The organism is Cupriavidus sp. SK-3 (assembly GCF_000611145.1).
GTDB lineage: Bacteria > Pseudomonadota > Gammaproteobacteria > Burkholderiales > Burkholderiaceae > Cupriavidus.
Map to the genome: position 1 here is coordinate 1 of NZ_JFJV02000291.1, position 114,535 is coordinate 114,535.

A 114,535-nucleotide genomic window follows, 5' to 3' on the forward strand; every position below is an offset into this window, starting at 1 on the left:
GCGGCTTGGTCGGCGTGACCGAGATCTTGCCCGGCGTCGGAAACTCGTGATATTCCAGGGCAGCTTTGCGCAGCGCCTCACGCTGCTGCTGCTTCAGGTCTTCTGGGGGCGTGGGCTGCTGGGGACTGGTCATCGGCGCATCTTCCGGTCGGTGGAGCCGTTATTGACGTTACTGGAAACGAAATGGCGGGCCGGCTCCACGTACCCGCGGTCTCTTCCTCTGGAACCCCGCATTTTATATTGTGAAATATTATTTCACAATAAGCGTTTTGCGCGGAGCACCTTTGCGTTTCGGTACAATATGCCGCAAGCCGCCAGGGCTGACCAGCAGGGCGAAACCCGCCCCGGCGTGGTCCTGGAGCCGGGATGTGAGCCACACCGGCGAGCTGCCGCCCCGCATGACGCCAGCTTGCCACCGCAAGCCATTCGTGTGGCGGTATTACCCAGCCCTTCCCAGAATCTCCGCCGCCTCGAACCTCCCCATGCCCGAAACCTCCAGCGCCCAGCTCTCCGAGTTCGACCTGATCCGCCGTTTCTTTACCCGGCCCGCGCGCAAGGCCGTGCTGGGTGTGGGCGACGACTGCGCGCTGATCGAGGGGCGGCCCGGGCATCACCTGGCCATCAGCACCGACATGCTGGTCAGCGGACGCCACTTCTTCCCCGACGTGGCGCCGCGGACGCTGGGCCACAAGGCGCTGGCCGTCAACCTGTCCGACCTGGCGGCCATGGGCGCGGAACCCCGCGCGTTCACGCTGGCGCTGGCCTTGCCCGAAGCCGATCCCGAGTGGCTGGCCGAACTGGCCGCGGGCATGCTGGAACTGGCCGATGCCCACGGCTGCGAGCTGATCGGCGGCGACACCACGCGCGGCCCCCTCACGCTGAGCCTGACGGTGTTCGGCGACGTGCCCGCGCACAAGGCACTGCGACGCGATGCCGCCCGCCCTGGCGACGACATCTGGATCTCCGGCACACTCGGCGATGCCCGCCTCGCGCTGGGCGACTGCCGCGGCGAATGGCTGCTTCCCGAGCCCGATTTCACCGAGGTGCGCCCGCGCATGGAGACGCCGACGCCGCGCGTGGCGCTGGGCATGGCACTGCGCGGAGTGGCTCATGCCGCACTAGATATCTCCGACGGCCTGGTTGGCGACCTCGGCCATATCCTGGAACGCTCCCAGGTGGGCGCCCTGCTCAACGTCGATGCCCTGCCGCGCTCGGAGGTGATGGCCGCCCAACCCGAGGCGCGCCAGCTGGAATGCACGCTGGCCGGTGGCGATGACTACGAACTCTGCTTCACCGCGCCCGCCGGCACCCGCGATGCCGTCGCCGCCATCGGCGCGCGGCTGGGGCTGCCGCTGACGCGTGTCGGCGCCATCACCCCCGAACCCGGCTTGCGCCTGGTCAACGAGGACGGCAACCCGAGCGCTTACTCGGGCAGCAGCTTCGACCACTTCGCTTCCTCCTGACAAGCCAGTGTCCGCCGTGTCATGATGCAGCCATGCCGGGCGCCAGACCCTGCCCGGACCCGTTGTCCGGAAAAATCCCATCCGAACCATACGAGCCAATCCTTGATGTCCGCCTACCCGCCCGGGCCTTCCGCGCACGATCCCGCCCTGACCCTGGAAGCCGGCCAGGCCGCCAAGGTCCTGCGCCCCACGGCGCGCTTCATGCTCTCCCACCCCGCCCACCTGATCGCGCTGGGCTTCGGCTCCGGCCTGTCGCCGGTTGGCCCCGGCACGGTCGGCACCCTGTATGCGTGGCTGTCATACCTGGTGATCTCGATGTGGGTGCAGCCGGAAGCCTGGCTATGGCTGATCGCCGGCGGCTTCCTGCTAGGGCTCTGGGCCTGCGCCCGCACCGCGCGAGACATGGGCGTGCACGACCACGGCAGCATGGTCTGGGACGAAATCGTGGCGTTCTGGCTGGTCATGGCCTTTGTGATGCCGACCGGATTCTGGGGCCAGCTTGCGGCCTTCCTGTGGTTCCGCCTGTTCGATATCGCCAAGCCAGCGCCGATCGGGCATCTCGACCGCACGCTCAAGGGACCCGGCCTGCGCGGCGGTTTCGGCGTCATGTTCGACGATGTGATGGCCGCCTTTTACACGCTGCTGGTGTTCGCCCTGTGGCGTTCGCTGTAATCCGCACTTCCCGCAACCCTTACTGAATCCGCCATCATGTCCGTCAGCCGCTTGCTCGACCAGCTTGCTGTCCAGGTCGGTATTTCCCTGAACGAGAAGTCGCTGTTGCTCGCTACGGCGGAGTCCTGCACCGGCGGGCTCGTGGCCGCTGCCATAACGGATGTATCGGGTTCGTCAGGCTGGTTCGAGCGCGGCTTCGTCACCTACTCGAACGAGGCCAAGTCGACCATGCTGGGGGTGCCGGCCAAGCTGATCCGCGATCACGGCGCGGTCAGCGAAGAGGTGGCGCGCGCCATGGCCGAAGGCGCCCTGCTCAACAGCCGCGCCCAGGTGGCGCTGTCCATCACCGGCGTGGCCGGACCGACCGGCGGCACGCCGGAGAAGCCGGTTGGCATGGTTTGCTTCGGCTGGAGCAACCGCATCACCACCACGGTGGAAACGCAGCGCTTTCGCGGAGACCGCCAGCAGATCCGCCGCCAGGCCGCCGAGTACGCCATCCGCGGTCTGCTGGAACTGGTCCGCAACGAGGCCTGAGGCACGCAGCGGCCTGACGGCCGCCAACGATGCGGCGGTTCAGCCCTGGCGGTAGCGGTTGATGGTTTCGCGTGTCTGCAGCGCGACGTTGCGCGCGGCGCTGGCGAAATCCTTCTCGCGGCTGGCATAGAGGATGGCGCGCGAGGAATTGATCATCATGCCGGTACCAGCGGCAGTTCGCCCGGCGCGAACGGTAGCCTCGATATCACCGCCCTGGGCACCGATGCCCGGGATCAGTAGCGGCATGTCGCCCACGATCTCTCGCACCTTGGCAATCTCCGCGGGGAAGGTCGCCCCCACCACCAGCGACATCTGGCCGTTGGTATTCCAGCGCGTGGCGGCCGCTTCGGCAACCACCTGGTACACGGGCTTGCCGTCCACCGGCAGGAACTGCACATCCGAGCCGCCAGGATTGGAGGTGCGGCACAGCACGATCACGCCGCGATCGGGATACGCCAGGTAGGGCTCCATCGAATCCAGGCCCATGTACGGATTGACCGTGACCGCATCGGCACGGTAGCGCTCGAAGGCTTCGATGGCGTATTGCTGCGCGGTCGAGCCGATATCTCCGCGCTTGGCGTCCAGGATCACGGGAATTCCGGGGTGGGCGTCATGGATATAGGCGATCAGCTGCTCAAGCTGGTCTTCGGCCCGCTGCGCCGCAAAATAGGCAATCTGCGGCTTGAAGGCGCAGACCAGGTCGGCGGTGGCGTCAACGATCTCGCGGCAGAAGGAGAAAATGGCGCCGCCCGCGCCCGTCATCGACAGGGGCAGCTTGCCGGGATCGGGGTCGAGCCCGACGCATAGGAGGGAATCGTTGCGCTGCCAGGCTGCAGCCAACTGCTCGGTGAAAGTCATGGAATGCTCGCTAATCTGGGTCGGCCGCATCGGCTGCGCGCCGAGCCCTGTGGGCCGGGTCGGCGCTCCCCCGCGGCAACAGTCGTTCTGTGATTTTACCCGTTGCGTGCTATCTTCTGCCGTTCTTCCTCGATACAAAGAGCGGCGTCGCACACAGCCGCCACCCCGCCATGTCTCTCGACCGCCGCAGCCTGGCGCTGCTCGTCATCCTCACACTCGCCTGGGGCATCAACTGGCCCATCATGAAACTCGGCGTGGCGCAGTTCCCGGCGATGGGATTCCGCCTGCTCTGCATGGCCGGCGGCGTGCTGGCGCTGGGGCTGGCCTTGCGCCTGCGCGGCGAATCGCTGCGGGTCCCGGCGGGGCAGTGGCCGACCGTGATCAAGCTGGCGATACCCAACATGGTGTTCTGGCATCTGCTGGCGATCTGCGCCGTCAAGATGCTGTCCTCCGGGCGCGCCGCCATCCTAGGCTACACCATGCCGATCTGGGCCGTGGTCTGGGGCCTGGTGCTGTTCCGCGAACGCATTGGCGCCGCCGCCTGGATCGGCATCGCCTGCGCGCTGGCCGGCACCGCGCTGCTGCTGTCTGGCGAGATCGCGGCGCTGACCGGCAGCCCGGGCGGCACCCTGCTGATGCTGGGCGCCGCGGCCGGCTGGGGCCTGGGCACGCAGATGATGAAGCGCAGCAAGATCGAAATGCCGATCGGCGTGCTGACCTTCTGGATGCTGGTGGTCACGCTGCCCTTCCTGCTGCTCGGCACGCTGCTGCTCGAGCACGGCTGGCGCCTGCCCAATGCCGTGGAATGGGGGGCGATCGCCTATAACGCGGTAGTGGTGTTCGCCTACTGCCATCTCGTCTGGTTCATGCTGGCGCGCAGCCTGCCGCCGGTGGTGTCGAGCCTGTCGATGATGTTCATCCCGGTGGTCGGTGTGTTCTCGGGCATGTGGATGCTGGGCGAGCAGCCGCACTGGCAGGACTATGCCGCGATCGTGCTGATGTTCGCCGCCATGGCCTCGGTGCTGCTGGTGCCGCTGTTGCGCCGCTGGCGCCGAAGCGCGCGGGCGGCATGACGGCAACACTGTGCGCCGGGGCCTGCATTCACCCAGATTTCACTTAACAAGCCCCCCTCGTTGGGCTACACTCGCGGCCATCATAATCCCGGAGAAACTACGTGGGCAGTAGCATCGGGTGTTCGTGTTGCCGCAGCCAGATTGCGATCGCACCGAATGCCATGTCACTGCGGGCTGCGTAACGACGACCGCCGGAGCCGGACCATCCCGCTCCACCGCCTCGTCGGACTCGCCCGCAGCACATACTGCGGGTGAGTGTTCTTCCGTGCCCCTGACGGCCGCCGCCGCGCGCGCCGCCTCGTCCCGGACTTTCCCTCTCCCGGCTTGCCAGCCATGAACGGCAAACGCCATCGCCTTGCACGCTCGCAAAAGCGCGCAGCGCGATCACGCTTGCCAGCGGGCTTATGCTTCGCCATTGCGCGCGAAGCGTGGGCTCGCCCAGGGCCGGCCAAGCCTAGCCTGCGCGTTTCTTCGCCAAACGCAACAAGGAAGCCCTGGGATGATCAACCTGTTCGTCCTGCAGAAAGGCCGGCTCGCACAGGAGCAGGTCGACGATCGCAATGAACTTCTGCAGCACAAGCCGATCTGGATCGACGTCATCAGCCCCGATGAAGAAGAACTCGCCTGGATCAAGGAAGCGTACGGCGTAGCCCTGCCGGAACTGGAAGACCTGGGCGACCTGGAAGCCTCGGCCCGCTACTTCGAGGGCGAAGACGAGAACATCCATATCCGCACTGACTTCCTGCTCGACGAGGAAGAGATCTCGCGCAACGTGCGCGTGGCGTTCGTGCTGACCCGCGACGTGCTGTTTTCCATCCACGACGAAGACCTGCCGGTGTTCCGGCTGGTGCGGTTGCGCGCGCGCATGCGGCCGGGTTCGGTGCGCAACGCCAAGGATGTGCTGATGGATCTGTACGCCACCGATGCGGAATACTCGGCGGACTCCATCGAGGAAGTCTACGAACGGCTGGAGGAAGCCAGCAAGCGCGTGCTGGCCGAAAACGTGACCGATGCCGCCGCCGCCGACGTGCTGGAAACCATCGCCCGCGAGGAAGACCTGAACGGCCGCATCCGCCGCAACGTCATGGATACGCGCCGCGCGGTCTCCTTCCTGATGCGCAGCCAGTTGCTGTCGGCCGAGCAGCAGGACGAAGCCCGCCAGATCCTGCGCGATATCGACTCCATCGAGAACCACACCGCGTTCCTGTTCGACAAGATCAACTTCCTGATGGATGCCACGGTCGGCTTCATCAACATCAACCAGAACAAGATCATCAAGCTGTTCTCGGTGGTGTCGGTGGCGCTGATGCCGCCCACGCTGATCGCCAGCATCTACGGCATGAACTTCAAGCTGATGCCGGAACTGGACTGGTCTGCGGGCTATCCGTGGGCGATCGGGCTGATGGCGGTGTCGGCGGCGATTCCGCTGGTGTATTTCAAGCGCAAAGGCTGGCTGAGCTGAGTGGCGGCGCGGCTGCCGCCGCGCTCAGTCCGGCAGCGTGGCCGCGCCCATGCGGCGCGCGATGATATTGGCCTTGGCCTTGAAGTTCACGCGCACATTGGCGCAGTACTGCTTCTTGTCGAAGCACTTCGGCGCCGGCAGCGCGGCGGCCAGGCGCGCTGCCTGGCCCACGCTCAGCCTGGCCGCGCTGGTCTTGAAGTAGTGCTGGGCAGCAGCCTCGACCCCGAATACACCTTCGCCCCACTCCACTGAATTCAGGTAGATCTCGAAGATACGCTGCTTGTCGAGCCAGAACTCGAGCATCCAGGTAATGGCCAGCTCCTGCCCCTTGCGCAGGTAATGCTGCTCTGACGAGAGAAAAAGGTTCTTCGCCAGTTGCTGGGTAATGGTGGAGCCGCCGCGCACGATGTGGCCGCGCTTCTTGTTGCGCTCCCACGCTTCGAGCATGGCGTCGAGTTCGTAGCCGGGATGGTTGACGAAGTCGGCGTCCTCGCTGGCGATCACCGCGCGCTTGAGGCTGCGCGAGATATCGTCATAGCCGACCCAGCGGCGGTCCACCTGGCAGCTCCAGAAATGAAAGCCGCACAGCCGCCACTGCTCGGCCCGCATGAACGCCGTGGACGACGGGTTCACGTATTGCCAGGCAGCGATCTGCAGGAAGAAGTAGACCTGCATCGCCAGCACGCCGGCGATCAGCGTGCCGAGCAGGTAGGCGAGCCAGCGCAGCGGGTTCAGACCGCCGCCGCGCGTGGCAGGACCCGAACGGTCGGTGCGCTTGCGCTCAGCCATGTTGATGCCTGCAGGCCGCAGCGCCGCGCTCAACGCGCGGCTTCGGCCTGGAGTTCGGCGCGCAGCGCTGCCAGCACGGGGGCGGTGGCAGGCCGCACGCCGCGCCAGTTGTAGAAGGCTTCGGCGGCCTGCTCGACCAGCATGCCCAGCCCATCCGCGGTGCGCGCGCCGCATTGGGCGGCGAACTTCAGGAACACCGTGGGCTCGGCGCCGTACATCATGTCGTAGGCGAGCACATCCTTGCCCAGCAGTTCCGCCGGCACCGGCGGCAGTTCGCCCTGCAGGCTGCTGCTGGTGGCATTGATCACCACGTCGCAGGCGTCGTCCTCGGACAAACCCGCGAGCGCGTCGAAGCCGCCGCCCCACAATTCCACGCCGTACTCGTCGGCCTGCTGAGCCACGTTTTCCAGGATGTCGCTGGCGCGCTGGGGTGTGCGGTTGGCCACCACGATGCGATCGGGCCGGCAGGCAATCAGCGGCAGCATGGCGCCCATGGCCGCGCCGCCGGCGCCCAGCAACAGGATGCGCTTGCCTTCGAGCAAGGTATCGAGATTGATCTCGATGTCCCGCGTGAGGCCGACGCCGTCGGTGTTATCGCCGTGGATCACGCCGTCCTCGATCCACATGGTATTGACCGCGCCGGCGCTTTCGGCGCGCGGCGTCAGGCGCTCAGCCAGATCATAGGCTTCGAGCTTGAAGGGCACGGTCACGTTCAGGCCGTGGCCACCACCCTCGAAGAAGGCGCGCACGGTGGCAACGAATCCGTCCAGCGGCGCCAGCAGGCGCTCGTACTCGACGGCCTCGCCGGTCTGCTGCGCGAAGGCGGCATGGATGGCGGGCGAGCGGCTGTGTGCGATGGGATTGCCGATCACCACATAGCGGTCGGCCTGGGTCTGGGATTGCATAGTCGTAGTAGAGGACATCATCGGGCCTGTAAGCGAGTTTCCAGCCCACTGCGCGAAAACTTGAAGGTGGAGATGACTTCGAGAATATCCTGGCGCGCCTGCATCTGCGCGGAGAACTGGCCAAACGGCGCCGCGGCCCGCACGATCGCCACCGCCTGGCGGTCCAGCGCGGGATCGCCCGAGCTCTTGACCACGTCGATGGCATCGATGTTGTAGCCATCGCGGTTATAGCCGAGCTTGCCCTGCCGGTTGACGTTGATCACCAGGATCAGTTGCCCGTACAGCGGCTTGCCGTTGCGCTGGGGAAAATCGGTGGTGCCGCGCGCCTCGATCTTCTGGCGCAGGCGGTCGTAGTACTGCGCATATTCCACTTCCTGTGCGCTGGTGGCGGTGAGCTGATAGCGCTTGGGACGCTTGGCGTATTGCTCGAGGTTGCGGCCGATCTCGGCTTCAAGCTTGGCCATCTCATCGAGCGAGGTACGTTCGTCCTGCCCGCGCAGCGGATGCTCCATGCGCTGCTGGCCGGGCTTGAGCGGCTGGCTGTGCACGGACGGCGCGGCTTCGCGCGACTGCGTCATCAGGCGCTGCTGCTCCTGCTCCATCTGCGCCACGCGGCGCTGCATCTGGCGCACCAGGTCGCCGTCCTTGGTGACGGTCTGGGCCGGCAGTGGCGTGGTCGCGCGCTGCCGGTCCTGCTCGCCGCCACCGTCGAGATTGGCCTGGGCCAGCACGGTGGGATTCTGCGGACGCTGCGCCGACTTGGAATTGACCAGCACCACGTCGAGCGCGGCATCGGTGCGCTTGATCTCGAACGCCTCCGGCGCCACCACACGCACGGTCAGCAGCAGAACATGGGCAAGCACCGAGACGGCCAGCGCCTTGGCCATCGTGCTGCTGGCGTTCCACCACTGGCGGGGAGAAAAAGCGGCTTTCACGATGGGCGGGACGTTGGCTGGACGGCGTCGATGGGACAAGACCGGGGCCGGGGTCGGTCGGACCCCGGTTCAGACTGCGATTGTAAGGGAGCGCCTCGTTTTTTCCGAGAACCTCAGCCCGCGCCGCCGGCGCCGGTGTCGCGTGTCTCCGACGAAGCGCCTTCGCTTGTGGCACCTTCGGCACTCGCGGCGTCGCCCTCGGCGCTGCCTTCCGCGGCCGCGTCGGCGGCCACGCCCTCGGCGGCGGCTTCGGCTGCCTCCTCGGCGGCAGCTTCAGCGGCGGCTTCGGCCGACACTTCGCTGGCTTCGTCGTCGCCTTCCAGTTCTTCCGACGGCAATTCGCCTTCGCCGGCAAAGATCTCCAGGACCCGGCACGACACCTCCAGCGAGATTTCGTCGGTTGCGCCGATTTCCAGCAGCACCTGGGTTCCGCGCGAGGCCTGGACCAGTTCGGGCACGCGCGTGACCAGCGGGATCTCGGCAAAGCGCACCGCGCCTTCCTTGAGCACCGAGCCCATCAGGCGTTCGCGCTTTTCCTGTTGCAGCCAGCGCAGGCACCAGTAGCGTTCCATGGTCGACTGGTGATCGGCATAAGCGGCGTAGGTACCTTCGAAGTCGGCTACGGCAGCCAGCAGGTCGGAATCCTTGGGCTTGAACGGCGCCACCAGCTTGGCCGTGATGCCATGCTGGGCCACCGCCAGGATCTGCCACTGGTTGACCAGGTCGACATAGCGCCGCAGCGGCGAAGTGCTCCAGGCGTACTGCGCCACGCCCAGCCCTTCATGCGGGGCCGGATAGGTCTGCATGCGGGTGCGGTGCATGCCCCAGGCCTTCTGCGTGCGGTAGATGCCCGGCACGCCGTGGTCTGCGAGCAGCTTGCCCCAGGTGCTGTTGGCCAGGATCATCAGCTCGGCCACGATCTTGTCGAGCGGAGAGCCGCGCCGGCGCTGCTCGATGCGCACGCGCTCGCTGCCGTCGGCCAGTTCGTCGAGGTAGAAGTTGTAGTCGGCGCGGTTGTGCGACTCGGGCCGCAGCCCGCTCGCCAGGCGCGCCTTCTGGCGTTCGTCGTGCAACCACCCGGAGAAGTGCCACAACTGGGTCAGCGCCTCGCGGAACGGGTAGTCGCCGGTGCCTGCGGCAAGCGCTGCCTCGGTCACCACGTCCTCAAGCAGGTTGTGGCGCAGGTTGGCCGCGATCATGACCATTTCGGCACGAGTCTCGCTGCTGACGATGGCCTGCTGGGCCGGATCGTAGACCACGTACAGCGACAAGGCCGGGCACTCGCGCCCTTCCTGCAGCGTGTAGCGCTCCACCACGTCGTCGGGCAGCATGGTGATCTTGTCGCCGGGGAAATACACGGTCGACAAGCGCTGGCGCGCCACGGCATCGAGCGGCTCGCCACGGCGGATGCCGAGGCCGGGGGCCGCGATATGGATGCCCACGCGGATCTTGCCACCGTCGAGTGGCGTGACCGACAGCGCATCGTCGATTTCAGTGGTAGTGACGTCGTCGATGGAAAACGCCTCCACGTCAGCGCGCGGCAGGTCGCCGACGGGTTCCGGCACGGGCACGTCGGGAAAGCCCGTGCCCTTGGGAAAGCATTCGGAGAGGAATTTGGCCTCATGCAGCGCGCGCGGGCTGGCAATGCCGCCCACTGCCACCATCAGCCGCATCGGCGACATGCCAAGCGCCGTGCAGGCGGCGTCCATCGCCTTGTATTCGAGGCTGTTCTTGTCGGGCTTGAACAGCAGCTGCAGTGCCTTGCCGCGGAAGGCGTCGGGCAACGTCATGGCCTTGAGCTGGGCTTCGTATTCGGCCTGCACCAGGGCTTGCTGCTTCTTGCGTTCGAGTGCGGCGAGCGCTGCCTTGAGCTGGTCTTCCGGCGCGCGCTGGTAGCGCCCACGCCCCTTGCGGCGGAAATAGACCGGATTGCCGTGCAGCGCCTGCGCCAGCGCAGCTTGCTGCACCACGCTCGCCGCCGCGCCGAAATACTCGGCGGCCAGGTCGGTGAATCCGAATTCTTCCTCGGACGCGCATTCCCACAGGAACGGCAGGTCGATCTCGCCGGCCAGCTCGGCGGTCTGGCGCACCAGCTCGATCGCTGACGGCTGCGCGAACTGCAACAGTACGTCACGCGACTTGACCTTGGTGCGCTTGCCCGCGGGCAGCTCCACCTGGTACGACTCGCCCTGCTGGGTCAGCACGGTGCCGGCGCGAATCTCGCCGCCTTCTTCGAACAGCAACTGCATGGATCGGTACTTTCAGAAATGCCGGGAACCGTTCTGGAAAACAAGCGCCCTGGCGCTTTGTAACGCCTGTGGGAACGGCCCGGTGAGAGAAATGGTGCAAGGCCGCCCTCAGGCGAGACGGCAACCGGACCTGAGATGATACCGCACCGCGCCGGCCGCAAGCCCGGCGCGGGTCAAGCTGTTACAGCGACATGCCGCCGCTGGCCTCGATCGCCACGCCATTGACGTAGCTGGCGTCGTCGCTGGCCAGGAAGGTATAGATGCTGGCGATTTCCGCCGGTTCGGCCAGCCGGCGCAGCCAGCAGGACGATTTCATGCCGTCGAGCACCTTCTCCGGCACGGTCTGCAGGATCTCGGTCGCGACGAAGCCCGGGCAAACCGCGTTGACGCGCACGCCCTTGGGACCCAGCTCGCGCGCCCACGTCTTGGTAAAGCCGATCACGCCGAATTTGCTGGCCGCATAGTTGGTCTGGCCGAAGTTGCCGTACAGGCCCACCACACTGGATGCATTAAGGATCACACCACTGCCCTGCTCGGTCATGATCGAAGCCACCGCCTGCGCGCAATTGAATACGCCCTTGAGGTTGACGTCAATTACCGCGTCGAACTGAGCCTCGCTCATCTTGGCCAGCCGCGCATCCTTGGTGATGCCGGCGTTGTTGACGAGGATATCGATGCGGCCGTGCTTGGCGAGCGTGGCCGCGACCATGGCGTCTACTTCGTCGCGGCGCGTCACATCGACCTTGAAGGCACTGACGGTGGCACCCGTCGCGGCGAGGGTCGCGGCGGCGGCACGCACGCGCTCTTCCTGCACGTCGCAAAGCATCACCAGCGCGCCTTCTGCGGCAAAGCGCTGCGCGGTGGCAAAGCCGATGCCGGCGGCAGCGCCGGTGATGATGGCAACACGTCCCTGCAATTTCATGATGTCGGTCTCTTCTTCTTGGTAGTGGTCGTGGGATGTTCTTGCTTTGGATGGGTACTTGCGAGCTACTGGTCCGAACCGCCCTGATCGGACGCGGGCGCATTCGGGCTTTCCGGCGCGGGCCGCTCCCGCAGGTCCGGCAGGAATACCTCGGTCACCAGCATGACCCCGCCCCCGCGCCGGAAGACCGAGCGCCGCGCCGGCAACATGGAGGACGGCGGCAGTTCGCGCATCGCCGGCACCGCCTGCTCCAGCCGGCGCCTCAACGGGTGATGCGGCAACAAGCGCGCAAATGAAAACGGCTCACGCAGCACGCGGGGATCGACAAACAGCGCACCGCCCAGGGGGCGCTCGCCCAAGCCGCGCAGGAACGGCCAGTCGCGCCGGGCATGGTCGGGTTTCACCGCCGTATGGGCAAAGATGGCCGGGACGCCATCGCAGACCAGCAGTACCTCCCGCGCCAGCGCGCGATGGCGCGCGGGCAGGCCCAGCGCCTGCCATTCGTCGGCCAGGGCAAGCTCCATGCGCTGCGCCAGGCAACGCACCCGGAACCGGCTCGACGCCGCCACCAGCCGTGCAGTCAGCGAGCCGTCACCAGTGACCCAGCGGCGCAGGTTCGCGCCGATGGCGAGATCGTCGGGTAAGTGGGAGTGCCAACCGCTGCGGCGCACATGCGCCCCGCTCATACCGCGCTCATGCCTGCGGCTCCGGGTTGGCCGGGCTGATCTGTCCACCGGGACCATAGCCGCAGAAGGCCAGGACTTCGTCGACGTAGCCGGCGAATTCGCTGATGCCGTGGTCGCTGCCCTCGATAACGCGCGTATGCGCGCCGGGGAACGCCGCCAGCATCTCGCGATAGTCCAGCACCTCGTCGCCGGTGGCGGCCATGAGGAAATAGCGTTCCGGCCGGGTGATGGCCTCGACCCGCAACGCCAGCAGTTCGTCCAGGTGATGCCGTTCCACGCGCACCGAACCGCCGCCGTGCCAGAGCGGCTGGTCGCCCAGGTAACGCTCGAGGTCGGTCCACGGATGCACCGCCGGGTTAAGCAGCACCGCGCGGCAGCCGTGGCGCTCGGCCAGCCAGCGGGCATAGAAACCGCCCAGCGAAGACCCGATGATGGTGAGCTGCTGCGCGCCGCCCGCCTGGGATGCTGCGATCGCCGCTTCCGCCTGGGCGATGGCCGCCGCCGGCGACACATTCAGCACGGGGCAGGCGTAATAGCGCCCAACGCCCCATTCACGCATGCGCTCCTGGACCAGCCGCGCCTTGAACGACTGCGGCGAGGAGCGAAAACCGTGCAGGTACAACAACATGCCGGCCCCCGCTCAGGCTGTGGCGCCGGCGGCGAAGGCATCCAGCAGCTTCTGGTGCACGCCGCCGAAACCGCCGTTGCTCATCACCAGCACGTGGTCGCCAGGGCGTGCCGCGGCGCGCACCGCCCGCACCAGCGCGGGAAGATCGCTGAAGGCGGCAGCCCGCTCGCCCAGCGGCGCCAGTGATTCAGCCAGGTCCCAGCCCAGGGCATCCTTGCCGCTGGCCGCGCCGTAGCCGAACACGAGGTCGGCCGCCTCCAGGCTGGCCGGCAGTTGCGCCTTCATGACGCCCAGCTTCATGGTGTTCGAGCGCGGCTCCAGCACGGCCAGGATGCGCGCCCCGCCAACCCGCTTGCGCAGGCCGTCGAGCGTGGTCTGGATCGCGGTGGGATGGTGGGCAAAGTCGTCATAGACCGTGATGCCGTCGACCACGCCCCGCACTTCCATGCGGCGCTTGACGTTAGCAAAGCGCGACAGGGAATCGATCGCCTGGGCCGGCGGCACGCCCACATGCCTTGCCGCCGCGATCGCAGCCAGCGCGTTCAGGCGGTTATGCGTGCCCTGCAAGTCCCAGGTGAGCCGTCCCTGCAGCGCCTCGCCGAACCAGACATCGAAGCTGTCTTGCGCCGCGCCGCCAGTGGCGCCGGCAGGCTCCCCGGCACGCCAGTCGCCCATGCCGAACTGCTCCGTCTCGCTCCAGCAGCCCCGCTCCAGCACGCGCGCCAGACTCTCTTCCGCCCCGTTGACGATCAGGCGGCCCTGCTCCGGCACGGTTCGCACGAGGTGGTGGAACTGGGTCTCGATCGCGGCAAGATCCGGGAAGATGTCGGCGTGATCGTATTCCAGGTTATTCAGGATGGCCGTGCGCGGACGGTAGTGGACAAACTTGCTGCGCTTGTCGAAGAACGCCGTATCGTATTCATCGGCTTCGATCACGAAGAAATCGGACTCGGTCACGCGCGCCGACACCCCAAAGTTCTGGGGCACGCCGCCAACCAGGAAACCCGGGTTGTAGCCCGCATCCTCCAGGATCCAGGCCAGCATGGAAGTCGTTGTGGTCTTGCCGTGGGTTCCCGCCACCGCCAGCGTCCATTTGCCGCGCAGCACATGCTCGCCCAGCCACTGCGGGCCGGATGTATAGGGCAGGTTGCGGTTGAGGATGGCTTCCATCAGCGGATTACCGCGCGAGACCACATTGCCGATCACGAACAGATCCGGCGCCAGCGCCAGCTGGTTCGGATCGAAGCCCTCGATCAGTTCGATGCCCTGGGCCTCGAGCTGCGTGCTCATGGGCGGATAGACATTGGCATCGCAACCGGTCACGCGGTGGCCAGCCTGCTTGGCCAGTACGGCAAGGCCGCCCATGAATGTGCCGCAGATACCGAGGATGTGAATATGCATGGGATTTGGGATTCGGCGGGCCTGGGCGGCCGGGCCTGTGGCTTCTGAATGAGGGGGAATTGTACCTGAGGGGGGCAGGGGGAATCCCGAGGGATGCCTGCGGCACCGGGCGGAAATCCACTTCCGTAGGGTCCCCAGCGAGCCCCGGAAGCCGTTCGGTTCGAGCCGTGCAACCCGCCCCGGAAGGTCGCTCCCCGCAGGGGGAGCCGTCTTTGACTTTGAAGTTAAACCGCTAAAGCTGGCTTTAACGTGAAATCCGCCAGCCAACGGAATCTGAAGCCCCCCAACCCACTCTAAAAAACCAGACCCCGCCCGGGGCGCCTCCCCCAATCCCTCCGGTATCATCCCCACATGCCCCGCCGCCCCACCCTGGACCCCATCCGCCTGCGCGAAGAAATTGCGCAGGCCGCCGCCCGCATGATCGCGGAAGACGGTGCCGACTACGCCACCGCCAAGCGCAAGGCCGCGCGCCAGTTGCTGGGCGACATCCGCGTAACCGGCGAGTGGCTCCCCGACAACGAGATGGTCGAGGCCGAGGTCCGCGCCTATCAGGCGCTGTTCCATTCGGACAGCCAGCCGCGCGTGCTGGCGCTCCTGCGCCGCCTGGCCATACTGGCCATGAGTGACCTGGCCGCATTCCGCCCCTACCTGGCCGGGGCGGTACTCAACGGCACTGCCACCGAGCATTCGGACGTCTACCTCCAGTGCTTCTGCGACAGCCCCAAGGACCTCACCCTCCACCTGCTCAATGCCGGTGTCGATTTCGATACCAGCGAAAGCCGGCACTTTGCCGGCCGTGGCGAGGTCGAGACCTTGAGCTTCCTCTGGAAGGGCCAGTGGCCCGCCCAGAGGGAGGCGCGGCTGCTGGCGGGGGAAATCCGCGCCGAGCTTGGCCAGCCCGTTGGCATTCATATAGCGCTGTATGATGCGGATGATGAACGTGGCGCGGTCCGGGCAGATGCCGGCGGCCGTGTTGCCCGTGCCGACCTGAGCGCCGTGCAGGCACTCGCGGCGGCGGCCGCGTCCGACACACCCGACACCCCCGAAGCAGCCTGAGCACCCGAACGGCGCGGTGCCTTCCGTTCCGCCCCGGGCCATTTCTGTCATCTATCAGCCGCTAACTTCCTGCTGCCATGCCCCCTTCCAATAGCACTTCCGTCCGCCGCAGCCGCCTCTGGGTCTGGCTCGCCGTTGCTGTCGTCGCTGCCGCTGCCGGCGCACTGGCCGGTCATTATGTGTTCTCGCCCAAGCCTGCATCCGACGAGGCGGTGGAGGCGTTCCTGCGTACGCAACTGCCTGACCCGACCGGCGCGCAGGTCGATTTCGCCAAGTTGCGGGGCAAAACCGTAGTTGTGAACTTCTGGGCACCCTGGTGCGGCCCATGCGTCGAGGAGATGCCCGACCTGACCGCGCTGCACAAGGAGTACTCGGGGCGCAAGGTGGAATTTGTCGGCATCGGCATCGATTCGGCCGGCAATATCCAGCAGTTCATCCAGAAAGTGCCGGTCTCTTACCCGCTGGTGGTGGCGGGCTTTGCCGGTACGGAGTTGTCGCGTAATTTCGGCAATGCCGCCGGCGGGCTGCCCTATACAGTGATCATTGCGCCCGACGGCACGGTCAGCTACCGCAAAATGGGCAGGGTTTCCCCTGACGAACTGCGCGCCGCGCTGCCTCGCGGCTAGGTATAAGATTCTTGATTTGAGGCGATTTTCATCTAATCTTTATCGATCATCAGGCAAATTAACCGATTTCCGATAGCACGGATCGAAAGTGCCGGATCAGACCAAAAAACTCGCCTGCCTGGAAGCTGCTTATGTCTGCGCTGCTAGACAAATCACTCTAAGCTACGGTAATCTCCGCGCAATTTCGTTGAAATGGTCGAGCCGCCGTGATCGATACGCCTCCCGAACGCCGCTCCTCCCGCTACCGCAAGGTGCTGGTCCTGCATGGACCTAACCTGAACCTGCTGGGCACGCGCGAACCGGAAACCTATGGTCACACGAAACTGGTCGATATCGACCTTGCTCTTGCACAGCGTGCAAGGCAGGCCAATATCGCCCTGGCTACGTTCCAGTCCAACCACGAGGGGGCGCTGGTCGATCGTATCCATGCAGCGCGCGACGAGGGTGTTGACTTCATCATCATCAACCCGGCCGCCTACACGCATACCAGCGTGGCGTTGCGCGATGCGCTGGCCGGGGTGGCGATCCCTTTCGTGGAGGTCCACTTGTCGAACGTGCATCGGCGCGAGGACTTCCGTCACCACTCCTTTTTCTCGGATGTGGCGATCGGCGTGATCTGCGGACTTGGCTGGCAAGGCTACCTGCTGGCGCTGGACTATGCCCTCGGGCAGGAGCTGGAGCAGGCGCCCCTAAAGGCCTGACCCGGCCGCTTTATTTCATGACATTTACCGCGCCCCCGGCGCCTGTCACGTCCCCGCTGTCTCGCGCGGCGGACGTAGGCAGCCCGCCGGACGCATGAGTTTTTCCCGGACGAAGCCGCCAAAGCGGCAAGCCGGACAACCCGATTCAGGAGGATAGAAGATGGACCTGCGCAAGCTGAAGACGCTGATCGACCTGGTGGCCGAGTCCGGCATCTCCGAGCTGGAAGTCACCGAAGGCGAAGGCAAGGTGCGAATTGTCAAGGCACCGCCGCAGGTCATCGCCGCGCCGATGGCGATGCAACCGATGCAGGCACTGCCCCCGGCCGCCGGACCCGTCGCGGCGCCCGTTGCCGGCGCCGAGCCGACCGCACCGCAACTGCCGGTGGGCCATGTCGTGACCTCGCCGATGGTCGGCACCTTCTATCGCGCCCCCTCGCCGGGCGCCGCGGCCTTCGTCAACGTGGGCGATACCGTCAAGGAAGGCCAGACGGTCTGCATCATCGAAGCGATGAAGCTGCTCAACGAAATCGAGTCCGACAAGGCTGGCGTGATCAAGGAAATCCTGGTCGAGAATGGCCAGGCGGTGGAATACGGCCAGCCGCTCTTCATCATCGGCTGATACTGACCGGCATGCCGCGCCGCCCGCAGCCTGCGCCGGATGTTCCGGCCGGCCGCTCCGGCGCAGGCGCACCGGATGTGCCGCACGGGCCTCGTCCCGGTGCCAGCTCCCCCGCCCGCACTCCGGCCACCGCGCCGGGGGCGCCATGATCCGCCGCGGTGGGACCGCCTTTCTCCTCGCAGAGAGTGACTATGTTTGAAAAAATTCTGATCGCGAATCGCGGTGAAATCGCCCTTCGCATCCAGCGCGCCTGCCGCGAGCTTGGCATCAAGACCGTAGTGGTGTATTCGGAAGCCGACAAGGAAGCCAAATACGTCAAGCTGGCCGACGAAGCCGTCTGTATCGGCCCGGCGCCTTCGCCGCTGTCCTACCTCAATATGCCGGCCATCATCTCGGCCGCCGAGGTGACCGACTCGCAAGCCATCCACCCAGGCTACGGCTTCCTGTCGGAAAACGCCGATTTCGCCGAACGCGTGGAAAAATCCGGCTTCGTCTTTATCGGCCCGACCTCGGAAAGCATCCGCCTGATGGGCGACAAGGTCTCGGCCAAGCAAGCCATGATCAAGTCCGGCGTGCCGTGCGTGCCGGGCTCGGAAGGCGCGCTGCCCGAGGATCCCAAGGAAATCCTGGCGATCGCGCGCACCGTCGGCTACCCGGTCATCATCAAGGCGGCGGGCGGCGGCGGTGGCCGCGGCATGCGCGTGGTGCACACCGAAGCAGCCTTGGTCAATGCGGTCAACATGACGCGCGAGGAAGCGGGCCGTGCCTTCGGTAACCCGGAGGTCTACATGGAGAAATTCCTGGAGAACCCCCGGCACGTCGAAATCCAGATCCTGGCCGACCAGCATCGCCAGGCGATCTGGCTGGGCGAGCGCGACTGCTCGATGCAGCGCCGCCACCAGAAGGTGATCGAGGAAGCGCCAGCACCGCATATCCCGCGCCGCCTGATCGAGCGTATCGGCGACCGCTGCGCCGAGGCCTGCAAGAAGATCGGCTACCGTGGCGCCGGCACCTTCGAGTTCCTGTACGAGAACAACGAGTTCTACTTCATCGAGATGAACACGCGCGTGCAGGTGGAGCACCCCGTCACCGAGATGATCACCGGCATCGACATCGTGCAGGAGCAGATCCGCATCGCCTTTGGCGAGAAGCTGCGCTGGCGCCAGAAGGACGTGCAGTTGCGCGGCCACTCCATCGAATGCCGCATCAATGCCGAGGACCCGTTCAAGTTCACGCCGTCGCCCGGGCGCATCACCGCGTGGCACATGCCCGGCGGTCCCGGCGTGCGGGTCGACTCGCACGCGTATGATGGCTACTTCGTGCCGCCCAACTACGATTCGATGATTGGCAAGATCATCACCTACGGCGCTACCCGCGAGCAGGCCATTGCCCGCATGCGGATCGCGCTGTCGGAAATGGTGGTGGACGGCATCCAGACCAACGTACCGCTGCACCGCGAGCTGATGCTCGATGCCAACTTCGTCGAAGGCGGCACCAGCATTCACTATCTCGAGCACCGCCTGGCCCAGAAGAACGTGGCCAAGGGCGGCAAGATCTGAAGCCCCGGCGCGGCCAGCATTAACGGATCGACAAGGATCGCCTGTGGCATTTCAGGAATGTGTGATCGAAATCGCACAAGACCAGGCAGAAGCCTGGTCTGACGCACTGTTCGACCTCGGCGCGCTGTCGGTATCGGTGGAAGACGCCGATGCCGACACGCCCGACGAGCAGCCGCTGTTCGGCGAGCCCGGCATGGAGCCGACTCGCCTGGCATGGAACCGCTCGCGCGTGGTGGCGCTGTTCGACGACAGCACCGATCCCGTGCTGGTGGTGGCCGCTGCTGCCAATGCGCTGGGTATCGACCCGGTGCCGCCGTACCAGTTGCGGCCGGTCGAGGACCAGGACTGGGTGCGCCTGACGCAATCCCAGTTCGAGCCTATCCGCATCGGCGAGCGCATCTGGGTGGTGCCGTCGTGGCACGAAGCGCCCGAACCCGACGCGGTGGTGCTGGAACTCGATCCCGGCCTCGCCTTCGGTACCGGCAGCCATCCCACCACGCGGCTGTGCATGCAGTGGCTGGAACAGAACATCAAGGCGGGTGAAACCGTGCTCGACTACGGTTGCGGCTCGGGCATCCTCGCCATCGTGGCGCGCAAGCTCGGCGCGGGCGACACGCTCGGCATCGATATCGACCCCAACGCGGTGGAAGCCTCGCGGTACAACGCTGAGCGCAATCGCGTGGAAGCCACTTTCGCGCTGCCGGAAACCGTTTCCGCGGCCAGCTACGACCTCGTCGTCGCCAATATCCTGTCCAATCCGCTCAAGCTGATGGCGGCCATGCTGAGCGCCCGCGTGCGTCCCGGCGGCCGGCTGGTGCTGTCGGGCGTGCTGGAGCGGCAGGCGGAGGAAGTCGCCGCTGCCTACGCGCCCTGGCTGCCCATGTCAGTCTGGCGCAGCGAGGAAGGCTGGGTGTGCCTGCACGGCACCCGCGGTGAAGGCCCCGGCGTCCAGCCCTGAGCCCCGCCAATGGCCGCAGCCAAGCTCGTCACGCGTTGCCCGGCCTGCCGCACGGCGTTCCGGCTGGTTGCCGATCAGTTGCGGCTGCGGCAGGGCCTGGTCCGCTGCGGCCAGTGCGACACCGTTTTCGACGCGCGTGAACACCTGATCGAACTGCCGGCGCCCGAACCGGCCAGCGAGGCCGCGGTCGCCGCCGAGGCTGCCGCAAGCGTGGCTGCCCCAGCGCCGCCGCAGGAGACCGCCCCGGAAAAGCCCCACCGCCGCTCGCCGCGCACGCCGCACGAGAAGTCCCGCGAGAAGTCCCACGAGGAAGCGATCGAGGGTGCTCACGACACGGCACACGGCCGCGCGCCGCGAATCCCACGCAAACGGCACCATGCCGAGGCGCACCCTGAAACGGCAGCACCTGACGCGCCTGGCCCGCATGCTGCCGAGGCCCTCGTCGCGCCGCAGGAAGCGCCGCATGACGAGGCTGCCGAATCCGGTGAGGACCGCCCCTACATCCCTCCTTTCGATCCCGGCTTCGATCCCGGTTACGACGTGCCAGCGCTCGATGCGCCCACCGTGATGCTGTACCAGACGCAAGCGGAAGCCGATCGGGCTGTGCACGCCGCCAACCTGCAGGCGGAGCCGGAAACAGGCGCCGTGGAGGCTGGCGAGGAAGCGGAAGCGGCTTCCGCCGTGTTCGTGCCTGGCATTGTCGATGGCGAGGAGGCTGACGTTTCCGCCACGGACCAGGCAATCGAAGCATCTGGCGCAACTGAAGCAGTCGAACCAACCCAGGCAACCGAGTTAGCCGATGCAACCGAAGCATCCGACGCAACGCATACAGCCAGCGTAGCCGACATAGCCGGTGCCGCCGCCGACGCCTGGCACGAAGCCGGCGCCCCGGCAGCGGGCGACACACCCGCCGCCACGCCGCAAGCCACCCCCTGGCCACAACTGGACCCCGGGACGCTGGCCGACGACCTGCCGCCGCAAGCCGCGCCCCAGGCCATCGCCGGGACCACCGCCCTGGACGACGATGCGGAACGTGAAGCGCAGGCCGCCCATGGACATGCGGCGCAACTGCCGCCACTAGCGGCCGGCGACAACGATGCAACGCATGCCGCGGACACGGCGCAAGCCAGCGATGCGGTGGACGACGTAGCCGCCGCCGGCCACGCCCCCGCGAGTGCCCGCGCCGAAGCCGACGCCGCAGCGGTCCCGAGCGCGAGCGGCTACCTGCGCGCCGAAGCGCAAAGCGATTTTCCCGAGATTCCCGAGCCCGTGGCGCGCGAACAGGCGTCGCGCCTGCGGGCGGCGAGCGAGGAGCCCGCGGCACCGGCCTTCGCGCCAGACTTCCTGCGGCACGCACGCGAGCGCGGTCCGGGCCCGGCCCGGCGCAAGCGCACGCTGCAACGCCTGGCGATCGCCTTGCTGGTGCTGGCAGGACTGGTGCAAGCAACCTATCTGGCGCGCAGCCAGCTGTCGGGGCGCTTCCCGATGCTGCGCCCGGCCTTCGAGGCGGTCTGCGCACCGCTGGGATGCGAGGTGGCGCCGTGGCGCGACATCGACGCCCTGCGCATCGAAAGCTCGCTGCTGCAAAAGCAGGACGAGGACTCCGACGCATACCTGCTTGCCGTCACCTTGCGCAACCAGGGCCGGGCGACCGTGGCACTGCCGGCCATCGAGCTGGTCATGACCGACCTGCAGGACCAGTTGCTGTTGCGCAAGGTACTGCAGCCGGCCGATTATCTCGACGCCGGACAGCGGGCCTTTGCCACGCACGGCCTGCGCGCAGGCACGGAGCTTCCGGTTCGGGTACGATTCCGTTCGCAGCAGGCGGCGGCGAACTACCGCGTGCTGATCTTCTACCCCTGAATTCCACACGGGCCCGCCGCTCATCCCGGGCGCCCCCGAATCACGGGCCCGCATTTCACACAGGAGCACATATGAGCAACGTCACCCTCGGCGGCAACGCCATCGAAGTCGGCGGCAAGTTTCCGCAAGCCGGCGACAAGGCCCCCGCATTCTCGCTGGTCGGCAAGGACCTGAAGGACGTCACGCTGGGCGACTTCGCCGGCAAGCGCAAGGTGCTCAATATCGTCCCCAGCCTGGACACCCCGGTGTGCCAGGCCTCCGCGCGCAAGTTCAACGAAGCCGCCAGCGGCCTCGCCAACACCGTGGTGCTGACTATCTCGGCCGACCTGCCCTTCGCCATGGGCCGCTTCTGCACCGCTGAAGGCCTGGCCAACGTGGTGCCGCTGTCGCTCATGCGCGGCGCCGATTTCAAGGGCAACTACGGCGTGGACGTCAAGACCGGCCCGCTCGCCGGCGTGACCGCGCGCGCCGTGGTGGTGCTCGACGAAAACGACAACGTGAAGTACAGCGAACTGGTCTCGGAAATCAAGAACGAGCCGAACTACGACGCCGCACTGGCCGCGCTGAAGTAAGCGCGCCACCAGCCAGGCGCGGCCACCCGGATGACCGGGTGGCCGTTTTTACATTCAGTGGGCACCGCCACGAGCGGGCGCCCCCTTAGCAAGCACTGCAAGAATTGGAGAGAGCATGTCCAGCCTGATCTGTGGCTCCGTCGCCTACGACACCATCATGACGTTCGAGGGGCATTTCCGCGAACATATCCTGCCCGACCAGATCCACATGCTGAACGTGTCCTTCCTGGTCCCGTCCATGCGCCGCGAGTTCGGCGGCTGCGCAGGCAATATCGGCTACTCGCTGAAGCTGCTGGGCGGCGAGCCCGTGGTCATGGCCACCGTGGGCGCCGACGCCGAGCCTTACCTGCAGTACCTGCGCACGCTCGACATCAGCACCGAGCACATCCGTACCCTGCCCGATACCTATACGGCGCAGGCCATGATCACCACCGACCTGGACAACAACCAGATCACGGCATTTCACCCGGGCGCGATGAACCAGTCGCAGCTCTCCCAGGTGCAGGATGCGCTCGGCGGCAGCAACGCGCCTACCCTGGGCATCGTCGCGCCGGACAGCCGCGAAGGCATGCTGCACCACGCCCGTCAGTTCGCCGAGGCCGGCGTGCCCTTCATCTTCGACCTGGGCCAGGCCATGCCGCTGTTCAACGGCGACGACCTCCGCCAGTTCGTTGAACTCGCCAGCTACGTGACGGTCAATGACTACGAAGCGCAAGTGCTGTTGTCGCGTACCGGCTGGACCAGCGAGGAAGTTGCCGCGCAAGTCCAGGCCTTCATCGTGACCCACGGTGAGCAGGGCGCGAGCGTCTTCGCCAACAAGCAGAAGTACAATATCGCTTCCGTAAAAGCGGATCGGGTCATCGATCCCACGGGCTGCGGGGATGCGTTCCGCGGCGGCCTGCTTTACGGCATCGAACGGGGCTTCGACTGGGAAACAACAGGCCGCCTTGCCAGCCTGATGGGTTCCATCAAGATCGCGCACCAGGGTCCGCAAAACCACAAACCGTCGCGCGACGAAATCGGTGAACGCTTCCAGTCGGCTTTTGGTTATCGCTACGAGTAACACCTTTACGGGATGGATCCCATGCATACCCTGCTTCGCACCAGCGCCATCGCGCTCGCTGCAGCCGCCACCCTGGTGGCCGGCTGCGCTTCGCAGTCGAACTCCGCCAGCATCTATACGCCGGGCCAGGCTCAGCGCGAGCAGACCTTGCGCTACGGCGTGGTCGACACCGTGCGCGAGGTGCTGATCCAGGGTAACCAGACGGGCGCCGGCACCATCGCCGGCGGTGCCATCGGCGGCATCGCCGCCGGCAGCACCATCGGCAGCGGCGGCGGCTCGGTAGCCGCGGGCGTGCTGGGCGCGGTGCTCGGCGGTATCGCCGGCAGCATGGCAGAGAACAAGATCAACCAGCGCCGTGGCCTGGAGATCACCGTGCGACTGGACAACGGCGAGATGCGCGCCATTGTCCAGGACGCCGACGAAGCCTTCCACCCGGGCGAACGCGTGCGCCTGCTGTCTGCCGGCGGCACGACCCGCGTTACGCACTGAGCACGGCACCCGGGCTGCGCGCTGCGCGCCTGTCCGCTGCAGCGGGGGTGACGCTACACGGATACGAGAAAGCCGCCCAACGGCGCCTGCGACAGTTTAAGACGACCTCCGGCCGCGACCCCGACCCCGACCCTGATCTGCCAGAGCGCTGCCTCCTCTACGGAGGCAGCGCTTTTTTCTTGCCGCGACCCACGCCCGCCCGAACCTCGCCTGTGGAAGCGGGCCAACGGCCTGGCCGTCCGGATGCACTCATCTTCCTGTCGCCAGCAACGTCGCGGCCACCTCGTCGGGATCCCGCCCCGCGGCGGCCAGCACCAGGGTCTTGCGTCGTGAGGCCTGACCGCTCTTCAGCGTGACCGAACGGCGCGGCAGGCCCAGCGACGCGGCCAGCCACTGGCACAGGGCTTCGTTGGCCTTGCCGTCCACGGGCGGTGCCGCCAACCTGATCTTCAGCACACCGTCATACTCGCCCGCGGCCGCGGTCGTCCTGGCGCCAGGCTGCACGTGCACCGTCACCACGATCTCATCTTGCCCGGAGCCCTTGCCCTGGCGGCACCATGCGGCCATCTACGCCTCTCCTGCTTTCCGGATGTTCAAATGCGCAATCGCCAGGGTGATCCGGTGCCCGGGCGCGCATGAAAAAACCCGCCGGGCTTTCACCATCGGCGGGGTGGCGCGGCNCCATCGGCGGGTTGGCAAGACTGACGTCTTGCGGACCGGATACGCAGTATCCGGTCAGTGCGACACGCGATGCGTGCCCTGGCAATTCCCAGCGCTGGCCGTTACCGGCACGCTTACGGACGGGTGCCCGTCGGGAAAGGCCATGCCGCAGCCGGGTTCAGCGCGGTCTTGGCAGTTGTAGCGGGTGCGACAGCAGGCGCAGCGGCAGGCTTCGAAGCCGGCGCAGCCTTCTTGGCAGCAGCCTTCTTGGCCGGAGCCTTCTTGGCAGCAGCCTTCTTGGCCGGTGCGGCCTTCTTGGCAGCAGCAGCCTTCTTGGCCGGTGCAGCAGCCTTCTTGGCCGGTGCGGCCTTCTTGGCGGCTACCTTCTTGGCCGGTGCGGCCTTCTTGGCCACTACCTTCTTGGCTGCAACTTTCTTGGCCGGTGCGGCCTTCTTCGCTACGACCTTCTTCGCTACGACCTTCTTGGCGGCGGCCTTCTTGGCCGGCGCTGCCTTCTTGGCCGGCGCTGCCTTCTTCGCTACGACCTTCTTGGCGGCGGCCTTCTTGGCCGGTGCTGCAGCCTTCTTGGCCGGTGCAGCCTTCTTCGCCACTACTTTCTTGGCGGCGACCTTCTTCACAGCGGCCTTCTTGGCCGGGGCGGCTGCCTTCTTGGCGGCCGGCTTGGCGGCCTTCTTAGCCGCCGGTTTCTTCTTTGCAGTCGTTGCCATGGATAACTCCTTCACTAGAGAGTGAATATCGAATGACCTAAGTTGGCGACCCGACCGACCCGAGGCGCGTTACCGCGATGCGACCCCAATCGAGCGAGCGATTCATCGGCGCACGGAAACATTGCGACCCCACGCTAATGAATTCGGTGTCAGGGGCACCGCGGCGAGCGGTGCGATAGTGGCCAAGCGGAGCCCGCAGCCGGGCTTCTGACGCTTGCCGCGCCCTGGAGTATTCGATCTGCCCGCACCATCCGCCGGATCGGCACGCGGCATGAAAAGAAGAGATATCGGCCGGCATTTCCATGATGCGGGCAAAGCCACGCGCACCACGTACGGCATTCGTTTGGGGGTAGTTCGCCCATCCCGTTACTGGGCCAAAGGAGACTGCACGCGTTTTAGTAAACCAGTACGGCTTGGTCTGCGTCAAAGTTCTAGTGCTCCTGAGCTACCTGTTCCATTGCATCGAAGTGGGTGGCGCTCGTCGATCGGCATCACGTCCAACATCATCGTTCCATCTGCTGTCTTGCCTGCCTCGCAGCCATGCAATGAAGTGAGACTCTTGTCAAGGCGAATCATAATTCGTTTGTTGCGCGATGTTAAGAAAAAAGTGCAAAAAAACTTGCGCGCGAGCATGACAACTTCATCGTCTTCATGGCCGCGCTCCGCTCGCCTCGTCTTTGCATGCGCGCGACACGCTCTCACCGCGTCGGACGCGAATGCGCATCGCTCCTCGCGCACACGATCGACGCATCGCTGATGCCGCGTCGAGCGAATGAAAAACCATCGCCGGCGCGCTCCGTTTTATTTACGCGAGCATCGCTGCCGGTACGCACTCGACGCGCGGCGACGGCGCGCTTCACGACGTTTCACGAACGCCGGAAACCCGCATGAACAAAGGCTTTTCGGGAAACCAGGAATGCCCGACAGATAACTGCGCGCACGCGTCGCGCCATCGTCCTCTCACACTTCGCGCGAGTACGAACTGACGCCGCGCATGCAGCGACCGGGCCTTCGTGCAGCCGTGCATGGAAGACACGGCGCGATGCGCGGACGATGCGCGCATCGAAGTCCGGTTCGCACGCTCGCGTGCTGCTTGAACAGTGATGCGCCGACGCAACGGTCTGAGCATCTTCATTGCGACACACGCACTCAAGCGCGGTTCGGACACAGCGTCTTGCATGCATCGCGCGGCTCCATCGATGCACGCGAGACGACTGCGTGCCTTCCATCGGCCGGCATCCGCAATCGACAGCATCGACCTGTTCACCGGCGAGGTATCCCGGACCCTGCATGTAGTGTCGCGCGGAGTCGGGCACTCTCTGCCAGGCCGAACGCGGCGCGCGCAATGCGTGATGAAGAGGTTCGCCAGGCGTTCAATGCGATGCGCCCACTCGTCGCGCAAAGCAAAGCGAGACTCCGCGATGGCGACTACGATGCGTGGCCGGACAGGTGCCGCAGGCATGGCGGCACCACACGGAACATGCCGCCTAGAGGATTGCTTCAAGTGCCGCCAGCAGACAATTTTGCTGCATGACAGAATACGCCAGCAACCAGCAACCACGCCGGTTTCCGGCGAGCGGCCAGCTCGCTTTGATGCGTACGCAAACACGCCCGGGAGATTGCGGCGCGAGCCTATCACCAGTAGATTGGCGTACCCGCGCCGCCAGGCTCGCCGAATCCGGCCAGTGACGACCCTGGTAGCGCCACGGCACGCAGTCATGGCGCGCCCCAACCCAAACAGGAGATCCCGATGCACTTTACTGCCCCCCGCTCCGTCGCACGCGCCGCCGTCATGGCGGCACGCGTCACCGTGCTCGCCGGTGCGCTGCTGGGTAGCGCCGCGGCGTTGGCCCAGGCCACCCCGACTGGTTCATGGAAGACCATCGACGACGCCACCGGCAAGCCACGCGGCCTGGTGGAGATCAGCGAGCATAACGGCGTCTACAGCGGCAAGCTCGTCAAGAGCTTCGGCGAGAGTGACGGCAAGAGCGACGGCAAGCCCAAGGTATGCGACAAGTGCACCGACTCGCGCCGCGACCAGCCCATCATGGGCATGACCATCATCACGGGCTTGCGCAAGACCGGCGACAACGAGTGGAGCGGCGGCGAGATCCTGGATCCGGAAAGCGGCAAGCTCTACAAGACCAAGATGTCGCTGGCGGACGACGGCAACAAGCTCAAGGTGCGCGGCTTCATCGGCATCAGCCTGCTGGGACGCACCCAGACCTGGGAACGCGAACGCTAGCCTGCGTGCCAGGCGGTACCGGCACCGCCTGGCAACCCACGGCGCAGTCCTTGCGCCGTCCCTGCCTTCATCGTTGCATCGTCTCAGCGCCTCGCCTGCCTCTCCGTCCTTCGGCAACCCGTCCCGGCCAATCCGCCTTCGCGCCGCCTCCGGCGCTGCCGCCCCGCTTCCCGCACGACCACTCAGCCAGCCGATTGCCATGCGCTGCCCGCATGACGACATGCGCAGAATTCGTTTTCAGGGTGACGGCGCGGCTCCTAACATCGGCCTTACCTGCCGTGCGCCCATTCATCCCCCACCGCGCCGGGCGGCGCTGCCACGCCGACCCGGTACCGACGCGGTTCGCGCACCGGCTCCGCCAACCAGGAGGAAGTCATGCACGCAAGCGCCCGTCCAGAAGCGCCACCGAACGTCAGCGGCTCGCAGCGCCGCCGCGCCATCGTCGCCACCGTAATCGGCAACGGTCTCGAGTGGTTCGATTTCACCGTCTACAGCTTCTTCGCCGTCATCATCGCGAAGCTCTTCTTTCCCACCGGCAACGATCTGTCGTCGCTCCTGCTGGCGGTTGCCACCTTTGGCGTGGGATTCTTCATGCGGCCTGTCGGCGGCATCATCCTCGGGGTGTACGCCGACCGCGTCGGCCGCAAGGCAGCGCTGTCTCTGACCATCCTGCTGATGGCGCTGGGCACCACCATGATCGGCCTGGCGCCCACCTTTGATCAGATCGGCGTCTTCGCGCCGCTGCTGATCGTGGTGGCGCGCCTGCTGCAGGGTTTTTCCGCCGGCGGAGAGATGGGCGGCGCGACCGCCTTCCTGACCGAGTACGCACCGGTCGAACGGCGCGCCTACTATTCGAGCTGGATCCAGGCGAGCATCGGCGTGGCGGTGCTGCTGGGCGCTGCGGTCGGCACCTTCGTGACCTCCGCGCTGAGCACCGAAGCACTCAATAGCTGGGGCTGGCGCCTGCCCTTCCTGCTCGGCATCGTGATCGGTCCGGTGGGCTACTACATCCGCCATCACCTCGACGAGACGCCGACGTTCCGCGAGACCACCGACAAGTCCGACTCGCCGCTGGCCGAAGTGCTGCGCGACTACCCGCGCCAGACCGCAGCCAGCTTCTCGATGGTGATCCTGTGGACGGTCTGCACTTACGTGCTGCTGTTCTATATGCCGACGTACTCGGTCAAAGTGCTCCATGTGCCGCAGTCCACCGGCTTCATTGCCGGCATGGTCGGCGGCCTGGCGATCATGGTGTGCGCGCCGCTGGTCGGCATGCTGGCGGACCGCATCGGACGCCGCGTGCTGCTGTCCGGATCGGCGCTGCTGATCCTGGTGCTGGCCTATCCGATGTTCGTCTATATCAACCAGGCGCCGGGGCTGGCTTCGCTGGTGGTCTTCCAGCTGGTGTTCGGCGTGCTGATCGCCACCTACACCGGCCCCATCCTGGCCGCGTTCTCCGAACTGTTCCCGGCCAAGGTGCTGTCGACCGGATTGTCGGTGGCCTACAACCTGGCGGTCACCATCTTCGGCGGCTTCGCTTCCTTCATCATCACCTGGCTGATCGCCAGCACGGGCAGCACCATGGCGCCAGCCTTCTATGTGATGTTTGCCGCCGCCATCAGCCTGGCCGGCACGCGCCTGGTACGCGAGCCCGCTTACCTGCAATCCACGCAAGTGCAAGCCGCGCAACCCGTCTAGTCCCAGCGCTTGTTCATCTTGTTCATCTTGTATCTCGTATGAAACAGATCCTACTCAGGGGCGGCAACGTCCTCGACCCCGCCCACGGCGGTCTCCTGCAACGCCACGATGTACTGATCGAAGGCGAGCGCATCGCCGAAGTGTCGGCCACGCCGATCCACGCGCCTACCGCGCAGGTGATCGACCTAGCCGGCAAGACCGTCATGCCCGGGCTGATCGACTGCCACGTGCACGTGCTGGCGTCGCTGGCCAACCTCGGCCTGAACGCGGTGCAACCCAATGTGCTGGTGGCGTTCCGCGCCATGCCGATCATGAAGGCCATGCTGGAGCGCGGCTTCACCACCGTGCGCGATGCCGGCGGCGCCGACTGGGGCCTGTCGCAGGCGATCGAGACCGGCCTGGTGCCCGGCCCGCGCATCTTCCCGTCCGGCAAGGCGCTGTCCCAGACCGGCGGGCACGGCGATTTCCGCCCGCGCGCGGATGTGCTGGAGCCATGCTCGTGCGCTTTCCGCGCCGGCGCTATCGCCCGTGTGGCCGATGGCGTGGACGCAGTTCGCCTGGCGGTGCGCGAAGAAATCCAGAAAGGTGCCACGCAGATCAAGATCATGGCATCCGGCGGGGTGGCCTCGCCCACCGATCCGATCGGCAACACGCAGTACAGCGAGGACGAGATCCGCGCCATCGTGGCCGAGGCCGAGGCGGCCCAGACCTATGTCATGGCGCACGCCTACACCGGCCGCGCCATCGCGCGCGCGGTGCGCTGCGGGGTACGCACCATCGAGCACGGCAACCTGGTCGACCGCGCCGCCGCCCGCGTGATGCGCGAGCATGGCGCCTTCGTGGTGCCCACCCTTGTCACCTACGAGTCGCTTGCGCGCGACGGTGCGCGGCTGGGCCTGCCGGCGGAATCGGTGGCGAAGATCGAAACCGTGCGCCAGGCTGGGCGCGACTCGCTAGCCATCTATGCGGAAGCGGGCGTGCCGATGGGCTTTGGCTCCGACCTGCTGGGCGAGATGCACCAGGACCAGTCGGACGAGTTCCGCATCCGCGCGGAACTGCTCGGCAACCTGGAAGCGATCCGCAGCGCCACTTCGATTGCCGCCGCCATCCTGCAGCGCGAAGGCGAGCTGGGCACCGTGCGAGCAGGCGCGCTGGCCGACCTGATCGCGGTGGATGGCAATCCGCTGGCAGACATCGGGCTGCTCTGCGGCCAGGGCGAGCACCTGACGATGGTGATGCAGGCGGGGCGACTGCATCGCCAGCCTGGCTGAACCCCAGGGCTAGACTAAGCCGACAAGGATGCGCCAGAGCCGTCCGCAATGACGACGGCTGTCACTCCCTCTCCCCTCAGGGGGAGAGGGTTGGGGAGAGGGGTGGCTTGGCCGGGAGCCACCTGAAGCAAAGCCAACTGTTTTCTTCAGCACGACGGCATAACGAGCACCCGCCCCATCCCGCAAGCAGGAGGGGAGCAAAGCTGTAGCACCGAACCAAGCCCTCCGCGCACTATCATGGCGACTGAACCCTCCCACACGCCGCCATGCGCATCTCCCCCCTTCCTCCCCTGCCCTGCCTGGTCGCCTTCGAGTCCGCCATGCGCCACGGCAGCTTCACCCGCGCCGCCACCGAGCTGCATCTGACGCAAAGCGCCATCAGCCGGCAGGTTGCCCAGCTCGAGCACTTCCTGGGCAAGAAGCTGTTTATCCGCGAGCCGCGTGCGCTGCGCCTGACCGTGAGCGGCCAGGCCTATGCCGAGGAAGTGCAGCGCCTGCTGGCCGCATGCGCCGAAGCCACCGAGGAGGTGATGAAGCGCAAAGGCCATGGCGAGCTGACGGTGGCCTGTTCCTCCGGCGTGGCGGTGCTATGGCTCACGCCCAGGCTGCCGCGATTCCGTGCCGCGCATCCTGACATCCACCTGCGCCTGCTCATCAACGACAGCCTGGCATCGCTGTCGCCGGCGGAGTTCGACGTGGGCTTGTACTACCTGCGCGAAGGCCCGCCGCCGGGACTGGCTTCGCGCCGCCTCTACGACGAGGACGTGTTCCCCGTCTGCGCTCCGCAATACCTGGACGGCCGCCAACTCAAGCCTGCCGACCTCGCCGGCGAGACCTTGCTGATACTGGAAGACGGACAGCGCCAATGGATGTCGTGGCAGACATGGCTGGCCCATAACGGCGTGGCCGATGCGCGCCCGCCACACAAGCTGGTGGCCAACCAATATCCCATCCTGCTGCAACTCGCGATCGAGGGCCAGGGCATCGCGCTCGGGTGGCGGCACATGATCGACCGCTGCCTGCACGAGGGACTGCTGGTGCGCGCCTGCGAAGCAAGCGCAAGCCTGGGCGGCGGCTACTACGCGGTGTGGCCCCAGGACCGCGCGGAAGCCGCGGCGGCGCGCGCGTTCCGCAACTGGCTGGCGCAACAGACGGTGGACGGCCAGTAGTCGCCAACCCCGGCAAGCGGGAGGAGGCTGTGGTGCGCTTATGGAAGCGCATGCGCGGATTCAGCGAATTGACAGCTTCGCTGGTTATCATCGGTCGCTCGGCGTAGCGCTGGCCACCACGTTGGCCTGGCCAGGCGCCCGGTACCTAAAACAGCCAATGGAGACAACCATGCGTATCCCTGCCACCAGCCGCGCGCTGACCCTTGCCGTTCCCGCCCTGTTCGCCGCCGCCGGCCTCGCCATGCCGGCCCACGCCGCCGATGCGTGGCCGACGCATGTGATCAAGTTTGTCGTGCCGTTCACCGCGGGCGGAGCCAACGACCTGGTGGCGCGCGCTGCCGCCGACGCGGTCGGCAAGCGGCTCGGCCAGGCGGTGGTGATCGAGAATCGCCCCGGCGCAGGCGGCGTGGTGGGCGCGGACTATGTGGCCAAGAGCAAGCCGGATGGCTACACCTTCCTGGTCGGCGCGGTTGGCACCGTCACCAACGGCCTGATCCGCAGCAAGATGCCCTACGCGCCGGACGACCTGGTGCCGGTCTCACTGGTAGCGGTCAGCCCGTCCGTGATCGTGGTATCGCCGTCGCTACCCGTGAACAATCTCAAGGAACTGGTCGAGTATTCCAAGAAGCAGGCCTCGGGCGCCAACTTCGCTACCGCAGGCAGCGGCAGCACGCCGCACTTTGTCGAGGAGATGCTCAAGGAGAAAGGCGCGGTGCTGACTGTCGTGCCTTACAAGAGCGGTTCGGAGAGCATTACCGCGGTGATCGGCAACCAGGTGACGGCCACCTCCGAGGCCAGCGTGGTGGTGCTGCCCAACATCAAGGCCGGCAAGCTCAAGGCGCTGGGCGCGACCTGGGACAAGCGCATGAGCGCGGCGCCGAATATCGCGACCACCGCCGAGCAAGGCATGCCGGAGGTGCGCATCGGCCACTGGGCCGGCGTGTTCGCGCCCAAGGGTACGGACCCCGCCATCCTGAAGAAGATGAACGCCGAGATGAGCGCGGCGATGCAGACGCAGGAAACGCGCGACCGCCTGATCCCCAACGGCATTGAGCCCGCGGGCGGCACGCAGGAGAGCTTCATTGCCTTCATCAAGTCGGAGCGCGAGCGCCTTGGACGCATCGCAAAGAAAGCCAATATGACGGCGGATTAATAAATTTTTCTACCAGTCCTGTCCGCCAGGACTGCAAATGTCTGCATCAGGCCTGTTGCGTACAGGCCTGTTTCATTTCCGACATGCGCTCCATGCTCCGCAATTCGAAATTAAAGTGCTGTAACAGGTGTGAAATACAGCATTAATGTTCTGTAAAAAATACATTCAACGCCAACGACAATGTCTGTGAAAAAAAGCCAACGCGAATTGCAACGCTAATCATTCGCATTTATATTCCGGGGCGCCCAAACATATTTTTCCCGCCGTTGCCCGAACCGCAGGCTTGCACTTCTTGCAACCGCCGGCTGACTCGTACCTACGGCCGTACCGGAATCGAGAATCGACATGAACCGCCGCACTCCGATCGCGACTGCACTGCTCGCGCTCTTCGCCACCCCCGTTGTCACCCTGGCCCAGACGGCCGCTCCCGCGCCCGCCGCCAGCCAGGGCTCGACAACACTGCAAGAGGTCGTGGTGCAAAGCGGACGCGTCAATGACGACTACAACGCGGTCAAGAATTCGATCAGCAAGCTGCCCGAGGAACTGCGCGACATTCCGCAGTCGGTAACGGTGGTCAACAAGGCGCTGATCGATGCACAGGGCGGTACCTCGCTGGCGGATGCGCTGCGCAACGTGCCGGGCATCACCATTGGCGGCGCCGAAGGCGGGCAGATCGGCAACAACATCAACCTCAACGGCTTCTCCGCGCGTACCGACATTTATCTCGATGGTTTCCGCGACCGCGGCCAGTACTATCGCGACGTCTTCGCGCTGGACTCGGTGGAAGTGCTGATGGGGCCGTCGTCGATGCTGTTCGGGCGCGGATCGACCGGCGGCGTGATCAACCAGGTCAGCAAGAAGCCGTCGCTGAAGGCTGCCACGGAGGTCACGGGCTCGGTCACCACCAACGGCCTGGTGCGCGCCACCGCCGACTACAACACGCCCACCGGCGAGACTTCCGCTTTCCGTATCTCCGCGATGGCGCAGGACGGCGCGCCGAGCACGCGCGACCAGATGACGGTGAAGGATTTCGGTCTCGCGCCGTCCTGGCGCCTGGGCATCGGCACCCCCACGGAAATCACGCTGTCGGCGCTGCTTCAGCATAACGAGGACATGCCCGACTACGGCCTGCCGGCAATCAACGGGCACCCGGTCAACGTCAACCGCAAGACGTCCTACGGCTTCAACGACGACCGCACCATCCAGGACGTCGTCGCGCTCAATGGCACCGTCGATCACAAGTTCTCGCCGAACCTGCGCCTGCGCAACCAGACCCAGTTCAACTACGTCAACACCAATGCGCGCGAGACGGCGCCCAATGCCGTCGGCTCGGTCAAGGGCGGCACCTTCACGCCGCTGACCACCACCACGCTGCCGCTGGATTCGCTGTTTGTGCGCCAGCAGAGCCATGACCGCCATATCCGCGACTACTCGATCTTCAACCAGACCGAGCTGACCGCCAAGTTCGATACCGGGCCGGTCAAGCACACACTGCTGGTGGGCGCCGAAATTGGCCACGATGGCTACGACAACCAGAATTACTACCGCAACGGCACCTGCAACGGCGTGCCGCTGAACCCCGGCGCTACCGCCACCGCGGCAGCGGGCACCAGCGGCTACGCCGCGTGCGAACCGGTGGTCAACCCGACCTACAGCAACTCGCCGGCTACCGCGCCGAGCGCGGTCGGCAACCGGCAGGGTGCTTCGGCCAATACCCTGGCGGCCTATGCCAATGACTCGATCGAGTTCAGCAAGCAATGGAAACTGGTGGCCGGGCTGCGCTACGACCGATATCTCGCCAGCATCACCAATTCGGTCAACTCGACCAACACCAAGGGCAACACCGCGCTGTCCAATGCCGAGCAGACCGTCAACTTCACCAGCGTGCGCGTGGGTGGCCTCTGGCAGCCGACCGAGGCGCAGTCCTACTACCTGTCGTACGGCACTTCGTTCAATCCGTCGCTGGAACAACTGGTCGGCACCGTGGGCCAGACGAACCTGGACCCGGAAAAGAACACATCCTATGAAGCAGGCGGCAAGTGGGATCTGATGGGCGGCGACCTCTCGCTGACTTCAGCGCTGTTCCAGATCACCAAGGACAATGCCCGCAGCCAGATCGACGCCACCACCTACGCGCTGACCGGCAAGATCCGCGTACGCGGCTTCCGTGCCGGCGCCACCGGCCGCATCACCAGCAAGTGGCAGGTCTTCGCGGGCTACACCTACCTGGACGGCGAGATCGTCAACGGCATCGCCGCCGGCACCCAGGGCATGGTCCCGACCAATACGCCCAAGCACACCGCGACGGCGTGGACCAGCTACCGCGTGTTGCAGGACTGGGAAGTGGGCGGCGGCGCCTTCTATATGTCGCAGCGTTATGCCAACAACACCAACACCGTGCAGGTGGGCGGCTTCGTGCGCTGGGACGGCATGATTACTTACCACCAGCCGAAGTACGATGTGCGCCTGAACCTGTTCAACGTGTTCGACAAGAAGTACTACGATGCGCTGATCCAGTCGGACGGCGGCCGCTCGGTGCCGGGCACCGGCCGCACGGCGATGCTGTCCCTCATCTACCGCATGTAAGCTAAGGTAAAGTGGCGTGGCACCCTGCCACGCCACGCGGCAGCGCCGGGACCTCTCCCGGCGCTGCCATCGAACCCTGCCGAGATCGTCATGCTTGTCTGCATTCCCAAGGTCCTCAACGCGGAGCAGCTCGCCGTGCTGCGCGAACTGCTCGACCAGGCCGGCGACGCCTGGGTGGATGGCCGCGTATCAGCCGGCTACTCCGGCGCTCCGGTCAAGTTCAACCAGCAGATCGACGAGCGCGCCGATGTGGCGCTGCAGTGCCAGCAATTGATGCTGAGCGTGCTGGAACGGCATCCGCTGTTCATCAGTGCGGCGCTGCCCAATATCGTCTACCCGCCGATGTTCAACCGCTACAGCGAGGGCATGACGTTTGGCCCGCATGTGGACGGCAGCGTGCGCATCCATCCGCATAACGGCCGCAAGCTGCGCACCGACGTCTCGGCCACCCTGTTCCTGAGCGACCCCGCCAGCTACGACGGCGGAGAGTTGCAGGTGGAAGACACCTACGGCGTGCACAGCGTCAAGCTGGAAGCCGGCGACATGGTGGTCTACCCCGCCACCAGCCTGCACCAGGTGACGCCGATCACGCGCGGCACGCGCGTGGCGAGCTTCTTCTGGATCCAGAGCCTGGTGCGCGACGATGCGCAGCGCGCGCTGCTGTTCGACCTCGACAACGCTATCCAGAAACTCAACCAGACCGGCGCCGACGAAGGCGCGCGCCGCTCGCTGGTGGGTTGCTATCACAACCTCCTGCGGCAGTGGACCGACACCTGAATCCGCCTGAGGGTTGACGGCGGCGCATCGCGCCGCCGTGCCCGCGTTACATCCGGTAGCGCAATGTCGCCATCACGCTGCGCGGCGCCCCCGGCATGTTCAGGTTGGGGCTGGTACCGTGGGCTGAGACGATATAGCCCTGGTTGAACACGTTATTGAGGTTGAGCTGCGCCTCGAACGCACCGCGGCGGTACCACGCCATCATATCGGCGGTGACGTAGCCCGGCAGCGTGACCGTATTGCCCGGATTGGCAAAGCGCGCGCCGACGAGGTTGAGGCCGCCACCCACGCCAAAACCATTGCCCAGCGATTTGGTGAGCCACACGTTGCCGCTGTGCATCGGCGTCAGCGTGGCGCGCTTGCCCTGTACCTGCTGGCCGGCATCGACCGCGACCGATCTGGTCACGCGCGCGTCAAGATACGCATAGCCCGCAAGCACGCGCCAGCCCTGCGACAGGTCCGCCGAGGTGGTGAGCTCCACGCCGTCGGTACGTTGCTCGCCGATCGGCACCAACTGCAAGGTAAGCGGATTGGTTGCCTTGATACCGTTTCGCTCCAGGCGGAACACGGACACCGTAGTGCTGGCGCGGCCATCCAGCCAGTCGTACTTGGCGCCTACCTCGGTATTGCGCGTGCTTTCCGGCGCGATATCGGCGTTGTTGGCCGCCAGCGCGAAGGCCTCGCCCGAGGGCTGGAACGAACGGCTCCACGAGACATAGTAGGACTGCGTCCTGGTGGGCTGCCACACCAGGCCCGCGCGCGGGCTCCAGGCGTTGTCGGTGCGCGACAGGCCAGGCTGGCCGGGGCGATGATCGACGGTCTCTTGCTGGAAGCGGTCGTGGCGCAGGCCGACCAGCGCCTTCCAGTGTTCGGTCAGGCTCACCATGTCCTGCGCATACACGCCCAGGGTCTTGAAGGTGCCCAGGCTGTTGGCGGTGAGCGCCCCGCCGTTCAGCGGCAGCGTGGGAAGCACAGGATTGAACAGCGATACGGTGGCCACCGTGCCCGCGGAATAGCTGACGAGGTCCTTGTTCTGCTGGCCGATCTCCACCCCGTAGAGCAACTCGTGCTTCATGCCGAACAGCGTGGCCTTCTGCGTCAGGTCGGTCTGGTTGAACCAGCCGCGCTCGGCGCGCGCCACGTTCGAGCGCGTCAGCGTGACGGTCTGGCGCGCCTCGTTGACCACGCCCGGCAGCGTGTTGTTGCGGTCCAGCGTGTAGTGGTAGTAGCGTGTGGCATTGCGCAGCGACCATTGCTCATTGAAGCGGTGGTTCAGCGTGGCGGTGCCGGAGTACACACGCGACTGGCTGTAGTCCACGTCGCGCGCGTTGGCGGCGCCATAGTAGGTGGAAGCGGGCACGTTGACCGGGCGGCCCTGATATGCCGGGATGCCGAAGTCGGTCACGCGCCGGTCTTGCAGGTAGTCGGCCTGCAGCAGCAGCGTGGTCTCGGGCGCCAGGCGCAGATCCAGCGACGGCGCCACGGCAAAGCGGTCGATGAACTGCTGGTCGCGGTAGCTGTTGCCCTTCTCCACCGCGCCGGTGATGCGCCAGGCGGCGGCATCGTTCACCACGCGGCCGACATCGGCTTCGGCGCGCCGGCTTTGCCAGGAGCCATAGCTGAGCGCCAGGTCGGTGACATCGAGGCCGGGCTTCTTGGTGACGCGATTGATCAGGCCGCCGGACGAGCCACGCCCGTAAAGCACCGCGGCCGGGCCTTTGACGACTTCAATGCGGTCGACGTTGGACAGATCGCGAAAGTACAACGCATCGTCGCGGATACCATCGACGAACTGGTCGGCGATGGCCGAAAAGCCGCGGATGCTGACCTGATCCCGCTGGCCGTCGCCGGTGGAGAAACTCACCCCCGGCACATTCTTCAGCGCGTCCTGGATCGAGGTAGCGTGCTGATCGCGCATCACTTCGGCGGTCACCACATTGACGGTCTGCGGGATATCGCGCAGCGGTGCGTTGATCTTGGTTGCGCTGCCGGTGCTGGTCGGGTTGTAGCCCTCTCCGGGGTCGCTGCCAGCGGCGGCCTTCACAGTGACTTCCGGCAGGCTGGCTGCGCTATTCGCCTGCGCCTGCGCGGTACTGAAGACGGCCGATTGGGAAACAAAGACGCCGAGCACGGCGGCGTGGATTGGTCGGAGGATAAGACGCATCGTTGTAATGATTTGTAATGATTGAAATACAAATGCGACGCATTATCATTTTCACTAGCAACGATTGTCAATGAAAACCGCGGATGCATATCCGGGCACGCCAAAAGCGGCCAAAGCAGCACCCAATATGCTGTTAGCCGATTAAGGGAAAGAGAAAATACCGAAAAGACCAAAAATGCGAGAAAACTGGAAACAGGCCCATGCCTGGCGCATGTCCGGCAGTCTTCGCGCGCAAACGGTCAGGCCATTTCAGGCGAATTGCTCCGCCAGGGCCGCGCGCACCTTTGCCACCAGAGGCGCCTCGCCGGGCCGCGCGGGCAGCAGGTAAAACTCGGCGGCCGGCAGCGCGGGAAGCTTCAGGCGGCTGACGGTCCGGGCATCGATGCGCGCCACCCCGGGCCCGATCGCCGACTCGTTCAGGCAGGAGATACCCAAGCCGGCGGCCAGTGCGAGCTGCAGCCCGGCCACGCCCGAGGCGGAATGCGCGATCACATGGTCCAGCCGCCGGCGCAGCAGCATCTGCACCACGTACTGGTGCAGCGCGCAGGTATCGGGCAGCAGCACCAGCGGCAGCGGCGCGTTGATGCCCTCGGCCTCGCCTTCGGCCGCCACCCACGCCAGCGCCTCGCGGCGAAGCACGGTGCCGCGCGCTCCCCGCTGGCCACCGCGGGCGCCCGGCAGCCGCATCGACAGGCCGATATCGAAGGCATCGGTCAGCGCGCCGGCGTCGATCATGCCGCTTTTCATCACGGTCACATGCAGCCGCAGGTAGGGATAGTGCTCGCGCAGCCGGCGCAGCATGCCGGCGATCTCGCCAGGCCGGAAGTAATCCGTCACCGCCAGCCGCAGTTCGCCATCCAGCGCATGGCCGCGCAAGTCCTGCAACGCCAGTTCGGACAGCGCCAGGATGCGCCGCGCATGCTCCAGCAAGCGCATGCCGGCGGGCGTGGGCGAGGCGCCCTGCTTGCCGCGCGTGAGCAGCGGCACGCCGGCACGCTCCTCCAGCTTGCGCAGTTGCTCGCTGACCGATGACTGCGACAGGAACAGCCGCGGCGCGGCGGCCGACAGGCTGCCGGCCTCTGCCACGGTAACGAAGGTACGTAGCTGATCGAGTTCCAGGGCGCGCATCGCCACCTCCCATCATGTTTCGGAATTTACGATGGATAGTATCGCAAATTCCCGTTTTTCCGATGGAAGGCAGAGACCTAGAATGGCATCACTTACCCGCTGAACCGAAACAACGCCAACCTCAGGCCAAGGAGCCCGTCATGCCCCACATCAACCTCCAGATCTCCGGCAAACCCGATGCATCGCTGACCCGCCGCAGCGCCGCCGCCGTGGCCGAGATCACGCAGCGCGTGCTCGGCAAGAAGCCGGAAGTCATCGTCGTCTCCGTGCAATACATCGATCGCGACACCTGGATCGTCGGCGGCGAGCCGCTCTCGGAGCTGGGCCGCAATGCCTTCCATCTCGATATCAGCGTGACCGATGAAACGAACACGAAAGGCGAGAAGGCGCAGTTCCTGAAGGAAGTGTTCGAGTCGCTGTCGGAGCTGATCGGCAATGTCCATCCGGTCTCGTACATCCACGTTGTCGACGCGCGCGCGGCCACCTACGGCTACGGCGGGCTGACGCAGGAGTACCGCTATCACCACGGTTGAGCACCGGGCCGGAGCTACCGGCCGGCACCGGCCTTTGAGGCAGGACATTCCGCAGTGCAGCAAGCTGTGGCAAAGTCGGCACCTGGTCCGTTGCTCGCGGGGCCAAAAGCACCGCGCGCACGGGAAACACAAGGAGAACCGATGTCTTTCCTGATCGTCCTGGCCGCGCTGGCCTTCCTGATGTTCGCCGCCTACCGCGGCTACAGCGTCATCCTGTTCGCCCCGGTGGCCGCGCTCGGCGCCGTCCTGCTGACCGAGCCCGCCGCCGTGGCGCCCGTCTTCTCCGGCATCTTCATGGAGAAGATGGTCGGCTTCGTCAAACTGTATTTCCCTGTGTTCCTGCTTGGCGCCGTATTCGGCAAGGTGATCGAGCTGTCGGGCTTCTCGGAGTCCATCGTCGCCGCCGCCATCCGCTATATCGGCCGCTCGCGCGCCAATGCGGTAATCGTGGCGGTCTGCGCGCTGCTGACCTACGGCGGGGTTTCGCTGTTCGTGGTGGTGTTCGCCGTCTATCCCTTCGCGGCGGAGCTCTACCGGCAGAGCAATATTCCCAAGCGCCTGATGCCGGGCGCCATCGCGCTGGGCGCGTTCTCTTTCACCATGGATTCGCTGCCGGGTACGCCGCAGATCCAGAACATCATCCCCACCACCTTCTTCAAGACCACGACCTGGGCAGCGCCATTGCTGGGCGTGCTTGGCTCACTGTTTATCGTCGGGGTCGGCCTGTCCTACCTGGAGTGGCGCCGCCGCGCGGCCATGGCGCGCGGCGAAGGCTATGGCACGGCGCTGCGCAACGAGCCGGAGCGCAGCCAGACCGGGCACCTGCCGCACCCCGCGCTGGCGCTGCTGCCGCTGGTGGTGGTAGGCGTGGCCAATTTCGTCTTCACGCGGATGATTCCGCAGTGGTACGGCAGCAGCTACAGTGTGTCGCTGCCGGGCCTGGCCAAGCCGGTGGAAACGCAGATCGCCACCGTGACCGCGATCTGGGCGGTGGAAGCGGCCTTGCTGCTGGGCATCGTGGTGGTGCTGGCGACCGCCTTCGGCGCGGTGCGCGATCGTTTTGCCGAGGGTAGCAAGAGCGCCATCGGCGGGGCGCTGCTGGCGGCCATGAACACGGCCTCGGAGTATGGCTTCGGCGGCGTGATCGCCGCCCTGCCCGGCTTCCTGGTGGTCAGCGACGCGCTCAAGAGCATCCCCAATCCCCTGGTCAACGCGGCCGTCTCCGTCAGCACGCTGGCCGGCATCACCGGCTCGGCTTCCGGCGGCATGAGCATCGCGCTGGCCGCCATGTCGGACACCTTCATCCATGGCGCGCAGGCCGCCGGCATCCCGCTCGACGTGCTGCACCGGGTGGTGTCGATGGCCAGCGGCGGCATGGATACGCTGCCACACAACGGCGCGGTGATCACCCTGCTGGCGGTGACGGGCCTGACCCACCGGGAGTCCTACCGCGACATCTTCGCGGTCACGGTGATCAAGACCATGGCCGTGTTCTTCGTGATCACGGTGTACTACCTGACCGGCGTGGTCTGAATGCGGCGCGCGATGCGCCGCACCTTGTGCATCGCGCCGTCCTTACCTAGTGTTTGTGAGTAACCGGGCATCGCGTGCGTGCTGTTTGCGACGCACGCTGCCCGCCCCTGCCTGCTCCCTCACCGGATGACCACATGAAGACCGCGATTTTGCCTGGTGGCGAAACCGTTGCCGCGCTTGGCATGGGCACCTGGAACATGGGCGAGAATCCGGCCGCGCGCGCGGAGGAACTCGCCACGCTGCGGCTTGGCCTGGATCTCGGCATGACCCTGATCGATACCGCCGAGATGTACGGCGAGGGCCGCGCCGAGGAACTGGTCGGCGAAGCCATCGCGGGCCGGCGCGACGAGGTCTTCCTGGTCAGCAAGGTGTACCCGCACAACGCCGGGCGCAAATCCGCCGTGGCCGCCTGCGAGCGCAGCCTGCGCCGGCTGGGCACCGACCGGCTGGATCTCTACCTGCTGCACTGGCGCGGGGGCGTGCCGCTGGCCGAGACCATGGAGGCCTTCATGGCGCTGCAGAAGGCGGGCAAAGTCCGGCATTTCGGCGTCAGCAACCTCAGCCTGGACGATATGCGGGCGCTCTGGCGCGTGCCCGGCGGCAACCAGGTCGCGGCCAACCAGTTGCTATATAACCTCGCCCGCCGCGGCATCGAATGGGACCTGCTGCCCTGGCTGCGCCAGCACGGAGTGCCGTTGATGGCCTACTCGCCGATCGAGCAGGCCACGCTGCTGCGCAATCCCGGGCTCGTCCGCTTCTCCGGGCAGCACGGGATCACGCCGGCACAGGCCGCGCTGGGCTGGCTGCTGGCGCAGGACAACGTCATCGCGATTCCCAAGACCAGCCACCGTGAACGCCTGCGCGAGAATCACGGCGCGCTGGCGCTGCGCCTGTCGCCACAGCAGCTGGCCGGGCTCGACGTGGCTTTCCCGCCGCCGCGCGGGCCGCACCCGCTTGAAATGCTGTGATTCCGGGCACTGCCCCATCGCATCGCAGTCCGTCCCAGGAGCCCCCGCCATGACCATCGACTACGACGCCATCATCATCGGCACCGGCCAGGCCGGCCCCCCGCTGGCAGCGCGCCTCGCCGCCGACGGCCAGAAAGTGGCCGTGATCGAGCGCCAGGCGTTTGGCGGAACCTGCGTCAACAACGGCTGCATCCCTACCAAGACCATGGTGGCCAGCGCCTATGCCGCCCACCTGGCGCGGCGCGGGGCCGAATACGGCGTGGTGCCCACCGGGCCGGTGACGGTCGACATGGCGCGGGTCAAGGCGCGCAAGGATGGCGTGGTCGGCAAATCCAGGCATGGCGTGGAAACGTGGATGCGCGAACTGGACCACGGCACCGTCTATCTCGGCCACGCCCGCTTCGAAGGCCCCGATACCGTGCGCGTGAACGACACCGTGCTGCGCGCCGGCAAGATCTTCATCAACGTGGGCGGACGCGCATCGGCGCCGCCGATGCCGGGGCTGGACCAGGTGGATTACCTGACCAACGCCGGCATGATGCGCGTGGAGTCGCTGCCGCGGCACCTCCTGGTGGTTGGCGGCAGCTATATCGGCCTGGAGTTCGGCCAGATGTTTCGCCGCTTCGGCAGCGAGGTCACCATTGTGCAGCGCGGCCCGCGCCTGATCGAGCGGGAGGACCCCGATGTGTCCGACGCCGTGCGCGATATCCTCGCCGCCGAGGGCATCGGCCTGCGCCTGGACGCCGAGTGCATCGAACTGGAGCAGCGCGGCGGCGAGGTCGCGGTGAAGATGGATTGCGCGCATGGCGCGCCCGAAGTCGTCGGCTCGCACGTGCTGCTGGCGGTGGGCCGGCGGCCCAATACCGACGACCTTGGCCTGGAGCGCGCCGGCGTGGTCGTCGATGCGCGCGGCTATATCCAGGTGGACGAGCAATTGCGCACCAATGTGCCGGGCATCTGGGCGCTGGGCGACTGCAACGGCCGCGGCGCCTTCACCCATACCGCCTACAACGATTTCGAGATCGTCGCCGCCAATCTGCTGGACGCGGCGCCCGGCGAAGCCGCCCGCACCGTTGGCGACCGCATCCCGGCCTATGCGCTCTACACCGATCCGCCGCTGGGCCGGGTCGGCATGAACGAGCACGAGGCGAGGCAGTCCGGACGCAACGTGCTGGTGGGCATGCGGCCGATGACCCGGGTGGGCCGCGCCGTGGAAAAGGGCGAGACGCAGGGCTTCATGAAGATCCTGGTCGATGCCGGCAGCCGCGAGATCCTTGGCGCGGCGGTGCTGGGCGTGGGCGGCGACGAGGTGATTCATTGCATCCTCGACGCGATGTATGCGCGCGCGCCGTACACCGTGGTCCAGCGCGCCATGCACATCCACCCCACGGTGGCCGAGCTGATCCCGACCATGCTGGGCGAGCTGCGCCCGCTGGAACCGGCGGCATCGTGACCGGGCGGCGAGCCTGCCGCTGAACATGTCCACAACCCCGCTGGCCCAGGGCCCGTGTGACGACGCCGCGATCCGGGCCAGTCCCGGCGGGCCGCCCTGCGCCAGGGCCGACGAGCCGTGGGTGCTGGCCGCCACCATCCTGGCTTCGAGCATGGCCTTTATCGATGGCACCGTGGTCAACGTGGCGCTGCCCGCGCTGCAGAAGGACTTCGGCGCCAGCCTGAGCGGCATGCAATGGACGGTGGAATCCTATGCGCTGCTGCTGGCGGCGTTGCTGCTGGTGGGGGGCGCCGCCGGTGACCGCTTCGGGCGGCGCCGCGTCTTTGCGCTGGGCGTGGCGATCTTTGCTGCCAGTTCGGCATGGTGCGGCCTGGCCGGCAACATCGGCCACCTGATCGCGGCGCGTGCGGCGCAGGGCGTGGGCGCGGCGCTGCTGGTGCCGGGCAGCCTGGCATTGTTGTCGGCTTCTTTCGACGAAAGCCGGCGCGGCAAGGCCATCGGCACCTGGTCCGGCGCCACCGCCATGACCACCGCGCTAGGCCCGGTGGCGGGCGGCTGGCTGATCGAGCACCTGTCGTGGCGCGCGGCCTTCCTGGTCAACCTGCCACTGGCTGCGGCGGGATTGGTGATCGTGTTCTGGCGCGTGCCGGACAGCCGCGGCCCCAGGCAAGCGGGCGGCCTCGACTGGGCAGGCAGCCTGCTCGCCGCGCTGGGGCTGGGTGGCCTGGTCTATGGCCTGATCGAATCGCCAGTGCTGGGCTGGGGCCACCCTGCGGTGTGGATAGCGGCTGCCGCCGGCGCGTTTGCGCTTGGCCTGTTCGTGATCGTGGAGGCGCGCGTACCGAATCCTGTCATGCCGCCGGCGCTGTTCCGCTCGCGCGCCTTCCTGGGCGCCAACCTGCTCACCCTGCTGCTCTACGCCGCGCTGGGCGGCGGCCTGTTCTTCTTCCCGCTAAACCTGATCCAGGTGCAGGGCTATTCCTCGACGGCCGCCGGCGCCGCCCTGCTGCCCTTTATCCTGCTGATGTTCCTGCTCTCAGGCTGGGCCGGCGGGCTGGTGGACCGGCACGGCGCGCGCAAACCCCTGATCGTGGGCCCGCTGGTGGCGGCAGCGGGCTTTACCCTGTTCGCCCTACCCGCCAGCGGCGGCAGTTACTGGCTGACCTTCTTTCCCGCGGTGCTGGTGCTGGGCGTAGGCATGACGATCAGCGTGGCGCCGCTGACCACCACGGTCATGAATGCGGTGCCGCCGGGCGCGGCCGGTACCGCATCGGGCATCAACAATGCGGCGGCACGCGTGGCCACGCTGCTGGCGATTGCGGTGCTGGGGATTGTGATGGCGCGCGTGTTCGACCACCGGCTGGAGCGGGCGCTTGGCGAGCCGCCTGGTCAATCGCCGGCGGCCGTGGCCCTGCCGCCACAAGTGACACGCGCCGTGCTGGCACAACGCGGGAAGCTCGCTGCCATAGAGATCCCGGTGGTAGCGGATCCCCTGGCGCGGGCGGCCGTCCGCCAGGCGGTGGACAACGCGTTCGTGGCAGGTTTTCGCTGGGTCATGCTGCTCTCGGCGCTGCTGGCCGCCGGTGGGGCGGCCTGCGCCTGGCTGTTTCTGCGCCCGGCGGCGCCAACGCGGCCCGGTAATGCAAGCCCCTAGCGCCTAGCGCCTGGGTGCCGGCGCTGCGCGCTCGCCCAGGTACACAAGCAGCAGTTCGTCGACGGTCAGGCGCCGGAGCCGGGCTTCGCGGCTAATGGCACGCTCCAGTTCGGAGCGCTGGAAGGCTTCCACGCTCATGCCGACAGCGCGCGCGTGGCGCTCTGTGATCACCTTGAGCAGCGCCACCACTTCGGGGTTGTCGGCAAGAAAACGCTCGTGGGCTAGCTGCAGGCGTTCGGGAGAGAAAGTCATCGGGAGGGACCGCTTTGAGGTTGGTGGGGCACGGCTGCCGCGTCGGCTAACGCGGCACTGAACGGAACCGGCCGGGGCCGGATTGCGCGCCAGGGCCCGCGCATTACACCACAGTACGCGCGCCCCCCTCGGGCACGCGAGGCAAGAGCGGCAGGAGCCGGCAGCCCATGCACGCCGTTACTGCCTGGCGGTGTAGCGCTCCCGCTCCACGTAGCGCACCAGGTAGTTGCGGGTCTTGGCTTCGGTATCCCGGCTCACGCGGTCGGCGGCCTGGCGCGCGCCGTCGCGGCCATGCGAGGACACCATCTGCGCATCCAGGTACTCGCGAAATGCCGTGCGCATGGCGTCCAGCCGAGGCTGGCAGGCCTTGAGCGCGGAGGCGGCGAGATCCTGCGCCGAGGCGCGGCCGGACATGCCGGCATCGGCCTGGTCCTTGGCGCACGTGGTGTAAGCGGCGCGCAGCGATTGCCATTGCTCATTGGCTTCAGCGGAGGCTTGCGAATCGGCGGGCGCGTGCGAAGCACAAGCCGCGGCCAGCAAGGTAACAGGGATGAGGGCGAGAACGGATTTCATGTGTGATGGACTTATCTCGCGCGGCCGGGTTCCTGTCCAGATGAAACAGGTTGTTGCCAGGCGCCCACGCTTGTAGGACGCCGCGCCTCAAAATGCAGTCTCCGTCCTACAGCTATCTGCGAGATGGCTTTGTATATTTCTCCAGAAACGGTGGGAGTACGCCAGCTTTTCGGGAAAACCCGAGAGCAAGGTTAGCGGCGAGATTTCCAGTTTCTACAAGTGCCGATTACGCCTATCCTTTATGTGGGGTGCGTAGAGCGGCTCCGGGGTATCCGGTGCAGTGAGAGGTAAAACAATCAGGAGAGTGAGCATGGAACGCAGATCGTTTCTGACGGCAGGGGCTGGACTGGTGGTGGCAAGTTCAGGCCTGCTGGGGGCGTGTACCACCACACCCAATGCCCCCACCGACAAGGCGGCCAAGCGCCGCGAGATCGATGGCGGCGTGGACGGTACGCTCAACAAGCTGTACGAGACGGCGAAGGGTTCGCACGAACTTGCCAACCGCGCACGCGGCATCCTGGTCTTCCCCAACGTCATCTCGGCCGGCTTCTTCGTGGGCGGCGAATATGGCGATGGCGCACTGCGCGCGGGCGGCGCCAACCGCGGCTATTACCGTCTCATCACGGGCTCGTTCGGCTTTCAGTTCGGGGCACAGTCCAAGGCCGTCATCCTGATGTTCATCACGCAGGATGCATTCGACAAATTCGTCGCCAGCAGCGGCTGGACCGCCGGCGTGGACGCTACGGTCGCGCTGGCCAAGATTGGCGCCAATGGCGTGCTGGACACCAATACCGGCCAGCAGCCCATCGTTGGCTTCGTGGTCACCAACGCGGGCCTGATGGCCGGCGTGAGCCTGGAAGGCTCGAAGATCAGCAAGCTCGACATCTGAGACCACGCAGGGGGCCGGGTTGCGAAGGCAGCCCGGCCCCTGTCTTTTCCGGCCCTGCTGCCACTGCGCCGCCACACCGGCCAGACTCCTTCACGCATTGTTACCGCATCCGACACGCTAACCGGCTAGAATCGCTCCCTTTGGCCGAATTCCCATGTGGTTCAAGAATCTCCAGCTGCACCGTCTGTCCGCACCGTGGTCCCTCGCCGCCGACGAGGTCGAAGCCTGCCTGGCGCGCCACGCCTTCTTCCCCGGCACCAGCCTGGAAATGCAGACCCAGGGTTGGGCCTCGCCGCGTGAAAACGGCGCCCTGGTGCATCAGGTCGGCAAGCAGATGCTGCTGACCATGCGCACCGAGAAAAAGCTGCTGCCCTCCACCGTGGTCAACCAGGTCACCAAGGCGCGCGCCGCCGAGCTGGAAGAGCAGCAAGGCTTCAAGCCGGGGCGCAAGCAGATGCGCGAACTCAAGGAACAGATCACCGAAGAACTGCTGCCGCGCGCGTTCAGCATCCGCCGCGACACCCGCGTGTGGATCGATCCGGTCAACGGCTGGCTTGCCATCGACGCCGCCGCCCCCGCCAAGGCCGACGAAGTGCGCGGCTTGCTGTTCAAGGCGATCGACCCGCTGCCGCTGGAAAACCTGCATGTGAACCAATCGCCGGTCGCCGCCATGACCGACTGGCTGGCCACCGACACGGCGCCGGCCGGCTTCACTGTCGACCAGGAGATGGAGCTGCAATCCAGCGCCGAAAGCAAGGCCACGGTGCGCTATGTGCGCCACCCGCTGGATGCCGAGGACCTTCGCCGCCATATCGCCGCCGGCAAGCGCTGCACGCGCCTGGCGATGACCTGGAACGACCGCGTCTCCTTCGTGCTGACCGAGTCGCTGACGATCAAGCGCGTGGCGCCGCTGGACGTGATCAAGGAACAAGCCGGCGCCAGCGCCAGCGATGAAGACGAGCGCTTCGACGGCGACTTCACCATGATGGCCGGCGAACTGGCCAATATGCTGTCGGATCTGACCGAAGCACTGGGCGGCGAACGCAAGGCCTGAGCCCGCGGGCCTGACGGAGAGGCCCAGGCTTGGCAGGCTTTGGCAAGCCTTAAACGGCACCGCCGCCCGGCGGTGCCGCGGCGTATCCCAGCAGCGCGCTGGCAGCCTGCGCCTCGCGGCGCACGGCAATCGCAATCGGCCCGTCCATCGTGGCATCGAAGCCACCCGTGGCGCCCAGTGCCGTGATGACCCCACAAATGCGGCCTGTGTAGTCGTACAACGGCGCGGCCACCGCGCTGATGCCCTTCAGGTTGGTATCCCGCACCACCGCGCACCCCGCTGCGCGCACGTCCTCTCGCAGCACCCCGATGGGATCGTCGCGGTCAAGCTGCGCGCGCAGCTCCGGCGCCGCTGCGGCGAGTTCTTCTTCCGCCATCGCGCGCACGCGCGGCTCGTCCAGCAGGCCCAGCAGCGTGCGCCCCGTGGCCGACCACAACATCGACAACACCGATCCCACGCGCACATTGACCGTCACCGGAAGCCCGGGCTCCTCGAAACGCACAATGGTCGGGCCCTTGTTCCCCATCACGGCCACGAAGCAGGTGACGTCGAGGCTCTCGCGCAGGCGGATCAGCGACGGCTCGGCGATCCGGACCGGATCCACCTGCCGCATCGCCGCCAGGCCGATCAGCATGGCCTCCACGCCGAGAAAATACTGCTGCGACCCCGACTCCTGCGCCACCAGCCCCTCATCGATCAGGCTGGCCAGGTAGCGGTGCACCTTGGCCGGGCTTTCCGCAATATGCGCGGCCAGCGCGGTCAGGCTGGCGCGCCCGCCGAGATTGGCCAGCCCCTTGAGCACGGTCATGCCGGTCTGCGCCGATTGCACGCGCTGCCGCCGTTCGCGCGCCGGCGGCTGCGCTGGCGACGCTGCGCCGTCCGGATCGTCTGGATCGAGTGTTGTCTTCATGGCGGGAGATTCTAGTGCGGTGCGGGCCGCCGCGTCAGGAACATTGGCACGGAGCCCGCAAACCCGCGTTAACCCGCATCCCAAGATTACGCAATGCGTATATCATTTACGCATAACGAAGTCGCAGAAGCAAACAGCCGCTACCGACGATAAAACGAGAAACAGGAGACAAGATGATCACAGTCCGCAAATGCATCGCCATGGGCCTGGCCGCCATCCCCTTGCTGGCGGCCACCGCCAGTGCGGAAACCGCCTTCCCGTCCAAGCCGGTCCGCTGGGTGGTGCCCTACGCGGCCGGCGGCGGATCAGATTTCCTGGCGCGCTCCATCGGCCAGGCGCTCTCCGCCCGGCTGGGCCAGCCGGTGGTGGTGGACAACAAGCCGGGCGGCAACACGGCGATTGCGGCCGCGGAAACCGCGCGCTCGCCGGCGGACGGCTATACGGTGCTGTCGGCGGACAACGGCACGCTGGTGTTCAACCCGGCGCTGTACAAGACCCTTTCCTACAATCCGGTCAAGGACCTGGCGCCCGTCACCCTGCTGGGCCGCTTTCCGATGATCCTGGTGGTCGGCCCCGGCATGAACGTCAGCAACGTGCAGGAGTTCATCGCCCGCGCCAGGTCCAAGGCCGGCGGCATCGACTACGCCTCGGCGGGTGCGGGCAGCCCGCACCATCTTGCGATGGAACTGCTCAAGGTGGAAGCCGGACTGAATATGGTCCACGCCCCTTATCGCGGCGCGGCGCCCGCGCTGGCCGACGTGGCCGGCGGGCAAGTCCCGGCCATGATGGTCGACCTTGCCGCGGGCGCGGGATTTATCAAGGGCGGCAAGGTCAAGGCGCTGGCCGTGGCCAACCCGACCCGCCTGCCCCAGTTGCCGGACGTGCCAACCTTTGCCGAGGCGGGCTACAAGAACGTGGAAGCCGCCGCCCTGGTCGGCATGGTGGTGCCGGCCGCGACGCCGCCGGACATCATCGCCACGCTGAACAAGCAGGTGGTGGCGGCCATCAAGGAGCCGGCCGTCAACAAGCGCCTGGTGGACTTCGGCGTGGAGCCGGTGGGCAACACGCCCGCGCAATACGCTGAACTGCTGCGCAGCGAGACCACGCGCTGGCACAAGCTGATCCGCGACCTGAAGATCACGCTGGACTGACCGCCGCGCCTTGTCGCGCAAGGACCCTGAAAAACGAACACCGGAGCAACAAGCATGGCCAACGTCACCCCCAACACACGCGCCTCGGGATGCCCCGTTGACCACAGCTTGCTGGCGGCGCAACGCACGCCTGGCGGTTGCCCGGTCAGCCAGGGCGCCGCCGGCTTCGATCCCTTCGAGGATGCCTACCAGCAGGACCCGCCCGAATACGTGCGCTGGGCGCGCGAACAGGAGCCCGTCTTCTACAGCCCGAAGCTGGGCTACTGGGTGGTGACGCGCTACGACGACATCAAGGCGATCTTCCGCGACAACCTGACGTTCAGCCCCTCCATCGCTCTGGAGAAGATCACGCCGACCGGGCCGGAGGCCAACGCCGTGCTGGCCTCCTACGGCTACGCTATGAACCGCACGCTCGTCAACGAAGACGAGCCCGCGCACATGCCGCGACGCCGCGTGCTGATGGAGCCTTTCACGCCGGAGGAACTCAAGCATCACGAGCCCATGGTGCGCAGGCTGGCGCGCGAGTATGTCGACCGCTTTATCGACGACGGCCGCGCCGACCTGGTCGACCAGATGCTGTGGGAAGTGCCGCTGACCGTGGCGCTGCATTTTCTCGGCGTGCCCGAGGAAGACATGGACCTGCTGCGCAAGTACTCCATCGCGCATACCGTCAACACCTGGGGACGGCCCAAGCCGGAGGAGCAGGTGGAGGTCGCGCATGCGGTGGGCAACTTCTGGCAGCTCGCCGGCAAGATCCTCGACAAGATGCGGCAGGACCCATCCGGGCCGGGCTGGATGCGCTACGGCATCCGCAAGCAGCAGGAGCACCCGGAGATCGTGACGGACTCCTACCTGCATTCGATGATGATGGCCGGCATTGTCGCCGCGCATGAAACCACCGCCAATGCGACGGCCAATGCCATCAAGCTGCTGCTGCAGCATCCGCGCGCCTGGCAGGAGATCTGCGAGGACCCGGGCCTGATCCCGAACGCGGTGGAAGAATGCCTGCGGCACAACGGCTCGGTGGCCGCCTGGCGGCGCCTGGCCACGCGCGACGTGCAGGTTGGCGGCGTGGACATTCCCGCCGGCTCCAGGCTGCTGATCGTGACGTCCTCGGCCAATCACGACGAGCGGCACTTCGCCGACGCGGACCTGTTCGACATCCGCCGCGAAAACGCCAGCGACCAGCTCACCTTCGGCTATGGCTCGCACCAGTGCATGGGCAAGAACCTGGCGCGCATGGAGATGCAGGTTTTCCTGGAGGAGCTCACGCGGCGCCTGCCCCATATGCGCCTGGTGGAACAGCGCTTCAGCTACGTGCCCAACACCTCGTTCCGCGGCCCCGAGCACGTGTGGGTGGAGTGGGACCCGAGGCAGAATCCCGAGCGCGCCGACCCTGCCTTGCTGGACGTACACGTGCCGGTACGCATCGGCGAGCCTTCGGGCCATGCCCTGAGCCGGCCGGTGGTGGTGGCTGGCGCGGCCCGAGCGGCCGAGGGCATCGTCAGGCTGCGGCTGGTATCGCCCGATGGCCGGCCGATGCCGCGCTGGACACCGGGCTCGCATATCGACGTGGAATGCGGCGATACCGGCCTGTCGCGGCAGTACTCGCTGTGCGGCGATCCGGACGACAGCGGCGCGCTGGAGATCGCCGTGCTGCGGGAAGCGCAAGGCCGCGGCGGCTCCGCATGGGTCCATGACAGCGTAAAGGCCGGCGACCGGCTGAAGATCCGCGGGCCGCGCAATCACTTCCGGCTGGACGAGAGCGCGGGCAAGCTGATCCTTATCGCCGGCGGCATCGGCATCACGCCCGTCAGCGCGATGGCGCGGCGGGCGAAGCTGCTCGGCATGGACTACGAACTGCACTACAGCGGCCGTTCACGCGCATCCATGGCACTGCTCGACGAACTGTCCGCGCTGCATGGCGATCGCCTGCATCTCTACGCCAGGGACGAAGGACGGCGCAACGATTTCGCCAGCCTGCTCGCGCATCCCGAGCCGGATACGCAGATCTACGCCTGCGGCCCGGCGCGCATGCTCGAAGCCCTGCAGCAAGCCTGCGCGGGCTGGCCCGAGGACGCGCTGCGGATCGAGCATTTCCAGTCCGCGCTGAGCACCCTGGACCCCGGCCAGGAGCAGGCCTTCGAAGCCGAGCTGAAGGACTCCGGCCTTGTCGTCACGGTGGCGCCCGGCCAGACCCTGCTGGCCGCGCTGCGCGCCGCCAACATCGACATGCAGAGCGATTGCGAGGAAGGCCTGTGCGGCTCGTGCGAAGTGCGCGTGCTGGCCGGCGAAGTGGATCATCGCGACGTGGTGCTCACCCGCGCCGAGCGCGAAGCCAATACGAAGATGATGGCGTGCTGCTCGCGCGCGAAGTGCACGCGGCTGGTGCTGGAGCTGTGAGCGGCGGCGCTTGTCCGCGCGCCGCCGTCTTTCGGCGAGTCGATCAGCCGCCCTGCTCCGCCACCAGCCTGGCGTCGATCGCACGCGCGCGCGCCACCGCCGGACGCGCGTTGATGCGGTCGATATAAGCCTGCACCACCGGCGTCGCCTCGACCAGCTTGAACATGGTGGTCCAGGTCAGCGCGGTGCCCCACAGCACATCGGCGGCGGTGAAGGTATCGCCCAGCAGGTAGGGCCCTTTTTCCAGCTGGCCGAGCAGCGTGCCGATCGTGGTGTCGTAGTCTCCATAGGGACACATCGCGCGCGGCGTCTCGCGCTGCTGCGAGCGGTCCACCAGCGCCGGCTCGAAGCACGAGCCGTAGAACGCCATCCAGCGCAGGTAAGGCCCGCGCAGCGGATCGGTCAGCGCGGGAGCGAGTCTTGCCTGCGGGAAGAGGTCGGCCAGGAAGATGAACACCGCAGTCTGCTCTGTCACCAGCGCGTCGCCATAAAGAATCGCCGGCACCTTGCCCATCGGATTGATGGCCAGGTAAGCCGGCTCGCGCTGCTCGCCGGCCTTCATGTTGAGCGGGTGGAGGCGATACGGCACGCCCAGTTCCTCGAGCAGGGTCAGTGCGCCGGTGGAACGCGTATTGGGCGAGTGGAACAGGGTGACTTCAGGCTGGGACATTGCGTGGGCTCCAGAGGGGGAAAGCAATCGGTGAAATCGGATCGGAAGATAGCGCGCTACAGGCTGGCGCCATCCACTTTCCTGGGCTGCAGTTGTGTCAGGTCGACGCCATCCAGGCAGCGCACATTGATGGCCGCCACGCGCGAGCCGTCCGGCATGCTGCCCAGCGCATAGGCCTCCACGCCGCAGGTCTCGCAGAAGCGATGGTCGATCACATGCTTGTTGAACTTGTAAGTGCGCGTGGCCTGCGCGCCGTCGGTCAGGGTGAACTTGTCCGCGGGGGTGAACGACCAGATGAACCCGCGCTTGCTGCATAGCGAGCAATTGCACTCGATGGCGCCAGCCAGGTCGATGTCCACTTCATAGCGTACAGCGCCGCAATGGCAGCCGCCGGAGTAACGGGATTCTGGCATGGTTGTCTCCGATATCATGGCGCTTTGCCGAAGCCCGTAGTCTTGCACCGATCCTCATGTCCAGATTGGAAAAACGCGACACGCATGCACCCGTCACCGCCGAGCCCAAAGGCATCGTCGACCCGCGCGGCACCGGGTGCCGCATCCGGCTCGGCCGCTATCTGCCATCCGAGGCGCTGGCGCCCTTTGTCGAGCACTACTGGATCGTCGAGTGGAACCTGGAGGGCCACGCGCCGGAGGTGCAGCGAGTGCTGCCCTATCCGAACGCCAACCTGGTGTTCGACCACGGACAGACGGCGATTTTCGGCGTGGTGCGCGGTGTCTTCGACCGCAAGCTCGAAGGCGCCGGCCATGTGCTCGGCGTGCGCTTTCGCGTGGGCGGCCTGCGCCCCTTTCTGGATGAGCCGATGTCGGCGTTGACCGATGGCACGCGCCCGGCGCGCCCTCTGCTGCAGTGCGACGAACGCCACGCGGAAGCACTGGTGCTCGATGCCGGCAGTGACGAGGCCATGGTGAGCGCCGCCGAATCCCTGCTGTCCGGCGCATTGCCCGCGCCAGACCCGGCCGTGGAGCAACTGCAACGCGTGGTGGCGCATGCCGCCAGCGCGCAGGGCCCGGCCGGCGTGGAAGCGCTGGCGCAATACGCCGGCGTGGGCGTGCGCGCCCTGCAGCGCCTGTTCCAGGAATATGTGGGCGTGTCGCCCAAATGGATGCTGCGGCGCTATCGCCTGCAGGAAGCGGCATGGCGGCTGGCGCGCGGCGAGCCGGTCGGCCTTGCCCAGCTCGCCGCGGATCTTGGCTATTTCGACCAGGCCCACCTGACGCGCGATTTCACCAAGCTGGTCGGGGTTTCGCCGGGCGACTACCAGCGCTCGCAAAACACGTCGGCAAACCGCCGCTGAGCGCCACGGCGGCGCAAACCTTGTCACCCGGCGCCGCCGATGTGTTCCGCCAGGTAATCGATCAGCACCCGCACCTTCGGTGGCAAAAAACGATTGGGCGGATATAGCAGCCATACCGAACCCACATAGGCGCGCGCCTGCAGCTCCCAGTCGGCCAGCACCTGCACCAGCTCGCCACGCTGCAACGCGCCGGCCGCGGCGAAATCCGGCAGGTTGGCGACGCCGAAGCCCTGCTGCGCCGCCTCAAGCCGCGCGCCGGCGTGGTTCGCGATATAGCGCCCCCGCACCTCCACGGTCTGCGTCTCGGTGTCCCTGCGAAACCGCCAGCGGTTGTCGTCGGCGGTTTCGCCAAGGTACAGGCAATCGTGCTGCGCAAGCTCGCGCGGATGCGCCGGCGTGCCGCGCGCGCGCAGGTAAGCCGGCGAGGCGCACAGCACCCAGCGCACCGTGCCCAGGCGCCGGCCCGCAAGGCCGGGCGGCGGGTGCCCGGTCAGGCGGATCACCAGATCGAGATCGTCATCGAGCGGATCGACCTCGTGGTCGGTGAACAGCAACTGGAGATCGATCTCCGTGTACGCGCGCAGGAAACCCGGCACGAGCGGATGGATCACCGTCTTCGCAAACGCGGTCGGCGCGCTCACGCTGACCCGGCCTTGCGGCCGGCCCACCAGGTGACCGGCCGCATCCATCGCCCCCGACGCGGCGCTCACCACGTCGCGGCAGTACCGGTACACCTGCGCACCCGACTCCGTTACACGCACCTTGCGGGTCGAGCGCTCCAGCAGGCGGGTCGCCAGGGCTTCCTCCAGGCGCTTGATCTGGCGACTGACCGTGGAAGGCGTGCTGCCAAGCTGGCGCGCGGCGACCGAAAAATTGCCAGCATCGACAACGCGCGCAAACACCGCCATGTCGGGCAGCAAGGCGAAAAGTTCGGTTGGGTTCATATGGCGTGATCGCGGCCGGCGCACTGGATTAATGCATCTGTGACATAAAGGCTTTGCACATCGACCCGATTATCACCGTGGATGCAAAGTTCGACAATGCAGGATCCATCGATCGAGAACCGCCATGCCTGCTCAAAAACGCTTCCTCCTGCTGTCCGACCTGATGCTGCTCGCGGTTGCCGTGGTTTGGGGCAGCAGCTACGGCATGGTCAAGAGCGCGCTCGTGTTTTATCCCGTACTGGGCCTGCTGGCGTTGCGCTTCGGCATCACCTTCCTGGTGTTGTCGCCCACGCTGGGCAGGCTGCGCCACGCCGACGCCGCCACGATGCGCGCCGTGCTCGGCACCGGCGTGCTGCTGCTGGCCATCTTCCTGTGTGAGACGTTCGGCGTGCTGCTCACGCGCGCATCCAACGCCGCCTTCCTGATCAGCTTGTGCGTGGTGCTGACGCCGCTGGTCGAATGGCTGCTGCTCAAGCGCAGGCCGGGCGCCATCGAATGGGCTGCGGTGGCGCTCTCGCTACTGGGCGCATGGTTGCTGGCCGGCGACGGCGAGTTCGTCCTCAATCCCGGCGATGGACTGATCCTGGCCGCCGCGGTGTTGCGGGCGTTGATGGTATGCGTGACCAAGCGCGTGATGCGCGCGGCGCCGATGCCGGCGCTGACGATGACGGCTGTGCAATCTGGCGTGGTGGCGGCAGGCAGCGTGGCCGTGGCGCTGGTCCTGATGCCCGCGCAGTGGCAACCCATCCCTTCGATCTCCGGCCACGGGGCATTCTGGGGCACCGTGCTGTACCTGGTGATCGCCTGCACGCTGTTCGCGTTCTTCGCGCAGAACTACGCCATCAAGCGCAGCAGCCCGACACGCGTGGCCCTGCTGATGGGCAGCGAACCCGCGTTTGGCGCGCTGTTCGCAAGTTTGTGGCTGGGGGAAAGGATCTCGGCCACCGCGTGGACCGGCGGTGGGCTGATCGTGGCGGCATCGCTGCTGGCCACGGTGCGCTGGCGCAAGCCGGCCGAGGCAGAGGTAGCGCAGGCCGCGCAGGCCTGACGCCCACGCTCAGCCGCGCCAGTCATCGTTCGCGGCGGCGATGGCCGCAAACTCTGTTGCGCGGGGTTGGATTGCCTTCATCCCGATACGGGACCAAAACAAAAAAGCTCCCGAGGGAGCTTTTTTGTTCATGCGTCACGCCCTACCGCGCGGGACTACAAGACAACGGCTCTCAATCCCAGGACAACGCCCCACCCGTCTGATACTCGATCACACGCGTCTCGAAGAAGTTGCGTTCCTTCTTCAGGTCGATCATCTCGCTCATCCACGGGAACGGGTTTTCCTCGTTCGGGAACAGCTGCTCCAGGCCGATCTGCTGGCAGCGGCGGTTGCAGATGAAGCGCAGGTAGCCCTTGAACATCGGCGCGTTCAGGCCCAGCACGCCGCGCGGCATGGTGTCCTCGGCGTAGCGGTACTCGAGGTCCACGGCCTTCCTGAACAGCGCGGTGATCTCTTCCTTGAACTCGGCGGTCCACAAGTGCGGGTTCTCGAGCTTGATCTGGTTGATCAGGTCGATGCCGAAATTGCAGTGCAGCGATTCGTCGCGCAGGATGTACTGGTACTGCTCGGCGGCGCCGGTCATCTTGTTCTGGCGGCCCATCGCCAGGATCTGCGTGAAGCCCACGTAGAAGAACAGGCCTTCCATGATGCAGGCGAACACGATCAGCGACTTGAGCAGCTTCTGGTCGTTCTCCGGCGTGCCGGTCTTGAAGGCCGGGTCGGTCAGCGTGTCGATGAACGGGATCAGGAACTCGTCCTTGTCGCGGATCGACTGCACTTCGTGGTACGCGTTGAAGATCTCGGCTTCGTTGAGGCCGAGCGATTCCACGATGTACTGGTAGGCGTGCGTGTGGATCGCTTCCTCGAAGGCCTGGCGCAGCAGGTACTGGCGGCATTCCGGCGCGGTGATCTGGCGGTAGGTGCCCAGCACGATGTTGTTGGCGGCAAGCGAGTCGGCGGTGACGAAGAAGCCGAGGTTGCGCTTGATGATGCGGCGCTCGTCTTCGGTCAGGCCGTTCGGGTCCTTCCACAGCGCGATGTCGCGCGACATGTTGATTTCCTGCGGCATCCAGTGGTTGGCGCAGCCGGCCAGGTATTTTTCCCAGGCCCACTTGTACTTGAACGGCACCAGCTGGTTGACGTCGGTCGAGCCGTTGATGACGCGCTTGTCGGCGGCATTCACGCGGCGGTCCGTCGGCGCGTCGGACGCCGGCAGGTTGCCGAGGATACCCGTGCCGGCCGGCTGCGTGGCGGCCGGCGGCAGCACGCCGTGCTGGTCGACAGAGCGTGCGGCGGCAGGCGTGGCAGTGGGGTTCGGCGCGGGCTGCGGGGCAGCCTGCGGGGTGGCTTGAACGTCGTCGTCCCAGCTCAGCATGGTGTGGTTCTCCGTGGAATGCTTTGGTTTGCCGTGGCCCCCCCCCCCCCCCGCCCCCCCCCCCCGCGGGGGGGGGGGGCGGGGGGGGGGGGGGGCCGGCAGGTAATGACTTACTGGCAGGCTTCGCACTCGTCGAAGCCTGCGTCGCCCGGGCGCATCGTGCAGACCGCGCCTTCGGCTTCCGGCATGGCCGGTGCGGAGGCGGCGGCCTGGTCGATGCCGGCGGCGCCGATGCCACCGTCGCTACCCGACGACACGGCATTCAGCGAGCCGCGCGACACGGTGGATTTCTCCACGTGGGTGGCTGCCATCGTGCGCAGGTAGTACGTGGTCTTCAGGCCGCGCAGCCAGGCCAGCTTGTAGGTGTCGTCCAGCTTCTTGCCCGAGGCGCCGGCCATGTAGATGTTCAGGGACTGGGCCTGGTCGATCCACTTCTGGCGGCGGCTGGCGGCTTCCACCAGCCAGCTCGGCTCGACTTCGAAGGCCGTTGCGTAGATATCGCGCAGGTCTTGCGGGATGCGGTCGATGCGGGCCAGCTTGCCGTCGAAATACTTCAGGTCGGCGACCATCACTTCGTCCCACAGGCCGCGCGCCTTCAGGTCGCGCACCAGGTAGTCGTTGACCACCGTGAACTCGCCCGACAGGTTGGACTTGACGTACAGGTTCTGGAAGGTCGGTTCGATGCAGGCCGACACGCCGATGATGTTCGAGATCGTTGCCGTCGGCGCGATCGCGATGCAGTTCGAGTTGCGCATGCCGTGCTGCTTGATGCGCGCGCGCAGGCTGTCCCAGTCCATGGTCGAGGAGTGATCCACTTCCAGGTAGCCGCCGCGCTCTTCGGCCAGCAGCTTGAGCGAGTCCTGCGGCAGGATGCCGCGATCCCACAGCGAGCCTTCATAGGTGCTGTAGCGGCCGCGTTCCTCGGCCAGCTCGCTGGAGGCGCGATAGGCGTAGTAGCACACCGCTTCCATCGAGGTGTCGGCGAACTGAACGGCGGCGTCGCTGGCGTACGGCAGGCGCAGCATGTGCAGGCAGTCCTGGAAGCCCATGATGCCCATGCCGACCGGGCGGTGGCGCAGGTTGGAGGTGCGGGCCTTCTCGACGGCGTAGTAGTTGATGTCGATCACGTTGTCGAGCATGCGCATCGCGGTGCGGATGGTCTTCTCGAGCTTGGCGTGGTCGAGCACCTGGGTGCCGTCGGCCTGCTGCTTCAGGTGGGCCACCAGGTTCACCGAACCCAGGTTGCACACGGCGATTTCGCTGTCGTTGGTGTTGAGCGTGATTTCCGTGCACAGGTTGGAACTGTGCACCACGCCCACATGCTGCTGCGGGCTGCGGATGTTGCAAGGATCCTTGAAGGTGATCCAGGGATGGCCGGTCTCGAACAGCATGCCCAGCATCTTGCGCCACAGCTGCATGGCGGGGACCTTCTTGAACAGCTTCAGCTCGCCATTGGCGGCCTTGGCTTCATAGCCCAGGTAAGCGGTTTCGAAAGCCTTGCCGACCAGGTCGTGCAGGTCCGGGCAGGTGGCGGGCGAGAACAGGGTCCACTCGCCGCCTTCCATCACGCGCTTCATGAACAGGTCGGGAATCCAGTTCGCCGTGTTCATGTCGTGGGTGCGGCGGCGGTCGTCGCCGGTGTTCTTGCGCAGTTCGAGGAATTCCTCGATGTCCAGGTGCCAGGTCTCCAGGTAGGCGCAGACCGCGCCCTTGCGCTTGCCGCCCTGGTTGACCGCCACGGCGGTGTCGTTCACCACCTTCAGGAACGGCACCACGCCTTGCGACTTGCCGTTGGTGCCCTTGATGTGCGAGCCGAGGGCGCGCACATTGGTCCAGTCGTTGCCCAGGCCGCCGGCGAACTTCGACAGCAGCGCGTTTTCCTTCAGCGCTTCGTAGATGCCTTCCAGGTCGTCCGACACGGTGGTCAGGTAGCACGACGACAGCTGCGAGCGGCGGGTGCCCGAGTTGAACAGGGTCGGCGTGGACGACATGAAGTCGAACGACGACAGCAGCTGGTAGAACTCGATGGCGCGTGCTTCGCGGTCCTTCTCGCCCAGTGCCAGGCCCATCGCCACGCGCATGAAGAATGCCTGCGGCATTTCGATGCGGGTTTCCTCGATGTGCAGGAAGTAGCGGTCGTACAGGGTCTGCAGGCCCAGGTAGTTGAACTGGAAGTCGCGCTGGGCGTCCAGTGCCGCGCCCAGGCGGGCCAGGTCATAGGTGGCCAGCTTCTCGTCCAGCAGCTCGGCTTCGATGCCGCGGGCGATGAACTTGGGGAAGTACTCGGCGTAGCGCGACACCATTTCGGTCTGGGTGACTTCGGCGCCCAGGATTTCCTTGCGGATGGTGTGCAGCAGGATACGCGCGGTGACCTGGCTGTAGGCCGGGTCCTTCTCGATCAGGGTACGCGCGGCCAGGATGGCGGAGTCGTAGACCTGGGTCATCGGCACGCCGTCGTACAGGTTCTTCAGCGTTTCCTTCAGGATCGGCTCGGCGCTCACGGCGTCGCCAAGGCCCGAGCAGGCGTTGTCGATCAGGCCATGCAGCGCGTTCAGGTCCAGCACGCGGGCCACGCCGCCATCGGTCACGTTGAACGTGACGCCGCCTTCCTGCACGCGGGCGACTGCCTGGGCATTGGCCTGGGCGCGCTCCTGGGTACGCTTTTCACGGTACAGCACATAGGAGCGGGCCACTTCATGCTCGCCCGAGCGCATCAGCGCCAGTTCCACGTGATCCTGCACGTCCTCGATATGGAAGGTGCCGCCGTTGGGGCGGCTGCGCAGCAGGGCGCGGACCACGTTCTGGGTCACTTGCTCGACCACTTCGCGCACACGCGCCGAAGCGGCACCCTGCCCGCCGTTGACGGCGAGGAAGGCCTTCGTCACCGCCACCGAGATCTTGCTCGGCTCGAACGCCACAACGGCACCGTTGCGGCGGATGATCTTGTAATCCTGGTAGCTGCCAGCGCCGGCAGTAGCGGGGCTCGACTGCGCGTTCGCTGCTGCACCGGCGGCGGCGGCGCCGGTGGAAATGTCGTTCTGGGCTGTCTGCATGAGGAACTCCTGTTCTGACCCGTGTTTTATGAGTGACAAAGAGTCCCGGGCAAAATGCGCAAAAAGGCTCTGACACGCCGGCCGGTCTTACCCGGGAGGGCGCGCTGCTTTGCTGGATTCTGCTGGGACTCTTGTGATGCGCCGGCCCTTCGGCGGACCGCAGCCATTGCTGCGGCGGAAACTGCACACCTAGGCCGGCTCCCCGAAAGCACCACTAGATCTAGTGGTCGATGCGAAAAACTGGACTAAGTATAGTGAAATGGGGCGGATTCACCAGTCTTGACAAGCGCTTTTTTGGCGCGATTTCCGGTGCGGGCGCAGCATGCGGCGCTGCGCCATACCCGCCAACCCAAGCGACTCAAGGGATCCCGCCCGACGGTGCGTTACCGCACTGTGACGCGAAATTTTTTTGATTGGGCTGGCCACTCCGATAGGCGCGGACTTTATCAGGGTTTTCCCCAGATTCACGCTATCCCCCAGGCCCCGCAATTGAGGCTTGCTTCAAGGCTGGTCTTTGCGGTAAGGCAACTGCCCCGGAGCCACGCCAGCGGCGGCGGCAAAGCCGGCCCAGTCGAAATGCGGGCCGGGATCGGTCTTGCGTCCGGGTGCGATATCGCTGTGCCCCGCCACCGCGCGCACCGGATAAGCGCCGAGCAGGGCACGCACCAGCGCGGAGGTGGTGTGGTATTGGGCCAACGCGAAAGGCTGGTCGTCGCTGCCTTCAATTTCGATGCCGATGGAAAAGTCATTGCAACGCGGCCGGCCGAAGAATTCGGACTGCCCGGCATGCCAGGCCCGGTCCAGGCAGGAAACGAACTGGACCAGTTCGCCCTCCCGCGTCACCAGGAAATGCGCCGAAACCCGCACCTGATGGATCGTCGCGAAGAAAGGATGGCGGGACGGGTCGAGGCGGTTCTGGAAGAAGGCCTCGATATCGCCGCTGCCGAACTGTCCCGGCGGCAGGCTGATATTGTGGATCACCACCAGGTCGACCGGCATGTGCGCGGGCCGGGCGTCGAAGTTGGGCGATGGAACGCGGCGCGCCGCGGGCACCCAGCCGGCCGGATCCGGGTGGAATCCAGGCCCGGGCGCGAACTTGCCGTTGTCGTGCTCAGGCATCGCGCTCTCCATCGGCGGCCAGCAGCCCACCCATCGGGCCGTCGCGCCTCGCTTCGCTGGCGTCGGCACCGTCGGCCGCGTCGTCGCGGCCCTCGCGGATGCCAAGTTGCTGGATGCGGTAGCGCAATTGCCGGAAACTCAGGCCCAGCAGCGGCGCGGCGGCGGTGCGGTTGAAACCGGTCTGCTGCAGCGCCTGCAGGATCAGGTCGCGCTCAAGCGCTTCCAGGCGACCGGTCAGGTCGATCGGGAATGTCGCGCGGCAAGCCGCTCCCGCCCCTTCGCCCAGGCTTGGCGCCGCGGGCTGCGAAAGCGCAGCCGCGTGCACGCCGGATCGGGATTCCGGCGGCGCTTCATGCTGGATATCTGGCCTGAGACCGGACGGCGCTGCCGGCGCAGCAGGCAGCGGCGGTGGCGCGCCGGCCCCTGGGTAGGCAACAGGCGCCGCCCAGGGCGCCGCATCCGCCGAAGACACAGAGGCAGGCGGGCGCGGCAAGGCCGAATACCCCGTGCCAGCGTCCAGCGGGCCAAGGTCGTCCACCTCGATGGTTTCGCCTTCCGCGAAGGCGTAGGCCCGCTCCAGCAGGTTCTCCAGTTCGCGCACGTTGCCGGGGAACGAATAGTCGGACAGGCGTTGCAGTGCGGCCGCCGAAAGCCGCTTGGGATGGGGATCGCCGTAGCGCACCGCCAAGTGCTCCAGGATGGCGCCCGCCAGCACCGGGATATCTTCGTGCCGTTCGCGCAGCGTCGGCACGCGCAGCGCCAGCACGTTGATCCGGTAGAACAGATCCTGGCGGAACTGGCCGGACGCGACCATCGCGGAGAGATCCTTGTGGCTGGCGCACAACACCCGCACATCCACGCTCTCTTCGCGGCTCGCGCCGATCTTGCGCACGCGCCGCTCCTGCAGCACGCGCAGCAGCTTGACCTGCATCGCCAGCGGCAGATCGGCCACTTCGTCGAGCAGCAGCGTGCCGCCGTTGGCGGCCTGGAAGAAACCGCCGCGCTCGGCGTCGGCGCCCGTGAAGGCCCCCTTCACATGGCCGAAGAACTCCGATTCCATCAGGGTTTCGGGGATGGCGCCGCAATTGACCGCGATAAAGGGATGCGCGGCGCGCGCGCTCACCGCGTGGATGGCGCGCGCGGCGCGCTCCTTGCCGCTGCCGGACTCGCCGCTGATCACGATCGGCGCCATGCTGCGCGCCAGCCGCGACAGCGAGCGGCGCACCTCGTGCATGGCCGGCGAATGGCCAGGCAGCAGGCTGGCCGCGCGGTCCGCGCTCTCCCGTACGGCCGCGCCGGCGCCCTCGGCGCCGTCACGCTGCTGGCGTCCCAGCGCATTGAGGATCAGGCTGCGCAACTGGTCCAGCGAGACCGGCTTGGCGATGTAGTCGAACGCGCCGGCCTTGAGCGCCTCCACGGCGTTGTCGGCGCTGCCGTAGGCGGTGATCACGGCGACCGGCACCCGTTCCGGCGCACTCGATAGCTGGCGCACGATATCGATGCCAAGCCCGTCGCCGAGCCGCATGTCGGTCAGCACCAGGCTATAGCGGCGCGCGGCGAGCTGCTGGCGCGCCTCCGCCAGCGAGCCAGCCAGCACCACGTCGTGCCCCATGCGGCGGATCGAGATATCGAGCAGTTCTCGCAGGTCGGCCTCGTCGTCGATGACGAGAATCGGATCGGGGCCTGGCGTCTTGAGGAGCATGGGTCTGCGTCTGGCGGTCTGGCGAAGTGGAATTGGTGCATTGGCGCGCGGCGGCCTGGCTGACGGCCTGGCGAACCGTTCGCGGCGGCAGCGCGGCTCAGCCGCCCGCGTTGTCCGGCGCGTCGATGCGCAGGGTCAGGACAAAGGCCTTGGCCGGCAGTGTATCGCGTGCCGCGGGCGCCAGCATGCCGGTCTGCGCCAGCAGCGCGTCAAGCGAAATCGTACCGTAGCGTACCTGGGCGTCGTTGGCGCCGCATAGCTCGCGCGCCATGAACAGGCCCAGGCCGGTGCCCTGGGCGTTGCTGGTAAAGAATGGCTCGAACAGCGTGCGCTGGTGCTCGCGCGACACCTCGACGCCATCGTTCCAGATGATCAGCTCCACGTGGTGCTGGTCCAGCGCGTGGGCCAGCAGCCGGATCGCGCCGGGCAGGCGGCTGCAATAGCGCCAGGCGTTGTCGAGCAGGTTGCCAAGCACCTGCTGCAGCTGCGACGGATCGAAGATGACCGGGCGCGCTACATCCACCGTGAGCCGCACCGCATTGGCGTTGATCTCCGCCGGCCGCGGCACGCGCCGCGCGCCGACCGGATCGTCGTTGGCGGAGCGCGAGCGCATCTCCAGCCGCCAGCGGCTGATGATCTCGGGCAGGGCCTGGTTCAGGTCCACGGCGGAGCGCTCGGTGCGCGGGCGGCGCGACATCTGCAGCACGTCCGACACCACCTGGTCGAGCCGGCGCACATTGTCGTGGATGATGCGCAGCAGCCGGGTATCCACATCGCCTTCGGGCCGCCCCGCCTCGCCGGGACGCACGCCCCGGCGGCTGGTCTCGGCCAGCAGTTCGCTGGCCTGGCTGATGGCCGCCAGCGGATTGCGGATCTGGTGCGCCACGCTCGCCACCAGCCGCCCCATGGCGGCCAGTTTTTCCTGTTGCACCTGCTCGGCGATGCGTTCCCAGCTCTCGATGTGGACCAGCACCGTGTCGCGCATCTCGCTGCGCAGCAGGGCCTCATCCTCCGGGCGCCAGGCCATGGCCTCGCTCTGCGCGATGGCCAGGCGCAGCCGCGCCGCCGCCTCGGGCGACAGGTCGTTCCAGGTGCCGGTGTTCATGGCGTTCTGCGCCCCGAGCGAGACCGACAGCGAGGAAGCAAAGGTCGAGCGCAGGCTGGCCAGCCCCGGCAGCAGGAAGCGCAGCCGCAGCCGCGTATGCAGGATGGGGCCCCGGCCCGAGGAGGGCCGCGAAGGCAGCGGCAGCAATTGCAGGATGCGCGGCGCGTCATCCTTGCTGCGCACCCAGTCGCGCAGCATCTCCATCAGCGGCTGCAGGCGGGGAATCTGGCGCAGGTCGAACAGTGCGTCACGCCCGGTGGCCGGCGTGGACGCCTGCTTGCCCCGTTCGGCGGGCTGCACGCCCAACAGCACCACCGCGGCCGGGTTGGCCGCCACCACCACGCCGTTGGCACGCAGCAGCATCACGCCATCCTGCATGTCGTTGACCATCAGCCGGTTGACCAGCTGCTGCAGGCGCAGCTCCTGCTCGCGCGCCAGCGCCAGCCGCTCCTGCGCAAGCTGGCGGTTGGCCAGCAGGTACATCAGCGAGGCCGCGATCATGAAGACCAGGCCATACAGACCCGAGCCCAGCAGGCCAGTGTCCGCCTGGCGCAGCAGCAGGGTCTGCGCAAAGGGGGCGCTCATCACCACCAGCGCCGAGACCGCCGCGGTGAATAGCGCGAACAACAGGCTGGTGAGCGCGCCGGCCTGCAGCGCCGGCAGCAGGAAGATCATGGCCAATCCCTCGCCGCGGTGGCCCTGCGCGAGAAAAATCAGGCCCAGCAGGACAAGGTCGGCCAGCACCTGGAAGCGCACCCGCAGATGAAAACCGCGGCGCCACCACAGCGTCGCGATCACCATCGCCAGCGCCACCCCGGCATACGGCACGGCCAGCGGCAGCGCGGCCAGGCCGTTGCCCAGCCCCTGCGCGGCCCGCTCGGTATCGCCGCGCTGCGCCGGCAGCCAGGCGTAACCCAGCAGCAGCGCGGCCACCGCCAGCCGCGTCCAGCTGAAATAGCGCAGCAGGCGCCAGTGGAATTCGGGAGGCTCCAACTGGCGCCATAGTGCGGCGACGCCGTGCCAGGCATTCAGGCGGGACCAGAACGAGATGCTACCGTTCATGTGGCCGGGCTGTCAGGATCGCTGTCGGCAGGCAGGTGGGCGCGCCGGCAGTAGTGCAGGCCGCGATAGGCGATCGCTTCGCCCAGCGGCAGGTGCACGCCGCATTGCGCGCACTGCACCATGGGTTCCTGCGCGGGCTGGGTGCGGCCTTGCGACCCTTGCGCGGAACCATGCCGGGCCGCGCGATCCCCCCGCTGGCGCGCCTCGGCGCGCTGGCGAAGCCACCAGAAGAAGCCCAGCACCACGGCCAGGACCAGGAAGATGCGTGCCATGCCGGCCTCAGAGTCGGTGCAGGATGACTTCGATGACAAAGCGGCTGCCGACATAGGCCAGCAGCAAGATGCCGAAGGATGCGATCACCCAGCGCAGCGCGGTGCGCCCGCGCCAGCCATAAAAGGTACGACCGGCCAGGATGCCGGCGAACATCGCCCACGACAGCAGCGCGAAGACGGTCTTGTGATCGAGCCGGAAGGCCCGTCCGAACAGTTGCTCGGAGAACAGCAGTCCCGACAGGATCGTCAGCGTCAGCAGCACGAAGCCGGCGCCGATAAGGCGGAACAGCAGTTTTTCGAGCGTCAGCAACGGCGGCAGCAGGTCCAGCCAGCGGCCGATCCATTGCGCCGGCTCGCTGGCCTGGCCGATCTGGGGCGAGCGGTTGAAACCGTGCAGGCGGCGTTCGGCCAGCAGCATCAGGAAAGCATGGAAGGCGGCCAGCGTGAACAGGCCGTAGGCCACGTTGGCGATGATGAAGTGCAGCTTGAACAACGGCCGCGCCGCATAGCCCAGGATCTGCGCACCGGGAAAGGCCAGCGGCATCAGGCTGGCCAGCATCGCCACCGGGATCACGATCAGGCCGAGGCCGGCCAGCGAGAAGAAGAAGCTCTCGATCCAGTAGATGCCCACGCCCAGCCACAACATGGCCGACAGCGCGAAGGCAAAGCCGAACACCATGCGGTCAGCCGGGAAAATGGTTTCGTGCAGCAGCAGGCCGTGGCTTGCCACCGCAGCCAGCATCAGCACATGCCACCAGGCCGGGCGTTCCTCGCCGCGTCCGCCGGCGCCCCCGCCGCCCTGCAGCAGCACGGTGGTCGCCGCGCCCCCGATGGCGCCGCCGGCGCCGGCAGCCGATAGCTGCGGGTTGCGCGTCGCCCAGCCGTGATAGGCCAGGCCGCAATAGAGAAGTGCCGTCAAGGCATACAGTACAATGGCCATTTGCACAGTTTACCTTAGCGCCCCGTCCCGGTGGCGCCCCGCTTGAGCCGGGTCCCGAGCCCGCATCAAGCCTCGATCAAGCCCTATCCCCCGGACTTCTGCCATGCTGGACAATCTCACTCAACGCCTGGCGCGGGTCGTAAAGACCATGCGCGGCGAGGCTCGCCTGACCGAAGCCAATACCGCCGAAATGCTGCGCGAGGTGCGCCTGGCCATGCTGGAGGCCGACGTCGCCCTGCCCGTGGTGCGCGAATTCATCGCCCGCGTGAAGACAAAGGCACTCGGCGAAGACGTGGTGTCCAGCCTGACGCCGGGCCAGGCCCTGGTGGGCGTGGTGCAGCGCGAGCTGACCGCCGTCATCGGTGGCGAGGAAAGCCTGGCCGCCGGCGACAAGAGCGGCGAGCTGAACCTCGCGGTGCAGCCGCCCGCCATCATCCTGATGGCCGGCCTGCAGGGCGCGGGCAAGACCACCACCGTGGGCAAGCTGGCCAAGTGGCTCAAGGAAAACAAGAAGAAGAAAGTGCTGACGGTGTCGTGCGACGTGTACCGTCCCGCCGCTATCGCCCAGCTCAAGACCGTGTCCGAGCAGGTCGGCGCGGATTTCTTCCCCTCCGAGCCGGACCAGAAGCCAGTGGACATCGCCCGCGCGGCGGTTGACTGGGCCCGCAAGCATTATCACGACGTGCTGATCGTCGATACGGCAGGCCGCCTGGGTATCGACGAAGCGATGATGCAGGAAATCGCCGCGCTCCACGCCGAGATCAAGCCGGTCGAAACCCTGTTCGTGGTCGACGCCATGCTGGGCCAGGACGCGGTCAACACCGCGCGCGCCTTCCATGACGCGCTGCCGCTGACCGGCGTGGTGCTGACCAAGCTGGACGGCGATGCGCGCGGCGGTGCCGCGCTGTCGGTGCGCCACATCACCGGCCGCCCGATCAAGTTCGTCGGCGTTGGCGAAAAGCTCGATGGCCTGGAGCCCTTCTACCCCGATCGCATGGCCCAGCGGATCCTGGGCATGGGCGACATCCTCGCCCTGGTCGAGGAAGCCCAGCGCGGCGTGGACATGGAAGCCGCCGAGAAGCTGGCCAAGAAGATCAAGAAGACGGGCGACTTCGACCTTGAAGACTTCAAGGCCCAGATCGGCCAGATGAAGAAGATGGGCGGCCTGGGCAGCCTGGTGGACAAGCTGCCGGCGCAATTCGCCCAGCAAGCCCAGGGCGCCAATATGGACGTGGCGGAAAAGCAGGTGCGCCGCATGGAAGGCATCATCAACAGCATGACCGCCGCCGAACGCGCCAAGCCGGAACTGATCAAGGCCAGCCGCAAGCGCCGCATTGCCACCGGCGCCGGCGTGCCGGTGCAGGAAGTCAACCGCCTGCTCAACCAGTTCGACCAGATGCAGAGCATGATGAAGAAGCTCAAGGGCGGCGGCATGATGAAGATGATGCGCTCGATGGGCGCGATGAAGGGCGGCATGAAGGGACTCTTCAACCGCTAAGCCGTCCGGCGTGGCGGCGCCCCGCTCTTTCCCGGCGCCGCCGTTTCACCCGCAAAAGATCAGATCAAGACAGAGACAGGATCCACATCATGATGACCGTCGAACGGGCCCGCGAACTGTGGGCCAACTCCGAGGAAATCGTCAGCGCGCAAGCCGTCCAGGAATCGCTGGACCGCATGGCCGGCGAGATCACGGAAAAGATGGGCGACACCTTCCCGCTGGTGCTGTCGGTAATGGGCGGCGCGGTGGTCTTCACCGGCATGCTGCTGCCCAAGCTGGCCTTCCCGCTGGAATTCGACTACATCCACCTCTCGCGCTACAACAACAAGACGGTGGGCGGCGAGATGCAATGGCGCGTGGCGCCGCGCGAGTCGGTCAAGGGCCGTACGGTGCTGGTGCTGGACGACATCCTGGACGAAGGCGAGACCATGGCCGCCATCCGCCAGCGCATCATGGACATGGGCGCCACCGCCGTCTACGCGGCCGTGCTGTGCGAGAAGGTGCTGCAGAAGCCCAAACCCATGCACCCGGATTTCTGCGGCTTCACCGTGCCGGAACGCTATGTCTTCGGCTGCGGCATGGACGCCCACGGCTACTGGCGCAACCTGCCCGCCATCAGGGCCTTGCGCTAAGGATCGGCCACAGCGAGGCCAGCAGCAACAGCGCCATCGCCACGTTGAACAGGCGCAGCACCCGCGGCTGCGCCAGCCAGCGCCGCAAGGCCGAGCCAAACACTGCCCACATCGCCACGCTGGGCAGGTTGATCACGGCAAACAACCCCGACAGCAGCAACACATTCAGCCAGACATTGCCGTGCAGCACATAGGTGCTGCACGCGCCCACCGCCATCACCCACGCCTTGGGGTTGACCCACTGGAACGCGGCCGCAGCCAGGAACCCCATGGGCTTGCCCACCTCCTGGTCCTGCACGCTGCCCGACGTCGCCAGCTTCCATGCCAGCCAGGTGAGATAGAGCGCAGCCACGACGCGGAGTACCTGCCAGGTCCATGGCAACGCCGCGAACAGCGATCCCAGGCCGAGTCCGACCACCGCCACCATCAAACCGAAACCGGCGCTGATGCCCAGCACATGGGGCACGGTGCGGGCGAAGCCGAAGTTCACGCCCGAGGCCAGCACCATGGTGTTGTTGGGGCCCGGCGTGATCGAGGACACAAGGGCGAACGCGCAGAACGCGGCAAACACGCCGGATCCGGCGACAAGCTGGGGCACGGCCATGACTGACTCCATCGCATGCAAAAGGGAATGATGGCAGTCTAGTCACGGAAAACAGTACAGTACCGGTACAGTTAACCAGAAAACTGGCAATACGCCTTTGCGTGTTGCCAATGGCACGCCGCATCCGGCTGCTTCACGGTTTCGCCGCATTGACTGCCACGGCCAGCGCGATGCCCCAGAGGATGACACCGGTGGCCCGTTCGACACCGCGCACCGAGCGGGCGAAACGCGCCCGCACCAGCGGATGGCGCACGCCCCAGGCCACCAGGATGTCCCAGCCGAAGACCATGGCGAACATCCAGGCACCGTAGCCAAGCTGGACCGGCAGCGGTGTGCGCGTGCCGGCCAGCACGGAAAACAGGCTGGCGTAGAACAAAGCATTCTTGGGGTTGAGCACCGCGGAAAGAAAGCCGGTGGCGAGTTGCGCCGCGTAGGCGGCGTGGCCGGCACCATGCGCCTGCGGGCCGTCAGCGCCCGGCATCCGCGTCTCGCCGCGGGCGCTCAGCAACAGCCAGCCGAGCCAGGCCAGGTACAGGCAGCCGGCCCACTGCAACACCGCGAACACGCCCTGGCTGGTACGCGTGGCGGCCAGGCCCGCAATGGCGAGGCCGATGAACACGCCATTGCCGAGCGCAATGCCCAGGCATACCGCGCTGGCACGTCCCACGCCATGCACCAGCGCGCTGCGCACCACCAGGAAGAAATCGGGTCCCGGACTGAGCAGCGCGAGAAAGTGCGCGCCCGCCACCATGGCAAATTGGCCGAAGCCGGAATCAATGGGAAAATCCACGCCAATCCTTTCGTGTCTTGTGATGGGCACGAAGTGTGGGCTGCGAGGTAGTGGCGCGTATTGGAGAAAATTGCGCGCGGCGGCTCAGCCGGCGCGGCGCTGGTAGCCGCGCGGCGTCAGCGCGACACGCTGCTTGAACGCGCGCTGGAAATGGCTCTGGTCGGAAAAGCCCAGCACCTGGGCGATCTCGGCGGGCGCCCCGCCCGCCCGCAGCAACTGGCGCGCATGGTTGATGCGTTGGTCCAGCTGATAGGCATGCGGCGTCATGCCGACCTCGGCGCGGAAGGCACGGATCAACTGGTAGCGGCTCATGCCGGCGCCGCGCGCCAGTTCGGCCAGCGGCAGCGTTTCCGCGTGGCGCGCCTGCAGGATCGCCACGAGGCGAGCCAGGCGAGCCTCGGGCGTGCCGGACGGACGCGGCGCGCGCACCGCCTGGCGCCGGTCGGCGCAGCCGAACAGCGCAGCGACGAAGCCAGCCAGCATGGATTCCTTTTGCGCGATGGAAGCCGCGGAGAACAGCACATGGTTGAGGCGGCACAGGCCGGCATAGGTGTCGGCCGCGCTGGTGACGCGCACCCGTGCCAGCGCCGCCGGCAACGCCTGCCCCGCGCCGCGCGCCTCCAGCACCGCGCCGGCCCAGGCCTGGTCCAGGTGCAGCATCTGGTAGCTCCAGCGCCCATCCGGTGCCGGGTTGCAGGCGTGCACCTGGCCGGCCGGGATCACTACCACATCGCCTGCCGCGAGCCGCACCGACTCGGTTTCCGTTGTGAATATGCTCTGGCCGCCATCGACGGCGCCGATCGACAGGGTGGGATGGGTATGCGGCAGGTAGGCGGCTGCGCTGTCGCTGGCGCGGCGGCTTTCGACATACGGCATGGCCGGATCGAACCAGTAGCAGGCCTGCTCCGTGCCCGCGCCGCTGCCGGGGCCGCCGCAGAGGCGCATCACTCGCTCCGGTACGGCCGCTCGCGCAGCCATTTGGTGGCGATCCATTTCTCGCCCGCCCCGACCGGCAGGCCGGCGTGCAGCGTGCGCTCATCCAGCGAGCCGTCGGACTTGCGATAGCTGAAATAGACAGCATTGCCCTTGACCGGCGCCACCTCCAGGCCAAGCTTGGGAAAAGCGGTGGCACCGCCGGCTGCCGGGCTGTTCAGGTAGATCACCAGGGTGGCCACGCGTTGCCCGCCCACCCTTAGCTGCCGCGCCTCCCCGGGCCGCTGGGGATTGAAATAGTCGTAATGCGGCTGGTACTCGCCGCCAGGCTTGTAGTTGAGGATCTGCAGGCCCTCGCCGCGATCCGCCGCAATCCCCGTCACCGCGGCGATGCAGTCCTCGATGCGCTCGATCAGCGGATGCTCGCCAACCTGGAACATCGCGCCCAGGCTGGTGCGCGCTTCGATCAGGTTCTCGTCGCCGGTATCGGGGTTGATCACCGGCGAACGCGCCAGGCGACCGCGCGCCAGCTCCACCAGGCCATCGCACTCGGCATCGGTCAGCAAATGCTGGAACAGGGTGACGCGCGGCGCCGCGAGAGTAAACAGGATGGGAATCTCGCGCCCGGCATAATGGGCTGCGTTGCGCCCGGGCTGCGCGCCGGCCTGGCCCTTGCCGCCGCCAGCATTGCCGGCTGGCTTGTCGATGCCAAGCTCGGCCGCCATCTCCGCGGCGGTGTCGGCTGCGGTCCCGCGCGCATCTGCCCTCGCCGCGACAGCCAGCGCAGCAGCCACGGTGGCCTGTGCGAAGGCCTGGTCGTAGCCCGACTGACACATCGACTGCACCAGCGCCTCGGCGCCGAAGCCCTGCCCGATATGGCGCCGCAGCCAGCGCTCCAGGTCCGCGGAGGAACTGGTGTAGCCCGCCTTGCCGGTGCTACCGGGCGTGCCGGGAGTATTGCTCATGAGGGGTTGGCCAGGCGCTGCGGCGAGAATGGATTGCGCGACGGCGCTTCGGGCGGCAGCACGCGGCTGCGGGTGGCCGTGCCCGTTTCGGGATCGCCGGCCACGGTAACGGTAGCTTCGGAATATTGCCAGCGCTTCCAGGCCGCCAGCACTGCGTTGGGGTAGTCGGGGCGGCCCCGGCTGCCGTTGTAGCGGCCCAGCGCGAGGAACAGGTCGCCCTGCTCGCGGTCGAGATAGTGCCGCAGGATGGTGCAACCATAGCGCAGGTTGCTCTGCAGGTGGAACAGCTTGCGAGAGTCGCCATCGCCGATGCTGCGCACCCAGAATGGCATCACCTGCATCAGCCCGCGGGCGCCGGCCGAGCTGATCGCGTACTTGCGAAAGTTGCTCTCGACCTGCACCAGACCGAGCACCAGCGCCGGTTCCAGCCCGGCGCGCTTGGCTTCGTAGTAGGCGGTCTCGATCAGTTCGATGCGCACCTGCGGCTCCGGGATACGCCCCGCGAGCCGGTGCGACATCTCCTCCAGCCACTTGATATACGCCAGCTGTTCGCCACCGGTGGCGAACGCCGGGCGCAGGGGGCGGCTATCCGCGATAGCCGCGGCAAGCGCGCCGCGCACCGAATCCGCCAGGTCCTCCTCCTTTTGCGCCCCCGCGTGCGCGGCGGCGCTCAACGCCAGCAGCAAGCCGGCGCCGGCCCGCGCCAGGCGCAGGCGGCGGTCCGGGGTCAGGTCCTGCAGGCGCGGGAGGCGCATGGCGTTCAGGCGGACAGCAGTCCGCGCACGTGGGCAACCACGTCCGCGACCGGCAGTTGGGTCGCTGCGGCGTCGCGACGGCCCTGGTACTCGACCCGGCCTTCCTTCAGGCCGCGGTCGCCCACCACCACGCGGTGCGGCACGCCGATCAGCTCCCAGTCGGCGAACATGGCGCCGGGGCGCTCGCCGCGATCGTCCAGGATCACGTCGACGCCGGCCGCCAGCAGTTCTGCATGGATACGGTCGGCTTCGGCCTTGACGGCCTCGGAGCGGTCGTAGCCAACCGGGCAGATCACCACCGCGAACGGGGCGATCGCCGCCGGCCAGATAATGCCGCGCTCGTCGAAGTTCTGCTCGATGGCGGCGCCCAGGATACGGGTCACGCCAATGCCGTAGCAGCCCATCTGCATGGGCTGGGTCTTGCCGTTCTCATCCAGGAACGTGGCGCTCATCGATTCCGAGTAGCGCGTGCCGAGCATGAACACGTGACCGACCTCGATGCCACGGCAGATTTCCAGCGTGCCCTTGCCGTCCGGCGAAGCATCGCCCGCCACCACATTGCGCAGGTCGGCCACCACCGGCTCGGGCAGGTCGCGGCCCCAGTTGACGCCTGTCAGGTGGTAATCCTTTTCGTTGGCGCCGCAGACGAAGTCGCTCATATTGGCCACGGTGCGGTCGGCCACTACCTTGACGGGCTTCCTGGTGTTGATCGGGCCGAGGTAGCCGGGGGGCGTGCCGAAGGTCTCGACGATCTCCGACTCGGTGGCGAAGCGGAACTCGGCCAGGCCGGCCACCTTGGTGGCCTTGATCTCGTTGAGCTCGTGATCGCCGCGCAGCAGCAGCAGCCAGATCTGCGAACCGGCCTCGCTGTCGGTGGCCAGCACGATCGACTTGACCGTGCGCGCCAGCGGAATGCCAAGCAGTTCGGCCACTTGCTCGCACTTGGCCTTGCCCGGGGTCGGCGTATTGACCATGTCTTCGGCCGGCGCGGCGCGCTGCGCCAGCAGCGGCAGGGCTTCGGCCGCCTCCATGTTGGCGGCGTAGTCCGAGGTGGGGCAATAGACGATGGCGTCTTCGCCGGTATCGGCGATCACATGGAACTCGTGCGAGCCGGAGCCGCCGATGGCGCCGTTATCCGCCGCCACGGCACGGAATTCCAGGCCAAAGCGCTGGAAGATGCGCACGTAGGCATTGAACATCTTGTCGTAGGAGACCTTCAGCCCGGCCGCGTCGCGGTCGAAGGAGTAGGCGTCCTTCATGGTGAATTCGCGCCCGCGCATGATGCCGAAGCGCGGCCGGCGCTCGTCGCGGAACTTGGTCTGGATCTGGTAGAAGTTGACTGGCAGCTGCTTGTAGCTGCGGATTTCGCTGCGGGCGATATCCGTCACCACCTCTTCGGAGGTGGGCTGCACGGCAAAATCGCGCTCGTTGCGATCCTTCAGGCGCAGCAGTTCCGGGCCCATCTTGTCCCAGCGGCCGGTTTCCTGCCACAGCTCGGCCGGCTGGATCACCGGCATCGACAGCTCGACCGCGCCGGCGCGGTTCATTTCCTCGCGCACGATGGCCTCCACCTTGCGGATCACCCGCAGGCCCACCGGCATGTAGTTGTAGATGCCCGCGCCGAGCTTCTTGATCATGCCGGCGCGCATCATCAGTTTGTGCGACACGATTTCCGCGTCGGAGGGGGCTTCCTTGAGGGTGGAAATGAAGAATTGCGAGGCTTTCATCCGTTGCTTTCTCGTGAGGCCATGCCCGCCCCGGCGGGTTCCGGGTCCGGGATGGCGCGAATCCATTGCGCGTGCGCCTGATGCGACGCTTTCTGCTCGGGGAAAACCAGCACCCCGTTGCACAAAGCCCCATTACGCGCTTCCTTTATAATCGACGTAATTCTAAAGGATTCGAGGTGCAGTCATGCTCGATCGTGAAGGCTTTCGCCCGAACGTCGGCATCATCCTCATCAACGCACGGAACGAGGTGTTCTGGGGCAAGCGTATCGGCGAACATTCGTGGCAGTTTCCGCAAGGCGGCATCAAATACGGCGAAACGCCGGAACAGGCGATGTACCGCGAGCTACATGAAGAAGTCGGTCTGCTGCCCGAGCATGTCAGGATTGTTGGTCGCACGCGCGACTGGCTGCGTTATGAGGTGCCGGACAAGTTCATCCGCCGCGAAATCCGCGGCCATTACAGGGGACAGAAGCAGATTTGGTTCCTGTTGCGCATGGCGGGCCGCGATTGCGACATCCGCCTGCGTGCCACCGACCACCCGGAGTTCGATGCCTGGCGCTGGAGCCATTACTGGGTCCCGCTCGATGCTGTCATCGAGTTCAAGCGCGACGTCTATCAACTGGCGCTGACCGAGCTGTCCCGCTTCCTGCAGCGCAATACCCGCGCGCCGCTGAGCCCTTACGGCACGCATGGCCGGCACGGCTCCGCGCGCTCCGGTTATGCCCGCGGGGGGCTGGACGAGCATCCCGACAGCGTGCCGGCCCTGGCGCATCAGGACCTGGCCCGCGATCCGGGCCCAACTTCGCCGGCCGAACCGGCGTCCACAGAACGGAGTACCGATGATTGAATTCGCCGGCCGCGGCTTGCGCCCGAGCCTGCCTGCCGCCTGCCTGCTGGCGGCAACCCTTTGCCTCGGGCTGGTTGGCTGCGCCAGCAAGCCCACGCCGCAGCCGCAGCCAGCGGATGAGGCCGAGAACTACACGCCGCCGAAGAAGGAATGGAGCATACTCGACCCCTTCGCCCCGAAGGACTTCAAGGAGGTCGAGGTCCCGCTGCCGGCATTGCCGCGCGATGCGGACCTGATCACGTTCGAGGTCAGCCCCGCAGGCAACTTCAATTTCGCGGTAGACGCAAAGTCGGTGTCCGTGGGCGCGGATGGCGCGGTGCGCTATACCGCGGTCGTGACAGGTGCAAGCGGCATGCGCAACGTCAGCTTTGAAGCCGTGCGCTGTGACACGTTCCAGCGCAAGATGTACGCCACCTTGCCCAAGGGGGCGACCGACTGGGTGCGCAACCGCAGCGACGACCGCGAAGGCTGGACCCAGCTGGCCGGTATCTCGCGCAACAACTACGCTGGCACGCTGGCCAAGGATTTCATGTGCGAGGGCCGCGGGGCGGCCGGCACGGCACAGGAGATCGTCAGGGACTTGCGTGGCGAGGCGCCGCGCAAGAGCGCGATCCAGCGCTGAGAACGCATGCGGCGCGGTAGTACGGCGCTGTATCAAACACAAAGGGCTGCCCGGGCAGCCCTTTGTGTTTGTTGCGCGCGCTTCGCGCCGTTCAGACCAGCACGAGATTGTCCCGGTGGATCAGTTCGTGCTCGTTCTGGTGGCCCAGCACACGTTCGATCTCGGACGACGGCTTGCGCGCGATCAGCTTTGCCTCTGAACTGGAATAGTTGGTGATGCCGCGAGCCACCTCATGCCCGGCGGCGTCGATGCAGGCGATGACTTCGCCGCGCGCGAACTCGCCCTGCACTTCCACCACGCCGATCGGCAACAGCGACTTGCCGCCGCTGGTGAGTTTGTCGACCGCGCCAGCGTCGATCACCACCCGCCCGCGCAGTTGCAGGTGATCCGCCATCCACTGCTTGCGCGCGGTAAGACGCCCGGTCGGCGCCAGCAATTGCGTGCCGATGCCTTCACCGCCAGCCAGCCGTTCGAGCACATTGGCTTCGCGTCCCGACGCGATCACGGTATGCGCGCCCGACTTGGCGGCGCGCTTGGCGGCCAGGATCTTGGTCAGCATGCCGCCGCGCCCGATCGACGTGCCGGCGCCGCCGGCCATGGCTTCCAGCTCCAGCGCGCCGGCCAGCGCCTCATCCACGAATTCGGCCTGGGGATTGCTGCGCGGATCGGCGGTATAGAGGCCACGCTGGTCGGTCAGGATCACCAGCGCATCGCCTTCGATCAGATTGGTGACCAGGGCGCCCAGAGTGTCGTTGTCGCCGAACTTGATTTCGTCGGTGACCACGGTGTCGTTCTCGTTGATGATGGGCACGACGCCTAGCGACAGCAGGGTCAGCAGGGTCGAGCGCGCATTGAGGTAGCGCTCGCGGTCAGCCAGGTCGGCGTGGGTCAGCAGGACCTGGGCGGTGCGGATGCCGTAGCGGCCGAACTGGCTCTCGTAGACCTGGGCCAGGCCCATCTGGCCCACCGCGGCGGCGGCCTGCAATTCGTGGATTTCCTTGGGGCGCCGTACCCAGCCCAGCCGCTGCATGCCCTCGGCAATGGCGCCGGAGCTGACCAGCACGACTTCCTTGCCGGCCATGCGCAGCTTGGCGATCTGCGCCGCCCAGCGGGCGATGGCCTCGTGATCGAGACCCTTGCCGTCGTTGGTCACCAGGCTGGACCCAACCTTGACGACGATACGTTTTGCCTGGGCGATGACCGATTGCATGGCGAGAATCCTGTCTGCTGGGTACTGTCGTTTTTTGGCGGGCGAGCGCATCGTCTCGCCCTGCTGCCGGGCTGCCTGTCTGGCCCCCGGCTTAGTTCTGCTCGCCGCCGGACTGGTCGACGTTGTGCAGCCGCTCATCCAGGCGGATGTCCGGCTCCGCCAGCGCGGCGACTTCCTCGGCCTTGATCGCGGCCAGGTGATCCTTGATCGCGTAGATCAGTTCGCGGCAACCTTCGCCGGTCAGGGCGGAGATGCGGAACACCGGGCCCTTCCACTTGTAGCGCTTGACGAAATCCTTGACGCGCGCCTCGCGCTCTTCGTCAGGCACCACGTCCAGCTTGTTGAGCACCAGCCAGCGCGGTTTTTCGTAAAGGCTTTCGTCGTACTTCTTCAGCTCGTTGACGATGGCGCGGGCTTCGGCCACCGGGTCCACGCTTTCGTCGAACGGCGCCAGGTCAACGATATGCAGCAGCAGCCCCGTGCGCTGCAAGTGGCGCAGGAACTGGTGGCCCAGCCCGGCGCCTTCCGCCGCGCCCTCGATCAGGCCGGGGATGTCAGCCACCACGAAGGACTGCTCGTGATCGACCCGTACCACGCCCAGGTTGGGATGCAGCGTGGTGAAGGGGTAGTCCGCCACCTTCGGGCGCGCATTGGAGATGTGCGAGATAAAGGTCGACTTGCCGGCATTGGGCATGCCCAGCAGGCCCACGTCGGCCAGCACCTTCAGCTCCAGCTTGATCATGCGGCGCTCGCCGGGCTTGCCGTCCACCTGCTGGCGCGGCGCGCGGTTGGTACTGGACTTGAAGTGCAGGTTGCCCCAGCCGCCCAGGCCACCCTGGGCCAGGCAGACGGTCTGGCCATGCTCGGTCAGGTCGGCGATCAGGTCGCCGGAATCCATGTCCAGGATCTGCGTGCCGACCGGCATGCGCAGCTTCACGTCCTCGCCGCCCGCGCCGTAGCAGTCGGCGCCGCGGCCGTTCTCGCCGTTGCGCGCCACATGCTTCTTGGCATAGCGGAAGTCGATCAGGGTATTGATGTTGCGGTCTGCCACCGCATAGACGCTGCCGCCGTCGCCGCCGTCGCCACCGTCCGGGCCACCGAAGGGCACAAATTTCTCGCGCCGCATCGATGCGCTGCCATTGCCGCCGTTGCCGGCGATGACTTCAATTCTGGCTTCGTCGATGAACTTCATGATGACCTTCCGTGGTGGAGCGGCCGCAGCGCGTGCCCGGCCAGGATGGCGGGGCCGCGCGCTCGGCGGATGGCGACACTGATATTGTCGCCAGAAACGAAAAAGCCCCGCAAGTACTGCGGGGCCTTCATGCTGCAAAGGCTGTGATCAGACTGCCGGAACGACGCTGACCTGCTGCTTCTTGGCAGCGCCCTTGACGGCGAACTGCACGTGACCGTCGACCAGGGCAAAGAGGGTGTGATCCTTGCCAATGCCAACGTTCTCGCCCGGGTGCACGCGGGTACCGCGCTGACGCACGATGATGCTGCCGGCGTTAATGGCCTGGCCACCAAACACCTTGACGCCCAGACGCTTCGATTCGGAATCGCGGCCGTTCCGTGTGGAACCGCCGCCCTTTTTCTGTGCCATGACTAACTCCTGTCGCTTTACTTTACCTAGTTACGCTTGAATTCGATTTCGATGAGGACTGAGCGCGGGCTCAGGCAACGATCGCTTCGATGCGCAGCTCGGTGTAATTTTGACGATGGCCTTGACGCTTTTGATAGTGCTTGCGACGGCGCATCTTGAAGATCTTCACCTTATCGTGACGACCTTGGGAGATAACGGTAGCCTTGACGGAAGCCCCGCTAACCAGCGGCGTACCAAACTTGATTTGGTCGCCTGCGCCCACTGCGAGCACCTGGTCGAGCGTGATTTCTGCGCCAATGTCTGCCGGTATCTGTTCTACTTTAAGTTTTTCGCCAGCAGCAACCTTATATTGCTTGCCGCCGGTTTTTACGACCGCGTACATTGTCGAACCTCTCGATGTGAAATAAAACGCCGAAAACCAACGCCGGCGCGCCCTTGCGTCCGTTTCATCCCGCCGCCGCCGATCCAGGGATCAGCCGCAAGCCAGGAAAACAGACAAGCCGGACGGCCCAATTGGCCCGGTTATCTCCCGCCAGCGCATCTGCAGACAACACAAAGCGGCCGGAGGAAACCCACGATTCTATACCAATGTCGGGAAAAGTACAAAGAAAACAGACACATAGCCTGCCCGACGGCATCCGGCGCCGCCTGATGCACTTCTCCGCCCGCTCGGGTCAGATCAGGTCCGCCAGCAGAAAACCGGCCAGGGCGGCGAAAGCTGCCCACAGCGCAGTGCGGCGCAAGCGGCGGCTTGAGGAGGAATGTTGCTGGGTCATGCCGGCATTATAGGTTGCCGCAGCGGCGCGGCCGCTCTCGTCCCGGCACGTCTGCGACACCGCTGCACCCTCCGTTTGGGGGACATACATACACCCGCATCGCTTATAATCGGCGGGTTTTGCGTAACGGTGAACATCTTGTCCCAGTCTTCCGCCACTGCCTTGCTTGCCCCGGTCGCTGCCGACATGCGCGCCGTTGATTCGGTTATCCGCCAGCGCCTCGCATCGGAGGTGCCGCTGATCGAGCAGATCGGCGAGTACATCATCAGCGCGGGCGGCAAGCGCCTGCGCCCGGTGATCCTGCTGCTGTCCGCGCGGGCCTTCGGCTACGACGGCAACCGGCACCACGACTTGGCCGCGGTGGTCGAGTTCATCCACACCGCCACCCTGCTGCACGACGACGTGGTCGACGAGTCGGAGCTGCGGCGCGGCCGCCAGACCGCCAACGCGGTATTCGGCAACGCCGCCAGCGTGCTGGTAGGCGACTTCCTCTACTCGCGCGCCTTCCAGATGATGGTCGACGCCGGCAGCATGCGCATCATGGAGATCCTCTCCAATGCCACCAATGTGATCGCCGAAGGCGAGGTCCTGCAACTGCTGAACATGCACGACCCCGACGTCACGGTGGAGCGCTACCTGCAGGTGATCCGCTACAAGACCGCCAAGCTCTTCGAGGCGTCGGCCCAGTTGGGCGCCGTGCTGGCCGGCGTCGACGCCGCCACCGAGGAGGCCGCGGCAGAGTACGGCCGGCGCATCGGTACCGCCTTCCAACTGATCGACGACATGCTGGATTACACCGCCAGCGCCGAGCAGATGGGCAAGAACGCCGGCGACGACCTGCGCGAAGGCAAGCCGACCCTGCCGTTGCTGCATCTGCTCGAGCACGGTACCGCCGAACAGCGCGCGCTGGCCCGCGAGGCCATCGTGCAAGGCGGCACCGAGCATTTCGATGCCGTGTTCGCGGCAATCCACGCCTGCGGCGCACTGGAGGTCACCTTCCAGGCAGCGCAGCGCGAAGCCGATGCGGCGGAAAAAGCGGCCCGGCAGTTCCCCGACTCCCCCTTGAAGCAAACGCTGATCGAGCTGTGCGCGTTTTCGCTGCAACGGCTGTCCTGATACCGTAGCGCGAACAGCGCGCATCAGCCCACAAGGGAGCGGCGGCCCGGCCGCTCGCTCTGTGGCGCACCGTTGTGCGCCGCTAACAAATCAAGCAAACCCGACATCTGGCATTTGCACCTGATTCTCGCACTGTCCTGCAGCGTAGCTAGCGCCGGAAGAGAATCCGGCAGGGGAGGTGCGAAAGCGGAATCAGGGATATTGCTTTCGCATCGCCTATCATCTGGCCCTGTTTGCCCTTATTTGCCAGCCATCTGCACCAGAGTCTTGCGCGCAGGCATCAACAACAGGAGCCCCTTGATCGCGTAGATCACGATCAAAGTTCCACTCAAATCCCCTGCGAACATGACCAGAAAGCCTTGCACAAGATTGCTGCTATCGCCATGCAGGGCGAACCAGATATGGTGCAACAGCGGGCTAGCGACGGCATACGCGACAACGCAGAGCAATAGCCGCTTCGGCGTCAGATTGGTAAGCGACGCGCGCAGGCCGAAAATTCGCTGCGCAAGCCGGTAGACCAGGTAGGGAGCGACTGTTGCCACGATGCCGCCCATGAATGCCCTGCTGAAGTCGTTCGGGAAGAAGTAGAAGAAGCTAACCAGCCACGACACGAGCAGCAACCCGATCGCACCAGCTTCTCCGAACAGCAGCGTGCACAAGAGCCGCATGCCAGCGGGCAGATAAACCCAGTTGATGCCGGGCACGAATTCCAGGTTGCGGAACAACCATTCGTTGAGCACCAACATCAGGATGAACATCACGATTGTCGTGATGACCATGCCGAGTTGCAGGCGTAGGTTTGACATTGGCGTAGAATTCCGCGGTGGCGAGTGGATGATAGCTGATCCGCGAACAGCACAAGTGCAGCCCCTCGCTTCTGGGGACGAATTCATGACCCGACCCGCTGATATCTACCTGCGATTCTTGCAGCTTGCCGAAGCGTTGCGAGGCCTGCCTGCGTTACCGGCCCTGGACCCGCTCGAGGAACGCATTCTCGAGCTGGTAGCGCGGGCAAGCCAGACGCAAGAACGCTTATCCGTCAGGGACATGATGGCCAATAGCGATCTGGGGTCGCCCGCGACCCTGCACGCCCGCCTGAAGTCCATGCGCAAGAAGGGCTGGATCACGCTGTCGGATACGGAAGATGCGCGGCGCAAGCAGGTGGAACTGACGCAGGCCGCACTTCGCCATTTCGACAAGCTTTCCGAGTGCCTGGTAAAGGCAACGTCTGGCAAATAGGCGCGTTTTTTCAGCGTCTATCCCGATGCCATAGCGCCCAACTGCGAGAGTACGGTACATACAAGCGCTCACCCTCTTCCATTCTGAAAAAAAGGCTGCTACACTTGTGTGCTTTCGCGCTGCAGCAACTTTCTAGCGCTGAAAACAACAAACGGGGTGTAGCTTAGCCTGGTAGAGCGCTACGTTCGGGACGTAGAGGCCGGAGGTTCGAATCCTCTCACCCCGACCAGTTTCACGGTCCCCGAGACCGTACAAAAAAGGCCGCACAGCAATGTGCGGCCTTTTTTCATTTGCGCGCGCACCACCACGCCGGCCGATTCCCACCTCTTGCTCATCCCCCCGCGCAAGTAGGGTTGCGCCCGTGTCGCGCAAACGCCAACACCCCTCCCGGCTCGCCTTTACAAAAAGTGACCCCGGCGGCAAACTGCCCCGATTCGGGGTCTTTCGGCCGCTTGCCGGCCAACTAGCGTTTTGCCATGACACTTGGTCTAGCTCTTGCACAGAGCCGGCGTATCGCGCCGGCCCTGCTCGCCCAGCTTGAACAGTCGGCACGAGAAAAAAAGTCGCAGCTGATCGACGAGATCATCGCCAGCGGCACCATGACTGCGCATGATGTGGCGATCTTCGCGGCTGATAAATATCAGCTGCCCCTGGTCGATCTGAGTCAGTACAACCTGAACAAGGTGCCGCCGGCATTGGCGGGCAACCGTGAATTCCACGCGCACCGGCTGCTGCCGCTGGGCCGGCGCGAAAACCGGCTGGTGCTGGCGCTGTCGGACCCCGGCAACCAGGCCGGCCTGGACGCCATCAAGCAGAAATACAACCTGCCGGTGGACGCCGTCGTGGTCGAGCACGACAAGCTGATGACCTACGTGCGCTCCGCCACCGACGACAGCGGCGGCACGTTCAAGTCGATCGCCCCGGCGCAGGCCGAGCGCAAGATGATCGAGTACGACCCGGTCGCCTCCGCCGGCGCGCTGCGCAACAAGACCGCGGCCGATATCGACGATGCGCCGGTGGTGCGTTTCCTGCACAAGCTGCTGACCGAGGCCTTCCACCGCGGCGCCTCCGACCTGCATTTCGAGCCTTTCGAAACCTTCTACCGCATCCGCTTCCGCGTGGACGGCGTGCTGCAGGAGGTCGCGCGTCCACCGGTGGATATCCGCGACAAGATTTCCACCCGCATCAAGGTGCTGTCGCGCCTGGACATCTCCGAGAAGCGCGTGCCGCAGGATGGCCGCATGAAACTGCTGATCGCGCTGCCCAAGGAGAAAGGCGGCGAGAAGGACGCCAAGGACAGCAAGGAGCCCAAGGAAACCGTAGAGAAGGCGATCGACTTCCGCGTCTCTACGCTGCCGACCTTGTTCGGCGAGAAGATCGTGATCCGGATCCTGGAGTCGTCCTCCGACAAGCTGGACATCGACCAGCTCGGCTACGAGCCCGCGCAGAAGGCCATGCTGCTGGACGTCATCAAGCGCCCCTACGGCATGGTGCTGGTGACCGGCCCCACCGGCAGTGGCAAGACGGTCTCGCTGTACACCTTCCTGAACCGGCTGAACCAGGGCGACATCAATATCTCAACGGCCGAGGACCCGGCCGAAATCCAGTTGCCCGGCATCAACCAGGTCAACGTCAACGAGAAGGCGGGCCTGACCTTCGCCGCGGCGCTGCGCTCCTTCCTGCGGCAAGACCCCGACATCATCATGGTCGGCGAAATCCGCGACCTGGAAACCGCCGACATCTCGATCAAGGCCGCGCAGACCGGCCACCTGGTGTTCTCCACGCTGCACACCAACGATGCGCCGACCACGCTCACGCGCCTGATGAACATGGGCGTGGCGCCCTTCAATATCGCATCGAGCGTGCTGATGATCACCGCGCAGCGCCTGGCGCGCCGGCTGTGCTCCTGCAAGCGGCCCGGCGAGCTGGCGCGCGAAGTGCTGGTCGACGCCGGCTTCCAGGAGGCGGATCTGGACGGCAGCTGGCAGCCGTATCACCCGGTCGGCTGCGAACGCTGCGCCGGCAGCGGCTACAAGGGCCGCTGCGGCATCTATCAGGTGATGCCGATCAACGAGGCCATGCAACAGATCATCCTGACGCACGGCACGGCCTTGCAGATTGCCGAGCAGGCGCGCAAGGACGGCGTGCTATCGTTGCGCGAAGCCGGGCTGGCCAAGGTGAAACAGGGTGTCACCTCGCTCGAGGAAGTGCTGGCAACAACAAATACGTAGAAACGTAAAAGCGTAAGAAACGCAAAACAACAAGATGTCATTGGGGGTCAATCATGGCGACACGCGCACCAGCCGCCGCCGCGCGCAAGGCGGCTGCGCCCAAGGGGAAATCCGGGCGTAAGGCGCCCACGCAGTACATCTTCGAGTGGGAGGGCAAGGACCGCAAAGGCAAGACCTTTTCGGGCGAACTGCGTGCCGAAAGCCAGGCCGAGGTCAATGCCACCCTGCGCAAGCAGGGGCTGACCGTCGTCAAGCTGAAGAAGCGGCGGGCGGCGCGCGGGCGCAAGATCACCGAGAAGGACATCGCGTATTTCACGCGCCAGCTCTCCACCATGCTCAAGGCTGGCATCCCGCTGCTGCAGTCGATCGACATCATCGCGCGCGGGCATTCCAACCCCAACTTCACGCAACTGCTGGCCGAGATCCGTTTCGATATCGAATCGGGCAGCAGCATGGCGCAGGCCTTCCGCCGCCATCCGCGTTACTTCGACACGCTCTACTGCAACCTGATCGATGCCGGCGAGCAAGGCGGTATCCTGGATGCCCTGCTGGAGCGCTTGTCGCTCTACATGGAAAAGACCATCGCGCTGAAGAGCCAGATCAAGTCGGCCATGATCTACCCGATCGCCGTGCTGTCGGTGGCCTTTGCCGTGACGGTGATCCTGATGATTTTCGTGATCCCGGCCTTCAAGGGCGTGTTCTCCAGCTTTGGCGCCAACCTGCCGGCGCCCACGCTCGCCGTGATCGCGATGTCGGATTTCTTCGTCGACAACTGGTACCTTGTCATCGGCGCGCCGATCCTGGCCATCACACTGTATATACGGGGCCTGAAACGATCGGAAAAAGTCCAGCGCGCCAGCGATCGCATGCTGCTCAAGCTGCCGATCTTCGGCTCGCTGTTCCGCAAGGCGGTAATCGCCCGCTGGACGCGGACGCTGGCGACCATGTTCGCCGCCGGCACGCCGCTGGTGGAATCGATGGAATCCGTGGCCGGCGCCGCCGGCAACTGGGTCTACTACGACGCCACCAAGGAGATCGAACAATCAGTGCGCATCGGTACCAGCCTGACCAACGCCATGCAGGCCACCCATGTGTTCGACAATATGGTGCTGCAGATGACGCAGATCGGCGAGGAGTCGGGCGCGCTGGACAATATGCTGCTGAAAGTGGCCGACTTCTACGAGCGCGAGGTCGACGACGCCGTGGCCGCCATCTCCAGCCTGATCGAGCCGCTGATCATTGTGGTGCTGGGCGTGCTGATTGGCGGCATGGTGGTGGCAATGTATCTTCCGATCTTCAAACTGGGACAGGTGGTGTAAGGCATGTGGCTGTTTTCCGCGGACGGCGCCAGCGGCGCGATTTCCTCACTGGCTGCCCCCGCGCAGACCATCGCCGGGCTTGCGGCGCTGCCGCCCTGGTTCCTGGTGGCCGCCGCCGCGCTGGTTGGCTTGCTGGTCGGCAGCTTCCTGAATGTGGTGGTGCACCGCCTGCCGCGCATGATCGACCGCGAGGAAGCCAACTACATCGCCGAGCTACGCGATGACCCCCTTCCCCATCCCGAGGCCTACAACCTGATGGTGCCGCGCTCGGCATGTCCGCACTGCGGACATGCCATCGGCGTGCTCGAGAACATCCCGGTGCTGAGCTACCTGGTGCTGCGCGGACGCTGTTCGGCCTGCCGTGCACCCATCGGCGCACGCTATCCCCTGGTGGAGGCAGCCACCGCGCTGCTGACCGCGCTGGCCGCCGTCCACTTCGGGCCGACCTGGCAGGCGCTGGCGGCCATCGCCATGATCTGGGCCCTGATCGCCCTCACCCTGATCGACGCCGACACGCAACTGCTGCCCGACCAGATCACCCTGCCGCTGCTGTGGCTGGGCCTGCTGCTCAATCTCGGCGGACTCTTCGCCCCGCTGGCCGACGCGGTGACCGGCGCCGCCGCAGGCTATCTGCTGCTATGGACGGTGTACTGGATGTTCAAGCTGGTGCGCGGCAAGGAGGGCATGGGCTACGGCGACTTCAAGCTGATGGGCGCGATGGGAGCCTGGTTCGGCTGGCAGGCGCTGCCGGCGCTGGTGCTGCTGTCGTCGGTGGTGGCCCTGGTATTCGCGCTTGCCAATATCGCGCTGCGCCGTCAGGATCGCGATACGCACTTCGCCTTCGGCCCCTATATCGCCGGCGCTGGCCTGCTCGTGCTGTTCTTCGGCAGCAATGTGCTGCCGCTGGGCATCGCGGGCTGAATGGCGCCGGCCGCATGCCGGCCCGTGGAACCACGACAAGCACCACCGCAAGCTTTGAGATCGATATGCTGCAAATCGGACTGACCGGAGGCATCGGCTCCGGCAAGACTCGCGTGGCGGACCTGTTCGCCGCGCGCGGCGCCGCCCTGATCGACACCGACCTGCTCGCGCACGAGATCACCGCGCCGGGCGGCCTGGCCATCCCGGCCCTGCTCGAAGCGTTTGGCCCCACGTGCCTGCGCGACGACGGCGCCATGGACCGCAACGCCATGCGCGAGCTGGTGTTCTCCGACCCGGCGGCCAAGGCCCGGCTCGAAGGCATTACCCATCCCCTGATCCGCCAGCTGACCGAAGCGCGCGCCGCCGCGATCCGCGCCTCCGGGCTTCACCCCTACCTGATCTACGTGGTGCCGCTACTGGTCGAATCAGGCTCATGGCGCGCGCGGGTGGACCGGGTGCTGGTGGTTGATTGCAGCGAGGCCACCCAGGTCGCCCGCGTCATGGCGCGCAACGGCTTCAGCCAGGGCCAGGTCCAGGCCATCATGGCCAGGCAGGCGCGGCGCGGCGACCGCCTGGCCGCTGCCGACGATGTGATCGACAACGATGGGCCGCCGGAGGCACTGCCAGCGCAGGTGGACCGTCTCGACCAGCTTTACCGCGGCCTGGCCGCTGGCTAGGCACCATGTTTGTGCGGCGACGAATGCCGCACCCTGAATGCTGCACCCTAAGTCGGCTGTTTCATTTGTTCTGATTTGCGGACTCGCATAGAATGCGCTGGAACCACGCGGGAAATGGCCGCATACTGCCGATATCGCGGGCCCACGCCGAGTCACATCGAGCGGACCCAGGCGCACCGGATGCAATCTCCGCTCCGATACGCCGCCCAGGGTCAGACTGCCCACCCGCCAACCCGCCCTGTTGCACGGACATACCCATTGATTCTGTACGAATATCCTTTTAACGAACGCATCAGGACTCTCCTGCGCCTGGAAGACCTGTTCGATCGGCTGGATTATTTCCTCGCCCAGGATCACGCCCTGCAGCATCATGTGGCGTTGACAACTCTGTTCGAGATCATTGACGTCGCCGGCCGCGCGGACCTGAAGACCGATCTGCTCAAGGAGCTGGAGCGCCAGCGCCAGGCGCTGGCCGCGCTGCGCGCCAATCCGCAGATCGACCAGGGAGCGCTGGATGGCGTAATCGGCGAGATCGAGCAGGCCATGGCCCAGCTCAACCAGACCGTCGGCAAGGCCGGCCAGTTGCTCACCGACAACGAGTGGCTGACCAGTATCCGCAGCCGCGCCATCATCCCGGGCGGCACCTGCGAGTTCGACCTGCCGGCCTACTACGCCTGGCAGCACCGCCCCGCCGAAGACCGCCGCTCGGACATCCTCAAGTGGGCACGCCCGCTGGTGCCGCTTCGCATTGGCACCGACACCGTGTTGCGCCTGTTGCGTGAGTCCGGCCAGAGCGGCAAGGTCATCGCCACCGGCGGCAGCTACCAGCAGATGCTTTCCGGGCGCAGCTACCAGTTGATGCAGGTGCTGCTGGATGATTCCCTGCTGGCTTTCATCCCCGAGATGAGCGCCAACAAGTACATGCTGTGGGTCCGTTTCACGCAGCAGGATGGCGACCTTCGCCCGCGCTCGGTCGACGCCGACATCCCTTTCCTGCTCAAGCTCTGCAATTTCTGATTTTTTGATTTCCGAAGCAATGACAACCGTAGTCAAATGCCCCACCTGCGGTACGGACGTGGCCTGGGTGCCGGAGAATAAATTCCGTCCCTTCTGCTCCAACCGCTGCAAACAGATCGACCTGGGCGCCTGGGCTTCCGAGAAGTACGTGATCGGCGGCAAACCCGGCGAGAACCCCTCGCAGGACCAGGAAGACGAGGAATAAGCTCCGCGGGGCCGTTGCGGCCCCGCCAGTTCAGGCGGCGCCGCTCTCGGCAGCCAGCCAGTCCACCACGGGGATGGTGGCGGGCAGCAAGGGCCCCACGTCCACCGGCGCCGATTGCCATGAGAAGGCCTGGCCCTCGCGGCCGACCAGTTCGCCCGTCCACGCCGTGACCTTGCAGAAGTGCAGGCGCACATAGGCATGCGGGTAGTCATGCTCCAGCACGTGCCAGCGCACGCACGCGCCCACCTCGATGCCGAGTTCCTCGTGCAGTTCGCGCGCCAGCGCATCCTCCACCGATTCACCCGGCTCCAGCTTGCCGCCGGGAAACTCCCAGTAGCCTTCGTAGGGCTTGCCGGCCGGCCGCTGGGCCAGCAGGAAACGGCCGTCGGCCTGCACCATCACGCCCACGGCAACCTCGGTCACCTTGCGCGCCGGCGTGGTTTCGCCGGCCGCTTGCGCTGCCTCGCTCATGCCTGGCCGTCCTGCGTGGAAGCGATGAAGGGCTTGCCATGCTTGCCGCCCCAGTCGCGGGCGAACTGCCAGGCCACCCGGCCCGAGCGCGAGCCGCGCTCCAGGGCCCACACCAGCGCGTCGCCGCGCGCCGCGGCGACGTCTTCGGCGCTGCAGCCGAAATGCCCCAGCCAGTGGCCAACGATGGCCAGGTACTCGTCCTGCTTGGGCGGATAGAACGACAGCCACAGCCCGAAGCGCTCGGACAGCGAGATTTTTTCCTCCACCACCTCGCCGGGATGGATCTCGCCATCGTCGGTGTGCCGGTAGGTTTCGTTGTCCTTCATGTATTCGGGCAGCAGGTGGCGGCGATTGGAAGTGGCGTAGATCAGCACATTGTCCGACTGCGCCGCCACCGAGCCGTCCAGCGCCGATTTCAGCGACTTGTAGCCCGACTCGCCCTCCTCGAAGGACAGGTCGTCGCAGAAGATGGCGAAGCGCTCCGGACGCCCCGACAGTTGCTCGACGATGTCGCCCAGGTCGCCCAGGTCGTCCTTGTCGACCTCCACCAGCCGCAGGCCATCTTTGACGAAGGCATTGAGGCAGGCCTTGATCAGCGAGGACTTGCCCGTGCCGCGCGCGCCCGTCAGCAGCACATTGTTGGCCGGCAGGCGCTGCACGAACTGGCGCGTGTTGGCGACGATTGCGTCCTTCTGGCGCTCGATGTTCTTCAGGTCGTCGAGATGGATCGGCGGCAGCTGGCGGATCGCCTGCAGGTAGCCGATGTTGCCGAACAGGCTCTGCCGCTTGCGCCAGCGGAAGGCGACCGCTTCCTTCCAGTCAGACTCGGTCAGCTGGGGCGGCAGCCATTGTTCAAGGCGGGCGAGGAAACTGTCGAGGCGGGCGGCAAGGTCGGACATGGCGGCTTGGAGGAAGGGCTGGCGGATCGTTGGCGGGAGTGCTGGCGGCTAGCGTGCCGCCCCGCGCTGGCGGGAGCGGCACGCACGCGATGGTGCTTACGAACGGTAGTCCGCGTTGATCGAAACGTAATCATGCGACAGGTCGCAGGTCCAGACCGTAGCGGTGGCATCGCCGCGCCCGAGCGCAATGCGCACGGTGATCTCGGCCTGCTTCATCACACGCTGGCCGTCTTCCTCGCGATAGTCGGGATTGCGGCCGCCGTCGCGCGCGACCAGGACATCGTCCAGCCACAAATTGACATGCCCGACCTCGAGATCGTCGACGCCGGCATAGCCCACGGCCGCCAGGATGCGGCCCAGGTTGGGGTCCGAGGCGTAGAAGGCGGTCTTGACCAGCGGCGAATGCGCCACCGCATAGGCGATCAGGCGGCATTCGGCCACGTCCTTGCCGCCCTCGACCTGGATGGTCATCAGCTTGGTCGCGCCTTCGCCATCGCGCACGATCATCTGCGCCAGTTCCTGCGACAGATCGGTCAGCGCGGCCCGCAGCGCCTCGAAATCTGCCCCTTCGGCAAGCTCGATGGCCGGCGCGCCTGCCTTGCCGCTGGCGATCAGCACGAAGGAGTCGTTGGTCGAGGTGTCGCCGTCGATGGTGATGCTGTTGAAGGAGCGGTCCGCTGCGTACGACACCAGTGCCTGCACCACGTCCTGCGACACGGTGGCGTCGGTGGCGATAAAGCCCAGCATGGTCGCCATATTGGGACGGATCATGCCCGCGCCCTTGCTGATGCCGGACAGCGTCACGGTCTTGCCGCCGATCTGCACGGTGCGCGAGGCGGCCTTGGGCTGCGTGTCGGTGGTCATGATCGATTCCGCCGCGGCCAGCCAGTTGTCGGCCTTGGCGTTGGCAATCGCGGCAGGCAGCGCGGCGATGATGCGGTCCACCGGCAGCGGCTCGAGAATCACGCCGGTAGAGAACGGCAGCACCTGCTCAGCAGCAATTCCGAGTTGTGCGGCCAGCGCATCGCACGTGGCACGGGCGTTGGCCAGGCCCGGCTCGCCGGTGCCTGCGTTGGCGTTACCGGTGTTGACCACGATCGCGCGGATGCCCTTGCCCGCGGCCAGGTGCTCGCGGCAGACCTGCACCGGCGCGGCGCAGAAGCGGTTGCGGGTGAACACGCCGGCCACGGTGCTGCCTTCGGCAACGCGCACCACCAGCACGTCCTTGCGGTTGGCCTTGCGGACACCCGCTTCGGCCCAGCCGAGCTCGACGCCGGCGACAGGTTTCAGGTTCTCTGCCAGCGGCAGGGGCAGGTTGACGGCCATGTGCGTTCCTCTATGCGTTCGACGTTGCTGGTTATGCAGGTTCTACTACTGCCAGGTGGCGGCGGATGGTACATGGATCGCCTCCCCCTGACGAACATGCCCGCTTGCGCGGGCATGTTTGCTGACTTCACTGTGCGCGGCTTAGCTGAGCTTGCCGTGGCACTGCTTGAACTTCTTGCCGGAGCCGCACGGGCAGGGATCGTTACGCCCCACCTTGGCCATGCCGGCAGCCTCGGCCGCGGCGGCGTAGGCGATGCCGGCACGCTCGGGCGCGCTGCCGCCGCCCTCGGCCACCTGGGCAGCCTCGTCGAACTCGTCATGCTTGTACTGCACGTTGGCGAGATGCGACAGGCCTTCCTCGATCTGCTCCGAGGCCTGCTCGAGCTCTTCCGGAGACTGGATCTGCACGTTGAAGATCACGCGCGTGACTTCGACCTTGATCACGTCGAGCAGGCGGGCGAACAGTTCGAACGATTCGCGCTTGTATTCCTGCTTGGGATCCTTCTGCGCGTAGCCGCGCAGGTGGATGCCCTGGCGCAGGTGGTCCAGCGCCGCCAGGTGTTCGCGCCAGTGGGTGTCGATGCTTTGCAGCATCACCGAGCGCTCGAACCCGGCAAAGGATTCGCGGCCGACCTGGCTGACCTTGGCTTCGTAACGCTCGTCGGCGGCACGCATGATCAGGTTCAGCAGTTCTTCGTCCTCGATGCTCTGCGCGGCCTCGATGGTCTTGGCCAGCGGCACTTCCAGCGACCATTCGTCGCGCAGCTTGGCTTCCAGGCCGGCGATGTCCCACTGCTCTTCCATGGTGTCTGCCGGCACGTGGTCGCGGAACATCTCGACCAGCACGCTCTCGCGCAGGTTCTTTACCATCTCGCCGACATCTTGCGACTCGAGCACTTCATTGCGCAGCTTGTAGATTTCCTTGCGCTGGTCGTTGGCAACGTCGTCGTACTGCAGCAATTGCTTGCGGATATCGAAGTTGCGGCCTTCGACCTTGCGCTGGGCGGATTCGATCGAGCGCGTGACGATGCCCGCCTCGATCGGCTCGCCTTCCGGCATCTTCAGGCGTTCCATGATGGCGCGCACGCGGTCGCCGGCGAAGATGCGCAGCAGCTGGTCGTCCAGCGACAGGTAGAAGCGGGACGAGCCCGGGTCACCCTGGCGGCCGGCACGGCCACGCAGCTGGTTGTCGATACGGCGCGACTCGTGGCGCTCGGTGCCCACGATATGCAGGCCACCGGCGGCCTTGACCTGCTCGTGCAGCGACTGCCATTCGCCCTTCAGCTGGGCGATGCGCGCGGCCTTGTCGGCGTCGGACAGGCTTTCGTCGGCCTCGATAAAGCCAGCCTGCTTCTCCACATTGCCGCCCAGCACGATGTCGGTACCACGGCCCGCCATGTTGGTGGCGATGGTGACCATCTTGGGCCGGCCCGCCTGCGCCACGATCTCGGCTTCACGCGCGTGCTGCTTGGCGTTGAGCACCTGGTGCGGCAGCTTTGCCTTGTTCAGCAGGTCCGAGAGGTATTCCGAAGTCTCGATCGAGGTGGTGCCCACCAGCACGGGCTGGCCGCGGTCGTAGCAATCGCGGATATCGCGCACCACGGCATCGTAGCGCTCGGTCGAGGTCTTGTAGATCTGGTCCTGGAAGTCCTTGCGCTGGGCCGTGCGGTTGGTGGGGATCACCACCACTTCCAGGCCATAGATTTCCTGGAATTCGTAGGCTTCCGTATCGGCCGTGCCGGTCATGCCGGACAGCTTCTCGTACATGCGGAAGTAGTTCTGGAAGGTGATCGTGGCCAGCGTCTGGTTTTCCTGCTGGATGGTCACGCCTTCCTTGGCTTCCACCGCCTGGTGCAGGCCGTCGGACCAGCGCCGTCCGGTCATCAGGCGGCCGGTGAACTCGTCGACGATCACGACTTCGTCGTTCTGCACCACATAATGCTGGTCGCGATGGAACAGGCTGTGCGCGCGCAGGGCCGCGTACAGGTGATGCATCAGCGTGATGTTCTGCGGCGCGTAGAGCGATTCGCCCTCGCCGATCAGGCCCTGCTGCGCCAGGATCACCTCCGCCTTCTCATGGCCGGCCTCGGTCAGGTAGACCTGGTGGCCCTTCTCGTCGACGAAGTAGTCGCCCGGCTTCTCGACGCCGGTGCCATCAGCCTTTTCCTCGCCAATCTGGCGCTCGAGCAGCTTGGGCACGCCGTTCATGCGCTGGTACAGGTCGGTATGGTTCTCCGCCTGGCCCGAGATGATCAGCGGCGTGCGCGCTTCGTCGATCAGGATCGAGTCCACCTCGTCGACGATGGCGTAGTTCAGCGGCCGTTGTACGCGCTGGCCAGGGTCGTAGACCATGTTGTCGCGCAGGTAATCGAAGCCGAACTCGTTGTTGGTGCCGTAGGTGATGTCGGCCGCGTAGGCCGCCGCCTTCTGGTCATGCGGCATCTGCGACAGGTTCACGCCGACCGACAGGCCGAGGAAGTTGTACAGGCGCCCCATCCATTCGGCGTCGCGCTGGGCCAGGTAGTCGTTGACCGTGACAACGTGCACGCCCTTGCCGGTGATGGCATTGAGGTACACCGCCAGCGTCGCGGTGAGGGTCTTGCCCTCGCCGGTGCGCATTTCGGCGATCTTGTTGTCGTTCAGCACCATGCCGCCGATCAGCTGGACGTCGAAGTGGCGCATCTTCATGATCCGCTTGCTGGCCTCGCGGCACACCGCGAAGGCCTCGGGCAGCAAGGCCTCGAGCGACTCCCCGGCGGCATGGCGCTGCCGGAAGACCTCGGTCATGCCACGCAGGTCGTCATCCGAAAGTGCCTCGAACTTCGGCTCCAGCGCATTGATCTGCGCGACGGTCCTGCCATATTGTTTGATCAGCCGTTCATTACGGCTGCCGAAGACTTTCTTGAGAAGGCCCGTGATCATCGATTGCTTTCACCTACGCGAGTGGTACGCCGCCGTGGTACGCACTAGGCGGCCTGGCCGCCGGCTTGGCCGGCTGCCCAGGGCGGACCGCGCGAGGAAATAGGAAGATTGGCGCAAAACGCCGAGTTTATCACGCGCGCGGGTCACGACCGGAACCAAGCGGCGGGTGAAACGCTACCTGTCCGGATGCGGCCCGCGCATCCAATCCCCCGACATCGGGGCGGTTCGCGGATTCTTCAACGGATTGCCGTACGATCGGTCGGAATTGTTGCCTGGGCAACCTGCGCAGATGATGATTTCGCCACGGCGAGGAAGCGATTCGGATTTTGCGGCACGCCGTCCACATGCACCTCGAAATGCAGGTGGGCGCCGGTGGAGCGCCCGGTCGAGCCCACCAGCGCGATCTGCTGGCCCGGCTTGACGAGGTCGCCGGGCTTCACCAGCAGCCTGGAAGCATGCGCATAACGGGTCTTGAGGCCATTGCCGTGATCGAGATCGATCAGGTTGCCGTATTCGGAGTGCCACTCCGCCGCCGCCACCACGCCTCCTGCGGCCGCGACGATCGGCGTGCCCGCGGGCGCGGAAAAATCGACGCCGTCATGCGGGGAGCGGCGCCCGGTAAATGGGTCGAAGCGCCAGCCGAAGCCGGATGCATCGTAGCCGGTCGCCACCGGCAGCACGCGTGGAACCCGGCGATCCTCGATCCGGCGATCCAGCAAGGTGCTGGCCACCACATCGAAATAGTCCGCATGCCTGTCAGCCTGATCGGACAGGCTCGCCAGCGCGAGTTGCAGCTCAGGCAGGCTCGAGGTGCGCGACTGCGCCGAGGGCGCGAGGCCACCACGGCCAGGCGGCTGCTTGAAGTCGAATTCCCTGGGTGCGATGCCCGCAAGCCCGGAAACCCGCTCGCCAAGCGCATCCAGCCTCACCATACGGGCCTGGATCTCGCCCACGCGGGCGGCCAGCACATTGAGATTGGCGCGCAGGTAGGCATCGTCGCCCGGTGCACGGACTGGCGCGCCAATGCCCGCCCGCGCCACGATCCAGGTCAGCGCCGACGAGACCAGCGCGACAACCAGGCACAGCAGCACGATGCCGGCGAAGATCTTCCCCCGTGACAAGGTGAAATGACGCACGCGCGGCAGGCGCGGATGAAGCACGATGATCTGCATGATGCAATCCTTCCCATGCAACGCCTGGCGCCGGCTTCGTGGCTACGGCGCATAAGCCGCCGCGCTGGCGCGAACGGCACGCTAGAATGCGCGCATGCGCATGTTTACCCATCACGCCCTCCAGACGCCCGCCGCCAAGCCGCTTAACGACTGGCTGGACAAAGCCGGCCCGGTCTCGGCCCTGATGCAGACGGCACGGGAACTGGCGGTACTGGAAGCTGAGGTGCTGTCGCTCCTGCCACGCGGCCTGCAGGACGGCATCGCTGTCGCGGGCGTCAAGCAGGACGCCCGCGGTGTCGGCCAGGGCCAGTCGGAGCGAACGTTGCTGTTGCTGGCCGCCCATGGGGCAGCCGCTGCACGTGTCCGGCAAGTGGTTCCTACGCTACTTTCCAGGTTGCAACAGCGGGGATCGCAGATTACCGCAATCCGGGTGAGGGTACAACCCGAGGTCGGCCGGCAGAGTGACTGGGACACCGGACCGGTAGTGCGGCCCAAGGTGGCCCGGATGTCGGCGACCGGCTTGTCCAGCCTGACGCAGCTGGCGCAGGAGTTACCCGAGTCGCCGTTGCGGGATGCCCTGAATACCCTGTTGTCGCATCATCGGCAAAAGACGACGACCGGCGCTGGTTCCTGACGCCTGTGCCCTGGACGTAAAGAAGCCGGCTTGCGCCGGCCTTCCGGTGATACCTGAACCCTGCCCCCCGGCAGGCGTTATGCAAACGCCGGCTGCAACTGCGGCAAAAACGCCGGCGGCGCATCCTCGGCCCGCTCGAACGTCACCATCTCATACGCTTCCTGATCCGCCAGCAAAGCCCGCAACAACTGGTTGTTCAGCCCGTGGCCGGATTTGTTGGCGACATAGGCACCAATCAAGGGATGGCCGACCACATACAGATCGCCGATCGCATCAAGGATCTTGTGGCGCACGAACTCGTCGCCGTAGCGCAGTTCCTCGTTGTTCAGCATCCGATGCTCATCGAGCACGATGGCGTTATCCAGACTGCCGCCACGCGCCAGCCCCATCTCCCGCAACGCCTCGACTTCGTGGGCAAAGCCGAAAGTGCGGGCGCGGGCAATCTCGCGCACGTAACTTGTATCGGCGAAATCGATGGAGAAGGTCTGGCCGGTCTTGTCCACCGCGGGGTGACGGAAGTCGATGGTGAAAGCCAGCTTGAAGCCGAAGTAAGGCTCCAGGCGCGCCAGCTTGTCGCCCTCGCGGACTTCCACGGCCTTCTTCACGCGGATAAAACGCTTGGGCGCGGACTGCTGCTCGATTTCGGCCGACTGCAACAGGAAGACGAAGGATGCAGCGCTGCCGTCCATGATCGGGATTTCCTCGGCGTCGACATCCACGTACAGATTGTCGATGCCAAGGCCCGCGCAGGCGGACATCAAATGTTCCACGGTCGACACGCGCGCGCCATCCTTCTGCAGGACCGATGCAAGACGCGTATCGCCAATGGCTGACGCGCTCGCGGGGATCTCGACGGCTTCAGGCAGGTCGACGCGGGTGAATACGATACCGGCATCCACCGGAGCCGGGCGCAGCGTCAGCGTCACTTTACGGCCCGAGTGCAAGCCTATGCCAACGGTCTTGACCAGGGATTTGATGGTGCGCTGTTTGAGCATGACGTTCTCAGCTATTATTAAAATCTATCAAGTACACTTTCTAATATAGCGATTTTACCATTGCTTCGTTTGCTGCGCTGCGCCACTTTGTTTCGGTCTGTTAGTACCGAAGAAATAAGCCGCTATAAGTGCCCTTTAAGCAACTTGTCAGTTACTCAATGACACATTCGCGTATTACGCACGCAACGCCGCAAGCACCGCTTCAGCGCTGCTGACCTTGAATTCGCCAGGCGCTTCAAGCCACAGGTGAGTCACCACGCCATCGTCGATGACCATGGCGTAACGCTTGGAGCGTACACCCATGCCGCGTGCGGTAAGGTCCTGGTCCAGGCCCAGGCGGCGCGTCCACTCGGCGCTGCCATCGGCCATCATGCGCACCTTGCCTTCGGTGTTCTGCTCGCGGCCCCAGGCGCCCATGACAAAGGCATCGTTGACCGAGACGCACCAGACTTCGTCCACGCCGGCCGCGCGCAGCGCTTCGGCCTGCGCCAAGTAGCCCGGCACATGCTTGGCGGAGCAGGTGGGGGTAAAGGCGCCGGGCAGGCCAAACACCACTATCTTGCGGCCACGAGCGAGCTCGGCGACCGAGAAGGAATTGGGCCCGAGAGCGCAGCCGCCAGTCTCGACCTCAAAGAACTCGTTCAGCGTGGCGTCGGGCACACGCGCTCCAATTTCGATCATGCTGTGTCTTCCTGTCTCGGTAAAAACCCTGTTTAGCATCATAGTGCGCCAGCCGCAGGCGCCCAAGTCTGACACTGCCGGGTATGCCGTAGGAATTGTCCGACATAGGCGAGACTTTGGCTGGCGGAGGGAGCCTATGGCGCCGCGCGCAGATCTGCGCGGCACGCCAGACTCGTTTCCTGGGCGGCATTGATGGCGCCAGGCTCAAGGCCCGGAGGGCTTCGAGCCGCACTGCTTTTCAAATGGGTCCGTGCGCCGATCTTGCGATCGACGCGCGGACGACGGCACATCCCGGCCGGGATGGCGGGAGACCAGTCCGGGGAGGCGGCCGGAGGCACGCCTGTCCCGGCGACGGGATGCGATCTGAGGGCGTCAGCGCGGGTGCGGCATGGCTGGCTGCTGGCCAGTCCACCGCCACCGGGCGCAACACGAGCGGATAGGGAGCGCTAGCGTGTTTCGCCGATCCGGGGCGGGGTCTGGCTGGCAGCCGGCCTTGCCGACACCTTGCCGAGCCAACTCAGTCCGCCTGCTTACGCAGGAACGCCGGGATGTCGTACGTATCCACACCCTTTTCCTGCAACGCGGCCACGTGGGCGGACGCAGACTCGCGCGAGCTGCGCCATACCGCCGGCGTGTCCAGGTTGCTGTAATCGGGAGCGCTGCTGTGGCCGGCGTTCACGCTGCTGGTCATATTGCCCATCATCTGCACCGGCATATTGTCGGTACCGGTCTTGAGCAGGGTCATCGGCTGCTGCTTCTTGGCCGAACGGCCCAGGCCCGTCGCCACCACCGTCACGCGCAGCGCATCGCCCATGGAATCGTCGTACACCGTACCGAAGATCACGGTGGCATCTTCCGCGGCATAGCTGCGGATGGTGTTCATGACTTCCTTGGTTTCCGACAGCTTCAGCGAGCGGCTGGCCGTGATGTTGACCAGCACGCCGCGCGCGCCCGACAGGTCCACGCCTTCCAGCAGCGGGCTGGCGACGGCCTGCTCGGCAGCCAGGCGGGCGCGGTCCACGCCCGACACGGTAGCTGTGCCCATCATGGCCTTGCCCTGCTCGCCCATGACCGTCTTCACGTCTTCGAAGTCGACGTTCACCAGGCCATCGACGTTGATGATCTCGGCGATGCCCGCGACTGCGTTATGCAGCACGTCGTCGGCGCACTGGAAGCACTTGTCCATCTCGGCGTCGTCGCCCATCACCTCGAACAGCTTCTCGTTAAGCACAACGATCAGCGAATCGACGCAGGACTCCAGCTCACCGGAACCGGCTTCCGCCACCTTGGCGCGGCGCGCGCCTTCGAACTCGAAGGGCTTGCTGACCACGCCCACGGTCAGGATGCCCATTTCCTTGGCAACCTGGGCCACGACCGGTGCAGCGCCGGTACCGGTGCCGCCGCCCATGCCGGCAGTGATGAAGACCATATGGGCACCGCGCAGCGAGTCGGCGATCTGCTCGCGCGCCTGATCCGCGCAGTTGCGGCCGACCTCCGGCTTGGCGCCTGCCCCAAGGCCGGTGTTGCCGAGCTGCAGCACACGCGAAGCGCTGGAGCGCTTGAGCGCCTGCGCATCGGTGTTCATGCAGATAAATTCGACGCCTTGCACGCCACGGCTGATCATGTGCTGCACAGCGTTGCCGCCCGCGCCGCCCACGCCGATCACCTTGATGATGGTGCCGTCCTGCAATTCCGTTTCGATCATGTCAAAGTCCATCACTGCCTCCAAGTAGTATCAGCCGCCAAACGCTGCAGCCTCCCCGCCGCAACCCTTGGCTACTGAACAAGAAACCATCAAAAGAAAACTGCCTGTTCAACGGATTGCCCACAATTTCGTGGACAATCCCGTGATTCATTCAAGTGCAATCCAATCGTCGGCAGCTTAGAAATTGCCGACGAACCATTCCTTCATGCGGGTCCACACCTGCTTGACGGAACCGCTCTGCACCGCGACCTTGCGGCCGCGCATGCGTTGCACGCGGCCTTCGAGCAGTAGTCCCATTACGGTCGAATAGCGCGGACTCTTAACAACTTCGTGCAAATTTCCCCGATATTCCGGCACGCCGACCCGAACCGGCTTGAGGAAGATATCCTCGCCCAGTTCCACCATGCCCGGCATCATCGCGGTACCGCCGGTGATCACGACGCCTGACGACAGCAGTTCTTCATAGCCCGACTCGCGCACCACCTGATGCACCAGTGAGTACAACTCCTCGATACGCGGCTCGATCACCGCCGCCAGCGCCTGGCGCGACAGCGAGCGCGTGCCGCGGTCGCCCACGCCGGGCACCTCGATCATGTCTTCCGGATCGGCGATAGCCTGCTTGGCGATGCCATACTGGATCTTGACGTCTTCGGCATCGGGTGTCGGCGTACGCAGCGCCATGGCGATGTCGTTGGTGATCTGGTCGCCGGCGATGGGAATCACGGCCGTATGCCGGATCGCGCCTTCGCTGAAGATGGCGATATCGGTCGTGCCGCCGCCGATATCGACCAGCACCACGCCCAGTTCCTTCTCGTCCTCGGTCAGCACTGCCAGGCTCGACGCCAGCGGCTGCAGGATCAGGTCGTGCACTTCCAGCCCGCAGCGGCGCACGCACTTGACGATGTTCTGCGCCGCGCTGACCGCGCCGGTGACGATATGCACCTTCACCTCCAGCCGGATGCCGCTCATGCCGATGGGCTCGCGCACGTCTTCCTGGCCGTCGATGATGAATTCCTGCGTGAGAATGTGCAGGATCTGCTGGTCGGTCGGGATATTGACCGCCTTGGCGGTCTCGATCACCCGGGCCACATCGGTCTGGGTGACTTCCTTGTCCTTGATCGCCACCATGCCGCTGGAATTGAAGCTGCGGATATGGCTGCCGGCAATGCCGGTGAACACTTCGGAAATCTTGCAGTCGGCCATCAGCTCAGCCTCTTCCAGCGCCCGCTGGATGGACTGCACCGTGGCCTCGATATTGACCACAACCCCTTTCTTCAGACCCTTGGACTCTGACTGGCCCATCCCGATCACTTCGTAGCTGCCGTCGGGGCGCAACTCCGCCACTACCGCGGCCACCTTGGAAGTGCCGATATCGAGACCGACCAGTAGGTCCTTGTATTCCTTGCTCATCGGTTTTTCTCCGCGTTCTTACTCTTGAGTCGCGTCGGATTGTTATTCGGATTGGTGTTGGTACTTGTACTCGTACTTGTATTCGTGCTGGCGCCGGCGGGTTTCGCCTTGGCGGCCGCGGCTGCCTGGGCATCGGTCAGGAACCGCACGTTGGCCGCGCGGATGGCGAACCCGTTGGGGTAGCGCAGGTCCGCGTACTCGATCTGCTTGCCCCACTGCTCGGTGACCTGGGGCCAGGCCACGACGAATCGCTTGACGCGCTGCGCCATGGCGTCGCGCTCCTCGTCGTTCTGTTCGCGCCCGAGCTCCACCACCATGCCGTTGGACAATTTGGTGCGCCAGGCATAGCGGGACGACAGCGTGACCGTCAGTGGCTCGACCTTGAGCGGCTTGAACCATTCGCGCATGGTCTCCAGCTTGTCGACCACGTCGCCCTCGCTGTCCGGCGGGCCGTCGAGCGCGAGCAACTGGGCATCTTCCTCGGCTTCCGCCGGGTTGGCGACGAACACTTCGCCATAGGTGTTGATCAGGCGGCTACTGTCGGCATTGCCCCACGTACCGAGCGCTTCGTGCTCCTCGACCTCGACCGCGAGCCCGTTGGGCCATTCGCGGCGGACGCTGGCGCGGCGCACCCAGGGCACCGACTCGAAAATCTGCCGCGCCTCGTTGAGATCGAGCGTGAAGAAGCTGCCCGACAGCTTGCCCAGCGCGTTGGCGCGCACGCTCGGCGCATTGACATGCCGCAGTGAGCCGCCTTCCATCGGCGCCAGCTCGACGTGCGTGATGGCAAATACCGGCCGCTGCGCCAGCCACAGCAGGCCGGCCGCGAACGCCATCACCGCCACCAGCGCGTAGAGCGTGGAAGCGATCAGGTTGAGCAGGCGAGTGTTGTGCCACATGGCTTAGCGTTGTTCCGGTTCCGGTCGGTCGGGTTGCAGTGTTTGTCCAGTGCTCAATCGGGTTTCCAGGCCTCGCTGGGATGCAGGTCCAGCGTGGCGGCCGCGGTCACCTGCATGACGAAATCCTCGTAGCTGATGCCCACCGCGCGCGCCGCCATCGGCACCAGCGAATGGCCGGTCATGCCGGGCGAAGTATTCATCTCGAGCAGGAAAGGCTTGCCGTCGGCGCTCAGCATCACATCGGCGCGCGCCCAGCCGCGGCAACCCAGCACGCGGAAGGACTGCACAGCCAGGCGCCGCACCTCGGCTTCCACGTCGTCCGGCAGGCCCGACGGGCACAGATATTGGGTATCGTCAGTAAAGTACTTATTTTGATAGTCGTAGTTCGCGCCGGGCGCGACGATGCGGATCACCGGCAGGGCTTCGGCGCTGGCGCCCTCCCCGACTATCGGACAGGTCAGCTCGGCGCCGTCGATGAATGTCTCGGCAATGACGTCGTTGTCCAGCGCGGCGGCTTTCTCGAAGGCGGCACGCATCTGGCCGGACTCGGTCACCTTGGTCAGGCCGATCGACGAACCCTCGCGCGCCGGCTTGACGATGAGCGGCAGGCCCAGGTCGGCGGCAACGGCGTCGAAATCCGTATCGGCATGCAGCATGGCAAAGCGCGGCGTGGGCAGGCCGTGGGTCATCCACAGGCGCTTCGTTGCCTGCTTGTCCATGGCCAGCGCCGAGGCCAGCACGCCGCTGCCGGTGTAGGGCACACCCAGTTGCTCCAGCAGGCCCTGGATGGTGCCATCCTCGCCGTAGCGGCCGTGCAGGGCGATAAATACGCGATCGAAACCGGCCGTGGCCAGTTCGGCCACCGACTGCAGGCCGGGATCGAAGGCATGGGCATCGACGCCGCGCGAGCGCAGCGCGGCCAGCACGCCGTTGCCCGACAGCAGTGAAATCTCGCGCTCGGCCGAGCGGCCGCCGAGCAGCACGCCGACCTTGCCCAGCGATTTGGGATCGATATTGGGATGGGCGACGAAACTCATGCCTGCCCCCCGGCCTGTTGCGAAACCAGTTGTCCGGGCACGGTGCCGATCGTGCCGGCGCCCATTGTCACCACCACGTCGCCGGGCCGGGCGGCATTCAGGATAGCCTGCGGCATTTCGTCGATCTGCTCCACAAAAACGGGTTCAACCTTGCCGGCCACGCGCAGCGCGCGCGTCAGCGCGCGGCCGTCGGCGGCCACAATCGGGGCTTCGCCGGCGGCATAGACCTCGGCCAGCAACAGCGCATCCACGGTGCCCAGCACCTTGATGAAATCTTCAAAGCAATCGCGCGTGCGGGTAAAGCGGTGCGGCTGGAAAGCCAGCACCAGCCTGCGTCCGGGGAACGCACCCCGCGCCGCCGCCAGCGTCGCGGCCATCTCGACCGGGTGGTGGCCGTAATCGTCGACCAGCGTGAAGGTGCCTTCGCTCCTGGTTTCGCCCTGCGCATCCGTGCTGACGCAAGCAACTTCGCCATAGCGCTGGAAGCGGCGTCCCACGCCGTGGAACTCGCGCAGCGCCTTGACGATGGCGGCATCGGGCACTTCCAGTTCGGTCGCAATGGCGATGGCCGCCAGCGCGTTCTGGATATTGTGCATGCCGGGCAGGTTCAGTACCACATCCAGCGGCGTCTCGGCATGGCTGTTGAGCTGGCGCAACACGGTGAAGTGCATCTGGCCGTCGACCGCGCGCGCATTGACCGCGCGGATCTGCGCGTCCTCGGCAAAGCCATAGCGCACGATCGGCTTGGAGACGAACGGCATGATCTCGCGCACGTTGGGATCGTCCACGCACAGCACCGCGATGCCGTAGAACGGCAGGCGCTGGGTGAATTCCACGAACGCCTGCTTGAGCCGGGCGAAGTCGTGCCCGTAGGTGTCCATGTGATCGGCGTCGATATTGGTAATGACCTCGATCACCGGGAACAGGTTCAGGAACGAGGCATCCGACTCGTCGGCCTCGGCCACGATGAAGTCACCCGTACCCAGGCGCGCGTTGGCGCCCGCCGAATTCAAGCGGCCGCCAATCACAAAGGTGGGATCGAGCCCGCCTTCGGCCAGCACCGACGCCACCAGGCTGGTGGTGGTGGTCTTGCCGTGGGTGCCGGCGATGGCCACGCCCTGCTTCAGGCGCATCAGCTCGGCCAGCATCACCGCGCGCGGCACCACCGGGATGCGCTTGGCGCGCGCAGCCAGCACCTCGGGGTTGTCGTTGGTGACGGCGGTGGACACCACCACGGCATTGGCGCCGTTGATGTTGGCGGCATCGTGGCCGTGCATCACGGTCGCGCCCAGCGATGCGAGGCGCCGCGTGGCGGCGTTGCTGCCCACGTCGGACCCTGAGACCTTATATCCCTGGTTCAACAGGACCTCCGCGATGCCGCTCATGCCGGCGCCGCCGATGCCTACGAAGTGGATGTTCTTGACGATGTGCTTCATGAATCCGTTGTATCAATCCCTGGCCATCTGGCTGCAGATCTCCGCCACGCGCCGGGTTGCTTCCGGCTTGGCAAGACCACGCGCCTGATGCGCCATCTCTTTGAGTCGGGGCCGCGACAGCGAGGCCAGCGTCTGCGCCAGCCCGCTCGCGGTCAGTTCGTTCTGCTGGACCAGCAAGGCGGCATCCTGGCTCGACAGGAATTTCGCATTGGTGGTCTGGTGGTCATCGACCGCATGCGGGAAAGGCACGAACAGTGCCGCCACGCCTGCCGCCGCCACCTCCGACACGGTCATCGCACCCGCGCGGCAGATCACCAGATCCGCCTCGGCGTAGGCCGCTGCCATGTCGTCGATAAAGGGCAATGCTTCCGCCGCCACGCCGGCGGCCTGGTAATTGGCGCGCAGCGTGTCGATCTGCTTGGCGCCGGCCTGGTGCCTGACCAGCGGGCGCTCGCCTTCCGGCAGCAGCGCCAGCGCCTTCGGTACGACTTCGTTGAGCGCCGCCGCGCCCAGGCTGCCGCCCACCACCAGCAGCCGCAACGGGCCGCTGCGGCTGTCATAGCGCTGCTCGGGCGCCGGCATCCGCGCGACTTCGTCACGCACCGGGTTGCCGGTCCACTCGCTGTCCGGCAGCGCGTTCGGGAAGGCGCACAGCACCCGGTCCGCGACCTTCGCCAACACCTTGTTGGCCAGACCGGCGATCGAGTTCTGCTCATGCAGCACCAGCGGCCGGCCCAGCAGCGACGCCATCATGCCCGCCGGGAAGGTGATATAGCCGCCCATGCCCAGCACCACATTGGGCCGCACCCGGCGCAGCGCCTGCACGCTTTGCCAGAAGGCGCGCAACAGGTTCAGCGGCAGCATCAGCTTGGTCAGCGGACCCTTGCCGCGCAAGCCGCCGAACTGGATGAACTCCATCGGGATGTCGTACTTGGGCACCAGCGTGGCTTCCATGCCTGTCCGGTTGCCCAGCCACACGACGCGCCAGCCCTGCTCGCGCAATGCGCGCGCGACCGCCAGCCCGGGGAATACATGCCCCCCGGTGCCGCCGGCCATCACGAGCAAGGTGCGCGGTGCGGTCATACTTTCCCTCCGCGCATCATGACGCGATTCTCATAGTCGATGCGCAGCAGGATCGCCAGCGCCACGCAGTTCATCAAAATGCCCGAGCCGCCGTAGCTCACCAGCGGCAGGGTCAGCCCCTTGGTGGGCAGCAGGCCCAGGTTCACGCCCATATTGATAAAGGTCTGCCAGCCGATCCAGATGCCGACGCCCTTGGCCACCAGGCCCGCAAAGGTGCGGTCGAGCTGCAGGGCGGTACGGCCGATCTCGAAGGCGCGGCGCACCATCCAGTAGAACAGCACGATCACCACCAGCACACCCACAAAGCCGAATTCCTCGCCAATCACGGCGAGGATGAAGTCGGTATGCGCCTCGGGCAGGTAGTGCAGTTTCTCAATACTGCCGCCCAGCCCCACCCCGGTCCACTCACCGCGGCCGAAGGCGATCAGCGAGTGGGTGAGCTGGTAGGCCTTGCCGAGCGCATTGGCCTCTTCCCACGGGTTGAGATAGGCGAAGATCCGCTCGCGCCGCCATGGCGACGCCGTGATCAGCAGCGCAAAGGCGCCCACCGCCACGCCGACCAGACCGGCGAACAGCTTGCCGTTGATACCGCCCAGGAACAGGATGCCCATGGCGACCGTGGCCACCACCAGGAAGGCACCCATGTCGGGCTCCAGCAGCAGCAGCATGCCTACCACGACCACCGCCACGCCCATCGGCAGGAAACCCTTGCCGACGTTTTGCATCCACTCCTGCTTGCGCACGGTGTAGTTGGCGGTGTACAGCACCACCGCCAGCTTCATGAACTCGGACGGCTGGAAGTTCATGATGCCGAGCGGAATCCAGCGCCGCGCGCCATTCACGCCCTTGCCCACGAAGGGCACCAGCACGAGGATCAGCATCACCAGCGCGATCACGAACAGCTTGGGCGCGTACTTGTCCCAGAACTTGACCGGGATCTGGAAGGCCAGCAAGCCCATGGACAGCCCGATGAACAGCGCGAACGCATGTCGTGCGAGAAAATGGCTTTCACGGTAGTTGGCGTACCGCGGCGAGTCCGGCAGCGCGATCGAGGCCGAGAAGACCATCACCAGGCCAAGCGCGAGCAGCACGATCGCCACCCACAGCAGCGGCTGGTCGTACTCCATCATGCGCGAGCGCGTCGGCTTGACGCCGGACACCGCATCGCGCAATCCGCCCCAGGCGTTGCCGATGGTGGCTCCGATAAAGCCGCTGCGCTTGACCGGTGCGTCGCTCATGGCACGATCCCCCTGGACATCGCCAGTTCTTCCACCGCGGCACGAAAGACTTCGGCGCGATGCACATAGTTACGGAACATGTCGAGGCTGGCGCACGCCGGCGACAGCAGCACAGCATCGCCGCCCTGCGCCGCAGTGGCGGCCAGGCCGACAGCCTGTTCGAGCGTGGCGGCGTCGGCCAGCGTGACGCCGGTTTCCTGCAGCGCGCGGCGCAGCTCGCCCGCATCCTTGCCGATCAGCACCACGGCGCGGGCGTACTGCGCCACCGGCGCGGCCAGCGGCGAGAAATCCTGCCCCTTGCCTTCGCCGCCGGCAATCAGCACCACGCGCTTGTCCAGCCCGGACAGCGCGGCCACGGTAGCGCCCACATTGGTGCCCTTGCTGTCATCGAAGAATTCGACGTCGTCGATCGTGGCGACCCACTCCACCCGGTGCGGCTCGCCGCGGTATTCCCGCAGGCCGTGCAGCAAGGCGTTCAGCGGCAGGTCGATGGCACGGCACAGCGCCAGCGCGGCCATCGCATTGGTGGCGTTGTGCATGCCGCGGATATGCAGCGCATCCGCCGGCATCAGGCGCTTGTGGCGCACCGGAACGGCTTGCGCTTCTTCGGCGGCGGCGGCCTTGCGGCGGCGCGGCTTGTTCTCGCCGTCGGATTCGCTATCGGGTTCCGCCACCACCAGCCAGGGCATGCCGCCCTCTCGCAGCACGCCGAAGCTGCCCGGTACCTCGGGCAGGTCGGTGCCGAAAGTCACCGGCGCCGTGCCGGGGCGCGCCATGTCCAGGCTCAGGCGGTCGTTGCGGTTCAGGATCTGCACGCAGCCGGCTTCGCCCGGCGCCGGCGCCGGGCCGAAGATGCGGGCCTTGGCGGCGGCATAGGCTTCCATGCTGCCGTGCCAGTCAAGATGGTCCTGGGTGATATTGAGCACCGTGGCCGCGTGCGGCACCAGCGTGTACGTGGTTTCCAGCTGGAAGCTCGACAACTCCAGCACCCAGACCTCGGGCAGCGTGGCCGAGGCAATGCACGCGGCCAGCTTGTCCAGCGCCGAGGGGCTGATGTTGCCCGCCACCGCCACGCTCTTGCCGGCGCGCTCGACCAGGCGGCCGGTCAGCGCGGTGGTCGTCGTCTTGCCATTGGTGCCGGTGATTGCCAGCAGCTTCGGCGCATAGCCCGACTCTGCCTGAAGGTGCGCCAGCGCACGCGCGAACAGCTCGATCTCGCCCCACACTGGAATCCCGCGCTCGCGCGCCGCGGCCAGCAGCGCGGCAGTGGCGCTTTCCAGCGGCGACAGTCCGGGGCTGATCGTCACCAGTTCGATGCCGTCCAGCAGTGCGTCCGAGAAGGAACCACCATGAAATTCGGCCGAAGGCAGCTCGGCTTGCAGGAAGACCAGGTTGGCAGGCGCCTCGCGCGTGTCGGCAACGCGCACGGGCGCGCCATACTGGCCGCACCAGCGCGCCATCGCCAGGCCCGATTCGCCGAGGCCCAGCACCAGCACATGAGGTTTTTGCAACTCGCCAAACACTTCGATTCCCGCCTTTTTCGTTTCTGCGTTGATAGATATGCGCCGGTTCAGCGCAACTTGAGCGACGACAGCCCGATCAGCACCAGCAACATGGTGATGATCCAGAAGCGCACCGTCACCTGCGTTTCCTTCCAGCCCGACAATTCAAAGTGGTGATGCAGTGGCGCCATCTTGAACAACCGCCTGCCCTCGCCGTAACGCCGCTTGGTGATCTTGAACCACGTCACCTGCAGCATCACCGACAAGGTTTCCACCACGAAGATGCCGCCCATCACGAACAGCACGATCTCTTGGCGCACGATCACCGCCACCGTGCCCAGCGCGCCGCCCAGCGCCAGCGCACCGACGTCGCCCATGAAGACCTGGGCCGGATGGGCGTTGAACCAGAGGAAGGCCAGGCCCGCCCCCGCCATCGCCGAACAAAAGATCAGCAACTCGCCAGCCCCCGGGATATGCGGGAACAGCAGGTATTTGCTGTAGACCGAACTCCCCATCACGTAGGCAAATACACCCAGCCCGCTGCCCACCAGCACCACGGGCATGATCACCAGCCCGTCCAGGCCGTCGGTCAGGTTCACCGCATTGCTCGAGCCCACGATCACCAGGTAGGTCAGCACGATAAAGCCGGCCACGCCCAGCGGATAGCTCACTTCCTTGAAGAAGGGCACGATCAGGTTGGACTTGTAGGGCATGTCCAGCGACAGTCCGCCTTCGACCCAGCCCAGGAACAGGTCCCACACCCGCACATTGCTGCTTTCCGACACCGAAAACGCCAGGTAGACCGCGGCCACCAGGCCGATCAGGGTCTGCCAGAAAAACTTCTCGCGGCTCGACATGCCGCGCGGATCGCGATAGACCACCTTGCGGTAATCGTCCACCCAGCCGATCGCGCCGTAGCCGAAGGTCACCAGCATCACGACCCAGATGAAACGATTGCCCCAGTCGCACCACAGCAACGTGGAGATGGCGATCGACACCAGCACCAGCACGCCGCCCATGGTGGGCGTGCCGGCCTTGACCAGATGCGACTGCGGGCCGATGGTGCGCACCGCCTGGCCGATCTTGAGTTCGGTCAGCTTGCGGATCACCCAGGGTCCAAGGCCGAGCCCGATCAAAAGCGCGGTGAGGTTGGCCATCACCGCGCGGAAGGTCAGGTAGTTGAAGACCCGCAGGAAGCTGTAGTCGTTTTGCAGCCACTGGGCCAGAGCCAATAACATCGTGTTTCCGTATTCCTTTCGACAACCGCCCGGCGTGGCCGGGCTATCTGATTGCTTGATTAAGTGTTGATGACGATTAATGCGCGGGAGTGTCTGCGACCAGCGCATCCACCATCCGTTCCATCCGCATGAACCGGGATCCCTTCACAAGTACCGCGCTTGCTGCCGCCACGGTACCGTCCTTGTCTTCCGCCAACGCCTGCGCGAGGTCTTCAGCGCGTTCGAAATGCCGGGCCTGCGCGCCAAAGGCCTGCACCGCGTGCACCACTGCCGCGCCCGTCGCCCATAGCGTCTCGATGCCGCTGGCGTTCGCATAGGCACCGATCTCCGCATGGAAAGCCGGCCCCTGGTCGCCCACTTCGCCCATATCCCCCAGCACCAGCAGGCGCGGCGCGGCAAACCCGGCGAGCACGTCGATGGCCGCGCGCACCGAATCCGGATTGGCGTTGTAGCTATCGTCGATCACCAGCGTGCCGCCGGCAGCGTGCTTGACCTGCAGCCGCCCCTTGACCGCCGCAAACCCGGCCAGGCCGGCGCGGATCGCCTCAACGCCCACGCCGGCGCCCAGCGCGCAGGCGACCGCCGCCAGCGCGTTACGCACGTTGTGGGTGCCAAGCACCGACAGGCGGACCTCGAACGCAGCGCCGGGCGCCCGTACCTGCATCACTTGCACACCATCTTCCAGATGCACGCCGGCACTGACATCGGCGCCCGCATCCAGGCCGAACGACAGCACGCGCCGCTGGCCGGCCGCCTGCCGCCAGATGCCGGCATGTGCCCCGCCGCCCTCGGCGTCGAGCGGAAACACCGCCACGCCGTCGGCGGGCAATGCCGCGATGGCCGCCGCATGCTCGTGCGCCACAGCCTCGACGCTCACCATGAACTCCTGGTGCTCGCGCTGGGCATTGGTCACCACGGCCACGGTGGGCTGTGCGATGCCGGCCAGGTAAACCGTCTCGCCCGGGTGGTTCATGCCCAGTTCGAGCACGGCGAGCCGGTGCGCATCGGTCAGGCGCAGCACAGTCAGCGGCAAGCCGATATCGTTGTTCAGGTTGCCGCCGGTGGCGAGCCTGGCGCCCTCCCCCACCGCCGCGGCGAAGATCGCCGCGATCATTTCCTTGACCGTGGTCTTGCCGTTGCTGCCCGTCACTGCAACCGCGGGCAGGCTGAAGCGGCGGCGCCAGCCGGCTGCCAGCTGGCCCAGCGCAAGGCGGGTATCGGGCACCACGATGGCGGGAATGCCAAGCCCGGCATCGGGCTCGCGCTCCACCAAGACCGCGGCGGCGCCACGCGCCACCACATCGGCCAGGAAGTCATGCGCATCGAAGCGCTCGCCCCTGAGCGCGACAAAGAGGTCGCCGGGCTGGACCGTGCGGCTGTCGGTGAGCACGCGCGAGAAGGCGCGGCTGGCGGCGCCATCCGGCCCGGAAATACGCGCGCCGGCGATCCAGCCGGCGGCTTGCTGCAGATCAGTCATGGTGAATTGCGTCATGCCGACACCCCACGCGTACCCAGCGTCAGCCGGACGTGCTCGCGGTCGGAGAATGGCCGCTTGCGGCCATGCACCTCCTGGGTGGCTTCGTGCCCCTTGCCGGCCACCAGCACCACGTCGGCCGCGGTAGCGTGCTTGATGGCGTACAGGATGGCGGCGGCCCGGTCTTCGATCAGGTGGGTGTGGCTGTGGTCGTCGATGCCATCGGCGATCGCGTTCAGGATGTCCAGCGGGTCTTCGCTGCGCGGGTTGTCGCTGGTCAGCACGACTTCGTCGGCAAGGCGCGCGGCCACCGCGCCCATCAGCGGGCGCTTGATCGGATCACGGTCTCCACCGCAGCCGAACACGCACCACAGCCGGCCCTTGCGCGCCTGTGCCACCGGGCGCAGCGCGGCCAGGGTCTTTTCCAGCGCGTCCGGCGTGTGGGCGTAATCGACCACCGCCAGCGGGCCATCCTGGCCGCCGTGGCTGCCACCGAACAACTCCATGCGGCCGTCGACCGGCCTGAGCGTGCGCAGCGCGTCGATGGCTGCAGCCCACTCGATGCCGCTGGCGAGCGCGGCGCCGAGCACGGCGAGCAGGTTGCTGACATTGAACTCGCCGATCATCGGCGTGGCAACATCGGCGCTGCCGAAGCTGCCGTCGACATGGAACGCGGTGCCGGCAGCCGTGGCGCGCACGCCGGTGGCGCGCAGCCACTGGCCGCCCTTGCGGGTGGCTCCGGCGGCGCCGTCGATGCCGTATTCGATCACCTGCCCGGTGGCCAGCGTGCCAGCCAGCAGGCGCCGGCCCATGGCGTCGTCACGATTGATCACGGCCGCGCGCAGGCCGGGCCATTGGAACAGCAAAGCCTTGGCCGCCTCGTACTCGGCCATGGTGCCGTGGTAATCGAGATGGTCCTGGGTCAGGTTGGTCAGCACCGCCACGGCGAAGTGCGTACCGGCCACCCGGCCCTGCTCGAGCCCGTGCGAGGACACTTCCATTGCCACGGCTCGCGCGCCGGCGGCATTCAGTTCCGCCAGGCTGTCCTGCAACTGGACCGCGTCGGGCGTGGTGAAACCGGTAGCCGTGAGCGCATCAGGAAAACCCGTGCCAAGGGTGCCGATGGTGGCACAGCGCGTACCGGCCGCCTGCAGCGCGCGCGCCAGCCACTGGCTGCATGAAGTCTTGCCATTGGTACCCGTGACGCCGATCACCGCGAGATCGCTCGCGCCGTTGCCATACCAGCCCGCGGCGATCGGGCCGGCGAGCTGGTGCAGGCCCGACACACCAAGGTGCGGCACGGTCTCGCCGTGCGGCCACGCAAAGCCATCGGCCTCGTGGACGATCGCGCTGGCGCCGCGGGCGATGGCCTGGGCGATATGCGGGCGCGCATCGGTCGACAGGCGCTCGTTGCCGAGCACGTAGGCGAAGAAGACGTCGCCCTGGGTCAGCCGGCGCGTGTCACCGGTCAGCTTGGCGCCGGCCGGCGCGTGCTGGCGCAACCAGTCCAGCGCGTCGCCGGCCTGTGCGGCCACTTCGAGGGGGAGCAGCGGCTGGCTCATTGCGTCGCGCTCCACGGTTCGCTTTCCTGCACCTTGTCGCTCACCACGAGTTGTCGGATCGGCGAATCCGGCTGCACATTGAGCGCACGCAGCGCGCCACCGGTAATCGCCGCGAAAGCCGGGCCCGCCGCGGCGCCGCCGTAGTGGCTGGCGGGGGGGGGGGCGGCCNTGGCTGCCGGAGGTGGGCTCGTCCACGCTGACGGCCACGATCACGCGCGGGTTCGACATCGGCGCCAGGCCGATGAAGGAAGCGCGATACTTGCTGCGGTCGTAGCCGCGGCCAACGTGCTTGTAGGCGGTGCCGGTCTTGCCGCCCACCCGGTAGCCCATCACCTGGGCCTCGGGCGCGGTGCCGCCGGGTGCCGTCACGGTCTCGAGCATGGCTCGCACCTGGCGCGCCACTTCGGGCGACAGCACGCGCTCTCCGGTAACCGGGCCATTGGCACGGAACATCGTGATCGGGATCAGTTCGCCGTCATGGGCGAAGATGGTGTAGGCATGGGCGATCTGGAACAGCGACACGGACAGGCCGTAGCCATAGGACATGGTCGCCTGCTCGATGGGCCGCCAGCTCTTGAACGGGCGCACCCGTCCCGCCACCGCGCCCGGGAAGCCGATCTTGGGCGCCTGCCCCAGGCCCAGGCTGGTATACATATCCCACATTTCCTGCGGCTTGAGCAGCATCGCGATCTTGGTCGTGCCGATGTTGCTCGACTTCTGGATAATGCCGGCGACCGTCAACGACCCGTAATTATGGGTGTCGCTGATGGTGGCGCCTTCGTAGTTGAACTTGCCGGAAGTGACGAAGACCGTCGACGGCGTGACGCGCTTGAGCTGCAGTGCCAAGCCGACCGTAATCGGCTTCATCATCGAACCCGGCTCGAAGGTATCGGTCAGCACCCGGTTGCGCAGCTGTTCGCCCGACAGCCGGGTGCGGTCGTTGGGGTTGTAGGTCGGCCAGTTGGCCAGCGCCAGCACCTCGCCGGTCTGCGCGTCGAGCACCACGGCGCTGGCCGCCTTGGCCTTGCTGCGCTCGACGATGGCCTTGACCTCGTTGTGGGCCAGGTACTGGATCTTGGCGTCGATCGAGAGCTGCTGGTCCTCGCCGTCGCGCGGCGCCTTGAGGATGCCCACATCCTCCACCACGCGGCCGAGGCGGTCCTTGATCACCTGGCGCGCACCGGACTTCCCGGCCAGCACAGCCTCGCGCGCCAGTTCCACGCCCTCCTGGCCACGGTCTTCCACATTGGTAAAGCCGACGATGTGCGCCATCGCCTCGCCCTCCGGGTAGAAGCGCTTGTATTCGCGGGTCTGGTGAATGCCGTCGATCTTGAGCGCGGCGATCTTGTCCGCGGCGTCCGGCAGCACCTGGCGCTTCAGGTAAACGAAGCTCTTGTCCTCCGTAAACTTGCGGCGCAGTTCCTTGTCACTCATGTCGAGCAGCTTGCTCAACTGGCGAATCTTGTCCGCGTCGATTTCGTCCGGAACGTCCTCCGGGACCGCCCAGATCGCCTTCACGGGAAGGCT

102 protein-coding genes, 1 tRNA gene and 1 pseudogene (1 of these 104 cut by a window edge) are annotated in these 114,535 nt (G+C 66.2%); 47 read left to right on the forward strand and 57 right to left on the reverse strand.

Features of this window, described 5'->3' with window-relative positions; translation table 11 throughout:
* Positions 1–133 (reverse strand): hypothetical protein (locus CF70_RS35510; RefSeq protein ID WP_152561975.1); only part of this gene is annotated, 133 nt, incomplete at its 3' end.
* A 349-nt stretch (positions 134–482) separates the two neighbouring features.
* On the opposite strand from CF70_RS35510, the gene thiL reads away from it, so the two are divergent.
* From thiL to CF70_RS32060, 3 genes are all read left to right on the forward strand, one after another.
* Positions 483–1,463 (forward strand): thiamine-phosphate kinase, encoded by a 981-nt coding sequence (gene thiL / locus CF70_RS32050; RefSeq protein WP_035875447.1) that lies wholly within the window; start codon positions 483–485, stop codon positions 1,461–1,463.
* A 105-nt stretch (positions 1,464–1,568) separates the two neighbouring features.
* On the forward strand, positions 1,569–2,135 hold the full coding sequence (locus CF70_RS32055; RefSeq protein WP_035875449.1) for a phosphatidylglycerophosphatase A: 567 nt from the start codon (positions 1,569–1,571) through the stop codon (positions 2,133–2,135).
* A gap of 36 nt (positions 2,136–2,171) precedes the next feature.
* Positions 2,172–2,669: a CinA family protein gene (locus tag CF70_RS32060; RefSeq protein WP_035875451.1), complete on the forward strand. Its 498-nt coding sequence runs from the start codon at positions 2,172–2,174 to the stop codon at positions 2,667–2,669.
* A 39-nt stretch (positions 2,670–2,708) separates the two neighbouring features.
* Here CF70_RS32060 and pyrF read toward each other — a convergent pair whose 3' ends face one another.
* On the reverse strand, positions 2,709–3,527 hold the full coding sequence (gene pyrF / locus CF70_RS32065) for an orotidine-5'-phosphate decarboxylase (RefSeq protein ID WP_035875662.1): 819 nt from the start codon (positions 3,525–3,527) through the stop codon (positions 2,709–2,711).
* A gap of 170 nt (positions 3,528–3,697) precedes the next feature.
* Between pyrF and CF70_RS32070 the strand changes: the two genes are divergently transcribed.
* Entirely contained in the window at positions 3,698–4,600 is a 903-nt protein-coding gene (locus CF70_RS32070) for a DMT family transporter (protein WP_035875454.1), read from the forward strand.
* A 499-nt stretch (positions 4,601–5,099) separates the two neighbouring features.
* Positions 5,100–6,062, forward strand: a complete 963-nt coding sequence (gene corA / locus CF70_RS32075) for a magnesium/cobalt transporter CorA (protein ID WP_035875456.1) — start codon at positions 5,100–5,102, stop codon at positions 6,060–6,062.
* A 24-nt stretch (positions 6,063–6,086) separates the two neighbouring features.
* Here the strand turns inward: corA and mtgA are convergent, their stop codons facing one another.
* The 8 genes from mtgA to mpl form a co-directional block, all read right to left on the reverse strand.
* Complete coding sequence (gene mtgA / locus CF70_RS32080; RefSeq protein WP_035875666.1) at positions 6,087–6,788, reverse strand: monofunctional biosynthetic peptidoglycan transglycosylase; 702 nt, start codon at positions 6,786–6,788, stop codon at positions 6,087–6,089.
* A 92-nt stretch (positions 6,789–6,880) separates the two neighbouring features.
* On the reverse strand, positions 6,881–7,774 hold the full coding sequence (aroE, locus tag CF70_RS32085) for a shikimate dehydrogenase (RefSeq protein WP_081862466.1): 894 nt from the start codon (positions 7,772–7,774) through the stop codon (positions 6,881–6,883).
* Entirely contained in the window at positions 7,774–8,643 is an 870-nt protein-coding gene (locus tag CF70_RS32090; protein ID WP_051649336.1) for an energy transducer TonB, read from the reverse strand. Before CF70_RS32090 ends, aroE begins: the two co-directional genes overlap by 1 nt.
* Positions 8,644–8,804: 161 nt before the next feature.
* Complete coding sequence (locus CF70_RS32095) at positions 8,805–10,940, reverse strand: ribonuclease catalytic domain-containing protein (protein WP_035875462.1); 2,136 nt, start codon at positions 10,938–10,940, stop codon at positions 8,805–8,807.
* A gap of 181 nt (positions 10,941–11,121) precedes the next feature.
* Positions 11,122–11,862 (reverse strand): 3-oxoacyl-ACP reductase FabG, encoded by a 741-nt coding sequence (fabG, locus tag CF70_RS32100; protein ID WP_035875464.1) that lies wholly within the window; start codon positions 11,860–11,862, stop codon positions 11,122–11,124.
* Between the two features lie 65 nt (positions 11,863–11,927).
* On the reverse strand, positions 11,928–12,548 hold the full coding sequence (locus CF70_RS32105; protein ID WP_051649338.1) for a chorismate--pyruvate lyase family protein: 621 nt from the start codon (positions 12,546–12,548) through the stop codon (positions 11,928–11,930).
* 7 nt (positions 12,549–12,555) lie between these two features.
* The gene (locus tag CF70_RS32110; protein WP_035875466.1) at positions 12,556–13,176 is read right to left on the reverse strand and encodes a YqiA/YcfP family alpha/beta fold hydrolase; all 621 of its coding nucleotides are present in this window, start codon (positions 13,174–13,176) and stop codon (positions 12,556–12,558) included.
* 12 nt (positions 13,177–13,188) lie between these two features.
* Entirely contained in the window at positions 13,189–14,577 is a 1,389-nt protein-coding gene (gene mpl / locus CF70_RS32115) for a UDP-N-acetylmuramate:L-alanyl-gamma-D-glutamyl-meso-diaminopimelate ligase (RefSeq protein ID WP_035875468.1), read from the reverse strand.
* A gap of 351 nt (positions 14,578–14,928) precedes the next feature.
* Here mpl and CF70_RS32120 point away from each other — a divergent pair, with 351 nt between their 5' ends.
* The 10 genes from CF70_RS32120 (at position 14,929) to CF70_RS32165 (ending at position 24,083) form a co-directional block, all read left to right on the forward strand.
* Positions 14,929–15,633 (forward strand): hypothetical protein, encoded by a 705-nt coding sequence (locus CF70_RS32120; protein ID WP_035875470.1) that lies wholly within the window; start codon positions 14,929–14,931, stop codon positions 15,631–15,633.
* A 77-nt stretch (positions 15,634–15,710) separates the two neighbouring features.
* Positions 15,711–16,259 carry a TlpA family protein disulfide reductase gene (locus CF70_RS32125; RefSeq protein ID WP_035875472.1) on the forward strand — a complete coding sequence of 183 codons (549 nt, stop codon included), beginning with the start codon at positions 15,711–15,713 and terminating at the stop codon, positions 16,257–16,259.
* Between the two features lie 206 nt (positions 16,260–16,465).
* Positions 16,466–16,960 carry a type II 3-dehydroquinate dehydratase gene (aroQ, locus tag CF70_RS32130; protein ID WP_235185298.1) on the forward strand — a complete coding sequence of 165 codons (495 nt, stop codon included), beginning with the start codon at positions 16,466–16,468 and terminating at the stop codon, positions 16,958–16,960.
* 160 nt (positions 16,961–17,120) lie between these two features.
* Positions 17,121–17,579 carry an acetyl-CoA carboxylase biotin carboxyl carrier protein gene (accB, locus tag CF70_RS32135; RefSeq protein WP_035875473.1) on the forward strand — a complete coding sequence of 153 codons (459 nt, stop codon included), beginning with the start codon at positions 17,121–17,123 and terminating at the stop codon, positions 17,577–17,579.
* A gap of 191 nt (positions 17,580–17,770) precedes the next feature.
* Positions 17,771–19,138, forward strand: coding sequence for an acetyl-CoA carboxylase biotin carboxylase subunit (accC, locus tag CF70_RS32140; protein ID WP_035875475.1), 1,368 nt, complete (start codon positions 17,771–17,773; stop codon positions 19,136–19,138).
* 43 nt (positions 19,139–19,181) lie between these two features.
* Complete coding sequence (gene prmA, locus CF70_RS32145) at positions 19,182–20,096, forward strand: 50S ribosomal protein L11 methyltransferase (protein ID WP_035875477.1); 915 nt, start codon at positions 19,182–19,184, stop codon at positions 20,094–20,096.
* 9 nt (positions 20,097–20,105) lie between these two features.
* Positions 20,106–21,959 carry a DUF3426 domain-containing protein gene (locus CF70_RS32150; RefSeq protein ID WP_035875479.1) on the forward strand — a complete coding sequence of 618 codons (1,854 nt, stop codon included), beginning with the start codon at positions 20,106–20,108 and terminating at the stop codon, positions 21,957–21,959.
* A gap of 71 nt (positions 21,960–22,030) precedes the next feature.
* A complete protein-coding gene (gene tpx / locus CF70_RS32155) occupies positions 22,031–22,531 on the forward strand; it encodes a thiol peroxidase (protein ID WP_035875481.1) in 501 nt (166 codons plus the stop codon).
* Positions 22,532–22,646: 115 nt separating this feature from the next.
* Entirely contained in the window at positions 22,647–23,594 is a 948-nt protein-coding gene (locus CF70_RS32160) for a carbohydrate kinase family protein (RefSeq protein ID WP_035875483.1), read from the forward strand.
* A gap of 21 nt (positions 23,595–23,615) precedes the next feature.
* Complete coding sequence (locus CF70_RS32165) at positions 23,616–24,083, forward strand: membrane protein (RefSeq protein WP_035875671.1); 468 nt, start codon at positions 23,616–23,618, stop codon at positions 24,081–24,083.
* 249 nt (positions 24,084–24,332) lie between these two features.
* Here CF70_RS32165 and CF70_RS32170 read toward each other — a convergent pair whose 3' ends face one another.
* Positions 24,333–24,650 (reverse strand): DUF167 domain-containing protein, encoded by a 318-nt coding sequence (locus CF70_RS32170; RefSeq protein ID WP_035875485.1) that lies wholly within the window; start codon positions 24,648–24,650, stop codon positions 24,333–24,335.
* 227 nt (positions 24,651–24,877) lie between these two features.
* The gene (locus tag CF70_RS32175) at positions 24,878–25,471 is read right to left on the reverse strand and encodes a histone H1-like DNA-binding protein (protein ID WP_035875487.1); all 594 of its coding nucleotides are present in this window, start codon (positions 25,469–25,471) and stop codon (positions 24,878–24,880) included.
* A 1,792-nt stretch (positions 25,472–27,263) separates the two neighbouring features.
* Between CF70_RS32175 and CF70_RS32180 the strand changes: the two genes are divergently transcribed.
* The 7 genes from CF70_RS32180 to CF70_RS32210 all read left to right on the forward strand — a co-directional run bounded on the left by CF70_RS32180 (position 27,264) and on the right by CF70_RS32210 (position 36,370).
* The gene (locus tag CF70_RS32180; RefSeq protein ID WP_200876847.1) at positions 27,264–27,716 is read left to right on the forward strand and encodes a DUF2147 domain-containing protein; all 453 of its coding nucleotides are present in this window, start codon (positions 27,264–27,266) and stop codon (positions 27,714–27,716) included.
* Between the two features lie 375 nt (positions 27,717–28,091).
* Positions 28,092–29,414: an MFS transporter gene (locus CF70_RS32185; RefSeq protein ID WP_035875491.1), complete on the forward strand. Its 1,323-nt coding sequence runs from the start codon at positions 28,092–28,094 to the stop codon at positions 29,412–29,414.
* A 38-nt stretch (positions 29,415–29,452) separates the two neighbouring features.
* Positions 29,453–30,685, forward strand: coding sequence for a metal-dependent hydrolase family protein (locus tag CF70_RS32190; RefSeq protein ID WP_035875493.1), 1,233 nt, complete (start codon positions 29,453–29,455; stop codon positions 30,683–30,685).
* A gap of 266 nt (positions 30,686–30,951) precedes the next feature.
* Positions 30,952–31,854, forward strand: a complete 903-nt coding sequence (locus tag CF70_RS32195) for a LysR substrate-binding domain-containing protein (protein WP_035875495.1) — start codon at positions 30,952–30,954, stop codon at positions 31,852–31,854.
* Positions 31,855–32,023: 169 nt separating this feature from the next.
* The gene (locus tag CF70_RS32200) at positions 32,024–33,007 is read left to right on the forward strand and encodes a Bug family tripartite tricarboxylate transporter substrate binding protein (RefSeq protein ID WP_035875497.1); all 984 of its coding nucleotides are present in this window, start codon (positions 32,024–32,026) and stop codon (positions 33,005–33,007) included.
* A gap of 345 nt (positions 33,008–33,352) precedes the next feature.
* Positions 33,353–35,593 carry a TonB-dependent receptor gene (locus CF70_RS32205; RefSeq protein ID WP_035875499.1) on the forward strand — a complete coding sequence of 747 codons (2,241 nt, stop codon included), beginning with the start codon at positions 33,353–33,355 and terminating at the stop codon, positions 35,591–35,593.
* A 90-nt stretch (positions 35,594–35,683) separates the two neighbouring features.
* On the forward strand, positions 35,684–36,370 hold the full coding sequence (locus CF70_RS32210) for a Fe2+-dependent dioxygenase (protein ID WP_035875500.1): 687 nt from the start codon (positions 35,684–35,686) through the stop codon (positions 36,368–36,370).
* A gap of 46 nt (positions 36,371–36,416) precedes the next feature.
* Here the strand turns inward: CF70_RS32210 and CF70_RS32215 are convergent, their stop codons facing one another.
* Both CF70_RS32215 and CF70_RS32220 read right to left on the reverse strand, forming a co-directional pair.
* Complete coding sequence (locus CF70_RS32215) at positions 36,417–38,534, reverse strand: TonB-dependent receptor (RefSeq protein WP_035875501.1); 2,118 nt, start codon at positions 38,532–38,534, stop codon at positions 36,417–36,419.
* Between the two features lie 249 nt (positions 38,535–38,783).
* Positions 38,784–39,662 (reverse strand): LysR family transcriptional regulator, encoded by an 879-nt coding sequence (locus CF70_RS32220; protein WP_035875502.1) that lies wholly within the window; start codon positions 39,660–39,662, stop codon positions 38,784–38,786.
* Positions 39,663–39,802: 140 nt separating this feature from the next.
* On the opposite strand from CF70_RS32220, the gene CF70_RS32225 reads away from it, so the two are divergent.
* From CF70_RS32225 to CF70_RS32245, 5 genes are all read left to right on the forward strand, one after another.
* Complete coding sequence (locus CF70_RS32225; protein ID WP_035875504.1) at positions 39,803–40,195, forward strand: tautomerase family protein; 393 nt, start codon at positions 39,803–39,805, stop codon at positions 40,193–40,195.
* Positions 40,196–40,336: 141 nt separating this feature from the next.
* Entirely contained in the window at positions 40,337–41,728 is a 1,392-nt protein-coding gene (locus CF70_RS32230) for a GntP family permease (protein WP_035875506.1), read from the forward strand.
* A 134-nt stretch (positions 41,729–41,862) separates the two neighbouring features.
* On the forward strand, positions 41,863–42,696 hold the full coding sequence (locus CF70_RS32235; RefSeq protein WP_035875508.1) for an aldo/keto reductase: 834 nt from the start codon (positions 41,863–41,865) through the stop codon (positions 42,694–42,696).
* A gap of 49 nt (positions 42,697–42,745) precedes the next feature.
* The gene (locus tag CF70_RS32240) at positions 42,746–44,149 is read left to right on the forward strand and encodes an FAD-containing oxidoreductase (protein ID WP_035875510.1); all 1,404 of its coding nucleotides are present in this window, start codon (positions 42,746–42,748) and stop codon (positions 44,147–44,149) included.
* 25 nt (positions 44,150–44,174) lie between these two features.
* Positions 44,175–45,803 (forward strand): MFS transporter, encoded by a 1,629-nt coding sequence (locus CF70_RS32245; RefSeq protein ID WP_035875513.1) that lies wholly within the window; start codon positions 44,175–44,177, stop codon positions 45,801–45,803.
* 3 nt (positions 45,804–45,806) lie between these two features.
* Here the strand turns inward: CF70_RS32245 and CF70_RS32250 are convergent, their stop codons facing one another.
* A complete protein-coding gene (locus CF70_RS32250; protein ID WP_035875515.1) occupies positions 45,807–46,055 on the reverse strand; it encodes a DUF6388 family protein in 249 nt (82 codons plus the stop codon).
* Positions 46,056–46,232: 177 nt separating this feature from the next.
* Complete coding sequence (locus tag CF70_RS32255; protein ID WP_035875517.1) at positions 46,233–46,628, reverse strand: hypothetical protein; 396 nt, start codon at positions 46,626–46,628, stop codon at positions 46,233–46,235.
* Between the two features lie 310 nt (positions 46,629–46,938).
* On the opposite strand from CF70_RS32255, the gene CF70_RS32260 reads away from it, so the two are divergent.
* On the forward strand, positions 46,939–47,517 hold the full coding sequence (locus CF70_RS32260; RefSeq protein WP_035875519.1) for a BPSL1445 family SYLF domain-containing lipoprotein: 579 nt from the start codon (positions 46,939–46,941) through the stop codon (positions 47,515–47,517).
* Positions 47,518–47,671: 154 nt separating this feature from the next.
* Positions 47,672–48,571 (forward strand): recombination-associated protein RdgC, encoded by a 900-nt coding sequence (locus CF70_RS32265; protein ID WP_035875521.1) that lies wholly within the window; start codon positions 47,672–47,674, stop codon positions 48,569–48,571.
* 49 nt (positions 48,572–48,620) lie between these two features.
* On the opposite strand, the gene CF70_RS32270 is transcribed toward CF70_RS32265, so the two are convergent.
* Positions 48,621–49,481 (reverse strand): IclR family transcriptional regulator, encoded by an 861-nt coding sequence (locus CF70_RS32270; protein WP_235185299.1) that lies wholly within the window; start codon positions 49,479–49,481, stop codon positions 48,621–48,623.
* Between the two features lie 200 nt (positions 49,482–49,681).
* On the opposite strand from CF70_RS32270, the gene CF70_RS32275 reads away from it, so the two are divergent.
* Together CF70_RS32275 and CF70_RS32280 are read left to right on the forward strand one after the other, a co-directional pair.
* Positions 49,682–50,632: a Bug family tripartite tricarboxylate transporter substrate binding protein gene (locus CF70_RS32275; RefSeq protein ID WP_414629495.1), complete on the forward strand. Its 951-nt coding sequence runs from the start codon at positions 49,682–49,684 to the stop codon at positions 50,630–50,632.
* A 54-nt stretch (positions 50,633–50,686) separates the two neighbouring features.
* Positions 50,687–53,035, forward strand: coding sequence for a cytochrome P450/oxidoreductase (locus CF70_RS32280; RefSeq protein ID WP_035875525.1), 2,349 nt, complete (start codon positions 50,687–50,689; stop codon positions 53,033–53,035).
* Between the two features lie 43 nt (positions 53,036–53,078).
* Here CF70_RS32280 and CF70_RS32285 read toward each other — a convergent pair whose 3' ends face one another.
* Entirely contained in the window at positions 53,079–53,705 is a 627-nt protein-coding gene (locus CF70_RS32285) for a glutathione S-transferase family protein (RefSeq protein ID WP_035875528.1), read from the reverse strand.
* A gap of 56 nt (positions 53,706–53,761) precedes the next feature.
* Positions 53,762–54,118, reverse strand: coding sequence for a GFA family protein (locus CF70_RS32290; protein ID WP_035875530.1), 357 nt, complete (start codon positions 54,116–54,118; stop codon positions 53,762–53,764).
* A gap of 56 nt (positions 54,119–54,174) precedes the next feature.
* Between CF70_RS32290 and CF70_RS32295 the strand changes: the two genes are divergently transcribed.
* Positions 54,175–55,020 (forward strand): helix-turn-helix domain-containing protein, encoded by an 846-nt coding sequence (locus CF70_RS32295; RefSeq protein ID WP_051649339.1) that lies wholly within the window; start codon positions 54,175–54,177, stop codon positions 55,018–55,020.
* 23 nt (positions 55,021–55,043) lie between these two features.
* On the opposite strand, the gene CF70_RS32300 is transcribed toward CF70_RS32295, so the two are convergent.
* The gene (locus tag CF70_RS32300) at positions 55,044–55,964 is read right to left on the reverse strand and encodes a LysR family transcriptional regulator (protein WP_035875532.1); all 921 of its coding nucleotides are present in this window, start codon (positions 55,962–55,964) and stop codon (positions 55,044–55,046) included.
* A gap of 124 nt (positions 55,965–56,088) precedes the next feature.
* On the opposite strand from CF70_RS32300, the gene CF70_RS32305 reads away from it, so the two are divergent.
* Entirely contained in the window at positions 56,089–57,012 is a 924-nt protein-coding gene (locus CF70_RS32305) for a DMT family transporter (RefSeq protein WP_035875534.1), read from the forward strand.
* Between the two features lie 172 nt (positions 57,013–57,184).
* On the opposite strand, the gene CF70_RS32310 is transcribed toward CF70_RS32305, so the two are convergent.
* The 7 genes from CF70_RS32310 to CF70_RS32340 all read right to left on the reverse strand — a co-directional run bounded on the left by CF70_RS32310 (position 57,185) and on the right by CF70_RS32340 (position 67,640).
* Positions 57,185–58,387 carry a ribonucleotide-diphosphate reductase subunit beta gene (locus CF70_RS32310; protein ID WP_035875536.1) on the reverse strand — a complete coding sequence of 401 codons (1,203 nt, stop codon included), beginning with the start codon at positions 58,385–58,387 and terminating at the stop codon, positions 57,185–57,187.
* A 110-nt stretch (positions 58,388–58,497) separates the two neighbouring features.
* Positions 58,498–61,440 carry a ribonucleoside-diphosphate reductase subunit alpha gene (locus CF70_RS32315; RefSeq protein ID WP_035875538.1) on the reverse strand — a complete coding sequence of 981 codons (2,943 nt, stop codon included), beginning with the start codon at positions 61,438–61,440 and terminating at the stop codon, positions 58,498–58,500.
* 501 nt (positions 61,441–61,941) lie between these two features.
* On the reverse strand, positions 61,942–62,559 hold the full coding sequence (ampD, locus tag CF70_RS32320) for a 1,6-anhydro-N-acetylmuramyl-L-alanine amidase AmpD (protein WP_035875541.1): 618 nt from the start codon (positions 62,557–62,559) through the stop codon (positions 61,942–61,944).
* Entirely contained in the window at positions 62,552–64,261 is a 1,710-nt protein-coding gene (locus CF70_RS32325) for a sigma-54-dependent transcriptional regulator (protein ID WP_035875542.1), read from the reverse strand. Before CF70_RS32325 ends, ampD begins: the two co-directional genes overlap by 8 nt.
* Before the next feature lie 97 nt (positions 64,262–64,358).
* The gene (locus CF70_RS32330) at positions 64,359–66,428 is read right to left on the reverse strand and encodes an ATP-binding protein (RefSeq protein WP_035875544.1); all 2,070 of its coding nucleotides are present in this window, start codon (positions 66,426–66,428) and stop codon (positions 64,359–64,361) included.
* The gene (locus CF70_RS32335) at positions 66,425–66,700 is read right to left on the reverse strand and encodes a PP0621 family protein (protein WP_035875546.1); all 276 of its coding nucleotides are present in this window, start codon (positions 66,698–66,700) and stop codon (positions 66,425–66,427) included. Before CF70_RS32335 ends, CF70_RS32330 begins: the two co-directional genes overlap by 4 nt.
* A gap of 7 nt (positions 66,701–66,707) precedes the next feature.
* Positions 66,708–67,640 carry a cytochrome C assembly family protein gene (locus CF70_RS32340; RefSeq protein ID WP_035875547.1) on the reverse strand — a complete coding sequence of 311 codons (933 nt, stop codon included), beginning with the start codon at positions 67,638–67,640 and terminating at the stop codon, positions 66,708–66,710.
* A gap of 103 nt (positions 67,641–67,743) precedes the next feature.
* Between CF70_RS32340 and ffh the strand changes: the two genes are divergently transcribed.
* Positions 67,744–69,138 carry a signal recognition particle protein gene (gene ffh, locus CF70_RS32345; protein ID WP_035875549.1) on the forward strand — a complete coding sequence of 465 codons (1,395 nt, stop codon included), beginning with the start codon at positions 67,744–67,746 and terminating at the stop codon, positions 69,136–69,138.
* 89 nt (positions 69,139–69,227) lie between these two features.
* Positions 69,228–69,770 (forward strand): hypoxanthine-guanine phosphoribosyltransferase, encoded by a 543-nt coding sequence (locus CF70_RS32350; RefSeq protein ID WP_035875551.1) that lies wholly within the window; start codon positions 69,228–69,230, stop codon positions 69,768–69,770.
* Here CF70_RS32350 and CF70_RS32355 read toward each other — a convergent pair.
* The 6 genes from CF70_RS32355 to CF70_RS32380 all read right to left on the reverse strand — a co-directional run bounded on the left by CF70_RS32355 (position 69,754) and on the right by CF70_RS32380 (position 75,544).
* A complete protein-coding gene (locus CF70_RS32355) occupies positions 69,754–70,374 on the reverse strand; it encodes a LysE family translocator (protein WP_081862463.1) in 621 nt (206 codons plus the stop codon). The two genes, CF70_RS32350 and CF70_RS32355, sit on opposite strands and share 17 nt — an antisense overlap.
* A 133-nt stretch (positions 70,375–70,507) precedes the next feature.
* Positions 70,508–71,164: a LysE family translocator gene (locus tag CF70_RS32360; RefSeq protein ID WP_235185300.1), complete on the reverse strand. Its 657-nt coding sequence runs from the start codon at positions 71,162–71,164 to the stop codon at positions 70,508–70,510.
* Positions 71,165–71,248: 84 nt separating this feature from the next.
* Positions 71,249–72,109 carry an AraC family transcriptional regulator gene (locus CF70_RS32365; protein ID WP_035875554.1) on the reverse strand — a complete coding sequence of 287 codons (861 nt, stop codon included), beginning with the start codon at positions 72,107–72,109 and terminating at the stop codon, positions 71,249–71,251.
* Positions 72,109–73,062 carry a 2OG-Fe(II) oxygenase gene (locus tag CF70_RS32370; protein WP_035875555.1) on the reverse strand — a complete coding sequence of 318 codons (954 nt, stop codon included), beginning with the start codon at positions 73,060–73,062 and terminating at the stop codon, positions 72,109–72,111. Before CF70_RS32370 ends, CF70_RS32365 begins: the two co-directional genes overlap by 1 nt.
* A complete protein-coding gene (locus CF70_RS32375) occupies positions 73,059–73,817 on the reverse strand; it encodes a lytic transglycosylase domain-containing protein (protein ID WP_035875556.1) in 759 nt (252 codons plus the stop codon). The genes CF70_RS32370 and CF70_RS32375 overlap by 4 nt, the downstream gene beginning before the upstream one ends.
* Positions 73,818–73,822: 5 nt before the next feature.
* The gene (locus tag CF70_RS32380; protein WP_035875558.1) at positions 73,823–75,544 is read right to left on the reverse strand and encodes a proline--tRNA ligase; all 1,722 of its coding nucleotides are present in this window, start codon (positions 75,542–75,544) and stop codon (positions 73,823–73,825) included.
* Between the two features lie 184 nt (positions 75,545–75,728).
* Here CF70_RS32380 and CF70_RS32385 point away from each other — a divergent pair, with 184 nt between their 5' ends.
* Together CF70_RS32385 and CF70_RS32390 are read left to right on the forward strand one after the other, a co-directional pair.
* Positions 75,729–76,391 (forward strand): RNA pyrophosphohydrolase, encoded by a 663-nt coding sequence (locus CF70_RS32385; RefSeq protein ID WP_035875560.1) that lies wholly within the window; start codon positions 75,729–75,731, stop codon positions 76,389–76,391.
* The gene (locus tag CF70_RS32390) at positions 76,384–77,013 is read left to right on the forward strand and encodes a CNP1-like family protein (RefSeq protein WP_035875562.1); all 630 of its coding nucleotides are present in this window, start codon (positions 76,384–76,386) and stop codon (positions 77,011–77,013) included. Before CF70_RS32385 ends, CF70_RS32390 begins: the two co-directional genes overlap by 8 nt.
* Positions 77,014–77,104: 91 nt before the next feature.
* On the opposite strand, the gene proB is transcribed toward CF70_RS32390, so the two are convergent.
* The 4 genes from proB to rplU all read right to left on the reverse strand — a co-directional run bounded on the left by proB (position 77,105) and on the right by rplU (position 80,205).
* Positions 77,105–78,223 carry a glutamate 5-kinase gene (gene proB / locus CF70_RS32395; RefSeq protein WP_035875564.1) on the reverse strand — a complete coding sequence of 373 codons (1,119 nt, stop codon included), beginning with the start codon at positions 78,221–78,223 and terminating at the stop codon, positions 77,105–77,107.
* A 91-nt stretch (positions 78,224–78,314) separates the two neighbouring features.
* Positions 78,315–79,415: an Obg family GTPase CgtA gene (cgtA, locus tag CF70_RS32400; protein ID WP_035875566.1), complete on the reverse strand. Its 1,101-nt coding sequence runs from the start codon at positions 79,413–79,415 to the stop codon at positions 78,315–78,317.
* Positions 79,416–79,562: 147 nt separating this feature from the next.
* On the reverse strand, positions 79,563–79,823 hold the full coding sequence (gene rpmA, locus CF70_RS32405; protein WP_035875569.1) for a 50S ribosomal protein L27: 261 nt from the start codon (positions 79,821–79,823) through the stop codon (positions 79,563–79,565).
* 70 nt (positions 79,824–79,893) lie between these two features.
* Positions 79,894–80,205, reverse strand: coding sequence for a 50S ribosomal protein L21 (gene rplU, locus CF70_RS32410; RefSeq protein WP_006576525.1), 312 nt, complete (start codon positions 80,203–80,205; stop codon positions 79,894–79,896).
* Between the two features lie 580 nt (positions 80,206–80,785).
* On the opposite strand from rplU, the gene ispB reads away from it, so the two are divergent.
* On the forward strand, positions 80,786–81,715 hold the full coding sequence (gene ispB / locus CF70_RS32420) for an octaprenyl diphosphate synthase (RefSeq protein ID WP_051649341.1): 930 nt from the start codon (positions 80,786–80,788) through the stop codon (positions 81,713–81,715).
* A 239-nt stretch (positions 81,716–81,954) separates the two neighbouring features.
* On the opposite strand, the gene CF70_RS32425 is transcribed toward ispB, so the two are convergent.
* Positions 81,955–82,521, reverse strand: a complete 567-nt coding sequence (locus CF70_RS32425; protein ID WP_035875573.1) for a hypothetical protein — start codon at positions 82,519–82,521, stop codon at positions 81,955–81,957.
* An 85-nt stretch (positions 82,522–82,606) separates the two neighbouring features.
* On the opposite strand from CF70_RS32425, the gene CF70_RS32430 reads away from it, so the two are divergent.
* From CF70_RS32430 to CF70_RS32465, 8 genes are all read left to right on the forward strand, one after another.
* A complete protein-coding gene (locus CF70_RS32430) occupies positions 82,607–82,954 on the forward strand; it encodes a transcriptional regulator (RefSeq protein WP_035875574.1) in 348 nt (115 codons plus the stop codon).
* Positions 82,955–83,106: 152 nt separating this feature from the next.
* A tRNA-Pro gene (locus tag CF70_RS32435) sits at positions 83,107–83,183 on the forward strand.
* Positions 83,184–83,430: 247 nt separating this feature from the next.
* On the forward strand, positions 83,431–85,185 hold the full coding sequence (pilB, locus tag CF70_RS32440) for a type IV-A pilus assembly ATPase PilB (RefSeq protein ID WP_035875576.1): 1,755 nt from the start codon (positions 83,431–83,433) through the stop codon (positions 85,183–85,185).
* A 53-nt stretch (positions 85,186–85,238) separates the two neighbouring features.
* Positions 85,239–86,504, forward strand: coding sequence for a type II secretion system F family protein (locus CF70_RS32445; protein ID WP_035875578.1), 1,266 nt, complete (start codon positions 85,239–85,241; stop codon positions 86,502–86,504).
* A gap of 3 nt (positions 86,505–86,507) precedes the next feature.
* Positions 86,508–87,425, forward strand: coding sequence for a prepilin peptidase (locus tag CF70_RS32450; RefSeq protein WP_235185301.1), 918 nt, complete (start codon positions 86,508–86,510; stop codon positions 87,423–87,425).
* A gap of 65 nt (positions 87,426–87,490) precedes the next feature.
* Complete coding sequence (gene coaE, locus CF70_RS32455) at positions 87,491–88,102, forward strand: dephospho-CoA kinase (protein ID WP_035875580.1); 612 nt, start codon at positions 87,491–87,493, stop codon at positions 88,100–88,102.
* 258 nt (positions 88,103–88,360) lie between these two features.
* Positions 88,361–89,119 (forward strand): cell division protein ZapD, encoded by a 759-nt coding sequence (zapD, locus tag CF70_RS32460; protein WP_035875582.1) that lies wholly within the window; start codon positions 88,361–88,363, stop codon positions 89,117–89,119.
* Between the two features lie 19 nt (positions 89,120–89,138).
* On the forward strand, positions 89,139–89,324 hold the full coding sequence (locus CF70_RS32465) for a DNA gyrase inhibitor YacG (RefSeq protein WP_035875584.1): 186 nt from the start codon (positions 89,139–89,141) through the stop codon (positions 89,322–89,324).
* Between the two features lie 30 nt (positions 89,325–89,354).
* Here the strand turns inward: CF70_RS32465 and CF70_RS32470 are convergent, their stop codons facing one another.
* The 5 genes from CF70_RS32470 to CF70_RS32490 all read right to left on the reverse strand — a co-directional run bounded on the left by CF70_RS32470 (position 89,355) and on the right by CF70_RS32490 (position 96,114).
* A complete protein-coding gene (locus CF70_RS32470; protein ID WP_035875586.1) occupies positions 89,355–89,795 on the reverse strand; it encodes an NUDIX domain-containing protein in 441 nt (146 codons plus the stop codon).
* Positions 89,792–90,694 (reverse strand): ATP-binding protein, encoded by a 903-nt coding sequence (locus CF70_RS32475; RefSeq protein ID WP_035875588.1) that lies wholly within the window; start codon positions 90,692–90,694, stop codon positions 89,792–89,794. Before CF70_RS32475 ends, CF70_RS32470 begins: the two co-directional genes overlap by 4 nt.
* Before the next feature lie 96 nt (positions 90,695–90,790).
* On the reverse strand, positions 90,791–92,020 hold the full coding sequence (argJ, locus tag CF70_RS32480) for a bifunctional glutamate N-acetyltransferase/amino-acid acetyltransferase ArgJ (RefSeq protein WP_035875590.1): 1,230 nt from the start codon (positions 92,018–92,020) through the stop codon (positions 90,791–90,793).
* Between the two features lie 141 nt (positions 92,021–92,161).
* Positions 92,162–94,942 (reverse strand): preprotein translocase subunit SecA, encoded by a 2,781-nt coding sequence (gene secA / locus CF70_RS32485; RefSeq protein WP_035875592.1) that lies wholly within the window; start codon positions 94,940–94,942, stop codon positions 92,162–92,164.
* 236 nt (positions 94,943–95,178) lie between these two features.
* A complete protein-coding gene (locus tag CF70_RS32490; protein ID WP_035875594.1) occupies positions 95,179–96,114 on the reverse strand; it encodes a M23 family metallopeptidase in 936 nt (311 codons plus the stop codon).
* A 94-nt stretch (positions 96,115–96,208) separates the two neighbouring features.
* On the opposite strand from CF70_RS32490, the gene CF70_RS32495 reads away from it, so the two are divergent.
* A complete protein-coding gene (locus CF70_RS32495) occupies positions 96,209–96,748 on the forward strand; it encodes a hypothetical protein (RefSeq protein ID WP_035875596.1) in 540 nt (179 codons plus the stop codon).
* 77 nt (positions 96,749–96,825) lie between these two features.
* On the opposite strand, the gene lpxC is transcribed toward CF70_RS32495, so the two are convergent.
* From lpxC to CF70_RS32565, 14 genes and pseudogenes are all read right to left on the reverse strand, one after another.
* Positions 96,826–97,743 carry a UDP-3-O-acyl-N-acetylglucosamine deacetylase gene (gene lpxC / locus CF70_RS32500; protein WP_035875598.1) on the reverse strand — a complete coding sequence of 306 codons (918 nt, stop codon included), beginning with the start codon at positions 97,741–97,743 and terminating at the stop codon, positions 96,826–96,828.
* A 174-nt stretch (positions 97,744–97,917) separates the two neighbouring features.
* Positions 97,918–98,424: a peroxiredoxin gene (locus CF70_RS32505; protein ID WP_035875599.1), complete on the reverse strand. Its 507-nt coding sequence runs from the start codon at positions 98,422–98,424 to the stop codon at positions 97,918–97,920.
* 517 nt (positions 98,425–98,941) lie between these two features.
* A complete protein-coding gene (gene ftsZ, locus CF70_RS32510; protein ID WP_035875600.1) occupies positions 98,942–100,141 on the reverse strand; it encodes a cell division protein FtsZ in 1,200 nt (399 codons plus the stop codon).
* Between the two features lie 165 nt (positions 100,142–100,306).
* Positions 100,307–101,539 (reverse strand): cell division protein FtsA, encoded by a 1,233-nt coding sequence (gene ftsA / locus CF70_RS32515; RefSeq protein ID WP_035875601.1) that lies wholly within the window; start codon positions 101,537–101,539, stop codon positions 100,307–100,309.
* Positions 101,536–102,438, reverse strand: coding sequence for a cell division protein FtsQ/DivIB (locus CF70_RS32520; RefSeq protein WP_035875604.1), 903 nt, complete (start codon positions 102,436–102,438; stop codon positions 101,536–101,538). Before CF70_RS32520 ends, ftsA begins: the two co-directional genes overlap by 4 nt.
* A 53-nt stretch (positions 102,439–102,491) precedes the next feature.
* Positions 102,492–103,475, reverse strand: a complete 984-nt coding sequence (locus CF70_RS32525) for a D-alanine--D-alanine ligase (protein WP_035875606.1) — start codon at positions 103,473–103,475, stop codon at positions 102,492–102,494.
* Entirely contained in the window at positions 103,472–104,911 is a 1,440-nt protein-coding gene (murC, locus tag CF70_RS32530) for a UDP-N-acetylmuramate--L-alanine ligase (protein ID WP_035875608.1), read from the reverse strand. Before murC ends, CF70_RS32525 begins: the two co-directional genes overlap by 4 nt.
* A gap of 12 nt (positions 104,912–104,923) precedes the next feature.
* A complete protein-coding gene (murG, locus tag CF70_RS32535; protein ID WP_035875611.1) occupies positions 104,924–105,994 on the reverse strand; it encodes an undecaprenyldiphospho-muramoylpentapeptide beta-N-acetylglucosaminyltransferase in 1,071 nt (356 codons plus the stop codon).
* Positions 105,991–107,232 (reverse strand): putative lipid II flippase FtsW, encoded by a 1,242-nt coding sequence (gene ftsW / locus CF70_RS32540; protein WP_035875613.1) that lies wholly within the window; start codon positions 107,230–107,232, stop codon positions 105,991–105,993. The genes murG and ftsW overlap by 4 nt, the downstream gene beginning before the upstream one ends.
* Positions 107,229–108,755: a UDP-N-acetylmuramoyl-L-alanine--D-glutamate ligase gene (gene murD / locus CF70_RS32545; RefSeq protein WP_035875616.1), complete on the reverse strand. Its 1,527-nt coding sequence runs from the start codon at positions 108,753–108,755 to the stop codon at positions 107,229–107,231. Before murD ends, ftsW begins: the two co-directional genes overlap by 4 nt.
* A gap of 47 nt (positions 108,756–108,802) precedes the next feature.
* On the reverse strand, positions 108,803–109,972 hold the full coding sequence (gene mraY / locus CF70_RS32550) for a phospho-N-acetylmuramoyl-pentapeptide-transferase (RefSeq protein ID WP_035875618.1): 1,170 nt from the start codon (positions 109,970–109,972) through the stop codon (positions 108,803–108,805).
* Between the two features lie 76 nt (positions 109,973–110,048).
* On the reverse strand, positions 110,049–111,464 hold the full coding sequence (locus CF70_RS32555; RefSeq protein ID WP_035875620.1) for a UDP-N-acetylmuramoyl-tripeptide--D-alanyl-D-alanine ligase: 1,416 nt from the start codon (positions 111,462–111,464) through the stop codon (positions 110,049–110,051).
* Entirely contained in the window at positions 111,461–113,008 is a 1,548-nt protein-coding gene (locus tag CF70_RS32560) for a UDP-N-acetylmuramoyl-L-alanyl-D-glutamate--2,6-diaminopimelate ligase (RefSeq protein ID WP_035875622.1), read from the reverse strand. Before CF70_RS32560 ends, CF70_RS32555 begins: the two co-directional genes overlap by 4 nt.
* Before the next feature lie 169 nt (positions 113,009–113,177).
* A pseudogene (locus CF70_RS32565) lies at positions 113,178–114,535 on the reverse strand (peptidoglycan D,D-transpeptidase FtsI family protein) (its annotated part continues 294 nt past the right edge of the window); the annotation flags it as partial.

Coding starts and splice junctions, on each gene's coding strand:
- CF70_RS32390 (WP_035875562.1), top strand. CDS start 76,384: ATGATTGAATTCGCCGGCCGCGGCTTGCGCCCGAGCCTGCCTGCCGCC.
- rplU (WP_006576525.1), bottom strand. CDS start 80,205: ATGTACGCGGTCGTAAAAACCGGCGGCAAGCAATATAAGGTTGCTGCT.
- CF70_RS32475 (WP_035875588.1), bottom strand. CDS start 90,694: ATGTCCGACCTTGCCGCCCGCCTCGACAGTTTCCTCGCCCGCCTTGAA.
- tpx (WP_035875481.1), top strand. CDS start 22,031: ATGAGCAACGTCACCCTCGGCGGCAACGCCATCGAAGTCGGCGGCAAG.
- CF70_RS32330 (WP_035875544.1), bottom strand. CDS start 66,428: ATGAACGGTAGCATCTCGTTCTGGTCCCGCCTGAATGCCTGGCACGGC.
- corA (WP_035875456.1), top strand. CDS start 5,100: ATGATCAACCTGTTCGTCCTGCAGAAAGGCCGGCTCGCACAGGAGCAG.
- CF70_RS32305 (WP_035875534.1), top strand. CDS start 56,089: ATGCCTGCTCAAAAACGCTTCCTCCTGCTGTCCGACCTGATGCTGCTC.
- CF70_RS32170 (WP_035875485.1), bottom strand. CDS start 24,650: ATGGCCGCATGGTGCCGCCAGGGCAAGGGCTCCGGGCAAGATGAGATC.
- CF70_RS32205 (WP_035875499.1), top strand. CDS start 33,353: ATGAACCGCCGCACTCCGATCGCGACTGCACTGCTCGCGCTCTTCGCC.
- CF70_RS32335 (WP_035875546.1), bottom strand. CDS start 66,700: ATGGCACGCATCTTCCTGGTCCTGGCCGTGGTGCTGGGCTTCTTCTGG.
- ftsZ (WP_035875600.1), bottom strand. CDS start 100,141: ATGGACTTTGACATGATCGAAACGGAATTGCAGGACGGCACCATCATC.
- cgtA (WP_035875566.1), bottom strand. CDS start 79,415: ATGAAGTTCATCGACGAAGCCAGAATTGAAGTCATCGCCGGCAACGGC.
- pilB (WP_035875576.1), top strand. CDS start 83,431: ATGACACTTGGTCTAGCTCTTGCACAGAGCCGGCGTATCGCGCCGGCC.
- aroE (WP_081862466.1), bottom strand. CDS start 7,774: ATGTCCTCTACTACGACTATGCAATCCCAGACCCAGGCCGACCGCTAT.
- CF70_RS32060 (WP_035875451.1), top strand. CDS start 2,172: ATGTCCGTCAGCCGCTTGCTCGACCAGCTTGCTGTCCAGGTCGGTATT.
- CF70_RS32165 (WP_035875671.1), top strand. CDS start 23,616: ATGCATACCCTGCTTCGCACCAGCGCCATCGCGCTCGCTGCAGCCGCC.
- CF70_RS32185 (WP_035875491.1), top strand. CDS start 28,092: ATGCACGCAAGCGCCCGTCCAGAAGCGCCACCGAACGTCAGCGGCTCG.
- CF70_RS32215 (WP_035875501.1), bottom strand. CDS start 38,534: ATGCGTCTTATCCTCCGACCAATCCACGCCGCCGTGCTCGGCGTCTTT.
- CF70_RS32175 (WP_035875487.1), bottom strand. CDS start 25,471: ATGGCAACGACTGCAAAGAAGAAACCGGCGGCTAAGAAGGCCGCCAAG.
- CF70_RS32090 (WP_051649336.1), bottom strand. CDS start 8,643: ATGGCCAAGGCGCTGGCCGTCTCGGTGCTTGCCCATGTTCTGCTGCTG.
- CF70_RS32380 (WP_035875558.1), bottom strand. CDS start 75,544: ATGAAAGCCTCGCAATTCTTCATTTCCACCCTCAAGGAAGCCCCCTCC.
- CF70_RS32150 (WP_035875479.1), top strand. CDS start 20,106: ATGGCCGCAGCCAAGCTCGTCACGCGTTGCCCGGCCTGCCGCACGGCG.
- CF70_RS32105 (WP_051649338.1), bottom strand. CDS start 12,548: ATGAGCGGGGCGCATGTGCGCCGCAGCGGTTGGCACTCCCACTTACCC.
- CF70_RS32495 (WP_035875596.1), top strand. CDS start 96,209: ATGCGCATGTTTACCCATCACGCCCTCCAGACGCCCGCCGCCAAGCCG.
- CF70_RS32295 (WP_051649339.1), top strand. CDS start 54,175: ATGTCCAGATTGGAAAAACGCGACACGCATGCACCCGTCACCGCCGAG.
- CF70_RS32255 (WP_035875517.1), bottom strand. CDS start 46,628: ATGAAATCCGTTCTCGCCCTCATCCCTGTTACCTTGCTGGCCGCGGCT.
- CF70_RS32095 (WP_035875462.1), bottom strand. CDS start 10,940: ATGCAGTTGCTGTTCGAAGAAGGCGGCGAGATTCGCGCCGGCACCGTG.
- CF70_RS32250 (WP_035875515.1), bottom strand. CDS start 46,055: ATGACTTTCTCTCCCGAACGCCTGCAGCTAGCCCACGAGCGTTTTCTT.
- CF70_RS32430 (WP_035875574.1), top strand. CDS start 82,607: ATGACCCGACCCGCTGATATCTACCTGCGATTCTTGCAGCTTGCCGAA.
- CF70_RS32505 (WP_035875599.1), bottom strand. CDS start 98,424: ATGATCGAAATTGGAGCGCGTGTGCCCGACGCCACGCTGAACGAGTTC.
- CF70_RS32385 (WP_035875560.1), top strand. CDS start 75,729: ATGCTCGATCGTGAAGGCTTTCGCCCGAACGTCGGCATCATCCTCATC.
- CF70_RS32315 (WP_035875538.1), bottom strand. CDS start 61,440: ATGCAGACAGCCCAGAACGACATTTCCACCGGCGCCGCCGCCGCCGGT.
- CF70_RS32125 (WP_035875472.1), top strand. CDS start 15,711: ATGCCCCCTTCCAATAGCACTTCCGTCCGCCGCAGCCGCCTCTGGGTC.
- CF70_RS32265 (WP_035875521.1), top strand. CDS start 47,672: ATGTGGTTCAAGAATCTCCAGCTGCACCGTCTGTCCGCACCGTGGTCC.
- CF70_RS32465 (WP_035875584.1), top strand. CDS start 89,139: ATGACAACCGTAGTCAAATGCCCCACCTGCGGTACGGACGTGGCCTGG.
- secA (WP_035875592.1), bottom strand. CDS start 94,942: ATGATCACGGGCCTTCTCAAGAAAGTCTTCGGCAGCCGTAATGAACGG.
- ffh (WP_035875549.1), top strand. CDS start 67,744: ATGCTGGACAATCTCACTCAACGCCTGGCGCGGGTCGTAAAGACCATG.
- CF70_RS32280 (WP_035875525.1), top strand. CDS start 50,687: ATGGCCAACGTCACCCCCAACACACGCGCCTCGGGATGCCCCGTTGAC.
- CF70_RS32220 (WP_035875502.1), bottom strand. CDS start 39,662: ATGCGCGCCCTGGAACTCGATCAGCTACGTACCTTCGTTACCGTGGCA.
- CF70_RS32270 (WP_235185299.1), bottom strand. CDS start 49,481: ATGAAGACAACACTCGATCCAGACGATCCGGACGGCGCAGCGTCGCCA.
- CF70_RS32350 (WP_035875551.1), top strand. CDS start 69,228: ATGATGACCGTCGAACGGGCCCGCGAACTGTGGGCCAACTCCGAGGAA.
- CF70_RS32070 (WP_035875454.1), top strand. CDS start 3,698: ATGTCTCTCGACCGCCGCAGCCTGGCGCTGCTCGTCATCCTCACACTC.
- CF70_RS32275 (WP_414629495.1), top strand. CDS start 49,682: ATGGGCCTGGCCGCCATCCCCTTGCTGGCGGCCACCGCCAGTGCGGAA.
- CF70_RS32110 (WP_035875466.1), bottom strand. CDS start 13,176: ATGTTGTTGTACCTGCACGGTTTTCGCTCCTCGCCGCAGTCGTTCAAG.
- accB (WP_035875473.1), top strand. CDS start 17,121: ATGGACCTGCGCAAGCTGAAGACGCTGATCGACCTGGTGGCCGAGTCC.
- CF70_RS32210 (WP_035875500.1), top strand. CDS start 35,684: ATGCTTGTCTGCATTCCCAAGGTCCTCAACGCGGAGCAGCTCGCCGTG.
- argJ (WP_035875590.1), bottom strand. CDS start 92,020: ATGGCCGTCAACCTGCCCCTGCCGCTGGCAGAGAACCTGAAACCTGTC.
- CF70_RS32325 (WP_035875542.1), bottom strand. CDS start 64,261: ATGCTCCTCAAGACGCCAGGCCCCGATCCGATTCTCGTCATCGACGAC.
- thiL (WP_035875447.1), top strand. CDS start 483: ATGCCCGAAACCTCCAGCGCCCAGCTCTCCGAGTTCGACCTGATCCGC.
- ftsA (WP_035875601.1), bottom strand. CDS start 101,539: ATGAGCAAGGAATACAAGGACCTACTGGTCGGTCTCGATATCGGCACT.
- coaE (WP_035875580.1), top strand. CDS start 87,491: ATGCTGCAAATCGGACTGACCGGAGGCATCGGCTCCGGCAAGACTCGC.
- proB (WP_035875564.1), bottom strand. CDS start 78,223: ATGCAATCGGTCATCGCCCAGGCAAAACGTATCGTCGTCAAGGTTGGG.
- CF70_RS32490 (WP_035875594.1), bottom strand. CDS start 96,114: ATGCAGATCATCGTGCTTCATCCGCGCCTGCCGCGCGTGCGTCATTTC.
- CF70_RS32160 (WP_035875483.1), top strand. CDS start 22,647: ATGTCCAGCCTGATCTGTGGCTCCGTCGCCTACGACACCATCATGACG.
- CF70_RS32555 (WP_035875620.1), bottom strand. CDS start 111,464: ATGACGCAATTCACCATGACTGATCTGCAGCAAGCCGCCGGCTGGATC.
- CF70_RS32055 (WP_035875449.1), top strand. CDS start 1,569: ATGTCCGCCTACCCGCCCGGGCCTTCCGCGCACGATCCCGCCCTGACC.
- CF70_RS32355 (WP_081862463.1), bottom strand. CDS start 70,374: ATGGCCGTGCCCCAGCTTGTCGCCGGATCCGGCGTGTTTGCCGCGTTC.
- CF70_RS32225 (WP_035875504.1), top strand. CDS start 39,803: ATGCCCCACATCAACCTCCAGATCTCCGGCAAACCCGATGCATCGCTG.
- CF70_RS32260 (WP_035875519.1), top strand. CDS start 46,939: ATGGAACGCAGATCGTTTCTGACGGCAGGGGCTGGACTGGTGGTGGCA.
- CF70_RS32310 (WP_035875536.1), bottom strand. CDS start 58,387: ATGCTGAGCTGGGACGACGACGTTCAAGCCACCCCGCAGGCTGCCCCG.
- CF70_RS32375 (WP_035875556.1), bottom strand. CDS start 73,817: ATGCGCCTCCCGCGCCTGCAGGACCTGACCCCGGACCGCCGCCTGCGC.
- CF70_RS32180 (WP_200876847.1), top strand. CDS start 27,264: ATGGCGGCACGCGTCACCGTGCTCGCCGGTGCGCTGCTGGGTAGCGCC.
- CF70_RS32230 (WP_035875506.1), top strand. CDS start 40,337: ATGTCTTTCCTGATCGTCCTGGCCGCGCTGGCCTTCCTGATGTTCGCC.
- CF70_RS32525 (WP_035875606.1), bottom strand. CDS start 103,475: ATGAGTTTCGTCGCCCATCCCAATATCGATCCCAAATCGCTGGGCAAG.
- CF70_RS32425 (WP_035875573.1), bottom strand. CDS start 82,521: ATGTCAAACCTACGCCTGCAACTCGGCATGGTCATCACGACAATCGTG.
- CF70_RS32365 (WP_035875554.1), bottom strand. CDS start 72,109: ATGCGCCTCTGCGGCGGCCCCGGCAGCGGCGCGGGCACGGAGCAGGCC.
- CF70_RS32370 (WP_035875555.1), bottom strand. CDS start 73,062: ATGAGCAATACTCCCGGCACGCCCGGTAGCACCGGCAAGGCGGGCTAC.
- CF70_RS32240 (WP_035875510.1), top strand. CDS start 42,746: ATGACCATCGACTACGACGCCATCATCATCGGCACCGGCCAGGCCGGC.
- rpmA (WP_035875569.1), bottom strand. CDS start 79,823: ATGGCACAGAAAAAGGGCGGCGGTTCCACACGGAACGGCCGCGATTCC.
- CF70_RS32300 (WP_035875532.1), bottom strand. CDS start 55,964: ATGAACCCAACCGAACTTTTCGCCTTGCTGCCCGACATGGCGGTGTTT.
- accC (WP_035875475.1), top strand. CDS start 17,771: ATGTTTGAAAAAATTCTGATCGCGAATCGCGGTGAAATCGCCCTTCGC.
- CF70_RS32200 (WP_035875497.1), top strand. CDS start 32,024: ATGCGTATCCCTGCCACCAGCCGCGCGCTGACCCTTGCCGTTCCCGCC.
- CF70_RS32195 (WP_035875495.1), top strand. CDS start 30,952: ATGCGCATCTCCCCCCTTCCTCCCCTGCCCTGCCTGGTCGCCTTCGAG.
- CF70_RS32340 (WP_035875547.1), bottom strand. CDS start 67,640: ATGGCCATTGTACTGTATGCCTTGACGGCACTTCTCTATTGCGGCCTG.
- fabG (WP_035875464.1), bottom strand. CDS start 11,862: ATGAAATTGCAGGGACGTGTTGCCATCATCACCGGCGCTGCCGCCGGC.
- CF70_RS32450 (WP_235185301.1), top strand. CDS start 86,508: ATGTGGCTGTTTTCCGCGGACGGCGCCAGCGGCGCGATTTCCTCACTG.
- CF70_RS32190 (WP_035875493.1), top strand. CDS start 29,453: ATGAAACAGATCCTACTCAGGGGCGGCAACGTCCTCGACCCCGCCCAC.
- mraY (WP_035875618.1), bottom strand. CDS start 109,972: ATGTTATTGGCTCTGGCCCAGTGGCTGCAAAACGACTACAGCTTCCTG.
- CF70_RS32560 (WP_035875622.1), bottom strand. CDS start 113,008: ATGAGCCAGCCGCTGCTCCCCCTCGAAGTGGCCGCACAGGCCGGCGAC.
- CF70_RS32235 (WP_035875508.1), top strand. CDS start 41,863: ATGAAGACCGCGATTTTGCCTGGTGGCGAAACCGTTGCCGCGCTTGGC.
- pyrF (WP_035875662.1), bottom strand. CDS start 3,527: ATGACTTTCACCGAGCAGTTGGCTGCAGCCTGGCAGCGCAACGATTCC.
- ampD (WP_035875541.1), bottom strand. CDS start 62,559: ATGCCTGAGCACGACAACGGCAAGTTCGCGCCCGGGCCTGGATTCCAC.
- murG (WP_035875611.1), bottom strand. CDS start 105,994: ATGACCGCACCGCGCACCTTGCTCGTGATGGCCGGCGGCACCGGGGGG.
- lpxC (WP_035875598.1), bottom strand. CDS start 97,743: ATGCTCAAACAGCGCACCATCAAATCCCTGGTCAAGACCGTTGGCATA.
- mpl (WP_035875468.1), bottom strand. CDS start 14,577: ATGCATATTCACATCCTCGGTATCTGCGGCACATTCATGGGCGGCCTT.
- CF70_RS32445 (WP_035875578.1), top strand. CDS start 85,239: ATGGCGACACGCGCACCAGCCGCCGCCGCGCGCAAGGCGGCTGCGCCC.
- ispB (WP_051649341.1), top strand. CDS start 80,786: ATGCGCGCCGTTGATTCGGTTATCCGCCAGCGCCTCGCATCGGAGGTG.
- CF70_RS32245 (WP_035875513.1), top strand. CDS start 44,175: ATGTCCACAACCCCGCTGGCCCAGGGCCCGTGTGACGACGCCGCGATC.
- ftsW (WP_035875613.1), bottom strand. CDS start 107,232: ATGAGCGACGCACCGGTCAAGCGCAGCGGCTTTATCGGAGCCACCATC.
- CF70_RS32290 (WP_035875530.1), bottom strand. CDS start 54,118: ATGCCAGAATCCCGTTACTCCGGCGGCTGCCATTGCGGCGCTGTACGC.
- CF70_RS32285 (WP_035875528.1), bottom strand. CDS start 53,705: ATGTCCCAGCCTGAAGTCACCCTGTTCCACTCGCCCAATACGCGTTCC.
- CF70_RS32470 (WP_035875586.1), bottom strand. CDS start 89,795: ATGAGCGAGGCAGCGCAAGCGGCCGGCGAAACCACGCCGGCGCGCAAG.
- CF70_RS32120 (WP_035875470.1), top strand. CDS start 14,929: ATGCCCCGCCGCCCCACCCTGGACCCCATCCGCCTGCGCGAAGAAATT.
- murC (WP_035875608.1), bottom strand. CDS start 104,911: ATGAAGCACATCGTCAAGAACATCCACTTCGTAGGCATCGGCGGCGCC.
- CF70_RS32520 (WP_035875604.1), bottom strand. CDS start 102,438: ATGTGGCACAACACTCGCCTGCTCAACCTGATCGCTTCCACGCTCTAC.